The organism is Bacteroides timonensis (assembly GCF_000513195.1).
GTDB classification, from domain to species: Bacteria; Bacteroidota; Bacteroidia; order Bacteroidales; family Bacteroidaceae; genus Bacteroides; species Bacteroides timonensis.
On record NZ_CBVI010000012.1, the window covers coordinates 57,672 to 169,288 of the forward strand.

Genomic DNA, 111,617 nt, shown 5'->3' on the forward strand with positions numbered 1-111,617 from the left:
ATAGGTTCCGGCAGGCACAAGCACCGTTCCACCGCCTGCTTTATGACAAGCATCAATTGCTTTCTGGATGGCCGGTGAATCCATCCTTTTGCCATTTCCCCGTGCACCGTACTTCTTTACATTGAATGTTTCAGCCTGCAAAGTAAATGGCAGTACAAGCAATAGTGACAACAGTAATAAATTCTTTTTCGTTTTCATGATTAGTATTGGTTAATTAACTATTTAATTTCCTTTGCAATATTCACTGTATAAATCTTATTACTGCGCCGTCCCGGATGTTCCAAACGCAATTCATTGGTACCTTTGGCCAAGGCTACAGGAAAAATAAATTCTCTACGTTTTTCACCGGAGGTAGCCAAATAACCGATATTCTCACTAATCTTCTCTCCATTAATATATAAGTAAGAGGGAACCGGATTGCCACCCGTATAAGATACGATGAAATAGTATTCACCTTTATGCGGAATGTTCACTTTCCAACTCACACTTCCTTCTGAACTTCCTTTCTCGCCTTTGAATTCTACCGAACCATCCTCATTCAAGGATGCAGATCCCTGTCTTTCCATATCTTTAGCTTGACATATCTCTATATTTTCCAAGCGACGTACCACTACACGTTGTGAAGATGTTACTTTTCCATTTGCCAAAGTTTTCAGATCAAACTCAGTCGTCTTAGAAATAGACAAAGGAATGATGCCTTCTGCATCTTCCAAACGTTTACCATTCAATCGCACTTCCTCTGCATGAGATGTTTTATAATGCAAAGCATTTTCATCTGCGTAGAAGTATTCTATTGCCGGACGTTTTTCATTCAACGGAACTCTGTATAATTCGATTCCTTTACCTGTACCCAGATTACGGCTGTACATCCGATGTGTCGGATTATTCCAATGTTCATGTACGCCCAAGCTACCTTGCTCTTTTCCGACATAAGCTATTCCTGAAGGAGGATTCCCTATATTTGCCGCCTCATGAAGAAAATTGTCGGCATTGGCACATAAAGGAAGTTCCGAATAAATGAAATCAAGTACCACTGATTCGATAGCGACCTGATCATTGGAAGCCAGAAAACTGGAAGTCCAGCCATTATTGAACGGAGGAAGTTGGAAACGTACCGCTTTCCCGTTATGCTTGGGATTTACGTACATAGCATCCACCAGATACACCAAAGTATTTCCACCTATACGCTCGTGAGCCATCAGATCGACAATGCTATTATAAGTGCCCATACCACGGAAAGAAGACCAGTCACGAATAGAAAGATGCAAAGGCGGTACATTGCCTATGGAACCAAACTGATTCTTACCAGTAGCCGTTATGGCAGTCTGTCCGGCACTGTCCCTCCATTTATCGGTCGGTTCTGAGTGTCTTTTCATCAATGCCATGTTAATCATATAGTCGGCTTCATAAGCCGCACGTGCCAAACTTCTGGCACCGGCATCGGTTATCTCGCTGGAATAACAAATCACGTTAGGAACAAATCCTCCCCAATTCTGATAATGTACATCCGGATAAACCGGCTGTACATAGTCATAAACAGCCGAAATACCCCGACGCTGTGCATCATATACTGTTATACAGTTCTGAGGAACCTTCATGATATTCACCAATTGATGCAGCAAAGAATACACTGACTGTGGAGTAGCATCAATAATATTAGTTCCACCATTGTCATTCAGATTAATCTTGATAGCAATCTTCTCACCTTTCTTATACTTTACCGCTCCCTTACCTTTCTTATAATTAAAGGTTCTGAACAATTCATCCCATGCCTTATCAATCGTATTCTGGCGGGTCAGTGCAATAATCACTCCCTCCATCATATCATCGACACGTGTCTGACTATTATTATCCGGATCCGAATAAAGTCCTCTTTTTCCACCCCAGGCAGCCGCCTTCGGATCATATGCCCATGCCACCCGCCCCGGATGAATTCCTTTGGCTACTCCTATCGGAGTGTTGGGAGCATCAATAGGCACAAAACGTCCCATATCAGTACCATTATCAATTTGCTTACGAATGACCTGTCCCATCAGAGAATTATCCACTGACATTATATATAATGTACACGATAATAATATACCGACTGCCAATACGGACACCCCCATATAGAACCGACGGGAATGCCACAAGAGTTTGAAACGTTTCCACGCACCAAATCCAACCAATGTGCTACTGATAAAAGCTACGAAAGAGAAAGCGATAGGAGCTGCAATTTGCTGACAGGGATAGTCTATTCTGGAAGGTTTGGGCACAACACGTATCAAAAACCAGATCAGAGCTGCTAACCCGAACAGAGGAAAGCAAATCTTCAAAACAACATTTTTCTTGTTGATTCCAACGATCCGTCCACTCTTCGGACAAGTCTTAAAGAACCATCTTTTTATTTTTGTATTCATTTCATTAGATATAAAGGATTATCTTTCATGGTTACAAAAATAGGCAGATAAAAAAGAGACGGTTATCAGTATTCCATCAAATACTTGAAAAATCGTCTCAACCAAGCAGACAGTATCTTATTTATGTAAATAGACTAACTCTATTCCAATGTCTTTCCCCATATTACGGCTATATTTCTTTTCTTCCGGATTATTCCAATGCTCCAAAACTCCGAGGCTGCCAACTCCTGTGCCATCTCTTTCCGGATCATAGAAAGTGGCGGACAACGGACGGTCTGCCAGAGCCGCTTCCACCAGATACATATCGCAATAATCCACATCGGCCATACGCGGAAACTCCGCACTCAGGAAATCAATACCCACCGCATCAATGGCTACCGGATCTTGAGAAGCCAGCAGTGAGCAAGGCCAGTCTCCATTAAACGGTGATATCTTCCATTTACCGGAAGGCGCCCCGTTCACCTTTTCCGAACCATATAGACCATCTATCAGAAAAAGCATTGTCTTTTGTCCCAGATCTTTATGTGCAATATAATCGGTGAAAGTCATATAGCGTGGCTTTCCACCACGATCCTGATTAAAATTATTATGCTGATTTTTACGGAAGTCCTTGTTTATGTCCGTTACTCCATACCAGTTTTTCGCACAGAGTGTCACTCCCTGTCCACCATGTCCTTTCAACAATGCCATATTTATCAAATAATCAGCTTCAAGTGCACATTTCGCCAATCCTCTTGCCAAACGACCGTTATCGGCTGAATACGGAATCGCATCTGCCGTATAAGTTGATCGGGTACGTCCGTTTCCACCGTCATTATCCAGACATACGACACCGGGAAATTCTGCATGACATTTATCATAAAGAGCCTTTGTTATAAAACGGCTGGCATCGAATACCGTGATTTGCTCCTGAGGCACACCACCGTCATTTACCAAACTACGAAGCAAAGCAAGCGTCAGATGCGGAGAGGCATTCAACTGTTCACAATCTTCATGTGAGAAAGTATTATTCTGATTAATCTTGATAGCAATTCTTTCTCCTTTCCTATATCCATACTTCCCTCTATCATGCTGTTGATTGAAATAAGCAAAAAGAGATTTCCAGGCTGCCTTTTCTTTCTTCTCTCCGGTCAAGGACAAGAGAGACTGGTTTAGAAGCCAGTCAGCATCTGTCTGATTATTCCAGCGATCTTCAAACCAAAAGCCCTCTCCTTTCTCCCATGTAGCGACACCCGGTGCATGAGTCCATACCACCCGTCCCGGATAAATACCTTTCGCCTCTCCTACCGGATTATTCTTTCCCCATGCCATACGGGGTTCTCTCACCGGAAGAACAGTTTGAGCCAACAGCTCAGTACTGTTTTCTACCAACATCAAAGTTCCGAAAAAACAAAGACCTGCAAATGCAAAGACTCCTATTGCCATTTTCCGGTTATGAAATGCTTCACGTAGCTTACGCAGGCTCACCCAGACTCCCATGAACGAGAGTAAGTACATGACAAATGCGGACATCAGCGGTGCCGCTGTCTGCATACATGGATAGCTGGCGCGGGAAGGTTTCGGAATAACCCGTACTAAAAACCAGATAGTAGAAAAAAGACCGAGTCCCCAAAAGAAGAGTATCTGTATCCCTCTGGAAGTAAATTCCCCTTTCTCGGTCCTTTCTTTAAAATATAAATAAATACGTTTCATACTTTCTCACCATTATCTATTATTTCTTCATGTTTCTCCGTTCTTATTTGATGATAATCTTTTCACTACGAAGCACTTTTACGTTTTCTTTATCCGTAATGCCTTCTTTCACTTTCAGATTCCTAATCTCAGCGCCAATCACATCATCCAGTACTACTGCATAACGCCCATCTTTCTGCTCAGCACTGATACTGCAATTATCTAATAGGAAGTCCTTCACATGACGCGCCCAGAAACCAAAAGAAGGTTGTATTTTCAAATCACCTACATTATAACGTCCTACTCCGATTTCAGGCGGATACGCTTCTGCATCTTCTACCGGATGTCCTCCTTTCACGAGTAAATTTACATCATGGAACTGTACATTCTTAATATACCCGGTATGCTGGCCATTTGGCAAACGGAACGTCAGGCCTCCTTCCACAACTTCTGTATCCGGCAGTTTGAAACCTGCAATGATGGGAGTTGCCGTATTTTGAGAGCCATCGTATGCTTTCCAGCGATCTCCCCGGAAAGAACTTCCACCATAAACCTCATCAATGTCTACTCCATAAATCACAATATTCTCCACTTGCCCGATATCAGAGTTAATCACCAACAACTCTTTACGTACACTTCCATTTTCCGTGAATGTAAAAGGAGCGACGTCAGCACCCAACACACGGCCTCTATTGGATATAGATATGAAGAACGGAGCACGCGTACGATGCATCACCGAACGGGAATGTATCGGTCCTGTCTTTCCACTATTCAGATAGACATTTTTTATATGTCCGCCATCATTGGTAGATATAGAGAAACCTGCTTTATTGGCACCTAGTACATAAATATTATCCACATATAAATCCTGAATATCATCCGCTGTTTCCGAACCTATCTGGAACAGGTTACAATTGGTATCTCCAACTATATTGCGTACCATATAGTTACGTGCCGGACGGGTAAAACCTAATGAACAATCCGAACCCGGTTTCACAATATCATCCGAACTGACACGCGAATAAATGTTCGTCACCGTTACATCATTACATGCCATAAAGTCGTAAATATCACGGGCATTCCGGGTATTATGTTTGGCAAAATAGGTATCATGCACATGAATACCATCAGTACCTGTAGCCAACAAAACAAAATGCCCTCCCTGATCTATATGCAGCATATTGCTGACATCATAATTCTTCCGATTATCCGTATCTATATAGCAGGGCTCATCTTTTTGTGGATCATACCACATATCTTTACCTATATTCCAGCCTCCAATTTCAATATTGGTACAAAGTTTCAAAGAGAACATTTTGTCGCAACGTTTCTCGGGAGCATTATTCATTACTTTATCAGAAGTAACCAGATTACCATTACCCGTAATACGGCCTGTACCCACGATCTTCACATTATCAATGCGTTCTCCAAAGAACATTGCATTACGGAAAAATGTATGTCCCACATCCTGCTTCGTCAGATAGTTTTCCGGATCGGCATAAGGGCGAGGATCGGTAGGAGAAAGTCCCGAACGGTAAGCCCGGTCACTAAACCAGGTCGTTTCCGGCACATCACCACCCGGAAGTCCCTGAATTGTGGCATCTGCATCCAGATGCAGCCAGACATTGCTCAACAGATGAACCGTCCTCACATTATAGGTACCTGCCGTGAATCGCAGAATACCCCCACCCAACTTATTCATCTCTTTAATAGCTTTGTTAATGATTTCCGTATCGTCTGCTATTCCATCTCCTTTTACTCCCGTAGTCTTGATATCCTGCAAACCGGAATAGAACCAAGCTATATTTGATTCGCCCTGATTATCTCCTCCTTTCACAAGTAATTTAAAAGCATACAGTTGATTAGAATTCAACCGACCGACGGCAGCAAAATCATCATCCGGTAATATCTCCGTTCTTACAGGTTTCCAAGTCTTTCCCCTATCCTCAGATAATAACAAAGTCACAGATTCCGCATTACGAGGAGTTGTCCAGTAGAAAGAAGTGAATGATAAATCCCAATCTTTTTTATACGTAAATGCCCGCAAGGGAGTACGGGTAAAATCGGCAACGGTCGTCACACCTTCAAAAGTTGCAATGGCAATCGGACTATGCAAGACTTCAGGTTGAGAGGTTATATAATCAGCCTCGAATGTATAGTTCCCCTTTTCCGGTATTGCCACTCCACGGAAACAAAGACGGATATCAGGTCCGTTAGAGGGACGGAAATCCAAATCTTTAAAGATCAACAGAGTGCCATTCTTCCCATCTTTACGTATTTCCACATCTCCAACTTTTTTATAAGAATAGTTGGTTCCGGTTCTTCCGATAGACTGCTTAGGCAAATCACGGAGAATTACTTCTCCACGACCTATTACATTTACCGTTGTATTATCCAACGTTATGTCAATACCTTCCGGTACGCGGATTGTAGCAGTAGTCATCGGACTACGTTGTCCTGCATAGAAATCAAGTGTCAGATTTCCCGCAGTCTTTATAGTAAATGCAGTACGATCTAACTTAATCAGAGGCGGCAATGCCCCTTTACGTATCCCCACAGACAAACGCTTTTTAGAAGATGATTGCAAATAATCGCCATTAGCGGGGAAACCTTCCGTTTTCTCCTGTCCGGTAGAAGTAAAAAGACGATAAACGCCAGAACCGGAATGAAACAATTGCTCTTTCAAAGCTTCAACTGAGGGCAAAGTGGAGCTTAACCCTGCATTCTCGGGAGTGTCTACAGTATAACGATTGGTAGTACCTTCAAACAATAATAAAGAGTCACGCGTTAGTTGCCAGGGATACAATTCACCTGCCTGTATATTTGTTCCTGCCACTCCCAGCAGCAAAAGAACAAGAAAAGTTTTTAATAGTATAAACTTCATACCCAATAGTGTATTTCTCATAAATTAGCGGTTCGTATTGATATGGTTTACATTCTCATTCACTGCCTTATACCATGTCGGACCGACAGTAAAGATACAGGCATCTATCCGTTCTTTTTCCTTTTGTTCCAAACCGGAAGGCATGTCAATAGGTTTAAATCCTTCTCTCACCTGTTCATAAGAAACAGCTGAAAGGGCATTCTTATCAGAAAATGCCCACTGATTATCCAGCAATAAAAAACCGGGAAGTACTTCATCCGCTCTCACTATCTTTAATTCAGGAGTTTGTCCTGCGAACAAATTATGGGCAAAACGAACATTACGGGGCATCTTTTCTCCGCGACCTGATCCTAACTCCAAAGAACTATTCAGAAAAGTATTATAAGCGATATCCACATTCTCTACCCGATGGTATGAAGTTAACGGTTCTTGCTTCACATCCGTTTCCACCGTAGGGCGTTCGTAGACTCCCACGCGCACCAACAGTCCAAATGACCTTACATCTTTAATATAATTATCGTAAACCGTATGTCCCTGATTAATGATACGAATACCGGCAGTTCCACGCAGATTATGCCCTATAAATGTATTTGCCTCTATCACATTGTAATGTCCATGGCGACAAACCAGTCCTCCGGCAGATTCATAAAACAAGTTTCTGCGCAACACATTATGACAGGACTTCACAGAAATAATCTCATTTTCCCCACTACACCTGAAGAAGACATTGTCCTCAACAATTGTCCGAGATTCCAACTGAGAAGACCAAGAGTGTCCGATACGAATAATTTCTGCTCCATTACCACCATAAGGCTGACGTTCGCCGAAAAAATTATGGTCTATCAGATGATTGTTCAAGTGGTTATCAGCACTTAGCCATACCTGTAGAACCAGTCCTCCTACCCGTTTATTAGCAAAATAGCAGTGGTCTATCCGGTTATTTGTTCCTCGTAATCCAACCCAGTATTCATCCCCTTCATTCGGTCGTTCGCCTTTTTGGGGGTCATTACACTCATCAATCACACAACGAGTCATCCGGCAATAAGATGCATATTCTCCTTTCTCCCTCTGAAAATCAATCATATCATGCCCTATGGCCCACGCCTTATAAAAGAGTAAATCCTCCAGTTGCAGATACTCTCCATATATCTTCAGCCTTAACTTCCCCGAAACAACAGCCCTTCCGGGATTCTCAGCCCGCCAGACAATCGGTTTACCGAAAACCCCTTTACCCGTAAAATGTATTTCTTCCAGATTATGATACGTTCCGTCTTTCAGTATGACGGCATCTCCCGGCTGTAAGTTTCCACCACCCAACAACTGTTTCATCGCCGGAACATCTTCCGGTGAAAATGTATACTCTTTGGCATTGGCAAAGAGTGACACTGTTAAAAGCAAAAGAACACAAAGTTTTTTCATCATGTTTTTCAATTAGAGTTTAAAATCACAGAGCAAATATAGATGATTAAAACATGAACGGAAATAGCCTCCTTCCCTCCAGAAGTAGTTTGAGAAGATTATTCAAAAGAATGGTACGTTTTTATAAACCTGAAGTGCAGATATAAAAAAATCGTCCCCTTACATTGTGATTACAACGTAAGGGGACGACCCTTTTCTAAAAATAGAAATTATTTATTTCTTAGCCGGTGCCGGAGAAGAATATCTTGCATTCAATCCGTCTACGATTTCTTTTGTAATATTATAGATGCTGTCAGCATACAACAGGTTATCAAAACCGGTATTGCTGATGATCATGCTGTATCCCTTTGTCTTATTATACTCTTTCAGGAAAGCATTGATAGAATCACGCAATTGCAAGCTATTCTTTTCGTTTTCACTCATCAATTCTGACTGTAACTTATTGCTCAAAGCCTGCAAGTCTTGCTCCAGTTTAGCAATACGGTTGTATTCCTGCTGAGCTCTTTCCGGAGAAAGATACGCATTATTCTGATACTTCGTCTGGAATTCCTGTTTCTGCTTATCCAATTCCCGAGCTTTCTGGTTTATCGTCATGCGAACATTCTCACTCTTCTTGACCATACCTTCATTCAGATCGACGCAGAAATTATATTGTGCCAGAAGCGTGTCTATTTCAACATAAGCAATCTTCATTCCAGTAAGTTCTCCTGAAGCTTGTCCTGACGTAGTTGCCGTTTGACTATCAGCTTTACCTGTACACTGAGAAAATAAAACGATAAGTGCAAGGGCAGCCAAACCGTTTACGAGGTAGTTCAATCTCTTCATAACTTGTAAAAAATATAGTTTTAAAATTATTAATTCATACTATCATTTAAGGCTTTTTCCAATTCGTCAATGGAGAAACGGGGTTTCTTCTGTGCTTCCCGGTCCTGCGACTGGACACACCCAATACCTCTCTCCCGCATTGCTTTATTACCGCTGACGTGCCCGTTCGGGAACTTTCCGCCTTTCACAAAAAAGACTTTTACACCTAATAATGCAATGCAAATAGCAACTATTAACAAACTTATCAATACTGTATCGAGCATTTCTACTATTTTTGTAATACGAAAATAGACTGCATTTCAGCAAAATGAAAATAAAATTTTCTTTTGCATTCAATTTGCTCTATTTTTGTGGGTGCAAATATAGGGCTTTGTATGGACTAACCCACTTTTTTTACCATAAAAAAAGAGAAACGGTAATAAAATAGCCAATTGATTTAACCATATTTAGCAATAAGAGGTTAAATACGAACATTCATAAAGGAATTAATATGGAAAAGAATGAACTGAAACCGGCAGGCGTTTTTCATTATTTCGATGAAATCTGCCAAGTGCCGCGTCCTTCGAAGAAGGAAGAGAAAATGATTGCTTATCTGAAAGCATTCGGTGAGAAACATAAGTTGGAAACACTGGTTGACGAAGCCGGTAACGTCCTCATCAAAAAAACCGCTACACCGGGTATGGAGAACTGTAAGACCGTAGTGCTGCAATCTCACATCGACATGGTGTGCGAAAAGAACAACGATGTGCAGCACGACTTCCTCACCGACCCGATAGAAACCGTAATTGAAGGGGAATGGCTGAAAGCCAAAGGTACAACACTGGGAGCCGACAACGGTATCGGCGTAGCCACTGAACTGGCTATCCTCGCCGATGACAGTATTCAACACGGACCTCTGGAATGTCTGTTTACGGTGGACGAAGAAACCGGACTGACAGGTGCCTTCGCCCTGAAAAAAGGTTTCATGAACGGTGATATTCTGTTGAACCTCGACTCGGAAGATGAAGGAGAACTTTTTATCGGCTGCGCAGGAGGTATCGACTCCGTTGCAGAGTTTACATATAAAGAGGTAGACGTACCTGCCGGATACTTCTGCTGCAAGGTGCAGGTGAAAGGATTGAAAGGCGGACACTCCGGTGGAGATATCCATTTGGGGCTCGGTAATGCCAATAAGATATTGAACCGTTTCCTGAGTCAGACTTTCCAGAAGTATGATATGTACTTGCGTGAAATAGACGGTGGTAATCTGCGCAATGCCATTGCACGCGAAGCACACGCGGTTATCGCTATACCGGAAGACTACAAGCATGACCTGCGTGCCGATCTGAATATTTTTGCGGCTGAAGTACAAGCTGAGTATACCGTAGTCGATCCGGGGCTGCAACTTATCTTAGAATCGGAAAACACCCGTGCGAAAGCCATCGACAAAGATACTACGAAGCGTCTGCTGCAAAGCCTCTACGCTTGCCCTCACGGAGTGTATGCTATGAGCCAGGACATTCCCGGACTGGTAGAAACGTCTACAAACCTTGCATCCGTCAAGATGAAGCCGGGCAACATTATCCGCATCGAAACCAGCCAACGCAGTTCTACCGCCTCATCCAAGCAAGATATAGCCAATATGGTACGTACCGTATTCGATATGGGCGATGCCAAAGTTACCTTCGGTGACGGCTATCCGGGTTGGAAACCTAATCCACACTCTGAAATACTGGAAATCGCTGTCGAGTCATACAAACGTTTATTCGGTGTAGATGCCAAGGTGAAAGCTATCCATGCCGGACTGGAATGCGGTCTGTTCCTCGATAAGTACCCGACACTGGATATGATTTCCTTTGGTCCTACTTTGCAGGGTGTGCACTCTCCCGATGAACGGATGCTGATTCCTACAGTAGATAAGTTCTGGAAACACCTGCTGGATATCCTGGCTAATGTTCCCGTAAAGAAATAACTCACATCCCTTATTCCTCTTATACGGATGGTTAAAGGGGAGCATGTAAAAGATGGCATCTTTTGATGTAAAAGATGCCATCTTTCGTAACATAAGATGGCATCTTTTGCATAATAGCCTATAGAGATATAACTCCTTTCAATATACCATCGTCTCATCAAGGTAGTAAGATAAAAGCGACAGATATAATAAAGCGACAGAAATACCGTTATTTAGTAAAACCTACAGAACGTACGGTATGAAATCGAAAGCACTATACCTTATATATATATTCCCGATACTTTTCCTGTTGTCCTTTGCCGCCTGCGACGACATGGATGATTATTCGTCCGACCCGAAGCATACACTTTGGTTCTCACAGGACACGCTGCGTATGGACACCGTACTCACCGGCATTCCCACTTCCACCTGCCAACTGAAAGTTTACAATCCACATAAGAAGGCATTGCTGATATCTTCCATTATTCTTGCCGATGTCGGCAAATCCGGTTTCCGTATCAATGTGGATGGCATTAGGGGGGATCAATTCTCCGACATAGAAATTGCAGGAGAAGACAGCCTCTACATTTTTGTAGAAGCGACTCTGCCTCAGCAGGACAATGCCGACATCAGGTTGATAAAAGACTCTATCCTCTTTCAACTGAATGGCATCCGGCAAGAAGTTAAGCTACGGGCGTATGCACAAGATGCTTTTACTTTCCGGGGGAAAGTAATCGAGAAAGATACATTGATAGCCTCCCAACGGCCGATATTGATTTATGACAGTATCAGTGTAGCTCCGGATGCGCACTTAACGCTGGCGGCAGGTACCCGCCTGTATTTCCACGGCAAGGCTGGAATGCAGGTACACGGACGCTTATCAGTGACAGGCAGTTTATCCGCCCCGGTCGTTTTCCGGGGAGATCGCACCGACCGTATGTTCCCTTATCTTCCTTACGACCGGTTACCGGGACAATGGGGCGGCATACGATTCTACAAGAGCAGTTACGAGAATCATCTTGTTTATGCAGACATTCATGGAGGAAGTTTCGGTATTCGCTGTGACTCTTCAATGACAGACCGCAGGAAACTGACACTGGAGTCTTCTATCATACGGCAGGTATCAGGCAATGGACTGGAGTTGACATCGTGCCAAGTGGTGGTAGGAAACAGTGAAATCAGTAATGCGGGAGAGAATTGCGTCAGTTTGTTAGGAGGAGATTATACATTCACTCACTGTACGCTGGCTAATTATTTCAGTTGGAACGTACGGAAAGGAACGACATTGCAAGTCTGGAATGAACAGGATGACATGGCCTATCCGCTTTCATCGGCTATCTTCCGTAACTGTATCATTGCAGGTTCGGGTACGGATGAAATCAACGGAGGACGCTCCAAGAATGAGGGTATAGCTTTCAATTATTACTTCTCACACTGCCTCATCAACTCGGTGAAAGAAGAGAATGACAAGATAGTCAATGTGATTTGGGAGAAAGACGATAACTTCTTGCTGATGGATAGCCGTACGCAGGAATACAGCTTTAGCCTCAATGAAAAGTCTAAAGCCATCAATTTAGGAAAGCAAGAAGATGCTATCGCTTATCCGACAGACAGAAACGGGAACTCCCGACTACAAGATACAGCACCGGATGCGGGATGCTATGAGAAATCGGCTTCAAAAGATGAATAATAATTGCTATACCTTAAAATGGCATCTCCTCTTCTTGCTGTTCTTCCCTTTTTTTACCCTCTACGGACAAACGAAGAAAGATTCTCTCTCTTTTCGCATCGTCAGCTATAATGTTGAAAACTTATTCGATTGCCGCCACGATACGCTGAAGAACGATTACGAGTTCCTGCCCGATGCAGTACGCCACTGGAATTATACGAAATATAAGAAGAAACTGGATGCCATAGCCCGCACAATCACAGCCGTAGGCGGTTGGACTCCGCCTGCACTCGTAGCCCTTTGCGAAGTAGAAAACGACAGCGTATTGCGCGATCTGACCCAGCGTTCGGTTCTTAAGGAAGCCGGATATCGCTATGTAATGACCAACTCACCCGACCAGCGCGGAATTGATGTGGCACTGCTCTATCAAAGAGATCAGTTCAAATTGATTTCCCATCAGGGTATTCCCATACCTCACAGATCCGGCAAAAAGAAATTCCGCCCTACACGGGATATACTGCACGTCTGCGGAATGTTGCTGAACAGCGATACCCTGGACATCTTTGTTGTCCATCTTCCATCCCGTTCAGGAGGTGCCAAGGAGAGTGAACCCTATCGTCTATTTGCTGCCGGACAACTGAAAGCCGCAGTAGACAGTATCTATTCCTATCGGCATCATCCGCAAATTCTTATCATGGGAGACTTCAATGATTATCCCGATAATGCATCCGTCAACAAAATACTCTCAGCAGAAGCACCACCCCAGAACGGTGACAGCCTGCAACCGCAAAAGCTCTATCACTTACTTGCCCGCAAGAGCGCAATTCGAAAGCACTTCGGCAGTTACAAATATCAGGGCGAATGGGGATTACTGGATCATATCATTGTCTCCGGAACGCTTCTTCAACCGGATGCGGATTTCTGCACCGGCGAGGATAAGGCTGATGTATTTCATTCTTCGTTCCTATTGACGGAAGATAAAAAGTATGGCGGTGTACAGCCATTCCGCACTTACTACGGAATGAAGTATCAAGGTGGTTACAGCGATCACCTCCCAGTATGGGCGGATTTCCGGCTCATTTATTAATCCGAATACTGATACAGTTTCAAATCAAACTTCTGTACCATCACCAGCAAATGATCGAATATATCGGACTGAATACGTTCGTATTCCTTCCATACCTTGTTTCGGGAAAAGAAGTAAACCTGAATGGGAACTCCATAAGTGGTCATTTCCTTCTGGCTGATAATCAAGTCCAAATCCTGGTTCACGACAGGAAGGCTGCAAAGATAACGTTCGATGTAAATACGGTAGAGTTGCGCATTGGTAGGTACCTCGCCTTCTGCCGGCTGATAGTCTGCCATCAAAGGAACTTCCTTACGGATGGTATCCAACATTTCGGGAGTGCAAAACTTCAGGGTCGTCATGTCCAGATAGATATTCTTATCCACACGCCGGCCACCACTCTCCTGCATACCGCGCCAGTTCTGGAAAGAGCCGTTCACCAAGGTATAAGGCGGAATGGTAGAAATCGTGTTATCCCAGTTCTGTATCTTTACGGTGTTGAGGGTTATCTCTTTCACAATACCGTTGGCGGAGCCATTGGGTAAGGCAATCCAGTCGCCGATACGCAACATTTCATTGGCAGAGAGTTGTACTCCAGCCACAAAGCCCAGAATGCTATCCTTGAATACTAACATTAATACTGCCGCCGAAGCACCCAGCCCGGCAAAGAGGGTTGCGGGAGATTTATCTATAAGAATAGAAATGGCAATGATAGCCGCCACAAAGAATAACAAGACCTGCAATACCTGGACAAAGCCTTTCATCGGATGGTTCTTACTGGTGCCTTTCTGATTATGAAAATCCAGAAAAACGAGCAGTAGCCCATTCAGCGCAAAGGCTAAAGCAGCCACTATATATACGGCACAAACTTTCTGCGACAACTCCAACAGTTCTACTCCGTGTACAAAGGTATGAGGCAACAGGAAGTAAATCAGAATTCCCGGTAAGGTATGTATCAGATGGGGAACCACTTTCCGCTTCATCAGCAAAGTATTCCAGCGATGGGGTGAACGATTGGTATAATGCTTCATTCCCCCTACGAATATTGCCTGAAACAGATAGTCCAGCCCTATAGCTACAGCAATGATTAATATGGCGATGATAGTTTCATCAAATGTATTCGCAAATTTAGGGTCTATTCCCCAACCTACAAGGGTTTTATTCATCCACCCTCCTAATGTCGTCATATATTCCTCCGATCTTAATTGCTTATAGGAATAATAACAAATAGAGAGGAGCTGTTGTTTAATGAAACTTCTTCCCGGCTTCATCTCCTACTTTTCCGGCTTCAGCAAAATAGTCCCGGCATATCTGTCTGGAACAGAAATGCTCCTGACAATCATTTTATTATCCTTCGTTTATTTATTCACCTCATTGAGTTAGGCACAAACGTACTATCCAAACATCCATTTACTCATCTATTGCATGGCTTCCTCCTGTTTCATAGCCCGCCAGCGTTGCACGAAGCACCTGTATCATATCCTGTCGGAATGATTCCGGTGAAAGTATCGCCAATTTATCCCGATGCCAAAGTAATTCTTGCTTTAGATCATACGTAGGTCGCACGAACATTTCAAAGTCTGTATAATCTTCCGCATGATTCACTTCTATTTGGGATGCGTGGAGCGGAACATCTTTTAGATAAGCATCTTGGGGCCAAAATGCACGAAAACGAATAGTTATTGGCTCAGACTGTCGTATAATTCCAAAACAATGTTCAAAATAAACTTCCGGCTTCAAGATTGCCCGCAATTTAGGGGAGAATTTCACCTTATTTTCTTCCAACAATTCTATTTCTTTCACCCGTTCCAATGCGCAAGTCATGGTGCGCTCCTTGCCTCTAACTTCGCCTATCACATACCATCGTTGTTTGAAGAGGCGAACAAAAGCGGGCAACAGAATGATTTCTTTCTCATCCTGATAATGTGATTTATACACTATCCGAAGCAGTTTCTTTCCATCGATAGCCTCCATCACATCCTGTAAAAGATTGGCAGCCGGTGGTGCAGGTTCTACCATCACTTCCTCCCGTTGATTCACACGTTCAGCAAGACTCGATACACGAAAAGCACTTAAAAGCCACTGCTGCAACCCGTCATTTTTAAAACCATCCGGTCGAATAATTTTATATAAATTCCCATCATGCTTATCACATTTGATGTCTACATACATCAATGATTCCGCTTCCCGCCGGTAACGGTTGAAAGTCCGTTCCGCCAACGGATCTCCATCCTCATTAGCCGATGCATTCAACCATTTTTTCTGTATCTCAGGCAAAGTAAGCGGCTGGATACTCAAGGTATCGATCAACCACAAACAAAATTTATATTTGAATATCATTGTTCATCCTCCTTACCGAAAAGAAAGTCACATATTGAATTACTCAACATTCTACTGACCTTCACTATTATTTTTATAAATACAATTAAATAAACCAACAGAATCACATTGGTATGCCACTGCAATTCAAACATGCTGGGTGCATCAGGATCAAGCAATACCGCAATAAAAAATGCACTTCCAAGCATGAAAGTTGATAAGCCACTTGTTATCAACAAGAATACAATAGTTGTCAGACAGCCTCTCATAGTCCTTACCCTTATTTAATAATGAAATAAACAAGTTTACCCAGAACCCACGAGGTAAAAAATAAAGCTATCAGCCCCACTATGGCGCACAAAGTTACTGCCAGAAAGTTAGTGATATGCCATGCCTCACGTATTTCTCCTGCCACAATGAGAAGAAACATAATCACGAACGGCGAAGGCAACAGGCAAAGTATGACAGACACCCACTCGGCTACACCTTTCTTTGTCATCACTTTCCCTCCTTCCTTTTTCGTTCTTCTTCTCTTCTATCCTCTTCCGCCAGTTCTTCTTTACTTTCCCTGACGCCTTCCCAAAAACTTTTGGAAAGCAATAGCCATCCAAGGATATAGCCAATGACAGCAAGAATCCATTCGTTCCATCCGAAAGCAGTGGCAAAAGCCGCACCGACAATAGCTCCGATACATCCGTTAATGAGGCTTTTAATCAAACCTTTAATTGTCTCCATAACTAAACGATTTTAATGTTTATATTCCGTTTGTTTTATGGAGGCAAAGTTAGGGGGAGGTTCGGTCAAGAGCAGGCGGCATCTCACTTATTTTTGTTACTCTAGTTATTTAAAAAACTATATTTTTACTCAATTCCTGATTGACTCCCTGCAAATTAAGTTTTCCTGAATACAAATCTGACTTTATATCTTGTAACTTAATAATAAGTTCCTCTCTCGATTTTGCATCTTTGATTTTCTCATAAACATAACTTGAATATCCTTTGGTATGATGAGTTTTATGGACAGTTCCTTTATATATACTTGTTTCCATATTTTCAGGTAATAAGATCCCATTCTCAGGAGCATTAATATTTATATTGAATTTCTTCAATAGTTCACGAGATTTTAAAGCGCTGGGATCACTTCCCTCTACAACATGATGGGCTGCATTTCCTCCAAAAGCCGTACTAATTCCAGCAGATTTTTTGTCCATAGCCACAAACATATTCTGTTTCAAAATGGCAGCATTAGGTTCATCTATTAATTTCAATTTACTCTTATCATATACAGCTAATTGTTGCAAAGTAGGAAACTGATCATAAGGACATATAGCGGCTCGTCGCTCTTTCAATAACAGTTTATTAAAATCCTCTCCAAAAGAACTTGCATTTCTCCCTAAATTGTTTAATTCAGGAGTATAACTTCCATCCAAATGTTGTATTGTTTGTAATGCTTTCCGCCCTTTAGGCAACTCAGCCAAACTTTCTTTAAGCCCTCCTTTTAATCCCTTTTCCAGCAAATTCTTGGAAGTTGATTTCTCCAAACTTTCCCGTAATAATTTCTTTGACGCTGTTTCTGTCGCTTCTTCCGTACCTTTCAATATGACTTTTTTTGCAATTTTATCACATGAGCTGAAAGTACCCGACAGGAAACAAATTCCTATTAACACAAATATCCGTCTCATTATATCTATATTCTTTCTCTAGGATTCTGGTATTCAATGTTTATTTAATGCCAAACGAAAGCCTAAATAATTATAATATGCTGTAGGCTGGTCATACAAACGAACATTCGGGCGGCAAAAATTAATATCCGCCTTCCAAGCGCCACCATGTCCTACACGATACAGCCCTGACGATGGTCCTTGTGGATCGGCTACAGTTTGATCCTTCAATTCACCATACCAATCACTACACCATTCTACCACATTACCGCTCATATCATAAAGGCCTAATTCATTTGGTTTTTTAGTTCCAACTTCATGAGGTGCATTACCACTATTCACTTTACACCAAGCTACTTCATCCAGATCATTACTCCCGGCATATCTATATTCCTTGGAGTAAATACCACCTTTCGCAGCAAATTCCCATTCAGCATCTGTCGGAAGTCGAAAATGGCGTCCAGTTTCCAGGTTAAGTTTCTTTATGAACTCTTGTACCGCATTCCAAGACACATTTTGTACCGGCAATTTTGCGTCTTTAAAAACAGAGGGATTAGTATCCATTATGGCATTCCATAACTCATTTGTTACTTCATAACGATTCATATAAAAACTCGAAATTCCCACTCGATGAACCGGATGTTCTTTTTCGTCCCACTCATCTAAATTATATCTTTTAGGAGAAGCTCCTTTATTATACCAACCTCCATTTATCGGTTGCATATAAAAACAAACCTCGCCAACCTTTATTTCCAAACTTTGCTCAGGCAACGCAACATCATCTATCTCTAACAAATTTGTATCTATATCCGCCATCGCCCCTACTTTGGATTTTGTCTTAACTGAATATTCTTTAAAAATTTGGCCTGCTATATTTTGTTCTGAAAGGTATTCGGCATATTTACCAATCAGAGAATCAGACAAACTTTGTTCTACTGCCATAGCACGATTGGTAAACAATAAATAACAACCCACAAGCAAAAGAATATCCAAAACTATTTTTATTCTACGTTTTCTGCGTTTTGCCTTCATCCGTTGGCGCTCTTGATACCCACTAGATAAAATGGAAGCTCCCATATGAAAGAACTCACCCCAAGCACCGGATGCCTTCTTGTCTATAATTTTATGTCCCAACTGTTCCATGAACAAAGCATTTTGTATTTTTGCAGCTAACCAATTACCAATAAAATAAGAAATAATCCACATTATAATCAATCCAATCAAAATATCGAATGTCCAATCTCCTAATTCCAATGCTAAACGCTCTTGAATATCTTGAGACAACTGTTCATCAATGACACCATCAATATCATCCAGTTGTACATTCTGCACTTTATCATTCAGATCCTTACATTCTTCATTATACAAAGCAATTTTCTCATTTATCAAAGTTTCCAACTTTTCGGCAGACAGTTTCTCACGAAATTTTTCTTCTAACTCTTTTTGTTTATCCTCCTTGCTAAGAAAAATATAATCATAAATCATTACTGGAATACGCCAAAAGGCGAATTCATCTTCAATTATAGCGTGAACATTTGTATCTACATAATCAATAATCACCGTATTTACAGTATCATTTAAGGCCATTTTATTAGATAAACTATTCTCTTGCGCCGATACACACACACTTAAAAATAGCAATAGAACCGATAATATTATCTTTCTCATTTTTTATTTAGATTTGAATTAATATTCTAATAAAAAAAGAGCGCGAACCCACATCTCAAATTTCTTGAAGGTTCGGCTCTGGTAAGCCTTGGTCATGAAATAAGCGAAGCAGCTCCACGCCCTGTCCGGGTGTGAACAATGCTCAGACTTATATTATTCATGACCAAAAGTTGAATTTACCAGATTTAACCTTCAGAATAATACGTCTTCGACGTTCTACAATATTTTATTTTTCGTCCTCTTTTTTGTTTTCTTCTATATTTTCTTTCTTTACTAAGGCAAATGTATAAAAGATTTCCGTAAAAGAAATACGAAAGGATAAAAATATTGGGAGCCGCCCGCCTTTTCTTTCATCTATTTGGAAGACAAAGGTAGAAGGAGATACCGCCAATGACCGGCAGTACGTTTTTTTTCAAATGATAAAAAATGCAAAGTGTCAGAGTGTAAGCATACAACAAATAAAGACGCTATTCTCTGCAAGATACTCAATGGCAGCTGCTTCTTCGCATCCTGGCCGTGTCAAGGCCGTACCCTCTCCGTAGTATCTCCGTAGCCTATAGAACCGAATTTGCTACGGATCTGGTACGGAGAAGATACGGACCGGACACGAAGAAGGTCATAGGATTGGCCTAAAAGTCGGTATGAACAGAACATCATGATAGAACACAAATTACGCGAATTACACAAATAAAGGGCTGCGCTGCTATCAGCTATTACTAAACTATTTTTCTCCAGTTAGGAAAAAATATTTCTCCAGTTGGGAAAAAGAGCGCCCACTTATACCAATGTTATCTTTTAAGCATTACCGGAATATAATCAATGGAGTTTCTTGTAGTTTTCAGCCCCTTCCTGATATAATCTCCGCATCTCCACCACCACCTTCTCCGGTGACAGCACTTTTACCCCCGGCCCGAATCCCATCAACACCGTATAAAGTTCCGGATTTAAAACCACCGTGATTTCAAAAATCATGCTTCCATCCTCACACTGCTCTATCAACGTCTGCGAAGCATGCAAAGGTTTAGTCCGAATATACGATGATTGACGGTTATCAGCTTTAAAGCGAATAGTCGCCTTAGACAAACGTTCGTGCTTAGTCACCCCAATCACATCTTCAAAGAAAGTATCAGGATGGAAATCTTTACTTGCATAATAAGGTATTTCGGGCGCCAGTAGTAACTCCTTGATGCGATCCAGAGCCAAATTCACCAATTCCCGATCACCTACACGCGCACCAAACACAAACCAGCGGTTACGATACTCCTTCAATAGATAAGGATAAATATAATAATCCTTAGCAGTGCGCGAATTGAACGAACGATAACGCAAATGCAGTGTCTGCTGGCGCACTATGGCATCATAAATAGGATTCAAATAGCCTAAACCTATCAGGTTCTTGTTCCGTTCGAAGTCTATCACTGCCGGAGTATGATGCCGGGCTACCGCCACACTGTCCTGCAGGCGGCCAATCACATCCGCCATCTCCGAGAAATAATCAAAATCCTGAAACTGTCGCAACAGATTAACCGCCTCCGACAGAACTTCTATATCGTTTCGCGACAGAGGCAGGCGCGTTATGGTATAGTCGGGCTCGGCATAACGATAATACTTATTCTCATACACTTCAATCGGAGCATTATATCCCAGCTTCTCGCTTCGCATCACTTGAATATCCATCTGCACCGTGCGTCGCGAGATGCCTTTGTCTATCCCTTCATACTCATATAAAGCCCCGGAACAAGCCTCCACCAGGTCATCCAGTGTCCAGCGACGATAAGGGTTGCGTAGGCAATTATCTATTGTCTTATACCTTATTAATGCATTTCTATTGGCAGGCATATCTACTTTTTTACCCAAAAATAGAAAAATAATCCATACTACGCAAAAACATTGCGCACCTCCATGCAAATCTTTGCAACATCAACTTAAAAGACATTGAAATATGAAAGTTATTACAATGAACAATGTACCCGTAAAACTCTGGGTAGACCAGCTGGACGCACATGCCTGGGAAGAAGTAAACAACCTGGCAACACTACCTTTCCTTTTCCATCACCTTGCACTGATGCCCGACGCACATGGGGGTAAAGGTATGCCGATAGGTGGTGTACTGGCAACGAAAGGAGCAGTAATCCCCAACGCGGTAGGAGTGGATATCGGTTGCGGTATGTGTGCCGTGAAAACAAATCTTCTTGTTGAGGAAATACCGCAGGATGTACTTCGCAAAGAGATTATGCGAGGAATACGTAAACGGATTCCCTTGGGAAGAGAGCACCATAAAACCGCGCAAGATGAACAATACATGCCAACCGGTTTCGATACAGAGAGAATGACAGTCGTAAATCGTCAATTAGTATCGGCACGAAAACAAATCGGTACACTGGGTGGTGGCAACCACTTCATCGAATTGCAACGTTGCAATGACGGTTACCTGTGGATTATGCTGCACAGCGGTAGCCGAAATTTAGGAAAGATGGTAGGCGATTACTATAACCAGATGGCCGAAACACTGAATACCCGCTGGTATTCCAGTGTAAAACCGGATATAAAACTCGCTTTCCTCCCGCTGCGTGCACCGGAATTCAAACAATACTGGGCGGAAATGGAATATTGCGTTGCTTTTGCCCTTGCCAACCGTAAACTTATGATGGAACGCATTGAGGAAATAATAGCCGAAGCATTGCCTAACGCCACTTTCGAACCTATGATCAACATTGCGCACAACTATGCTGCATGGGAAGAACATTTCGGGGAAAATGTAATTGTGCACCGGAAGGGGGCTGTACATGCCGGCATCGGAGAAATAGGTATTATTCCGGGATCACAAGGTACACATTCCTATATAGTAGAGGGATTAGGCAATCCGGAAAGCTTCTTGAGTTCTTCACACGGGGCAGGACGTGCGATGAGCCGTTCTGAGGCTGTGTGCAGTCTATCACTCGAAGAGGAAATCGCGCGTCTTGAATCGCAGAATATCATACATGCCATTCGTGGACGCCAAGACTTGGAAGAGGCTGCCGGCGCCTATAAGAATATCGATGAAGTAATGGCTAATCAGGCTGACCTGGTAAAGATTCGTACCACCTTGTCGCCGATTGCGGTTATCAAAGGATGACTTTAGTTATCCTTTCAATACATACCCTTTCTTCATCAACGATTCTATCTTCACTGAGGAGTCATTGCGAAGCGCCTTACGCAAATAAGTTATCTGTACATTCAACGCCAGAGAGTTTGCATAAGAGGTACTACTCCAAACTGTATTCAACAGCAAGTCACGGTCTACAGCCAAGTTGAGATTCTTCGCCAACAAGCGGAGGATCTCTGCCTGACGGGAGGTAATAAGAACTTTATTATTTCCCGTTCGTATTTCATTGGTACTGTAATTGAAGACAGACTGACCAAAACGGTAAGTCTCCTCCTCCACCGTATCGGAAAGTTGGGAAGTAAAACGTTCATGGATACGGGCTATAAGTTCTTCCGGATAAAACGGCTTGGCAAGATAATCATTTGCACGAAGCTGGAAACCTTGCAGGCGGTCGGCCTTATCACTACGGTCGGAAAGGAAGAAGATTAGGACGTGTTTATCCGTCTTGCGGATACGTTCGGCCACTTCAAAGCCATTGTAACCGGGCATATTGATATCGAGCAATACCAAATCGGGCTTTACAAGCGGAAACTGTTCCAAAGCAATCGTACCGTTTCCGGCATAAGTCACCTCATAACCTTCTTTTTCAAGAAAGCGTTTCAGCAGCATCGAGTACTTCAAATCATCATCGGCAAAAAGTATTTTCAAAGGTTTCATATAGTTAAGTAGATATTCAAAATTGTTTTGGACTATAAATGGGAATTTATCTTATACTTTTTCTTTCGCTTGTCCGAAAGAAAAAGTATCAAAAAGAAAGGACCCGGGCTGAGTCTTCGGTGCTACTCCGATACTGCCATGCACAGCCGGGGCTCGAACTCGCTACGCTCAGACAATCGCCCCTTACCTGTGACTGACAGCACCTCCGCTTACCCACCTCCGCCTATGCCCGAGAGCTGCGCTGTGGAAGCGGCTGCGCATTATTACATCCGGCACTCTCACCCGAATGGTCTCCCGGCCTCACTGTAGGGGCGTTAAGCGAAGGTAGTGTTTTCAGCGTTAAGAAGGGCAGGCTGTTTGAGCGTAGCGAGTTCCTGCCCTTTAGCTGAAAATACTGCCGGAGTAGCCCCGGAAGTGCAGCCTTGATTTTTTCTTTGGTATCTTTCTTTTGCATCAAGGCAAAAGAAAGTACATTAAATTAGCATTTAATTATGATACAGTACTTAAACGTTTTTTCAGAGTAAACAAATATAATGCAGCAACTCGTAGCCTGTAGCTTGTAGCTAGTAACTTCCTCATTGGGGAATATTAATTTCAATCGTCGTCCCCTTACCTGCCTGACTATTTAAAGAAATGCTTCCATGGTGCGCTTCTACCAGCAACTTTATGTAGCTCAATCCCAGACCAATACCGGGCAACGAACGGTCGGGAAAATTACTGCCCCGATAGAACTTATCAAATACACGGTTCTGTTCGGAGACCGGAATGCCGATACCATCATCAGACACCCGTATCATCAACCGGTGATCCTGCAAAAGACAATCTACAACAATATGCACAGACCTACCCGAATACTTCACGGCGTTCTCTATCAAATTACTGATAATATTGGAAACATGCACCGGGTCTGCCGTTACCAGAGTCTCCGAACTGAAATGGGTTTCAATAGACACATTCTTATCCTCAGGTACATGGTAAAGCCGGACAAGCTTTTCCAAACTCGTTTTTATATCAAATGTACGGACGGAAAGCTGCGTGTGTTCATCATCGGCACGCGTCATATCACGTAATTTCGAAAGATAAGCCGACAGGTTATCCAACTCGGACATGGAATCGTGAATCACTTCATCCATCGCTTTCTCGTCTGTTCGCATAGACTTGTCATTGAGAAAGGCTATACACATTTTCAGAGCCTGGACAGGACGTTTCAGTTCATGTATCATAGTGTTTACAAAGCTTTTTCGCAGTTCGTCTATCCGTCGTTGTTTCAAGATGGTTTTAATCTGAAACAGCAGACAAAGCCCCAGCAAAAAGATCAGGCAAGTGCTACCCACTAACTGCCAACCCATACGCACAAGTACCGCATGGGGCGAAACCTTCACAGAAACAAGCACAAACTGACGTTTTAGGGGATTATAAGGATACATTACTTCTATATATGGATTGAACAATGTACCTTGCCGTTTCAGTTCTGCATTCCACTGGTAAATGGAATCTTCGGAAACCACCAGATGCGTAGTAAACGGTTGATTGTCCAGGCGCATGGCAAGCAAAGAATCAAATTGCTGCAATGCGAAAGGTACATCCAATTCGAGACGATAAAGATTAATCACCGAATTCAGATTAGGAGCATCTTTATCGGACATATTTATTTTGAATGAATCCTTCACAATTACCCGTTCTTCCGGTATAAGGCTATCTAACTTCAATGCCCATTCTCTGCGCTTCGCCTCTCTCTCTTTATCATTCACTCCGGCTGAATCTTGTTGCTCTATTCTGAGAGTTTCTATATTCTTTTGTCCCATACTCTCCAAATCCCGCCCTTCCAAGGCTCCAAGTATCAACTCATCAATAGTAGTCCGCTGTTCCAAGTCAATGAATTTGCTCAGCTGATAGAAAAACATATTGGTATTGTTGAGCACCTTTTTGGGTTGAGGAGCACGGATAGAGTCATACTGTTGAGCGGTCTGCAAGATGCGATCATAAATATCATTGATCTGTTCATCATTCATATACTGATACTGATTACGCAACCAGTAGACCTGCCCGCAGGTGATAAGCAGTATCGATACGATGGAGAATATCCAAACGATCTTAATCCGTTGTTCCATAATTGTTCTTTTTTTAGTCTCTCTTAGAAAGACTTGCATTTAGTAGCGGCAAAGGTAAAGGTTAGCTTGCAAATATAAGTACGTGCGAGGCAGATATTATGCATTGAGTAATATTTCAGTAATAACTTTCAGCCTCTTCTGAAGTAAAATCCGCATAGTTTTGCACTACAATATTTGCTGGCAACAGCATGTCAAACTTCTAAAAAGTAAAACTATGAGTGCAAGAATTATCTTTCTTAATCTGTGTCTCGCCATGTTGCTTGCATCACAAGCAAAGGCACAAATCATCGTTTCCGATGGAACGAAAATCCAGAATGACACTATCGGTAAGGCACAGCTCCTTGTGCAATATGAAACGCGCTGTATCAGTAATACGGAAAAGCCGGAAAATGTTACGGAAGAAACCATGATGTTGGAAGTCGGTAAAAGTCTTTCTAAGTTCTACAGTTACACCAAGTATGTTTGCGACTCCGTACTGGCAGTAGACTTCGCCAATAAAGCCTCACAGGAAACGATTAATGAACATCTGAAACAATACGGAACAAGCAAACTGAGCGAACGTACCTTCAGAGGTTATCCTGCCGGAAGAGTAACAACTCTTGATGAAATAGCAGGTATATCTCGCCTGCGTTGCGAAGAACCGGATGAACGTCCGCAGTGGAAGATACTGGCAGAAAATGACAGTATCCTCTCCTACCTCTGCGGCAAAGCCGAATGTCGGTTCAAAGGACGGACATGGACAGCATGGTTCACTACAGAAATTCCTGTCAGTGAAGGTCCCTGGAAACTGTGCGGGCTGCCAGGACTGATACTGAAAGCCGTAGACAGTGAAGGGCATTATTCATTCACCGCCACTGGTGTAGAGCAATGCCATACTGACAGACCCATACTCTTCGATGGAAAGAGGCATGAACCGATGAATCGTAAAGCATACAACAAAGTATATGAACGCTATTATGCAGATCCAGTAGGATTTATCACCGGAAGTATGCCGAACGTTACCATCAAAGTAAGTGATGAACACGGCAATGCAACCAAGAACCCGAAGAATGTTCCTCATAATCCATTGGAACGGGATGAATGAGTTATGAGTTGCAATCTACAGGCTAATTGTCAATAATTATATATGCCTGTTTTTCTATATTTATCTCCTTATTCTTTATCTTCTGATTTTAGTGACTGGACAAGCTGAATTTTGCTGACCCACGCTACAGTGTATTGTAGAGGGGGTAATACTTCCTATTTTAGGGGGGTGTTAACTCCTAAGCTTAGGAGTGCGTTACTCCCTAGTTAGAGAGTGCGTTACTCCTAAGCTTAGGAATGCGTTACTCCTAAGCTTAGGAGTTAACGCTTATTTAACTGGGGAATTTTCATCTGTAAAGTGATGATGTTTGAATACAGATATATGTAAACACTTTTCACCACCATATATATATGTATAAAGTCATCATTGGGATAAAAGATGGACTAATAACCATATCCTTTATTTAATCAATTGAATAAGTAGTCAATCAAAATTAATTCGTAGTATAAATGGGAATTTAGCGGTGAGATGTCGGAGTATCTCAATTCCCCTCCTCCTTGGAGGAGGGGTGCCCAGAGGGCGGGGTGGTAGGTGGAAAAGAATTCCTTAATATTCTTATTAATAGGTATTTATTATTTTACCTACCACCTCCCCCTACGGGTACTCCTCCTCCGAGGAGGAGGAGAATTGAGATAGTTCTGCCTATTCATTCACGCCGCTAAATTATCATTTAGTTACCTATTATTATGTGAACTAATTATGAACACTTACTTATCCTTTATTTAATCAATTGAATATATGAATAGATCACTTCTCCTTATGGCTTTTCTCTCTTTTCTCTATTTTTCAACAATTAGCCGTGCTCAAACTCTGAGCGGGAAAATAACAGATGCGGAAACCCATCAACCACTGGAAGCCGCAATGATCAGTGTATTACGCGGAAACATGATGATAGATTACACGCTGACCGACGCCAAAGGGCAATATTCTCTGCCTTGGAAGCATAGCGGGACATTGCAGCTTAATGTTTCCTTGTTAGGCTATAAGAGAGAGATGCGCAATATCAGTGCAGCAGGAACCCTGAATATCAACCTACAGGCAGAATCGATTATGCTAAAAGAAGTACAAATACGTCCCGGACGTATCAATACCCGAAAGGATACGGTAAGATATGACCTGGCACAGTTTGCCTCATCCAAAGATGTACACATAAAGGATGTATTAAAGAAACTTCCGGGTGTGGATATAGATGAAAACGGACAGGTAAAGTATAAAGGGAAAGCCATTGACCACTATTTTGTGGAAGGAATGGATGTGACAGGCGGACGTTATAACCAAATCAACAACAATCTGAGCGCCAAAGCCGTAAAGAGTGCGGAAATCATGGAGAACTATCAGTCGGTAAAGGCCTTGAAAGGAAAGATCAATTCCGATGAAGTAGCATTGAACCTGAAACTGGACCCGAAAGCACGCGACCAATGGATAACAAACGGTACCCTGGGAACTGGATGGAGTGACAACAACGACAAAATCCTGTGGGAAGGCGGACTGAACGCCCTTCAACTGGGTAAAGGAAAACAGAGTGTCTATAATTACAAGACAAACAACAATGGCAAGGACCTCAGCAACGAGCAAACAAGACTGACCGGAAATAACCAGCAACAAGTTCCGCTTTCCGGTTTTCTCTCCCAGCCGGGCATCAGCGTACCATTAGACAAGAATCGCTTGCTATTCAATGAAACCCACACTCTGAACGGCAACCGCATGTACAAATGGAATGATGACCGCAGCTTGCGCCTGCAGGCCGGATATACTCATGATCTGATCCAACAGCAACGGGGAAATACCCGAATTTATTATCAACCGACAAATACCATACAAATAGACGAAACCTACCATTATCGTCTGAGAAGTGACATCGCTAATCTGGAACTGCGTTATGAAGATAACAGCAGCCGGAATTATATATCCAACCGCTTCACCGTAGACGGAGAAATAAACCGTGGACGTTCGGAGGAACTTGGACAAACTCTGCAAACGTCACAACTAAGTGCCGGAAACTACTTCAATCTTATCCGGAACCGGGAAAGCGGAACCTGGGAATTCCGTTCGGCGACACAGTACGCTTACCAGCCTGCATCCTTACTACTCGAAGAAGGAAAAAGTAAATTCAACCAGCATAACTTCTACACAGATAACAGTGCCGCATATCTACGAAAGTATAATGGATTTACCCAACAATATAAAGCAGGAATACAAGGAGAACGGGCTACCTTGAAATATACTCCGGCAGGACAGTCCTATGATTTCAATGCTTCGCATCTATCATTATATCTTACCCCCTACTTCCAGCTGAAACGGGGAAAATGGCTGACTACGCTTTCCCTTCCTCTGAAAGCAGAACGGTATTTCTCACAGCAGCGTTCGTTCCTGTTCTTCAATCCGTCCACGTATTTGCGTTATAAACTGGATTATCATTGGACGTTCTCCCTTTATGGCAGTCTGAAACGTTCGGCAGGAGACTTCTCCGACTTGTATCCGGGACTCTACCAAACCGATTACCGCACCTGGCGAAACGGCAACGGACTTTTCCCTACCAGCACCACGCAAACCTACAACCTTTACGGAGAGTACAAGAACACTGTACAGGAATTTTTCATCACCGCCGCGCTAACCTACAGTCGCAGCAACAGGAATACCCTTTTCGAACAGAGTGTTTCCGAAGATGCCATTGTCTACACTCGTCGTGGACTACCGAACCATAACGATAGCTGGAATCTCAGCAGTACCTTGTCCAAAGGTATATACGACTGGCATTTGAAAACCTCACTCACCCTACTACTCAGTCGCAGCAATGGTGAACAGCTTACCCGCCTGGCTGACAGCGAGGGTAATCAGCAAAGTCTTCTGCAAACCTATCGTTATGATTATCTGAAGGCAGAGCCTAAAATTATCTGGTCGCCCGCAGATGTTTTTGAAGCAGAATATCATGCCACATTAGGCTACGGTGGCAGCAAGATAGGAAGTGATACCCGTCTCACCCCGTTACTGGACTTCGTACAACGATTGCATCTCACATTCAGTATCGGACAAGTGGACCTGCGCCTTTCCGGCGAACATTACCGGAATGACTTGGGAGGAAACACACATCTCAACACAGTATTCGCAGATGCATCCCTTATCTATAAAAGGAGAAAATGGAGATTGGAAGCAACCCTCAACAATCTCTTCAACAAAAAAGAGTATGCTTACACGACGTATTCCGCCACGCAAAGTTACACTTCACGGCTAAATATACGTCAGAGGGAAGCGATGGTAACAGCCAATTATCAGTTCTGAATCTATAAAATCATCACTGCGGAATATATCAGTATCCCCACTATCGTCAATCCGCCCACCAGTATCGGAGCATAGATGTGGGGGACTTTCGTCATAGTCTTATGCCCGCTGACTTTCAGGAAAAGGCGGTATACAATATATGCGGCAAATAATCCTATCAATGTTCCCACTATGAGATCGCCCGGATAATGTACTCCCAAGTAGATACGTGAATAGCAGGTCAGCAACGCCCATCCCATCATAAATACGGTGAGCCATCGCTTGCGGAAAAGAAACCAGATAAAGAATGCCAGCCCGAAAGTATTGGCAGCATGGCAAGATGGGAAACCATAACGTCCTCCCCGACGCCCGTTTACGATATGCACCACATCGGATATAGGGTTTTCCAGATTGGAAGGGCGGAGACGTTCCACATACGGACGTATCAATGTTGCCCCCGTCTGGTCGGCAATGGTAATTACGAGTGCCAGGCCGATCATACAGAACAAAGTCACTTTCCAATGGAAATTGCGTAGCATCACGTACCAAATGGCGGCATACATGGGTATCCAAATCCATTTACCACTGTAGGTACTCATGAAATAATCAAAGAACGGACTGTGCATCCGGTTGATGGAGAGGAATATGTCAGTATCAATGTCAACAACCTCATTCAATACTTCTAATAGCATCATCTTGTTTTATCTTTTAGCAATGTCATCATATAATTTCTGCAAATAGGCCTTGCCCGGCAACAAGTTCTTCCCTTTCGTACTGCCTTCATCTACTGCCACAGCATCAGCTTCGCAGTTAAATATCAACTGATTGCCTGGTGTCACCATACCAAAAGCATCCGGCACGGCAAAGAATGCAAAATGTGGAGAAGCCGGATTCAGCATATCTTTACTGAACACAAAATCCTGATGCGGCAATGATAATTGTGCCAATAAAGTAGCCGCAATATCATGTTGGGAACCATATATATCAATGCGTCTTGGTTCGCTAACTGCACCTCCTATCAACAACAGGGGTATTTGGTAGCGATCTACCGATAGATTATTCAGATGTTCAGGATACGCGCCCAGGTGGTCGGGAACCAGTACCAACACTGTATTCTTCCATTGGGGCAATTCGCGGAAACGCTTCACAAAGTCGCCTACACAACTATCGGTATAAGCAAAAGCGTTTAAACGATCATTCGCCAGACGGCGATACGGAACTTCAAAGGGTTCATGACTGCTGGAAGTTTGCAATACCCGGAAAAAAGGACGGGCATTTTCTGCCGAAGCTGTGTCTGCCGCCTCAGCTTTCATATCTTCCAGCAGACGGTTGAAAACAAGATGGTCATGCGCTCCCCATTTACTCAAGCGCTCTGATACGGGAAAGTCCTGATCGGAAATAATATTCTCGAAACCGGAAGACATCAGATAGGAACGCATATTCGTAAAGTCGGCATCACCTCCATAATAATATTTAGTACGGTACCCGGCATCACGCAGGCTACCTGCAATGGCAGGAAGATTCTGTGTCTTACGGGGATACTTCATGATACTCGTGGTAGGCTGTGCGGGATAGCCACTCAGAATAGCCACCAATCCACGGTCTGTGCGGAAACTATTGGCATAAAAGTTTGTAAAGAGTACTCCCTCCTTTGCCAGACTGTCCATCTGTACGGCAACATCCGGTTCACCGCCCAAAGTTGTCATCAATCTGGATGAGAAGCTCTCCAATATAACAAAGATAACATTGGGGCGTTCTGTCTTGAATAAAGTCGTACGTAAAGTATCGGGAACCATTGCAGTACTGTCCAGCACTGACGGATCTACCAGATTTTTTATCAACTCATCCGCCTGTGCCGCTTCCATAAAACGATATTGCTTGCCGAAATCCTTTTGCTTGGATAGAGATTCCATCAGGCTGAATGCCGGATTGATAGCTGCATGGTTCAAGCGTTGGTTGGAACTGAAATAAACTTTGCCGGTGTTCATTGTAGAAACGGTAAAACCGCCACGGATAGGAATAAAGAGCAAACCGGTCAGTAACAGCATTACACCTGACACCGACAATCGGCGATAAGGCAGTTTCATCCTTTTCCAGATACCTTTCTGTATCCAAAGAAAAAGAGCGTAAAGCAATGATGCATACAGGATCATGGCTACTATTCCTCCCAGCACCTGCCATATATTGATACTTGCCAGCGCATCTTTGGGAGAAGAGAAGAAATAAAAGAGCGGTGTAGCATCCAGACGGAAGCCCCAATACTCATATAAACCTATATCAACAATGAAAATGACAGCGAGCAAAATAGCGATGAAGAAGTAATAGCCGTTCCAGATACGGCGGAGTGCCTTGGAAAGTGTCCAGGCGGACGCTATGAAGAGTAGTCCGGGAATAGCCGTTAAATATCCGGCAAGCGAGAGGTCGAGGGGTAAACCATTCCAGATAACCTTGAAAGGGTCTGTCCAGGAAGTTCCTGCATACAAAGAACTGTAGTAGAGTATAAATAAGGGTTTCTGTAGTATAAAGATACAGACGAAGAGAATGTACGTCTTTATCAATCCAATAAGCCTTTCTTTCATCAGCTTTTTCTCTTTTTATATTTATATTGAGCGCAAAAATAGTTGTTTTATTCTATTTTACGCCAATATTGTTCAAGAAAACCATGAAAGATAGGCTTATAGAGTGTTTTTTATTATCCGTTTACACGTTTATAGTCTTCAAGGAACTTTTTCAACCCGGAATCCGTCAACGGATGATTAAGTAGACCTTTGATGGCAGACAACGGACAGGTTGCTACATCAGCTCCTACTTCAATACATTGCATGATGTGCGCTGTATGACGAATGGAGGCTGCGAGTACCTGTGTAGTATAACCGTAATATCGATACATTTCTACAATCTTGCCTACCAGTGCAATACCGTCTTCACAGATGTCATCCAGACGCCCGACAAACGGAGAAACATAAGTAGCTCCTGCCTTGGCGGCCAGCAATGCTTGCCCTACGGAAAATACTAATGTGCAATTGGTACGGATACCTTTGGAAGTGAAATATTTGACAGCCTTGATACCGTCGGCAATACAGGGAACTTTTACTACGATGTGAGGGTTGAGTGCAGCAAGTTCTTCACCTTCCTTAATCATACCTTCATAATCCGTAGCAATTACTTCGGCACTGACATCGCCTTGCACGATGTTGCAGATTTCGACATAATGTTTCCGCTGGTTATCTACTCCTTTGATACCCTCTTTCGCCATGAGCGAAGGATTGGTTGTCACTCCATCAAGAACGCCCATATCATAGGCTTCCCGGATTTGATCTAAATTTGCAGTGTCAATAAAAAACTTCATGGCATAAACTGTTTTATTGTGATTTAAAAGATAATCATGCTACATCAAACTAATTGAATTTACGAATGTGAAGCATATATAATAAGAACAGATAGTTTAGTTAAATGTTTTCAGTGCATGCTATTTTATCCTTATAAAGAACAGAACAAGCCAATAATCCAATAAACTCCGGCTGCCAAAAGCCCACTCACCGGGATCGTCAGCACCCAAGCAATCATCAGACTTCTTGTCACTCCCCAACGTACAGCGGAGAGTCTTTTGGTAGCACCGACTCCAATAATAGCTCCGGTAATTGTATGTGTAGTACTCACCGGAATTTTCAAGAATTCCGTAAGATATAAAGTAAAAGCACCGGCTGTTTCCGCAACAACACCTTCCAAAGGTGTTACTTTGGTAATCCTGGTACCCATCGTTTTCACAATCTTCCACCCACCGGACATTGTACCAAGCGAAATGGCAGTAAAACAGGAAAATGCCACCCAATCCGGTAAATCCTCAATACTGTTTATTCCCATTCCCAAGCCTTCCGAATGGGCTGCTATCATAGCTGCTGCTATAATACCCATTACTTTTTGCGAATCATTCAAACCATGCCCTATACTGAACATGGCCGAAGAGACAAGTTGCAATTTCTTAAACCAGACTTCAGCCGTATGGGGATGTGCACGCCGACAAGCATAAAGAACCAACAATGTAAATCCGAAGGCAACAATCATTCCTATCAAAGGAGCAAGAAATATGAAAGCCGCAATCTTCAGAATGATATTGAGTTGAATAGCATCGAAACCATGAGCCATAATGGCAGCTCCTGCAAATCCGCCAATAAGGGTGTGGGAAGAAGATGAGGGAATACCTCTCCACCAGGTAAACAGATTCCATGCTATGGCAGCAATCACTCCGGATAATATAATAGGCAGTGTTATAAACTGTTCCATCACAGTCTTGGACACAGTATTGGCTATACCGAAACCGCCGATTAAATATTTGGCAATAAAAAATGCAACGAAGTTAAAGAAAGCCGCCCATATTACTGCCTGAAAGGGAGTAAGAACTTTGGTCGATACAATAGTGGCTATTGAATTTGCCGCATCGTGGAAGCCATTGATATAGTCGAATATCAGAGCCAGTACAATAATTATTACTAATAATTCCATGTTCTCAGCTTCTTCTATGCATATTTTATAATCAGATTCTTTAGTATCTTACCTACCTGTTCTGCCACATCGGTTGTTTTTTCCAATTCATGCATGATCTCTTTAATCTTGATAAGTTCAATGCAATCCTTTTCTTCTTCAAAAAGCTTCGTGATAAAGTGTTCATATACATCATCTGCCTGATTTTCTATATCATGTAACTTATTGCAGTATCCACGCAATGCGGCCGGTTTCTGACGGAAAGTTTCAAGTTCATCCATCGCCTTGCCAATATATACAGCCTCCTGTTGAATCAGGTGACTCAACTCTTTTCCGCTATCGGAAATCGGACGGGGATTATAGATATTAATACGTTTGGCACAACTGTTTATCCCGTCTATAACGTCATCCATGGTTGAAGCCAACGCATGAATATCTTCACGGTCAAAAGGAGTAATAAAAGTAGTTCCAAGCTCATCAAGGATTAAATGAGTTAATTTATCCCCCTCACGTTCCAGGTCTTTTATTCTTTTATAATAATCTGCCCTCTCCTCCGGTTTATCATGTTGTAAACTTTCTACTAAAAGAGTGGATGATGCAGACAAAATCTCAGACAATTGTTTCAACAGAGGAAAGAACTTAGGTTCTTTGGGAGTAAACCTGCTAAAAAAAGAATTTTTCATAAGAATAAATATATCAAATTATTTCTGTTTTTTTGATTTCATTTTTGTCCGTATCACCTCTATAATGGCAGGTAATATGGATATAAATATAATTGCCACAATCAACAATTTAAGATTTTCCTGCACAATCGGGAGGTCTCCGAAGAAATATCCGGCATAGCAGAAAAGTGCCACCCAAGCTGCACCTCCTATCAGATTGTATACCATGAAATAATAGTAATGCATTTTACCCATTCCTGCTACAAACGGAGCAAAAGTGCGCACTATAGGGACAAACCTGGCTATAATTATGGTCTTGCCTCCATACTTTTTATAAAATTCATGTGTTTTATCCAAATGACTTTGTTTGAATATTCTGGATTTGGGATTATTGAACAATTTGCGTCCGAAGAGATGCCCTATCATATAATTACAAGAATCTCCCAGAACTGCGGCGAAAAACAAGATCAAAACAAGAATATTTACCTCAAGAGGCGTCCCGGGTAACGAGGCAATAGCTCCCGCCACAAAGAGTAATGAATCTCCCGGAAGAAAAGGAGTAACAACCAATCCCGTTTCACAAAAAATGATTATGAACAATATTATGTAAGTCCAGGCATGATATTCCTGCACAATGTTTATCATATATTGATCAATGTGAAGAATAAAATCTAATATAAATTCCATTATCTATTGAGTATTAACATATAGGTATATACATATTCCACAACAGAGATATGACTTTCCAGTTATTCTCAATGAGAGGAATACATATGAATTGAAGTAATAAGAAGATATAAGACACACTAAATGCCTTATAGAAAAGAGAAAGATTAAATAATAATATGTCTTAACGCATAGATATAGTATCTACTGGAATAGTGAGTAAGAGAGAGTTGATACGGAAAAGACATTCTTTTTTCTTCGGGAAGTAGTACCTTTATGGATTTGACGATCTTTGCTACAACTGAAAGGGCATTAAATCTTAGAACTTGTGAAGAAGGAATATTACTGCGTGAAACGGATGTTGCTATATTACCAATAGCCTTACTTGCATATTCTCCGCCATAGACAACTTTCCTACATTGCTCTGCACCTGCCTCAGATATATTACATTCCGTCCTACCCTGCTGCAGGTCTGTTACACAAAGTTCCTCATACTCCTTCACATCACCGGATACAGACTCGAATCCCGATACAAGGAATACACCTAACAATATGCAAAATAAAAGTATATACTTCGCCATAACGGCTGCAAATATAAAAAGTATTTTTCAGAGATGAATCATTTTAGCCTTTTATCTTACGAACCTCTTTTATTCTTTTCCGGGTAATATATACAAAAAGAGCGGATCGTCATACATCCGGCTCTTGTATTACCTTCGGAGTTTCTGCAACAATCGTATCGTTCTTTCCCCGTTACTTCTGCTCTGCCCGCGGCTTGCAAGCAGAGAGAAACAATAGAGACAGCAATATAATGTAAAATCAGTGTTTCATTTATTATTTCAATTTAGCATACAGAATATAGTTATTATCATTCTCATGAATGCTATCTGCCAACTTCTGCATACGTTCCCGGTCAGCTGCAGGAATGTTTTTAGCATCTGCCAGGTACTTTTCCAAAGTTTCTTTCAGAGTCACAGGCTCCATGTTGGCGGTATAATATCCGTTTGAACAACTATACGAAAACCAGGGAATAGGTAAATTTCTCCACTGAACTTCTGAGTCCATGCCACATACGGTAAATAATCAAAAGGCAGAAGAAATACAGACAACAAAGAGTCTTTCGTATTTGCCTTAAAGATACCCTTCGGCACCAAACCAGGCAGTGGTATGCTCTGTACAGCCTGTCCTTTCAAATCATAAGCCAACAGAGATCTTGCATTCCATGGAAGTAAGTATATACGGCTCACCGGCTTCATCTATCTGGGCATCATAGATTAACTGATACTCACCGGGACCTTGTCCCAAAGATCCCACATTGCCAAGGAACTTCCCTGATTTATCGAGGTACGACTGATACAGTAAATGTCAGATAGATCTTTAATACTAACGTTTATTTTCACCAGGCAACAGAAATACACATCCTTCATGCTCAATCCCGGAAAAGCTTCCAGTAACCGCACAGAAAATTTGATAGCCTCATCCGATTCTCCTCTTGCCGAATAGACAGAAGCAATGTAACGGTTCACCTGCGCTTTATGCCCACCACGTATGAAGAAACCTTCAGCCAATTGCATATAGAATAACATGCTGTCCATGTTATTGGAATGATGATAAACTGCCCTTCCTTTATTATACAAATTCAAACCAATTGCGAAAGAATCGGGTATTATCCGGAAACTTTCACTTATCGGCGCCTTCTCTCTCCCACAAGAAAAGAGGAAAAAAAGTATCAAAAATAGGAATAACAGTTTCTTCATAATTTTGACTGATTACCGATTACGCTTTAAAACTATGCGATCTGTAATAGTAGCGGGCAACTCCTTTTCATAGTGGGTAACCATAATCATGGTTTTATCCTGCCGGCGACAAAATGCTTCGATTATCTTCTTTACCCGCCGACGATTGTATGTATCCAGACCATGCAAAGGCTCATCCAGTATCAATAATTCCGGATCTTTTACAAAAGCACGTGCCAGAAGAGCCAAACGTTGCTCACCACTGGATAATTGCAAAAAAGGTTTGTCTTTTAAGGCAGCAATACCGAAAATATCCATCCACCATTCGCAAACAGACATCTGCTCCGCTTTCGGGCGCTTGTATAGTCCGATACTGTCGTGCAGGCCGGAGGCAACTATTTCAATCGCCGGTAGATTCTTCAAATAAGCACGGTGCATTTCAGGGCTGACATAACCAATATGTTTCTTTATTTCCCAAATGCTCTCCCCCGTCCCTCTCTTTCTCCCGAACAGACTGATATCGCAAGCGTATGATTGAGGATTATCGGCACACACAAGACTAAGTAAAGTAGACTTTCCCGCTCCATTCTCACCACTCAACGCCCACTTCTGTCCGCGCATCACTGTCCAGTCTAGTTCTTTCAAAATAGTACGGTCACCATAGCGAATACTGACTTTATTCAATCGAACCACTTCATCGGATACATAATTGGTATTATCATAAGGAAGGTCAATAATGCGCTGCTGTAAATCTTCGGGTACAAGTATATCTGCATTCCGGAATATGGTAAGATATTGATCACGTTGCATCATTTGCCCTACCGTACGATTTGCTATCGGCAGCACTTTATTAATATATGAGGGAATATCATCCATCATAGAAAGTATCAGGATGAGTTGCACGGCAGAGCGTTTGGCTAGTCCTGCCAACAAAGTATTCAGCAATTCACGGGTCTGGGCATCCAGTCCAATGAAAGGATTATCCATGATAAGAACACGGGGAGCTGTAAGCAGTGCTTTCACTAACTGAAATTTACGCAACTCACCACTGGAAAGAAGAATCATCGGCTTATCCAGCATAGGTTCAATACGGAATAATTCAAAAAGTTCTTGTTTCAGTTTTTCATCCCTGACTTCTCCCAACATATCCCTAACAAACGGAACATCATCATGATCATGAGTATTCCAGCGCTGCTGATAATAATAGTTGGCATCCGCCGAACCATACGTATCGCGAAAAGCAATATATTTGATATTCTCATAGACTGTTTTTGACGTTGAAGGAGAAAAGTCATAGGTTATTGTTCCTTCCTTCAAAGGGTATTTTCCGATAAGCATATCTACCAAAAGGCTTTTTCCGGAACCATTAGGTCCGACAATGGTAATGTGTTCATCTGCCGGAAAAGATGCGGAAGCAGGTGCAGCTAATCGCACAAGCGGATTACGGGCCACACCACCCGTCAAACATATAGTATATGGTTGCATTATTTCAGACGTATTTTGTTTAGTGATGCCACAAAGATACCAAGTTTTCCTTCTAAATGCTCAAAATGAGAGCAGTTTAATCAATTCTTCCTTTTTTAAGCAACTAACATGAAAAATAATCCATATATTGGGAAACAATTTCCCCAGGAAATATGTTTCTTTAAAAGACATGTATCAAAAGTATTAAAAAAGGATGGAAAAAACATTCGCTAAAAGATATTGGCCTACAATCGTAGGTGCAATAGTCGGGGCTATAAGCGGCTATCTATATTGGAGGTATGTCGGCTGTAGTACGGGTACTTGTCCAATTACCTCATCTCCACTAAACAGCACATTGTGGGGAACTGTCATAGGTGGCCTATCAGGAAACATTTTGCAACCAAATATTTTAAGGAAGAACAATCAAGATAAATAATACAGGAGTCTATGGAGAAAAAATCAACATCAGAACGCCCGTCGGGTCATGCCTATGAGCTTTCCGGAATGTTTTCTCAGGTTCTCCGTACGGCATTGGATAGGTTTATTTTTCTGCATAATAATATTGAAAAAAAATTAGCGATATACCAGCTGGAATATATAAACTTGAATTAATGGATATAAGCGAAATTACCTGAAAATGGATATCGCTAAAGAATAACACAAACTATAATATAATGCCCAAACTCTCAATTAAATGTATCCGGGCGAATACAGATTCGCCCCTACAAGTAAGACTACTTGTAGGGGCGATGTTTTATCATAAGATATACTGTTCTTATTTATAAATAATCAATGCAGACTGCGCCGGAACGATCATTTCTGATCCGTAAAGCGTACCCAATCCTTTTTCACTGATAAAGCCATCCTTGCAAACAACTGTATACTTACCCTCGGGAACTGTTAGTTTAGCAGGTTCTTTACGTGAGTTCAATGCCACTATAATATCTTCCCATGTATCACTGTTGGCATGTTCTTTCAAACGGTAGGCTATCAAGTTACTGCCTTCCACCGGAAGGAATTCCAAATGCTTACGTACCAGATCCGCATCTCCCATGCGGAAAGCAGGGTGATTCTTGCGTAACTGTATCAGACCTTTATAATAAGCGAAAACATCTGCATGTTCTGCTTTACGTTTCCAGTCAATAGCATTAATAGAGTCAGGACTTTGGTAACTGTTATGCACGCCCTTCTTATCACGCATCACCTCTTCACCGGCATAAATAAACGGTATGCCTTGTGAAGTAAATACAGCCGTTTGAGCCAATTTATCCAATTTTATCAACTCCTGTGGCGTAATACCCGGAACACTTGCATTCAGTCTGTCAACCAAGCACATATCATCATGGCAAGAAACATAACTGACCATCTGTGCCGGCTGTTCAGCCCAGGAAGCCTTACTATAATTCACCAAATCATTGTCCACTTGCGGATGCTTGACAGCACCAACAATACCAAACTTGATACTCTCCTCTCCCCCCGGAACTCCGGCAAGAAAAGCACCTTGATGATTGTCATTGAACGGACCACGCAATCCATCACGCATTTCATCAGAAAATGCAGCAATACCCGGCATCCGGTAAGTATTCGCTTTCATAGCCAACGAGTCTTCCGGCATCTGGGGAGCTTTAGCCGCCCAACCTTCACCATAAATAATGATACTCGGGTCAACTGCTGTAGCTGCCTTACGAATTTCATTCATCGTTGCTATATCATGAATCCCCATCAGATCAAAGCGGAAACCGTCAAGGTGATATTCGTTAAGCCAATGCAACACAGACTCTATCATATATTTCCGCATCATAGGACGGTTACTTGCCGTTTCATTGCCGCAAGCGGAAGCGTCAGCAAAGCTGCCGTCCGGCATCTGGCGATAAAAATATCCCGGCACCGTACGTTCAAAGTTGCTTTCAGCCGTATTGAATGTATGGTTATACACCACGTCCAACACTACGCGAATTCCTGCTTTATGCAACGCCTGCACCATCTGTTTGAACTCTTTAATACGAACAGCAGGATCATAAGGATCGGTAGAATATGAACCATCAGGCACATTATAATTCTGCGGATCATATCCCCAATTGTATTTGTTTTCATCCAATCTGGTCTCGTCTACGGAAGCATAGTCATAAGATGGCAAAAGATGTACGTGTGTCACGCCCAATTCTTTCAAGTGATCAATACCGGTTGCCAATTGTTCAGGACTCAATGTACCTTCTTCTGTCAATGCCAGGAATTTACCTTTGTGCTGAATACCGGAAGAAGGATCAATAGAGAAATCACGGTGATGCATTTCATAGATAATCGCATCTACCGGAGAAGCCAACGCAGGCCGTTTATCTGCTGCCCAGCCTTCGGGATCAGTCGCACTCATATCTATAATTGCGGCACGCTTTCCGTTCACTCCTACGGATTTGGCATTGATACCCGGAGTATCTCCCAACCATTTATCTTTAATCTTCACATTGAATGTATAGAATTTCCCTATCAGGTCTTTCTCCACCTTTGCTGTCCAGGTTCCTTCCTTATCAGCCACCATTGAAACGGTTTCATAAGCATGACCACCGTCACCGGTATCAAACAACATCAGACGTACTTCATCGGCAGTGGGTGCCCACAATGTAAAACTTGTAACTTCAGGAGTATACTCCATCTCCGTCAAGTCATCCGAGCGGACAGGATACAGTTCATAAGATGCGTACTCTTTTTTTGCCGGAGAACAACTGACAATCGTAGCAGCCGCCACTCCAATCAAGGCAAGTTCATTCATTTTCATGGTAGTTATTTTAAGTATTAAGTATCAAGTATTAAGTATTAGGTATGAGATATTATCGCTTTACTTTATCGGGATTCTTGGCGATGAAATCTTTCCAGCCGTGATATCCTTTCTCTACTGTAGGACGTCCCATTTGCAGAAAGTGGCAATAAGCGGCGGCAAGACCATCCGTAGCATCCATAAATGTAGGCATATCTTCCTTTGCAAAATGCAACATGCGTTGCAACATATCCGCTACCTGCTCCTTAGAAGCCTGACCGTTTCCGGTGATAGCCATTTTGATTTTTAAAGGAGCATATTCCGTAATCGGTATGTCCCGGCTGAGAGCGGCCGCCATGGCAACACCTTGTGCACGCCCCAACTTCAGCATAGACTGTACATTCTTCCCGAAAAAGGGTGCTTCAATGGCAAGTTCATCAGGCAGATAGCTCTCGATAATACTCAACACCCGTTCGTGTATATGACGTAACTTCAGGTAATGATCACCCATTTTACGCAGATCAATAATGCCCATAGCTATCATCTCAGGTTTTGTTCCCTGTACACGCAAAACTCCGTATCCCATAATGGTCGTACCGGGGTCAATGCCCAGAATTATCTTTTCCTTGACAGGCTGTATCACTCTATCACCTCCATCAGTGTAGGAAACCCTACCACTTTATCCTGGAATATCTTAACCAGTTCTTCGTTCAACTTCGTTCCCTGTTCCAGATGCCAACGATGCAAGATACCGGAATTTTCCACTTCGAACTGAAGGGAATAACAGGTACTACCCTCTTCACGATGACTGAGTATACGAACAATGCGCGGTGTATGCAATGACCCTGTCTTTTCTACTTCGGGTAAATAGAATTCTTTGATCCAGATCAGGAAGTTATCTTCCTGTCCTTCTTCTACTTGATAGGTGGTATTATAAATCAGCATATTTTTTTCTTTCACTTTGTTTCGCAAACATAGCAATTATTTCAGAATAATGCATTATATTTGCGCCATCAAAAAGAGAGAAACCTCGCAAACGTTAGCGAAGGGTCAAAAAAAGGGGGGGGTTAGCTCATCTGGCTAGAGCGCGACACTGGCAGTGTCGAGGTGATCGGTTCGAGTCCGATACTCTCCACCATAGAAAACGAGGGATATATCAGAAAGATGATATATTCCTTTTTTATTCCATTTCCCCATCTATCTTTTATAAATCCGGAAAAGTAGTAAGTGAATAAAGTGAAATGGTTCATTCAAGCATTCACACTCAAACGAACCATTTCACCTTTAATCAAACAATGTAATGATTGCTAAAACTTATCCTATTTTAACTTAAACGTCACAGGCACTGTAAACTTGCAGCGTACGGGTACGCCACGTTGTTTTCCGGGCTTCCATTTCGGCATGGTAGAAATAACGCGAACCGCTTCTTTGTCCAGATAAGGATCAACGCCTCTTATCACGGTCACATCCACGATACTACCATCCTTGTTTACAACAAACTGCACAGTTACACGCCCCTGGGTTCCATTCTCTTGTGGAATGGTGGGATACTTGATATTCTTACTCAAATACTGTAAAAGACCGACTGTACCACCATTGAGAAATTGCGGATTTTCTTCCACAACTTCAAAAATCTCATCTTCTACCGGCACATCTTCGTCCACAGTGACTGGTATATGTTTCACTACCACATCCTCACCGGTTTCTTCCGAAGAGGCGAAATTGGTTTCTTCTACATTAGCGTCATCATCTATTATTGTCAATACATCATTAATAGGAGTAACCTGAGGTGGAGGTGGGGGAGCAACCTCAGGCTGCCTTGTAAGAGGGATCTCCATGTCCTGTTCAAACACATTTTCGACGATACGACCACTCGTGTCAATCTTAATATCACGCGTCCATTCAAACGCTACGAACATGAAGGCAAGTACGACTACATAACCCACAAGTAACCACGTGGGTCTCTTGCTTTCCAAGTTTGCTTTGGGTGTTTTTTTGGTTTCCATAGTTTACAAATTAGTTACTATATAATGTCTTCCGTTAAGAATCCGACACTATACAGATATTGTTAGTAATACGAAAACACTTGTGGCCACTATTTTCTGTAATAAAGATAGTTGAATAGCTATTAAGTTGTTATCAGAGAGGCCTATTAATATACTTTTTTAATATCTGTTCGAAAAAATTGCTTAGCAAAAAGATTATTTACGCCGGAATACTTAAGAATACTAAAAAAAGCTGCTACCTTTGCCTAACAAATCAATCATAAAAAATGAAACAAACTAAATCAGGGAAAAGCGACATCATACTGCATACGCTTAACCCTTATGACCCTGAAATGCAGCGTTACCTTTCCCTCTCTAAAAAAATCGAGCAATTGATGAATAATGCGGAAGATGAAAATGACTCATGTATTCCTATTGAGCTTGTAGCAGAATTCTGTGTATTGCAAGAAAAACTTTATCAGAAAGCACTAAAAAAGAACAAAGAAGAAGCTAATTAACCTCCCACAAAGATAAGAAGGACGGTGCATAGCCGACAAGGATAATGATTATCCGCAATCTATACGATTCGTACCCGGCCCGTACCAGGTCCGTAGTTGCTCCGTATCTAAGAAATCAGGTAAAATATAGAGCTGATACAGAGCATCTACGGACTTGATACGGACCTGATACGGAGATTGCGTGGAGATTGCATGGAGATACTACGAAGATTTACACCTAACCAGCCACAGACTTTTTCCCCGCGACAGATTAATTTTATAAAAAGATTGGGAGCGAAATCATGATAAAGTTGTATCTTTGCACTGTTTTATGTATTTCAGAAATAAATAATAACGACGATATGATAGATAAAATCAACCAGCTTCTGCAAGAAGTGGAAGCACTGAAAGCTGCCAACGCCGAGGAACTGGAAGCGCTCCGCATCAAATACCTTAGTAAAAAAGGTGCTATCAATGACTTGATGGCAGACTTCCGCAACGTGGCTGCCGAACAGAAGAAAGAAGTCGGCATGAGACTGAATGAACTGAAAAACAAGGCGCAGGAAAAGATTAACGCCCTGAAAGAACAGTTCGAAAGCCAGGATACGGATTGTGACGACATTGACCTCACCCGTTCCGCTTATCCGGTAGAACTGGGTACACGCCACCCGCTCACCATCGTAAAAAACGAAATCATCGATATATTTGCACGTCTGGGTTTCAGTATTGCCGAAGGTCCGGAAATTGAGGATGACTGGCACGTGTTCTCCGCATTGAATTTTGCTGAAGATCACCCCGCGCGCGATATGCAGGATACTTTCTTCATCGAAGCACATCCTGACATCGTATTGCGTACGCACACTTCATCCGTACAAACACGCGTTATGGAAGTCTCACAACCTCCTATCCGCATTATTTGTCCGGGACGCGTATATCGTAACGAAGCTATCAGCTATCGCGCACACTGCTTTTTCCACCAGGTAGAGGCGTTGTACGTAGATAAAGACGTATCTTTCACTGATCTGAAACAGGTGTTATTGCTCTTTGCCAAAGAAATGTTCGGCGAAGATACCAAGATCCGTCTGCGTCCGTCTTATTTCCCGTTCACGGAACCTAGTGCCGAAATGGACATCAGTTGTAACATTTGTGGTGGAAAGGGCTGTCCGTTCTGCAAGCATACCGGCTGGGTAGAAATCCTAGGTTGCGGTATGGTAGACCCCAACGTATTGGAAAGTAACGGTATCGACAGTAAGGTATACAGCGGATACGCCCTCGGTATGGGTATCGAGCGTATTACGAACCTGAAATATCAGGTGAAAGACCTTCGTATGTTCTCCGAAAACGACACAAGATTCCTGAAGGAATTCGAAGCCGCTTACTAACATAAGTAGAGAGTTGAGAATTCTCAACTCTCAATTTAATAAGAATGAAAGATAAGCTTGTTACTTCCAGTTATTGTTTTATTCTCGCAGCCAACTTCCTGCTGTACTTCGGATTCTGGTTGCTGATACCGGTACTACCTTTTTACCTGTCCGAAGTATTCAGTGCCGGCAATTCTACAATCGGTATCATTCTTTCCTGCTACACAGTAGCTGCATTGTGTATCCGTCCTTTCTCCGGTTATTTTCTGGACAGCTTTGCACGCAAACCTTTATATTTGATAGCTTACTTCATCTTTATGACGATGTTTGCCGGATACATCATTGCAGGCTCGCTTACACTGTTTATCATGTTCCGTATCATACAGGGAGTATCGTTCGGAATGGTAACCGTAGGTGGTAACACAGTGGTGATTGACATCATGCCATCTTCACGACGCGGAGAAGGACTGGGATACTATGGGCTTTCAAACAACATTGCAATGGCAGTGGGTCCGATGTCAGGATTATTTCTGCATGATGCGGGAATGAGTTTTACTACCATATTCTGCAGTTCACTGGGATCCTGTATGGCAGGTTTCGTTTGCGCTTCTCTTGTAAAGACTCCTTATAAACCACCTGTGAGACGGGAACCGATATCTCTCGACCGATTCATATTACTGAAAGGGATTCCGGCAGGTATCAGCCTCTTGTTGCTTTCCATTCCTTATGGAATGACGACCAACTATGTGGCTATGTATGCCAAACAAATCGGAATCAATGCCACCACAGGTTTCTTCTTCACTTTCATGGCGATAGGGATGGCTATTTCACGTATATTCTCCGGAAAGATTGTGGACAAAGGTAAGATAACGCAGGTTATTTCCGCCGGACTGTATCTCGTGGTGTTCAGCTTTTTCCTGCTTTCGGCCTGTGTATATCTCATCAGTTGGAACAACATGGTATGCACGATTGTTTTCTTTTCCGTGGCCTTGTTGCTGGGAGTAGGTTTCGGAATTATGTTCCCCGCTTACAACACCTTGTTTGTCAACCTCGCCCCCAATAGCCAACGTGGTACCGCCACTTCCACCTACCTGACCTCCTGGGATGTAGGCATCGGTATCGGTATGTTGACAGGAGGATATATTGCAGAAGTCAGCACCTTTGATAAAGCTTATTTATTCGGAGCCTGCCTTACCATTGTATCCATGCTCTACTTCAATGGCAAAGTGGCTCCCAATTACCATAAAAATAAATTGCGATGAGAAAGAAAGAACGTTATGAAAAAGTCCTTGCCTGGTTTCGGGAAAATCGTCCTGTAGCCGAAACGGAACTGCATTATGAAACTCCGTTCCAACTGCTGATAGCAGTCATTCTCTCCGCCCAATGTACAGACAAGCGGGTGAATATGATTGTTCCACCGTTGTATCGCGACTTCCCTACCCCGGAAGTTCTTGCCGCCAGCACACCGGAAGTGATATACGAATACATCCGTAGCGTATCTTATCCCAATAATAAAGCAAGACACCTGGTAGGCATGGCGCAAATGTTGGTGAAAGACTTCAACAGCGAAGTACCCGGCACACTGGAAGAACTCATAAAACTTCCCGGTGTAGGACGTAAGACGGCAAACGTCATCCAATCCGTTGTATTCAACAAAGCGGCAATGGCAGTAGACACCCATGTGTTCCGTGTAAGCCATCGCCTCGGACTGGTTTCGGAACAATGCACCACCCCGTTCAGTGTAGAAAAAGAACTGGTGAAAAACATCCCGGAAGCCGACATTCCCATTGCTCATCACTGGCTTATTCTGCACGGAAGATACGTCTGTCAGGCACGTACACCGCAATGTGACAACTGCGGTTTGCAATTGATGTGCAAATATTATTGCGAGAAGTACAAAGTTAGCAAAGAGAAGCCGGAAGATAAAGAATAAATGACGGTTTCATAGCAAAAAAAAGAAATATACATTATCTTTGCACTCACTAAAAGGAATTAATAACACTTTTAAATAAAATAGAGTATTATGACAATTGATCAATTCAACTTTGCCGGTAAAAAGGCATTCGTTCGTGTGGACTTCAATGTACCCTTGGACGAAAACTTCAACATTACAGATGATAACCGTATGCGTGCTGCTCTTCCTACGCTGAAGAAAATTCTGGCTGACGGTGGCAGTATAATTATCGGTTCTCACCTCGGTCGTCCGAAAGGTCCGGCTGACAAATTCTCACTGAAACACATTCTGAATCATCTTTCCGAATTGTTGGGTGTTGACGTACAATTCGCTAACGACTGTATGGGCGAAGAAGCTGCAGTTAAAGCTGCTGCTCTGCAACCGGGTGAAGTGCTGTTGCTTGAGAACCTTCGTTTCTACGCTGAAGAAGAAGGCAAACCCCGTGGTTTGGCTGAAGACGCTACAGACGAAGAAAAAGCTGCTGCTAAGAAAGCCGTTAAAGAAAGCCAGAAAGAATTCACCAAGAAATTGGCTTCTTACGCTGACTGCTATGTAAACGACGCTTTCGGTACAGCCCACCGCGCACACGCTTCCACAGCTTTGATCGCTAAATATTTCGACAAAGACAACAAAATGTTCGGTTACCTGATGGAGAAAGAAGTGAAGGCTGTTGATAAAGTATTGAATGACATCAAACGTCCGTTCACTGCTATCATGGGTGGTTCTAAAGTTTCTTCTAAAATTGAAATTATCGAAAATCTGCTGAGCAAGGTTGACAACCTGATCATTGCCGGTGGTATGACTTATACTTTCACCAAGGCTATGGGTGGTAAGATCGGTATCTCTATCTGCGAAGATGACAAACTGGATCTGGCCCTCGAACTGATAGAAAAGGCAAAAGCAAAAGGTGTAAACCTGGTATTGGCTGTTGACGCTAAGATTGCTGACGCTTTCTCTAACGACGCTAACACTAAGTTCTGTCCGGTTGACCAAATTCCTGATGGTTGGGAAGGTCTGGATATCGGTCCTGAAACTGAGAAAATCTTCACAGACGTTATCAAAAACTCCAAGACTATCTTGTGGAATGGCCCGACGGGTGTATTCGAATTCGAGAACTTCACTCACGGTTCACGTGCTGTAGGCGAAGCTATCGTAGAAGCTACCAAGAACGGTGCTTTCTCACTCGTAGGCGGCGGTGACTCTGTAGCTTGTGTCAACAAGTTTGGCTTGGCAAGCGGCGTTTCTTACGTTTCAACAGGTGGTGGTGCATTGCTCGAAGCAATCGAAGGAAAAGTTCTTCCGGGTATCGCTGCAATCAACGAATAATCTCACAAGAATAGCTAAACAAGAGCTGTACTCAGATTTCCAAAACACATGGTTATTTGAGTGCAGCTTCTTCATTTTCTTATTACTGATATGAAAAACACTCGAAACATTGCGCTACTATCAGCTTTGATACTGGTCACAACATTCACGCATGCCCAGACCTCCACAAGAGAAAAGGCAAAGGCAGACTTTCTGCAAAAAACAACCTTCGGCGGATATGTCATAGGAAAGGCCTCGGCCACCGACCAAGACTTAAACGCCTCTACCAAGAGCCACACCAACTTCGACTTACGGCTCATCCGTGCCTACGTGGACGGAAAAGTACTGGACTTCAAATACAAGTTGCAACTGGAGCTGAACGGCAAGCCGGGCGACTACACCAATGAAAAAGGCGTGCGCGTGGTGGATGCATGGGCAGAATGGCAGAAATACAGATTCTTCTACGTGCGCTTCGGACAGTTCAAGCGTGCCTTCACTTTTGAAAACCCCATGAATCCGTGGGACATCGGTTTCGGAGCCTACTCGCAACTCACCACCAAACTGGCAGGCATGAACGACCGTATAGGCGAGCACTCCAGCAACGGGCGCGACCTGGGACTTCAGGTACAGGGCGACTTCTTGCCCATAGGAAGTGACCATCATAACTTCGTGCACTATCAAGCGGGCGTGTACAACGGACAAGGCATCAATCACAGCGACGAGAACCGTTCCAAGGATGTCATCGGCGGCGTGTATGTCTATCCTGTCAAAGACCTTGCCGTAGGTGTCTTCGGCTGGACGGGCGACTATACCAAAAACGGAGTCACCGTAGACCGCAACCGCATGGCATTCGGTCTGAAATATGAGTCGGCATGGACCGTGCGCGCCGAGTATGCCACCAGCGAAGGGCACAAGATAGCCGACTACAACACGGACGGTTCTCTGAAAGCGGGTACTTCGGACAAAGCCGATGCCTGGTACATGATAGTGGGCGCACCGCTCTCCAAGAAGTGCAAGGTCTATGCCAAATGGGATGTCTATCGGGACAAGAAGGAATGGAGTTCCCAAAAAGCACTCTACTGCCTTGCAGCCAACTATTACTTCTACAAGAACCTGAAACTGCAAGCCAACTATACCTACACGCGCGACAAAGCCACCACGACCGACGGGCACTACAACACCTTCGACCTGCAGCTCTACTGGCGCTTCTAATCAATAAAACAACATTCGAATACTCTTTAAACGACATTTGAAGAGTATTTGAAGAATATTTAAGCAACATTTAAAAAACTACACTTTATGATTACCATGATTATCGAGCTGCTGGTTGTATTGCTGGCACTCTACGTTGGCTCGCGCTACGGCAGTCTTGCCTTGGGAGCCATTTCCGGCATCGGACTTGCCGTTCTTGTCTTCGGATTCGGGCTGAAACCCGGCACTCCTCCTACCGACGTGATTTATATCATTGTAGCTGCCGTGACCTGCGCCGGCATCATGCAAGCCTCCGGTGGTATGGACTGGCTGATACAATTGGCCGAAAAGCTGCTCCGCAAGCATCCGGGTAACATCACCTTTTTTGCACCGCTGTGTACGTTCTTCCTCACCGTGCTGGTAGGAACCGGACACGTGGTCTATACCCTGATGCCCATCATCTGTGACATCGCCCTGAAGAAAGGCATACGCCCCGAACGCCCCTGCGGCGTGGCTTCCATCGCCTCACAGGTGGGTATCACTTGTTCGCCCATTGCAGCCGCGGTAGTGGCATTCGTCTCCATTTCAAGTGCCAACGGGTTCGATGTCACCATTCCGCAAGTGCTGTGCGTATCCATCCCTTCCTGCCTGATAGGACTGATTTGTGCTGCCGCATGCTCCTACAAGCGCGGGCTCGACCTCGACAAAGACCCGGCTTTCCAAAAAAGGATTTCCGACCCGGAGACTTACAAATACGTGTACGGCAACTCGGCCACCACTCTCGACAAGGAGATTCCTGCCTCTGCCAGAAGGGCTGTCTATATCTTCCTCGGTGCGTTGGCTGTCATCGTTACCTTTGCGGCCTTCCAGAATCTGCTGCCCACCTACGACCAGATAAAAGCCGTGAAAGGCGCACAAAATCTTGAGATAGGTACCGGCGTAGCCCTGCAAGTATCGGCAGACATGCTGGTGAAGGCCAAGACAGTGGTTCCCGGCATGACGGAAATCGTACAAAAGCCTCTCGCCATGAACCTCGTCATCCAGATAGTGATGATTTCGGCTGCCGCACTGATGATTATCTTCTGCAAGGCATCGCCCAAGAAAGCCGTGAGCGGAGCGGTATGGCAAAGCGGCATGGTGGCAGTGGTGGCTATCTACGGCATTGCCTGGCTGGCGGACACCTATTTCTCCAACTATATCGACGAAATGAAGATGGGTCTGGGAGACATCGTGTCGCAATACAAATGGTCCATTGCCTTTGTGTTCTTCCTGGTTTCCGTGCTCATCAACTCGCAGGGAGCCGTGGTGGTAGCCATGCTACCCCTCGCCTACTCGCTCGGTATTCCCGGCCCGGTGCTGTTGGGAGTACTGCCCAGCGTGTACGGCTACTTCTTCATCCCCAACTATCCGTCGGACATCGCTACGGTGAACTTCGACCGTTCGGGCACCACCATGATTGGCAAGTATCTGCTGAACCACAGTTTCATGATGCCGGGCATGGTATGCGTCGTTGTTTCCACTATCGTGGCCTATACCATCACTTCTATCTTCTTTTAACTTATGGATATATGGGAAAATAGGTTATCTTTGCCGACGTTTAATAAAAAAATGTTTTTTTTGATCTGATACCATGTATAAAATCTTTCGTGGCTTCCCATTGGTGGAAGCATATCAAGAACTAAAAAAGGCCAAGCGTCTGGCAGAAGACCGGACAGCAGCCAGAGTCATCAAACTTGCATGCGCCATCACGGTTTCTCTTGTGTTATGGTTCCTCCCCATCGATTCGTTCGGCGTAGAGGGACTGACTGTGGTGGAGCAACGCCTGATATCCATATTCGTCTTCGCCACGCTGATGTGGGTGCTCGAAGCCGTTCCGGCATGGACCACTTCGGTGCTGATAACCGTGTTGCTGATGCTGACCGTCTCGGACAGCAGCCTATGGTTCTTCACCAAAGGCTATTCGCCCGAGATACTGGGGCAGACCGTGAAGTACAAATCCATTATGCACTGCTTCGCCGACCCCATCATCATGCTGTTCATCGGTGGATTCATCCTGGCCATTGCCGCTACAAAAAGCGGATTGGATGTACTGTTGGCACGTGTCATGCTGAGACCTTTCGGCACGCAGTCGCGCTATGTACTGTTGGGCTTCATTTTGGTGACAGCTCTCTTCTCCATGTTCCTCAGCAATACGGCCACAGCCGCCATGATGCTCACCTTCCTTACTCCGGTGCTGAAAGTTCTTCCGGCCGACGGTAAGGGAAAAATCGGTCTGGCGATGGCCATCCCCGTCGCAGCCAATGTAGGCGGCATGGGAACGCCCATCGGCACCCCGCCCAATGCCATCGCGCTGAAGTATCTGAACGACCCCGAAGGACTGAACATGAACATCGGTTTCGGTGAGTGGATGAGCTTTATGACCCCCTACACCATTGTCATTCTGTTCATCGCCTGGTTCATCCTCTTGAGACTTTTCCCCTTCAAGCAAAAGACCATCAACCTGAAAATAGAAGGAGAAGCGAAAAAGGACTGGCGTTCCATCGTGGTTTATATCACCTTTGCCGTCACCGTATTGCTGTGGATGACCGACAAACTTACAGGCGTCAATTCCAACGTGGTAGCCATGATTCCGGTAGCCGTGTTCTGCATAACGGGAGTCATCACCAAGCGCGACCTTGAAGAAATCAGCTGGAGTGTGCTCTGGATGGTAGCCGGCGGTTTTGCCTTAGGAGTAGCACTGAGCGAAACCGGGCTGGCACAGCACATGATTGAAGCTATTCCGTTCAATACCTGGTCACCGATAGTAATGATTGTGGGTTCCGGACTTATCTGCTATGCCATGGCCAACTTCATCTCGCACACGGCTACCGCCGCCCTGCTGGTTCCGATCCTTGCCATTGCCGGCATCAGCATGCGCGACACGCTGCTCCCGTTGGGAGGTGTACTGACCTTGCTGGTAGGTGTAGCCCTCGGTTCGTCTTTGGCAATGATACTGCCCATCAGTACCCCGCCCAATGCACTGGCTCATGCCACCGGCATGATTCAGCAGAAGGATATGGAGAAAGTAGGCATCATCATGGGAGCCATAGGACTGGTATTGGGATATGCGATGCTGATTTTCTTAGGTTCCAGCGGACTGCTGTAGAACAGTAACAGCAAAAAAATAAAGAAGAAAGGCATGCCACTATTTTGGCATGCCTTTCTTCTTTGTACAAAACAACACCATAATACATCTTTCCCTACTTATGCTTCCATATCTGCCAACTGTTAATGATGTTCTGCCACATCAAATATGCCCCCGGAGCAATGGCAGCCTCGGGAGTCAGGAAAGTCATTGCAATCCAGATGGAGAGCACCGTGTTCTTCTGTCCCAGACTCTGTCCGGCACTGATGCGGTCGCCGTAGGCACTGCCAATCGTCTTTCCTATCGCGAACTGAGCCACGCAAAGCACACCGGCTCCCAAGCAGATGGCCAGTTCCTCCATCCCGCTGGACGGGCCGGAAACCAGAATACGGATAATCTGAGCCGTATTGACCGCTGTGCACACCGCCCACAGATAGAATGCCTTGTCCTTGGCAGTCTTCATGCACCAGGCATGAGCCTTCGGCACCAAAAGACGCAGCAGCAAGGCGATGACCAACGGAAAGACAATGGTGGGAAACACCTTCGTCAGTATCTGCCAGAACAGCCCGATGAACGACAGACCGATACCCGGCTCCACCAGCGGATAAATGACGGGGACAGCTACCGCAGTAAGCAGCGATGAAATCACCGTATAAGTGGTGGCAGTGGCCACATTGCCGCCTATCTTGCCTGTCACCACGGCTCCCACGGCCGCCATTGGTGCAATGATGCACGCCATCATCGCTTCCCCGAAAGCCCGCAGGTCGGTATCGGGATTATAGACCAGCCAGGCGGCAACGGCACTTGTCCCGCAAAGTTGTATCAGTATCAGCCACACGTGATAGCGTTTGGGACGCAGTTCCTTCAAGTCTATCTTGCAGTACGTGAGAAACAGCATGGCGAATATCAGTGCCGGCAGCAGATAAGGGATGAAGTCCACCAGCACCGGCTTGACGGGTGCAAGCACCGCCCAATGCGAAAAAAGAAGATAACATACAGCCCCCACACTCATACTGAGGGGCAAGGTCCAGTCTTTGATAAAACGGACGATTTGAGAATTTGCCATTCTGTTCTAAAAGATTAAGATGCAAAAATAAGGATAATCACCCCGCTGATTCCTATATACGAATAGACGATATAACGGAAGATCCGTCCCGGAATGCGGTTGAAGACATAAGCCCCCAGTGACGAGCCTATCGCTACGCCGCCCAGACCGTAAAGGTAATCCATGCCGACAATGGGCGTAAGAAAACCGTTCATCGCGCGGACTGCCGTCATCAGGACATTGCCTATCAGGAAATAACACTGTGTTATTGCCATATAGTGGTCTTTGTCTTCTTCCGACGAAATGAAGTACAGCACCGCCGGAGGTCCCTGCATGGCAAAGAAACCGCCCATCAGCCCACTCAGCGTACCGGCCGAAATCTGTACGGAAAGCGTGGCCTTCAGCCTGATGCGCTTGCTGAAAAAGGCGAAGTAAAGGCTGGTCAACACCAATACAATGCCCAAGACTCTGCGCAGCAAGTGGTCTTCAACCCGGGAAAGCGCAAAGATGGCAGCTCCCGAAACCAGCACAAACGTAATCAGGATGGGCAGCAGACGGTTCCAGACGATGTATCTGCGCATCTTCAGCGTTACCACAAGGGAAGTGGTCAGAGCCAGAAGCCCCGACAGCGTAGTTGCCTCGCCGTAAGAAGGCATAAGGAAAGGGAGCATGGTCATGATGAATATGCCAAAGCCGAAACCGGTGGTACGCTGGATAAAACTGGCTCCGATGCAGAGCAGGAATATGTCAATCATTCTGATTATCGGGTTTATAATGATAAGATATTTTCGGCGTTTTCTTTTCCGCCGTCTCTGTTTTTCTTGCCATGATGTCCTACAGTTGGGGTTACAGGGGACAAAAGTACTTCTTTCTACGGGGAATTACAATAAAATAACAAAGGAACAGCCCTGCTTTTTGGCATTCTTTTTGTAGTTTTGCAAAGCGTACCCTTTAAAGATACAGATTTATGAACGAGCAAACCATACAAGAGCAATATCAACAGACCATCGGTCTGCTGAAACAGAAACGTCTGAAAGAAGCACAATCCCAGCTGGAAGCCTTTCTGTGGGACTCTAACGACTGGACACTGCGCAACCGCCTAGAACAGGCGCAGACTTCCTATCAATATATGTTGCAATACATGAAGTTAGGAATGACAGACCCGGAACGGCAAAAACTGTATCGCCAACTATTAGCCGATACCTGGGAAATTGCCGATCAGGCGCGCATCCTATTGCTGGATGAGATATCCACCCACTACTACCATTCTTTGCGCAGGAATCCGAACCAGTTGCCAAAGGCTTATGACCTCTCTGTCCAACAGAGGATACTGGAAGGATTCTCGGACGAAATGGCTGTATCACAGTTAGCAAACTACCAGGGCTTGGACGCTATCCTAAAACGACATGAAGAAACTCACCAGGTTATGTTTCTTACTACCTGGAGCAACAGCAGTTGGACTTTGGAAGAATTTGCCCAGGCAGAGGATATGCTCCGCTCGGAAACATTACCAATCAATGATTTATGTCTGTTTGTCAGTGCTGTCACACTTAGTTTAATGGAGTGTTTCGACGAACGTAAGATCAATTGGCTGCTCGACGGACTCCGCCATACCCATCCGCAAATCAACCAAAGAGCTTTGGTAGGACTTGTCATCACCCTGCATCTCTACCCTACACGCATTGCACTCTATCCGGAACTGGAAGCGCGCATCTCTCTTTTCAGAGAAGATCCGGACTTCAGTAAACAGGTGAACCGTGTTTACATCCAACTGCTTCGCAGCCAGGAAACCGAGAAAATAGACAAGAAGATGCGGGAAGAAATCATTCCCGAAATGATGAGGAACGTGAATATCATGCGCAACATGAAATTCGGTTTTGAAGAAACAGATGAAAACGACCGTAATCCGGACTGGGAACAGGCTTTCGAACAATCAGGACTAGGAGACAAAATACGAAAGATGAACGATTTGCAGTTGGAAGGCGCTGATGTATACATGAGTACATTCGCACAACTAAAAGGCTATCCTTTCTTCCGCGAACCGCACAACTGGTTCTATCCTTTCGACCGGATGCACTCCAGTATCATCCACCAGGTCGGCTTGAACCAGACGAGTGAAAGTTCGGTACTCTCTATCATTCTGCAATCCGGATTCTTCTGCAACAGTGATAAGTACTCATTCTGCTTCACCATTGCCCAACTTCCGCAAGGACAGCGGGATATGATGTTGAGCCAGATGACGCCCCAGGATCAAAGTGACTTTATGGAAGAAAAGAATAGCGCCAGCCTGAAGCAATACGCAGAACGGCCTGACGTTATCAGCAACCAGTATATTCACGATTTATATCGTTTCTTCAAACTCAGCCAACGCAGATATGAGTTCCACAACATCTTCCAGGAAGAGATTGCTTTGCACCGTAACCCCGTACTGAAAGGATTGCTGAGTGCTCCCGAACTATTGGTGGCTGTTGCCGATTTCCACTTCCGCAAAGAGCACCCTGCCGAAGCATTGGAGCTCTACCGGATATTGATAGAACGGAAACAGGCCAATGCGGATATTTTCCAGAAAACAGGCTTCTGCCTGCAAGAGGAGAAACGCTATCAGGAAGCTGTGGATGCTTATCTGAAAGCCGATATGCTGAAACCTGATCATTTGTGGACGCTCCGTCATCTGGCTACCTGTTACCGTCAAATGAAGAATTTCGATGCCGCTCTGGAATACTACCACCGCGTGGAAACAATTCAACCAGAAAACCACAATGTGTTATTCTATACCGCAAGTTGCCTGGCAGAACAGAAAAGATACGAAGATGCACTACAATACTTCTTCAAACTGGACTTTCTGGAAAACAACTGCATGAAAGCATGGCGCGGTATCGGCTGGTGCTCATTTGTCAGTGGTAAGCATGAACAAGCTATGAAGTATTACGACAAGCTTCTCGCTGCCAAGCCGCTTGCAACAGATTATCTCAATGCCGGACACGTGGCATGGGTATTAGGAAATATAGAAAAAGCTGCCGGACTATATGGTAAAGCTATGGCAGAAAGTGGTAGCAAGGACGCATTTCTGGAAATATTCGACAGAGATCGGAACAGTCTGCTCAGACAAGGTATCGTAGCCGAAGAAATTCCATTAATGTTGGATATGATTGAATAAAGGCATAAATAAATATCTGATGAAGAAATACTGCATTCTGGCTATACTCTGTTGTTTCAGCTATTTGGCAACAGCACAGAGTCCCGTGGAAAAAGGACTGGAAAGCATAAACCGGGCATCCGCCGAAGCGTATATCGGTTTTCTGGCACATGATGAATTACAGGGGCGGGAAGCCGGATACCACGGTTCCAAGGTAGCGGCGCAATATATTGCTTCATTGCTTCAGGCAATGGGAGTACAGCCATTAGGAGACAATTATTTTCAACCTTTTGAAGCCTACCGGAGAGAACGGCAGAAAAAAGGACGGTTGGAAGTACATCCCGATTCGATTGCTTTATTCAGCAAAGAAGTTCATCAGAAACTCTCAATGGCTAATGTCCTGGGAATTATTCCCGGTAAAAATGTCAATGAGTATGCAATTGTCGGCGCACACTTCGATCATTTAGGAATAGATCCGGCTCTGGATGGTGATCAGATTTATAACGGTGCCGACGATAATGCTTCCGGAGTATCAGCTGTCCTACAAATAGCCAAAGCATTCATTGCCAGCGGAAAACAACCGGAAAGAAATATTATTTTTGCTTTCTGGGATGGCGAAGAGAAAGGGTTGCTGGGTTCAAAATTCTTTGTACAAACCTGCCCGTTCATTTCACAAGTCAAGGGCTATCTGAATTTCGATATGATAGGCCGTAACAATAAACCGCAGCAACCGATGCACGTGGTTTATTTCTATACAGAGGCCAACGCGGCTTTTGGAAAGTGGCTCAAAGAAGATATAAAGAAATACAATCTCCGGTTGGAGCCCGACTATCGTCCATGGGATAATCCCATAGGCGGTAGTGATAACGGTTCCTTTGCCAAAGCGGGAGTTCCTATTATCTGGTATCATACGGATGGACATCCGGACTACCACCAGCCCTCCGATCATGCCGACAGACTGAATTGGGAAAAGATTGTGGAGATAACCAGAGCGTCTTTTCTGAATGCCTGGAATCTGGCAAACGAGAAAGAGTATTAAACTATACCTTCAGTAATTCCCTGTATAGTTTTTGCACAGGAAGCCCCATGATATTATAGTAACTTCCCGAGATATTCTCCACCCCAATAAAACCGATCCACTCCTGCACTCCATAGGCTCCGGCTTTATCCATCGGTTTGAAGTTATCTACGTAATATATAATTTCATCTTCGCTCAATGTGGCGAAACGTACTTCAGTCTGTGCTGTAAAACTTCGCTGCCAATCGGTAGTGGTTATGCATACACCGGTGAAAACTTCATGGGTACGCCCCGACATAGTCCGCAACATCTGCAAAGCATCTTCCCTATCCCGGGGTTTGCCAAGAACCTTACCATCCAGCCATACAATCGTATCAGCCGTAATTATCAGTTCATCAGGTTGCATCATAGGTATGTAGGCGTCCGCTTTTTCCTTAGCAATGTAGAGCGGTATTTCCTCCCCCTGCAAAGTATCCGGATAAGATTCATCCACATCCGGAAGAATCCGCACTTCATAATTCACGCCCAAACCTGCCATCAATTCTCTCCTGCGGGGAGATCCTGAGGCAAGAATCACCTTATATTTCTCTAAATTGTCCAACATAACGATTTAAAGTATTAATTTTTAAGCATTAAGTATAAGAGGAGATTACCAACCAAAGGCTTTATCATCCATCCAAAGTCCCTGAACTTTCAAGACTTGTTCTACAACGTCCCGCCCACAGCCATAGCCACCATTGGCATAGGAAATGTAGCGAGAGACGGTCTTCACTTCTGCTGATGCGTCTTTAGGACAACAAGGTAATCCGCACTCACGCATTACTTCAATATCCGGAATGTCATCACCTACATAAAGAATCTCTTCGTTTTTCAAGCCATGGCGGTCACGAAAATCATGATAATCATAGATTTTTACGGAAGAAGCCATGTAAATATCCTCAGAAGGAATTCCCAAGGCCATAAAGCGTTTGCGAACAGCTTCGGAGCGTCCACCGGTAATGATTCCCAGTAACAAACCCTGTTTGCAGGCAAGGTGCAAAGCGTAACCATCTTTAATATTCACGGTACGCATCGGTTCTCCATCCGGACTCATCGGTATGACGTTAGCACTCAAAACGCCATCAACATCAAATACAAGTGCTTTTATCTTTTTCAGATCGTAATTGATAGTACTCACTATATTCGGTTTTTAAATTAGGTTACCTTTCAAAAAAAACAATGCTTGTTTTAGGATAAAACTATGCTTGTTATGTACCAAAACATTGCTTGTTATGCATCGAAACATTACTTGTTATGCAAACGATGTATATTCTCGCTCACAAGCTGATACAATTCCTGCATCTCCGGTTCATCAGCAAGCATCTCCAGATGCTTATTGATTACATTTTCATCATAACGTACAGCCGGACCTGTTTGAGCCTGCTTCGGCTCCAGTTCATGCACTTTACGGGCTGTTTCATCGATCAGGGGTAGCATCGCATCGAATGGAAGATTATATTTCTTCAATAATTCAGCCGCCAGAGCATACATGTGATTCGTAAAATTACAAGTGAACACAGCTGCCAGATGCAGGCTTCTACGCTGCTCAGAGGTAGCTTCATACACCTTTTCCGAAAGGACAGAAGCAATTGCCTTCAACAATTCCGTATCTTCGGATGAATTGCTCTCTATGAAGAAAGGAATCGTACGGAAATCCACCTCGCGCTGTTTGCTGAAAGTCTGCATAGGATAAAACACACCATAACGCGAAGTTTTTCCTTCCCAAATGCTCATCGGAATGCTCCCGGCTGTATGTACCAGCAAAGCATCTTCCTTTCCGGCAACAATCTCGGGTAATAGTTCCACGAAAGCTGCATCCTTCAAAGAGACAATATAGAGCCGGGCATCCCTGGATACTTCCGAAAGTTCAGTTGTATATTCCGCCTCTATCGCTTGAGCCAAGGCACATGCGGCCTCTTTTGTACGGCTGTAGACCTGTACTATACGAAAACCATTTTGATATAAAGCCTTGGCCAGATTCGTTGCGAGGTTTCCGGCGCCGATAAAGACTACCGGCGTATCTTGTACACTCCTTTTCATCTTGTAGCCAGCCAATATAGAATAATTCCGAGAACCAGCAAAGCCACAGGTAACAGATAGGCAGACATCGTACCGAGCAATGCTGTTATCAATCCGAAATTCAGTATCAGCCACAGACCAATCAACACCAGTCCCACCGATTTATCACGCTTGAAGATGAGAAATATCACCGCCGTATAAAGCAGAAAATTATCCTTATTCATCACCCACGGCAGACCAATACTTGAGAAATGTATCAATTTGTCCACCAGATAAAGTATACCGAAAACAATCAACGTAACCGCTGTGGCCCTGTAAGTATCGCGGTTATTGTTTGCTTTTGCTGCACCCACCGTTACTTTCCTCCGTATTTATTGATATGAACTTTTTCCCATTGCAGATGTTCTTCACTGAAAGGCTTACGTTCCATGCCTTTGTGTCCGATAGCAACGACACTGAGCACTTGCAGTTGTAAGGGAATATCGAGCACTTCGCGCACATATTCATCGGACGGCATACCAGAAGCGGTGAAACGTTCGCGCACCTGCACCCAGCAGCTGCCTAAGCCCATATCTTCTGCCTGTAATTGTATAATAATCGAAGCAATGGAAGCATCTTCAATCCACACATCACTCACTAACGGATCAGCCGTTACTACAATTGCCAACGGTGCATCAGCAATAAATTGCGACGCTTGCGCCTTGCAATGTGATAGTTTTTCAAGCAACTCCTTATCGTCCACCATAATAAACTGCCATGCATTTGTCCGCTTGGAAGTGGGTGACATCAGCGCAGCTTTCATCAGGGTAACCACCTCTTCCTGCGTCAACTCTTCATCCGTAAATTTCCGCATACTGCGGCGAACTTTTAGCAATTCACTGAAATTTTCCATATATCATATTTTATTAGTTACGAGCTACAAGCTACGGGCTACGAGTGCCATTCGGTATAATAGCGCAGCTACTCGTAGCTTGTAGCCCGTAGCTAAATTATCGTTTAGGAACGCAAAGATACAAGATTATTTTCTAAATTTGCAGTCAATGCCTTTGAAACTGACGACATATTACCACGGGAGTGACATCCCGGAACTGCCGGGCAATAATACATTTCACTCCATCGAGTTGTTTCATATCTACGAAGCAACCCCGGGTTATACGCCCCTTCTCATTGTTGCATCAGAAGCCGAAAAGCCTGTCGCCAAGCTATTGGCAGCAGTACGAAAGAGTGCCCGTCTGTTCCCGCCCGCCATTATCAAGCGATGTGAGGTTTATGGCACAGGAGAGTATTTTGATGAAACTGTTGACAAGGAGTTTGTCTTTGGTGAGATGTTGCAACGGTTAACGGCTGAAGCATTACGGGAGGCATTCCTTATTGAATTCCGTAATCTGGAAAACTCCCTGTTCGGTTATAAATCTTTCCGCAAAAACCATTACTTCGCCATAAACTGGCTACGGGTACGTAATTCATTACATAGCATTGAGCATGTAGAAAGCCGCTTCAGTCCCTCGCGCATCCGGCAAATCAAAAAAGGATTAAAAAATGGTGCAGAAGTAAAGGAAGCTCATACTCCGGAGGAAGTGCATGCATTCTCCCAGATGCTGCACCATGTCTATTCTTCTAAAATACGCCGTCATTTCCCCAGCAGAGTGTTCTTCCTACGCATGGAAGAAGAAATGATGAAAGGAGAACAAAGCAAAATATTCATTGTCACTTACAAAGATAAAATAATAGGCGGCAGTGCCTGCATCTATTCCGAAGACAATGCTTACCTTTGGTTCTCCGGTGGTATGCGCAAGACGTACGCCCTTCAATACCCGGGTATACTTGCCGTATGGTATGCTCTGTTCGATGCCAAGCTGCGGGGATACCGTCACCTTGAATTTATGGATGTCGGTCTCCCCTTCCGCAAGCATGGTTACCGCGAATTTGTCTTACGCTTCGGCGGTAAACAAAGCAGTACCCGTCGCTGGTTTCTTTTCCGCTGGGAGTGGCTGAACAAATTGTTGAATAAGATTTACGAATAGAATTATTCCACACTCTGATACGTCAATGGCGGATCAAAGTAACGGGACATACTCTTCATATTTTCTCTGTAAGAAGGCTTTGCAAAATGAGTATCCATGAAATAATCATCTTGTTGTTTCTTCTGTTCCTGCTTGAGTGCATCCCGTTCTGCTACGTAATTGGCTGTCTTCTTACCGGAGGCATCAGAGACATCCACTGTCATACGTGCTCCCTCTGTCCTGATACTTACCGAGTGATCTGTTGAAACCGGAACATCCAATGTCTGATAAGAATCGATATCCAGTTTGAGAGTTACGGGGGTACCGGTCCATTCATAGCGGTAAGTTCCGCTAGCATCATTTTTAGCAATAATCATACGTAATGTACCATCTCCTATATTTACCCGACTGTCCACTACCTTCAATTCAGAAGGAAGCTGCGGATCAATGGTTATGGAATGATTGAGCATATCAGGACGAATTCCCAGGAAGTATTGGTTCCACACGCGGATATGCTCGCTATTACTCCACGCCTGCAGGAAAGTTCCACTTCGACGTACCCATGTCTGTCCGGCACGTGGCCATGCATCCGCATTCTCTGATAAACTGCCGACAGCACCTTCCGCAAGTGCCTGGCGGTTCATGTTCCTGAACAAAGTATACGCGATGTCAGCTTGTCCGTTTTCTATCATCCGCTGCATGGCCATACCATTATTCCAAAGCCATATCGTGCCATTATGATAAGCATCATCTTTATGATAACGATACCATTGCTCATGATAAGGATGGAACTGTTCGTCGGACTGATCGAGTGAAGACACTCCCCACGGATATACCAGACGTTCCCAAACTTCTTTTGTCTCATGCATCTTCAAGTCAGGATCAGAAACCAGATCCAACGCATAGATAGCATTGGGGCGGAATTGCGCATCTCCACTTCCATCTGTATTCAGATGATCATAGATTGACTGGGCGGCTGTGTCTACAAAGTCCTGTTCAAAATTTGAACGGAGACGCTCCGCGGCAAGATTCCAACGCTGGGCATCTTCCTCACGGTTCATATAGCGGGCAAGATCCGAGGCATTCATCAATTGGGTATACCACAATGCCTGCACATCCACAGCACGATTGCCACGTGGTGAACAGGGATACTTACTCTGCCGCTTGGCATCCATCCAGGTATCCGCATCCGCATGGGTAAGATACCCTTTCTCGTCCGTATACAGACGAAGAGAAGCATCCGTAGCAATCTTCACTGAAGGATAAATTTCTTTCACGAAGGCGGTGTCACCCGTATATTTCAGATAATCGTGCACCTGCATAACGAAACGAGGGGTTCCGTCAGTGGTATTATAAAGAATACCTTCCAGATTCAGACGATTAGGTACACGTCCGTAAGTAGGAGATGTGGAAATGGTATCCTGATAACGTGCAAATGACGCAAGAATATCACGTGCCGTATCAAACTGCCCTGTACAAAACACTGCACCCGGCATAGAAATAAACATATCCCGCCCCCAGAAGTCCGTGAACCAGGGTAAACCGGCATACATACCATAACCACCGTGCTGATGAGTGATCAACTGATCATTGGTAAGCATAATCCAGGCAAGGGCATGATCCAAAGAATCCAGATTGGTCTTTAAAGGATTATGGTCCAGTAAGGATTGAATACGCTGACTACGTGCAGCCAACCACTTCTCTCCTTCTTTACGGAAACCGTCTATTGCTTGCCGGCTATCTTCTTCCGTACCAAAAGCAATCAAGAAACCACCTGCAGCAACCGGAACAGTTATCAGATTATCTGCAAATTCAATACCTGCCTCCGTTACGGGTGCTATACATATTACATTTTCCGGTGACTCTTTCGTTGTATAGAGTACAGAATTTCCATCCTTCCGTGCATCCACCACATTTTCCCCCATCAGCATGAATGAGATCCGCTTCCCTTGTACGCTATCCATACGAACATACAGCAGCTTCGGTTCATCCACCAGACAGAATGTTTCCACAGCCTTTTCATATCGGCGAACTAATTTGTCAGGATACACCGACGTACAGGCATTTTCCCGAAGCAATCTTTCTCCATCCACATACAAGCGGTAATCGGCAAAGATGCGTTTGGCATAAATATTCCAGCCTGCATACCAATCTCCCCAATCATCTGTAGAGGTCATTCCATAATAGAAACCTCCATTTTTGTCTGTATAAGAATATTCACGCGACTGGTCGTCAGGTATGGCAATGCCTAATTCGTGCGTACTTAGCGGAGATAACTCCTTTACATTTCCACTACAAGCCATCACTAAAAAAGAAGTAGCTGCGAGTAATATACCCGCAGCTTTCTTCGAAAAGCATAAATTCACTTTGTTGTTGATCATATTTACAGCAACTAACCTATTTTATCGTACCTAATCTATTTCATTATTTTGCAAACCTGTACTCTGCCATCTTCCATATAAGCCCGTGCCATATAATAACCAACAGGCAAAACAGACAAACCGACAGAAGTACATTTTTCCTGTGTCATCACCAGCATTCCATTCACAGAATATACTTCTACGCGTTTAGCTTCTCCGGCAGGCAGCACCAAAGTATCTATACCTCTATTGTAATATATTAAAGGTTTTTCGGTATCAGGAGCAGTGGTCTCAATACCTGTCAGAGTTGGTTTAAAGTTAGTAAAGAGACGGAATTCATGGGCAGGAACAGCAATAGTTTGCGTAGTGCTTGATACACTCAAAGGCTCATTGTCTTTCAGTAACTCATACCATGTACCTGTTTCCTGGAAAGTTACAGAAAAGTTCTTATCTGCCAGCGCAAAGTTGCCAACAACTACAAGAGACTTGCCGTCAATGGAAGTAGCCGACAAAGTACGTCCATTGTCCCAGTTAGCAGTACCTACTTTCCAGCTAAATGTAGTACTTGAAGCAAACAGTTCAGGATAGGAATGACGTAAATCTAAAAGAGCAGCATACGTCTCATACAATTTCTTTCGATCAGCATCTTCAAAGTAGTCCCAACGTATTGGTTTGGGGTCAGTACGAAAACCGCCCTGATCATCATATTTAGAACCATCGCTATTGTTATTTATTGAGAAATCATATCCTAACTCACCAAATTGCCAGATCATCTTCGGTCCGGGTACGGTAAGGAAGAAGGCCGCATTAGTGGCTAAACGTTTGGTGCGGGTAGAGAGATTAATATTACTTCCTGTTGCAGGGCTCATTCCGGTATTTGTACTCGTAGTTGATGCTATTACTCCGGAATTTCCCCATTTCCAGGCTTTAAACCCTGTACGTTCTTCATCATGACTTTCCATATATCCTACTAAGCTACCAGCAGGCATACCGGATGTCCCTGCAAACAAACCAGAAAAATCGGTTTTTGAGCCACTCCATCCCATAGCAGTTTCACAATATGCTTCATTTTTATTACGCCATAGCAAGATGCCTGCATCTCCTAACTGCTTTTCTTCACTGGTAGCTGCCAAATGTTCAAAAATAACATAAGCACCCGGTTGCCGTTCCTGTACGGCAGCCGACATACGTTTCAGATTGGCAATACGTGCATTATCCGGTCCATTTGCCCAATCATTCTCTCCATAAGAAGTATTAGAGAACCCTTTCGTAAAGTCATAACGGAAACCGTCAATTTTGTATTCCGACATCCAGAAGCCGGCTACACTATCCACCAAAGCTCGGGTATATTCACTATCATGATTGAAATCATATCCCCATGAAAGACTTGGATTCTTAATATTTGATTCTTGATTATACCACGGATTATCAGCAGAGGGCCTTCCATCCGCATCTTTATACAAAAGATAGAAAGGAGACTGGCCAAAGCTATGATTCAGCACAAGGTCGATAATAACAGCCATCCCTTGACCGTGACATTCATCTACAAAAGCTCTTAAATCATTTTTTGTACCGTAATACTTATCTACGGCAAAATAGAATGAAGGATTATACCCCCAACTCGTGTTTCCTTCAAACTCATTAACAGGCATCAGTTCGATTGCATTTACTCCCAGATTCTTCAAGTACTCCAGTTTTTCTTTCGCAGCATTGAAGGTATGTTCCTCGGTAAAGTCACGAATCAACATTTCGTAAATAACCAACTTTTCAGAAGCAGGGCGCTCAAAGTTCTTCACTTTCCAGTTATAAGCAGCCTGTCCTGTTTGCAGGACGGAAACAATACCTTCTGCCTTTCCGGTCGGATAGGCTTTCAAATTCGGATATGTCGTACTCTCAATATACTGGTCATTCCAAGGATCCAAAACTTTATCTGTATATGGGTCTGCCACATAAATAGAACCATCTACCAAATATTGGAAAGCATATTCTTCTCCTTTAGTCAATCCTGAAAGAGTTATCCAGAAATATTCACTGTCTTGTTTCAGCTGATAGTCTGCTTTAGGCATCCAATCATTAAAGTCACCTACCACATATACATACTTTTTACCCGGAGCCTGCAACACCAAAGTTACTTCCGTATCACTGACATAGTTAATACCGGGACGTACTCCCTTAGGCATCGTTTCCGAAGTACTTGTTCCATTCAGTACTGTCACATCTTGTGTAGCGGATTCTGTTTTACCATTAGCAGTAGCCTCTATTTTCAAAGTATAGCTTCCGGCAGTTGAGAATGTATAAGATTGGGAAATAGTAGTAGTATTAGTTGCTGTAGCTATTTCGTCCGCATTTACATAAAGTTTCAAATCGGAAGCCGCAGAGGCAGAAGCTTCAATTGTAAAGGGTGTACCAACAAGTATATTTTCTTTTTCAGCAGGTTGGTCAAAGCGAACTGTTAAGCCAGCGACATGTACATCTACAAATATATCTTTGCCACCTGTTTCTTTTCCTTCTTTCGATTTATCGGCACTACGAAACACAAAAGCTAACTGCGTTACAGTTTCACCACTCTTAACGCCATAATATTCACGAATACTGGGAGTTAGCTTTAATTGCCATTTATCATTTCCCAGTGAAGTCATTTTATATTTCGCTGAGTTATCTCCCCATGTCGGAGCATATTGCCAAGCTGTGCCCCCAATTGTCACCCCTGTATGCGCATACACATCACCGGTAAAACCTTTCAGCCCAGCCGTACCTTTCGTTGCATCAAAAATAATGGTGACTTCATCATTCTCCGTCGGGAAAGCCGGAGTAGTGGTTACTATTTGCGCTTGCATGGCAACCACTGCCAGCAAACAAATAAATAAGGAGTAAAGTCTTCTCATTCGGTATCAATTTATTGGTTAATGGCTCAAAAGTACACCAGTTATCCCGGATTATCAAGTACTTGAAACAGAAGCTGGGAAAGAAGTAGTGCAAACGGTTGCATGAATCAAAGCATACATTCCTGATCAGCTGGTTTCTGTCGGCAAAGATATAACGGACCGGAAATCAGCTTATGGGATTTGGTGGGTTTCGTCGGTTTTATTAGAGAAATATTTTTTTCCAAGTGAGAAAAAAAGCAGAGCTCTGCGAAACTTGCAAACTTGCAAGTTGTTACGACCTATGAGCTATGCAGCTTTTAATTTTTAATACGATTAAAAAATTATTAATGCAAATAACAAGTTGCAGTCAACTCATTATAGGACGTTATGAATTTCATTTTGATGTGGTCGCCTTGAAAGAGAACGGAAAAAAGAAATCAAGTAATAGTTTTGTTATTATGGAGTAGAAACATTATTTTTGTATCACATAATATTTGCAGCTATGGAATTTGTTGATAGAATAGAGGAACAGCAACGTCTGATTAAGACATTGAACAGTGAAAAGCCTACTTTTATCGTGGTATATGGCAGGCGTAGGCTCGGAAAATCAACTTTAATTAAAAAGGTGATAACTCCGAATGATGTGTACTATATGGCAGACCAAACGGAGCGTGCCTACCAAATCAGTTTGTTGGCAAAAGAGGTCGGTCTGGTATTTCCAGACTTCGACAAAGTGATCTATCCCGATTGGCAAGCCCTGTTGACAGCACTCAATCATCGGACCCAGAAACGTTTCACTCTCTGCTTGGACGAGTTCCCCTATTTAGTTAAAAGTTCTCCTGAACTTCCTGCCCTGTTGCAAAGGCTGATAGACTCTCGTAGTTTAAAGTACAACCTGATTATTTGCGGTTCTTCCCAGCAGTTAATGCAAGGACTGATATTGGATGGAAGTGCCCCTCTTTACGGTCGTGCGGACCAGATGCTGAAACTTTCTCCCATACATATAAAGTATTTGCAGGAAGTATTACATTCGGATGCTGTCAGCACAATAGAGGAATATGCCGTATGGGGCGGTGTACCTCGTTATTGGGAACTCCGGTTGCAGAATGACGGCTTGCAGAAATCCATTGCTTACGACATACTCAATCCGTTGGGAACGCTTTATGAAGAACCTATACGTCTATTCATGGATGATATGCGGGATGTAATTCAGGCATCTACCTTGCTTTCCGTGATTGGAGGCGGTGCCAATCGATTATCCGAAATAGCGGCACGGCTGGAAAAGCCCGCTACTCATTTATCCGGTCCGTTGGAGAAGCTACGCCAATTGGATTTCATCGAGCGGGAAATACCTTTCGGTGAAAATCCGAAGAACAGCAAGAAGAGTTTGTATAAAGTAAGTAACCCGTTTATGGATTTCTACTTTCACTTTGTGGTCCCCAATCGTTCCTTAATTGAACTGGGACGTGCCGCCTTCGTAACAGATGCCATCCGATCGCAATTCTCCCGCTATGTATCCGCCTGGTGGGAAAAACTATGCCGCCAAGCGGTCAGTGGTGGAGTGATTGACGGAGAAATGTATAATCTTGCGGGACGCTGGTGGGGCAACGTGTCAAGAGACGAAGCTATCGAACTGGATGTCGTGGCGGAAAGTATGGACAGAAAAAAATTGCTGGTCGGAGAATGTAAATGGACGGAAGAGGAAGATGCGGACCGGCTCATCTACGAACTTACGAGCAAAGCCCGTAAGCTTCCGTTCCTGAAAGGGCAGGAAATTGTTCCGGTGTTATTCCTCAAGCAAAAGCCCGTTCACGGAAATGATGCTCTGGTGATAATGCCACAAGAAATTATTGATGTCATCGGTTAGTGGTAGTTATAAAATTTACGATAGGATATATATTTGTCCGTTGGATAGGTACTCATAAAGAATATGATAAAATAGATTGTTCAACCATTTAAGATATAGGATTATGAATAAAGTAACAAAAGAACAATACGAGTTTGCATTAGCAAGAGTGGAGGAGCTTCTACCATTGGTTGATGATAATACCCCTGCAAACGATAAGAATGCAGTGGAACTCACCGTTATGTCTGATATAGTGATTGCTTACGAAAAGGAACATTACCCAATAGAAAAGCCTACGGTTGCTGAACTAGATTACTTTGCCGGGTACTGAACATTCCTCCAGCTGCAATGTTAGGATTTTAAGGAAGGGCTATGGCCGCCCTTAAACCTACTTAAGCTCCTTATCCTTTACTACAACCTCCTTATCGCCCTTTACTAAATAAGTATGGCAACAGTTTGCTGAAACAACATAGTTTTCAGTAACTACTATTTTTTCTCCTATTTTACCAACAAGCTGCAACTCAATCTCTTTTCCTGCAAATTCTTCTCTATCAAGATCTGAAGCAATGGTATATGTATGAAATTCTTCTCCCCAATTAGGAACATCCCGCACTTTTCCTGTAGCAACTTCTATAACTTCATAATTATCCAATACGACAGGTGTACCATCTTCATATTTCATTTTAACTCCAATATTGCAAAACTCGTCAGTACAATTAACACCAGAACAATCCTCTGCTCTATCATTATTTTTATCACTACTACACCCTGTACACAAAATTGCTAAACATAAAGAGGCAAAAAATAATAAGTTTTTCATAAGTCATACATTTTTAGGTTTCTACTATATAGTAAATACCTAAAAACTGAAATACTGCATTCTATAAGCAAGAAAGTGCTATAAAAATAGTATTGTTGTACTTATAGAATATAGTATTGTTTTTCTATTAGCAGTCTACTTTCCACTTCATTGGACGTTTTCATACCTCTTTTTAATATCCATGAATTTTGTCACTGTCTCCCAGTACTGCTTTTGGTTCTGTGGACGCGGATGCCAATCCGGATCAGGGCTATTACGAACAGCCTCTTCCCAATTTCCATCATTCATAAATTTATAGTCAATAGTGCAGGAAGATAATTCCTTTATAGGTTTAAGAAATATATACCCATCAAATAAATCAGCTAAAGTAAAGTCTATATACCCCATTGAATAGTAACTATGATCACGTAATTCTCCTATAAGCGACTCCTTCAAATCAAAACCAACAGGTTTATTGTTGTGCCTGCTCATTATCACTTCCAATTTTCCTGCCGCTGGAGAAACCAATGCAGGCTGATGATTTGGATAATTAAAGAAAGGTTGATGTAAAGCCACAGAAACTACTTTCGTATTATATTTTGAATAGAGTAAATTTCCTAAGAAGCGCTTTTCATAGCGCACAAAATCAGGAGAAGTATAATCATAATAAGGAAAACGATAGGATGTAAATGCATGAATTGTCCCTGTCAAAACCAATATTTTCTCATGGCAAGACAGCACTTCACGTTCTAAAAGTGCACATCTGAAATCCTCCGTATTCCCCAAAGGAAAAACTTTTTTCATATTTTCCGGTGTTCTCACCTTTTCAAACGCTTCCCAATTATACCGATAACTGATATTCAAAATACGGAACCTTCTCGCTTGTTCGGGTAACGAACGATTCCACTCCCATGCAGCCTTATAAATACTCATATACTCGACGATAGCCCATCGGGTATTATAATTAAACATCAACTGACGAGCCAACTGTTCATCATACTCTGGCGCATTTATCAATGAATCTAATTGTCTTTGATCCTCGTATGCCCCGAACTCCATTCCTAACATATAAATACCATTCTCATACAATTTAGGTATCATGTTGCGAACAAAATCCAAATTCTCTTTCACCCCATGATCTTCAGCTAACAAAACAATGTCTGCTTCCTTAAATTTAGATATCAAATAATCATGAGGTGAAAGATTCTTATCATAATTATCATAGATAGCACTCTTCTTTTCACTTCCCAAAAGAAACATCAACGGATTATCCAAACGCTTATTCCAATCTTCCTCCGTATGTCCAGCTCCCGGAAAAACCTTAGATATCCACATGGGGGTCTTCCAACCCTTCCTCGCCATCAGACTATCCAGTTTATCTTGATAAGGAGGATAATAAGCATCTAAAGTGGCATCTCCCCTATCCATATAAATCATACGGCTGTTAGCCTTTGGGAGATTCTTATCCAGATAATTCCGAAAAGCTTCCGACCATTGGTCCGCTTTTTCTTTAGAGAGTTCATTACTTAATATCATAGGGACATGAGTTGACATACAAGCAGCTCCTCCAAACACTTCCGGATATTCACAAAGTGCATATAGTGAAATTAAGCCGCCCATACTAGAGCCCATCACAAAGGTATGCTCAACACTTTTATTCGTGGAATACTTTTTATCAATAAAAGGCTTAACTTCTTCCACCAAAAAACGAAGATAGTTATCCGCATTAAAACCCACATCACCCGGAACCACACTATCCGGTAAGTTCTTCAATGCTTTTTGAGGAAAGTAGTCTGCATATCTCGTTTCCGGGATGTTTGCCACTCCTACAACAATACAGGGTTTGATCTTCTTTTCATTCAGGAGTTTTCCTACAACTTCATCAATCCCCCACTCTTGTTTATTCCAAGTAGTATTCGCATCAAACAGCATTTGACCATCATGCATATAAAGAACATCATACTTCTCTTTTGGAGAATAATCAGAAGGTAGCCAAACAAAGACATCACGCGGGGTGACAATTGAAGAGTTAAAGCCAGGATACTCTACAAGTTGTCCTAAAGAAACGGTTTGCTGCGCAATACCATAATGACATAGCAGCAGAGCAAATGCTATAAAAAGAAATCTCATTTTCATTGTATTACATATTTATCCATGACCAATGCACTTACAAGCTGTCACTAATACAATTTAGAATGTTATTAAACATACCATTATCTCTAATATTGTCTGTTCCTAAACAAATCACTAACTTACCAAGCATTAATCTCCAATATCATAATTCAAGCACAAGCACTTCTTTTGGCTGTAAATGAAGTTTTTTTCCTAATGGCACATTACTATCCGTCAACACATTCTTCGAATTAGTTCTATCTCCTATAACCTCTTTATAAAACGTTAAATCCAAGTCAACTTCCTTGTTAACTCCGTTCATTATAACCAGTATGCTCTTGCCATTATAAGAACGCTCATACACATATACATTGCTACGAGGCATGAAATGCTTCATTTTGCCTTTAGATATAGCATCATTTCCTTTACGCCAATGCAGCATTTTTTTCATAAAATTGAAAGCTTCCTGTTGCATAGCCGTTCTCCCACTTTCTTGAAAAACACTAATTTCATCTCCATTCCAACCTCCCGGCATATCCGGACGTACATATCCAAAATCTTCCTTTGTACTACCAGTCATTAATAATTCCTGTCCATAATATAATTGTGGAATACCAGGAATTGTCAACAACATGGTAACCGCCTGTTTATATGCATTCAAATTTTCCGGATCTTCCAATAAAAAACGATCCGTATCATGATTCTCAAGCAGACGCATCACATTATTAATATCAGGATAGCAAAAATCATAAGCAAAATGTTCAAAAAGAAGTTGCAGACCGGTATTCCAAGATGTTTTTTCATGGAAAACGTCAGCTGCTATTGTCCTTAAACGAAAATCCATCACTGATTTCAGTCTTGTATTAGCTTTCCCATTTACTATGCTGTTTTGCTGCCAATATGCAGTACCGACAGGGTTATTAGGAACCATTACTTCACCCACAATATTAAAATTTGGATACTCCTCAAAAACTTCTTTACACCAACGTACCATCATATCCGGATCCGGATATACATATGTATCTTGACGAATACCGTCCAAATCAGCATATTCAATCCACCAAATTGAATTCTGAATCAAATAATCAGCAACAAAACGATTCCTCTGATTCAAATCGGGCATTGTAGGTACGAACCACCCATCCGTTAATTCCTGTTTATCTATATCCGAAGCATAAGGATCAAAAAATACAGTTTTATTATGATTGGTCTCAACATATTTATGCGAATTATTAAACCAATTGTGCATCGGTGGATCGAGCAACCAAGGATGATTGGTTCCACAATGATTAAAAACCATATCCATTATCAGTTTCAGGCCACGTTGATGCATGAGTTCTGCCAAACGGACGTAATCCTCATTAGTTCCCAAACGAGGATCTATTTTATAGTAATCGGTTGCAGCATAACCATGATAAGAGCCTTCACCCATATCATTTTCCAAGACAGGAGTCGTCCAGATTGCTGTAACACCTAAACTATCTAAATAATCAAGATGTTGCATGATACCGGCTAAATCCCCGCCATGACGAGCATTCACATCCTTACGGTTTACCTCATAAGGATGCCTCATCTGTATATTGTCATTGCTTTCATCACCATTAGCAAAACGGTCCGGCATTAATAAATATACAACATCAGAAGAATTAAAGCCAATCTTATCTTCACTGCTACGCTGGCGTTCTTTCAATTCATAAGTACAATTCAGTTTACGCTTACCCTTAATAAATTCTATTTGAAATTTACCTGGCACCGCATCTTTCACATCCAAATACAAAACCAAATAGTTTGGACTTTCCATTGGACACACTTCCTTTAAAACAACTCCCGGATAATTAATTTCAGGTTTATATGCTGCTATATTCAAGCCGTATACCATCAACTGTAAGCGAGTATTCTTCATACCACACCACCAAAAAGCAGGTTCTATCTTATCAATCTTCTCACTCTTCTTGTCAGAAGAACCTGCAGAAATCCCAACAAAAATATCATGCAAAGGTATAATAGAAGATTCAAGCTCAGGATATTCAATGAGCCTCCCTAACGGCACTATTTGTTTAGCAAATCCCGATTGGCATAACAATAAAACAAGAAATAAAAATAAAGTTCTAATTTTCATGATACATAAAGTTTAAAGATACTATTACAAAACATAATGATCCACTAATAAGGAATAAGAAAAATTCAAATCAACGAGTAATCGGTTGTATAAAGAAATGAAGCTCTTTCATTGCTGGAAGTACCTTCCCTGTATGATTATCAAAAAGTCCACGGTTAATCCATCCCTTAGTTACGGTATTGCCACAAGCATTTTCTTCGGGAAACCACCAAAACAGTCCCGTTACATTGGTATGACGACGTAGTTCAGCTACCAGCTCATGAGTAAATATACGTTGCCCCTCGACAGTAATAGGATAGAATTCAGAGTGTTCATCTGCACTTTTTGCCCATTGATCATTCTCGTGGGAATAGTAGGCAGCAGCCTCAACTACCATCACCTCCTTGTCCGGAAATTCTATAGCAAGAGAATCAAGCGTAGCAGCAAGTACCCCTACAGCCTTATGCCACATAGGATAATAACTAAGCCCAATGACATCGTAATCAAGTTGCCGTAAATGATTGTAATAAGTTTTAGTTTTATTCCATTCACCTGCTTTCTCTGTATGTATGATTATTTTTGCTTTGGGACAAATTTCACGACAAGCCTTAGCACCACTTTCCAAAAGTTTAACAAACAAATCCCAATTTTCCATTCCAAGCGGATCCACTTTTGCTACTGGCCATAACATTCCATTGGTTATCTCATTACCCACTTGTATCAAGTCAGGGGACGCTCCTTCTTTCACCATATGCTCAAGACTATTCTTAGTATATTCATATATGCTATCTGGCAAAGAAGCCACATTGACATTCTTCCATCTGTCAGGCATAAATTGCTTGCCAGGATCAGCCCATGTATCAGAATAATGAAAATCAAGCATAAATTGAAAACCCTCTTTTTTTATCTGCTGTCCAAATTTAGTTACATAATTCAAATCTTGACACACACCTTCACCTTTGTGCTCAGCAGAGGCTTTAGAAGGGTCAACAAAAAGACGGACACGGATAGCATTCCAACCTTGTTCTTTAAAATATTCAAGAGGTTTTACAACTCTTCCTTTCTCATCACGATACACAGTTCCTGCCTCCTCGTAACTTGGCAACAAAGAAATATCACCACCCAAAAGACATTGTTGAGCATGAGTTTCGACACATAAAGTTAGCAAGAATGAGATAACAAAAATTAATCTAAAATTCTTCATAACGACATTATTTATGACTTCAATGGAAAAACAAAATCCTCTTCCCCATTTTTTCAATTATGAGAAAGAGGATCTTTATCAAAATACCTAACAGCCTTGATCTTTAAAATCACTATAGATATTCTATAGCCAACCTCAGTTAGTTAACAGCTTCAATTGTACAATAAGATTTACCTTCACAAAGAGGATAAAGGTTGATGGTATACGTACCAGCCGTTTCAATCTTCAAATTAGCACCGTTATTGGTAGTTAGATTTTCGCGAGTACCTCCCCAACTAATGTCCCAAGCATCATTGGCACGGAATTTTAATTCATCCGCTTTCAATTCAGTAGTGATAGTCCAATAATGTACCGTACCTTTACCTTCTTCTGTGTATTCTGCCAATTCCATATCCGTATCGGCATCCCAACCACTGGGAGTAGCAGGACCAATGATACCTATCGCAATGGGAGTCAGGGTATAAGTTTTCTCATTCAGATCAACAACCACTTGATAGAAACCCGCCTCTTCGGTCATCATAATATTGGCAGCATCAGCAGCAGTGCTGAAGTCTGCGCCATAGTTAGTACCATTCCAATTTTCCTCTGAACAGAATTTGAAACCTTCCTGATTGAGATACATATACCCTTTGTAGACATTATCATATTCAGGACTTGCCATTGCATCAATCTGTTTCCAGCCGTTTGCAGCACCGGCCATATAGAGATAAGCAGTAGCAGGAGTAATCGAATAAGTGTAGTTGACAGCATCAAATGTAATGACGAAATGCCCTTTTCCTGTAATTGTAGGAGTTTCCACATTATATACATCACCCGTCCAAACAGCAAAGTTTTCAGTTTTGTCGTCACCATTTACACGGCAACCAATCTGCCCGGCATTAGCAGCATCCCAACCGCCAGCTATATCATAGGATTCATAGATCTTAAACCAGTTAGAACCTGCAACCTTAGTTTCTATCGTAGCTTGATAAATCCCTTCTTTACCTTCAACGGCCTTCATAATGACGGGATGTTCAGGATCCCAATAGTCGCCCACTTCAACAAAATCACCTATCAACGCATATCCATCAGCACAAACTTCCGGGGTAGTTATCGGAGTAAGTTTGGCTTGAGAAGTGCCCGAGATGTTTACCGCTTCACCATTTTTCAATTTAACGGCAAGATTCATATTCACATCCAGCACACGCTCTACATGGGCACGGCTGAAAAAAGCATCGCGAACCACAGAATCAAGTTCAAGAGTATTCACCTTCACTATATTCCCTGTCTTGAATGCAGCATTGATGGTTACCCCGTTGATATTTATACTGTTCACCTTGATTGAAGCCACCTCGGAATTCGATGAAGATAGAGCAGCTATTTCCACAGAATCAGTCTTTTGTGCTTCCTCTTCAATAGTACTGTAAAACTTATCCATATCTATGACCGCATCAGCACCTGCAGCGAAACTGATTTCATATTTAGCAGCAGCCTCTTCGGGAGAATTGGATTGGGGGTTAGCCCAATCCGTATAGTCGTCCGTACAAGCACCTAAGGTTATTCCGGCGAGGAATAGACCTGCGAGTATTTGATTTTTCTTCATAATGTTTTTCTTTTTAAATAAGATTATCATTCAGCTTATTTCACCTCACCCGTATCTAAGCCATCTTCAGTAGAACCTACAGTAAGATAGAGCTTTTGTCCCGCTCCGGCATTTACACTGTATTCGGATCCCATATCAGTGTTCCAGTTGCTGGCTATATTGGCATTCTCACGCCAGAAAACCTTGCCATCCAAAAGCGTAAACTCTGTTTTCCACCAGTCAAATTCACCTACTTGAGCATAAGCACGTAACTCACCTCCTGATACAAATTCAGCAGACACCCACTGACCACTGTTATCTGCGGGAGCAACCATCGGAGTAGAAGGAGTACCAGGAGTAAATCCTCCATTAGGATCACCAGTAATAAAGAGTTGTGCCGGATAAAGAGTCAGCGTGTAGTCAATAGCTTCACCATTAATCTTACCCTTAATATAGAGCGTATACCAGCCACCATTTTTTACTTTCACATTGCCACCATTATCAGAAATATCTGCACCTGCTTGATCATCAATAGTTTTAAAATCAGCATGACCCAACCATTGTTGAGGATAAGTTCCCCACTTGAATTCGGCATCGTTAGGAAGATAAACTATCGTAAAGAAGTTACCAGCCATACCATTAATAAGCGCCATTGGTCTCCAAGTTGTCCAAGCAGCACCAATGCTCGAACCGCATACATAGAGATCTTCGGGCAACGTTATACTCGGAGCCTGATAAGTAGCTATCACCTGAATCTTAATAACATTAGAGTAGCAATTCCCCAAGTCCATACCATTAACGTTAGCATGTAGACGTACATAGAGTTCTTTCACTTCATTAGAAGGATATGTCACGCCTTCATTAGCATCCTGAAACATAGTAATTACAGCATCATTCAATCTACTACCAGATACTTTAATGGTAGCAGAAGTAGAGCTTGTCACAACTTTATACACAGGTTCTTCTGCTGTAAAATCTTCAAAAGAAATCTCCACGTCGTAGTTAGTACTCAAAGGTATGCCACCGTAATCAGGTTGGCTGGTGGTAAAAGTGAGTTCATCAGTAGTCAGCAAATCCAATACATTATTGGCTGCGTTGGCAGGCATATTCAATACAAATCCTGTAGTATTTTCGTGGAATGTAGGATTGCTATCCATATCCTTCTCACATGAGGTGACCAACACCAAAGTAAGAACGGGTAGCAACATTCCCAACAGTATCTTTTTCATATTATTGTTTCGATTTTAGTAGTTCGATAATAAATTCTATTAATAACGCGGATTTTGAGTCAAGTTCTTATTGCCATTGATGTCATCAGCCGGAATCGGATATACGTTGAAGAAATCTTCTACACTTTTTCCTTCTGCTACACCTCCCTTGAAATCCCAAACATATTTGTCACCAGTGAAAAGCCCGAAACGAATCAAGTCACTACGACGACGACCTTCCATATAGAACTCACGACACCATTCATCAATAATATATTGTTCGGTAATGGTAGCAGGAGTAGAAGCACCTGCACGGCTACGCAAAACTTCAATGTCAGCACGTGCTTGTTGCGGATCACCTGTCAGACGGAACTTAGCTTCTGCACGAGTCAGATACATTTCGGCATAGCGTATCAAAGGAATATCCACATCGGGGAATTCATTGTGTGAAGTCGCTGCACCATCCGTGCGGATATTACTCCATTTCACAATAGAAAGACCGGAGTTAAAGCCTGCAATCTGTTCAGCCTGTAACTTACGAAGTCCACCACCGCAACCGGAATAGAAGAGTGCACGATGATCGTTAGCCTTTTCCTGTACATCTTTGGTAGCAGTCCCTGCAGCAGCATCAAGTGCTATTATTTCAGCCTCCGTTGCACCATCGGGAGCTTTCTCTGTAGCAAGCGGACAATCTTCAATAGTAGGGAAGAACTTCTTAACTAAAGCCGCACGGGAGAAGTTACAACTCCAACCATTGGAAGTACCCATATAAGGCATTCCGGTGATACGAGTAGAACTTACCAAATAGTTGGCACCACTATAACTTTTTGTTTTAGCTCCATCCTGACGGATAGGCAGAATAATTTCTTTCATGGCTTGCTGGTTTTGGTCATTGTCGGCCATAAACACTTGTTCATAACCTGTATAGCCATTCTTTTCAGCCTTGGAAAGCTCGTATTTTCCATCAAGCAGGTCACAATAGTCAATAGCCTTCTGATAGTCCTTTACAGCACCTTTGGTATAAACAGCAGAGTTCAGAGCTAAACGGGCATGGAGCATATAAGCAGCACCTTTGTCGGCACGCCCAAAGTTGGAAGAATTATTAAATGCACCCACTTCGGCAAGATCCGGCTCTATTTCAGTCAATTCTTTGTCAATCCAATCATAAAGTTCTTTACCAGCTTTCTCTACCGGCAACTCATAAATGTCATAAGTTGTTTTGAAAGGTGCCTTTCCCCAAAGATCAAGGAAGTACCACATATGAAGCGCACGTAGGAAACGTACCTCGGCACGATAAAGTTTATAATCAGGATCTTCTGCTTTATCCTCTGTGTTAGTAAGATAGAAATTACAAAGTGTCACATCAAAAGCCAGACGCTGGAATGCCCATTGCACGCGGACAGATGAAGCCGTCCAGTCAATATTGGTAATTTGAGGAATATCAGCGTCAGTCTGCCAAGCCCAAAGACATTCATCGGTACACAGTTCTTGCAAATTGAATGTAGTACGGTAAAAGCCGCTTTCACCTTCATCACTACTAATATCGCCACTACCGGCAGGACCTTTTTGTCCTGTCAGACCCAGTGTACTGTAAATTTTAGCCAGCAGCTCCATATCTCCATACGATGAGCTGGACTGCGGATCAATAGACGAAATATTCAAGTCGTTGATACACGACGTTGCCACTCCACCCATAAGAAGGGCTGCAAGGGCTGTTTTCAAAAATATATGTTTCATCTTTATATGCATTTAATAGATTAGAAATTCAGGCTCAAGCCTATTTGAATACTGAAAGGACGCGGATAAGGATTAGAGTCAATACCGCTTGCCACTTCAGGGTCGATACCTTTGTACTTAGAAATAATGAAAGGGTTTTGAGCAGTAAGGAATGCACGGCCAGAACATGTTTCATGACCAGCCACCTTAAACAATGCAGGGAAAGAGTAACCTAAAGTGATGTTCGAACACTTCAGATAAGAAGCATTACGTACGAAATAGTCGCTCAAATAGTTATCGTTACCTACTCCTACACCGGTAAAGCCTAATGCTACAGCCTCTGCAGTAGAGTTATGCAGGGCACTATTGGAATACAGACCGGATTGGCTGACCATTGCACGATTCGACAAGAAGTCGTAGTAAACATAGTTACCGATAGAAGCACGGAAAGACATACTCAAATCCCAATTCTTATAAAGGAATTTAGTCGTAAGCCCCATAATAACATCAGCAGAGGGCTTCTTGTAAAAATAACGGTCACCATTGTCAATACGTCCGTTTCCATCACGGTCTACGTACATACCTTCAATAGGTTTGCCATTCTCATCATATACTTGTTGATAAACAAAGAACGAGTTAGTAGCTTTACCTACAGTATTAGCCTGAATCAGAGTATTGTTACCACGACTGATTTTATCTCCTGCCCATGCATAGTAACCGGCATCGCCATCCACTAAGTCAGTAATCTCATTATGATTCCAGGCAATATTATAGCTCACGTCCCAAGTAAAATCTTTAGTAACAATAGGTTTAGCATTAATAGAGAATTCCACACCATAATTCTTCAGCGAACCGATATTCTTTGTCAATTGAGAACCAAACTGCATTCCTACAGGAATAGTAATAGAGTTCAGCAAATCTTTGGTTTCACGATAGTAACCATCAATATTGGCTGAGATACGGTTATTCAGAAAACCCAAATCTAAACCGGCGTTATAAGTAGTTGTAGTCTCCCACTTCAAATCGGGATTGTAAGCCGACGGACGCATAGTGCCATAGTAAGTATCACCAAAAGGATACTGAGCGAAAGAGTCACTTGAAGTATAGTGAGTTTCATAACCGAAGTCAGAATTAATATCCTGCTGACCTGTCATACCCCAACCTAAACGGAGTTTAAACTCATTCCACCAAGTAAGCTTCTTCATAAATGCTTCTTCATTGATTTTCCATGCCAATGCCACGGAAGGGAAATATCCCCATCTGTTATCACTTGAGAAACGCGAAGAACCATCGGCACGGAACGTAGCTGTAAGCATATATCTATTAAGTAGCGTATAGTTCAGACGTCCAAAGTAAGAAACTAAAGAATTATGTGTAGCCCATGCTTGTTCTTCTCTTAATTTGGCATCATGAGGAGTACCATCGTAAGGATCGGTACCTTGACCATAGTCGTAACCACTGCGGTGGAAATGACTTTCTTCAGCACCAACCATTATATCGAAATTATGAACGCCTACTTCCTTCACATACTGAGCATAAGCATTAGCAGTAACACTATATTTATAAGTCTGCGTTATTCCATTCCAGCCAAAGTAGTTGTTAGAATAAGAATACTTGGAGATTATATCGTCCTGTTTACTTTCCGTATACTGTCCACCATAGCTGGCATGCAGACGTAAATCTTCAAAACCATGCACCTTATAGTCCACATCAAAGTTACCTGTAAAGTCATTGGCAGCAGCCTGCACATCTTTAAGTTTCAACAGAGCCAGAGGATTCTGAGGAGCATTGGGATTATTAGTATATTTCCACTCAGCATTGAAATCTTTAGGCGACTGTGTATGTTGGAAATAGCCATCAAAGAAAGGAGCACGGGCATCATCTGCATCGAAATATACAGGCTGCGTGGGATCCATCGAAAGGGCAGATCCTATCGCACCTCCTGCATCAGCATAACGGTCTTTCTCGTACATATACTTGGCATTGATCTTCAAATTGAGGTGATTGTCGAAGAAAGAAGGAGAAAGATTCAAGCCAATGTTGGCACGACGCATCCATGAAGTTTCAACGATACCATCAGAAGAATTATATCCCAAACTCAAACGATAAGGCATATTCTTCAAACCACCGGATACTGAGACATTGTGGCTATGCGAGATGGCAGTGCGGAATATTTGGTCCTGCCAATCCGTATTAGCATTACCCATACCTACCTCACCGGCTTTATCTCCCCAAATGTCATTGACAAGTACACGGAATTCATCACCATTAAGTACATCATACTTTTTCTGAATCATTGAAATCGTCATGTCACCATTATAAGAGACTTTGGGAGCAGAACCACTCTTACCTTTCTTAGTAGTGATAATGATAACACCATTTGAAGCGCGGCTACCGTAAATAGCAGTAGCAGAAGCATCCTTCAAAACTGTAAAGGTTTCAATATCATTTGGGTTTACCATAGCCAAAGGATTACTCATTCCTTTTGGAGTATTGTTATCGATAGTCAAACCATCAATTACAATCAACGGGTCATTTGAGGCATTGAGGGAAGATCCACCACGCACGCGAATCTGAGCACCTGCACCCGGAGTACCCCCCGCAGTGATAACATCAACACCAGCTACTTTTCCGACCAACATGTCTTGTGCATTGTTAGTGATACCTTTACTGAGTTCATCCGGTTTGATTGCCGTTACCGAACCTGTAAGGTCATCTTTCTTCGTACGACCATATCCCACAACCACAACTTCACTCAAGAGCTCCGCATCATCTTTTAGCGTCACCATTACCATAGAAGCGGCTGCCACCTCTTGTGTCTGATAACCAATAAAAGATATTGTTAATGTAGCGCCTTTGGGAACAGTCAACGTAAAGTTTCCATCAAGGTCAGTAATTGTACCATTAGAGGTATTACCTTTCTCTACGACATTTGCGCCTATCACTTCCAACCCCGTGGCATCTTTTACATGCCCTTTCACGGTGATGTTCTGTGCATAAACGCCTACAGACAAGAATAACCCTACTAATAGGGGAAGAATCATTCGACAGATTCTAAGATTAACTTGCTTCATGCATTTAAAAAATTAAAGTTAACAATATTAATTACCTATATTTATTATTCGAAATTATCTTTCGATTGCTTTTTCCTTTATAAGGTATCTATAACATGACGCAACAAAAATATGCTTTATAAAAATATTAAAATACAAGAAAGATAAGAAATATGCAATAGCAACAGTGCAAACGATTGCACGGAATTGCACAACTACAGCCAGATAAAGAATCTATATTTCAAAAGAAGATCTGATAGATATATTAAGCATTTTCAAATGGGGAAAACTTCATGAAATATCAAAAAGAAAACCAATTTCACAATTTGTCCTCACAATGATTACATTTGCACATATTCCATAACACGAACAAAAATTCAATACTGCATTCCAGCATATTCTATGAATAAACAAGGAATAAAAATTCGTCATTATTGCATATACTTACTATTATAAAAGCTATTTATGCAGAAAAGGGTTACTACTTATGGGCAATATGGTTACTACTTATAGGTGATATGGTTACTACTTATGGGCAAAAGGGTTACTACTTCCGGCTGAAGCACTTATTTGCATCACGCTTTTCACTTATAAGAGTAACTTTCAAGGGATATTCTACTCCAGAATAAATGTAAGTATTTCGATATTCCTCAATCAATCTGTCACTTGCTTACTTCCATTCGCATATTTCAGCTTTCACCAGCATCAGGACAGAAACAATGGATTCTCAGCCAACTTAAAATACAATTTGTCAAAATGACAAAGAAGCCACTATAGTCTTGCATCAAGCATTGAGTAAACACACACTCAGTGCATTGAATTCAAGAATTCTATTCCGAACGCTATAGTAGTCATACATGATATTTATATACAAATCATTCTTTGCGCAAGGAGTAATTCTTTTTGATTATCAAGAGATTACAAGATATTAATATTCTGTCAACAAGGAGTTAGGAGTTTGTCAACAAGAAGTTAACTTCCTGTCGACAAACTCCTAACTTCTTGTAAATGGCAGATTGCGTATCTGCTCCGTACCATCTCCGTATCAGTTCGCTTCCTATAAACGCGGAGATGATGCGGACCGGGTACGGCTTTGACAAGGCTATATTAAATTTTCCTTTTTAATACCGAGAATAAAACAGAAATCAGTACTTTTGTGTATTGATGTGCAAAAACAGAAAAATATGAGCAATAAGATTTATCCCATAGGAATACAGAACTTCGAAAGCCTCCGTCGAGACGGTTATTTCTATATTGACAAGACGGCTTTAATTTATCAAATGGCAAAAACCGGACGTTACTACTTCCTGAGTCGCCCGCGCCGCTTTGGCAAGAGTCTGCTCATCTCTACGTTGGAAGCCTATTTTCAAGGGAAAAAGGAATTATTCAGCGGGCTGGCTATGGAAAAGTTAGAAAAAGACTGGATAAAGCATCCGATACTGCATCTCGACCTCAATATCGAGAAGTATGATGTACCGGAGAGTTTGGACAATATACTTGAGAAATCACTGACTGCATGGGAAAAACTCTATGGCACCGAACCGTCCGAACGTTCTTTCTCCCTACGCTTTGCAGGTATCATAGAACGTGCCTATGCACAAACAGGGCAGCGCGTTGTTATCCTGGTAGACGAATACGATAAGCCCATGTTGCAAGCCATTGGTGATGAAGAACTGCAAAAACAATTCAGGAACACCTTGAAGCCATTTTATGGAGCACTCAAAACGATGGATGGTTGCATCAAGTTTGCCTTATTGACAGGAGTGACAAAATTCGGAAAAGTCAGTGTATTCAGTGACCTGAACAACTTGGACGACATATCAATGTGGAATGAATACATTGAAATCTGCGGCATCAGCGAACGGGAGATTCACGATAACCTGGAAGCTGAACTTCATGAATTTGCCGCTGCCCGGGGAGTGACATACGATAAGTTTTGCACCGAACTCAAGGAGAATTATGACGGTTATCATTTTACGCATAATTCCATTGGTATGTACAATCCCTTCAGCCTGCTCAACGCCTTCAAACGCAAAGAATTCGGAAGCTATTGGTTTGAGACGGGAACGCCTACCTACTTAGTGAAGTTACTCAAGAAGCATCATTACGACCTCGAACGAATGGCACACGAAGAAACCGATGCTCAGGTGCTGAACAGCATAGACTCTGAATCGACCAATCCTATTCCGGTGATTTATCAAAGCGGATATCTTACCATCAAAGGATATGACGAGCGCTTTGGTATGTATCGCTTAGGATTCCCCAATCGCGAAGTAGAGGAAGGCTTTATCCGTTTCCTCTTGCCTTTCTATACAAACGTCAACAAAGTAGAAACTCCATTTGCTATTCAGAAATTTGTTCGTGAAGTAGAATCGGGAGATTATAACTCCTTCTTCCGCCGCCTACAAAGTTTCTTTGCAGATACCACTTACGAAGTAATCCGCGAGCAAGAATTACATTATGAAAATGTACTCTTCATTATTTTCAAATTGATAGGTTTCTATACCCAAGTAGAATATAATACAAACGACGGACGCATCGACCTCGTATTGCAGACAGATAAATTCATCTATATCATGGAATTCAAATTAGAAGGCACTGCCGAAGAAGCTTTGCAGCAAATTAATGACAAGCATTATGCGCTTCCTTTCGAGATGGATGAACGGAAACTGTTTAAAATAGGAGTAAACTTCAGTGAGAAAACCCGGAACATTGAAAAATGGGTGGTAGAATAATAAAAAAAGAGGGCATCACTTCACTTTCAAATGTGGTGATGCCCTCTTTTTTTACTCTGTAACAGACCTCAGCACAATCTTACCAGATTTCACCCCTTTAGCCTTAGCCTCAAAAACGATTTCGCCGGGTTGTTCAGCCGTTTGCACAATTGCCGTTAACTGACCGCTGAAGGTGGGCATCTTCGACAAATGGAATAAGTCGAGCGAAGTAGCATCACCATTAGCAGCAGCACGATAACGACCGGCACCTTTCACGGAGAAATTAACAAGTCGGCTGTCAGCAGGGCATAGGTTACCGTCTTTATCAACTACACGAACGGTGATATAAGCCAAGTCTTTACCATCGGCTGTAAGTTGGTTGCGGTCGGCAATCACTTCCAGATGGTGAGGTTTGCCGGCGGTACGGATTACTTTTTCCTCTACGGATTTGCCGGAAGCATCGTATGCGACCACTTTCACTTCACCCGGTTCATAAGGAACATCCATCCACATCAGGCGGTAACGACGCTGCAAAGCAAGAGCATCTTTGCCTTGCAAAGCTTCACTCTCTTCGGCAGTGAGTTTACGCTGTTTGCCAAAACTCTTACCATTAACAAAAAGCTCGGCCGACGGATAACTCGTATAGACAAACACAGGAGTGTTCTCCCCTTCCCTACCCGGCCAAGTCCAGTGAGGAAGGACATGGAGAGTATTAGCTTGCTTGTTCCAAAGGCTGCGATACAGATAGTAACGGTCTTTGGGCAGGCTGGCAAGGTCGATGATGCCAAACAGCGAGCTATGGCTCGGCCATGCATCCGTATCATAAGGTGAGGGTTCACCCAGATAATCAAAGCCTGTCCAGACAAACTGCCCGATAGTCCAGTCATAATCATCGGCAAGGGCAAAGTCCTCATCAGGCACATTAGACCAGGAGCAATGTTCCAGATCATAGCCTGAAGATTGATGATCCTCATACTTTGCATCGCCGCGTTTCTCTACAGGGAATTTATATACACCACGAGAACTGACAGTAGAAGATGTTTCCGAACCAAGCACAATGTTCTGTGGTAGTTGTTCATAAGCTTCCAAATAACGATGTGCGCGATAGTTGAAACCGGGAACATCAATCATGGCGGCAAAGCCGTTCTTCAAGACACAAGTCACCTGGTCCATACCACAAGTTACGGGACGCGTCGGGTCTTCGCGGTGGCAGATATCCTGCAAGAAAGAAGCCACCTTATAACCTTCGGGGCTACATTGGGTAGGAACTTCATTGCCAATGCTCCACATCACAACACAAGGATTATTACGATATTGATGCAACATATTTATCATATCGCGCTCCGCCCACTCATTGAAGTAACGGTGATAGCCGTTTGTACATTTGGCAATGTCCCACTCATCGAAAGGTTCCAGCATCATCATGAATCCCATTTCATCACAAAGTTGCACCAATTCCGGCGCAGGCATATTATGGGAGGTACGGACAGCATCACAGCCCATATCTTTCAGCATAGTAAGCTGGCGGCGTAAAGCGGCAACATTGATAGCCGCGCCCAACGGCCCAAGATCATGATGATTGCACACACCCTGAAATTTACGGTGCTTGCCATTCAGGAAGAAACCCTTATCAGCTATGATTTCTATGCTGCGGATACCAAAACGGGTAGTATATTCATCCGTTTGTTTGCCATCAGCATAGATTTTAGAAACTGCCTTATATAAATAAGGTGTCTCCGGTGACCACAAACAAGGTGCATCAACCAGAAAGTTTTGCTCAAAAGGCTGACCGTGATTAATCTTACGGGTGTTATCCTTAGTTGCTACGACTTTACCATCCGGTGAAATAATCTCCGTAACGATACGGATATCTTTCCCCTCATCATTGGCAATGGTAGTTAACAAACAAACTGAAGCATATTCATCGGAAACATGAGGTGTAGTCAGTTGCGTGCCCCATACGGGAACATGCACTTTCTCGGTAGTCACTACACGCACATTACGATAAAGCCCGGCTCCGGGATACCAACGGGAAGACTGCGGTTTGTTTTCTAAACGAACAGCAAGAGTATTGTTCTTACCGTCTTTATTCAAAAGAGAAGTGACATCGCAATGGAAAGAATTATAACCGAACGGCCAGAAACAGGCTTCCTGCCCATTGACGTAAACACGAGCTTCGCTCATGGCTCCATCAAAAACAAGAGTGGTCTGTTTATCGGCAGTGACATCAAAAGTTGTACGATACCAGCCGATACCCACATAAGGAAGCCCTCCTGTGCGTCCGGTCTTGACAGAGGCTTTCTTCTCAAAGTTCTGTGTCACCGCTACTTCCTGCAAGTCGTTGCTGCGGTCGAAGGGACCGAAGATGGCCCAATCGTGAGGCACGGTTACGGTTTCCCACTTGCGGTCGTCAAACTCCGGTTTCATAGCTTCCGGAACTTCGCCTTTGGTGAATTTCCAGTTCTTCTCAAGAAGAGACTCGCTGCGTTGCGCTTGCAGGGAGGCAGCGAGTAAGGTCATTAAGAATAAAGTCGATAGTTTTTTCATGATGGTATATTATTGATTAAATGCGTCCAGTGCAACAGTCGGTTTACCGCTTTCATCAAAAGCTCCCAACGTATATCCGTTCCAACTGCCATAAGACTGCGGTTCCCAATAGAAGATGCCGAGACACTGTTCGATTGCTTTAGATTTGGCAATCAGCTCGGTCAGGCAAGATTTTGAGATCCCAGGCTCATCCCACGGCATACCGACTTCGGCAATCATAACCTCCTTATTATAGCGGCTCACCATATCCTCCATATTGGCCACACAGGCGGCAACCATCTCTTGCCAGTTATCTGTTCCGGGATAAAGGGACATAGCTATGACATCATAAGGAGTATTATTGGCTTTCAGAATATCGAATATCCAGCGATAGGTACCGTTGTTGTTTCCATCATGCAAATGTACAATAACTTTTGCATTGGGGAATACCTCTTTCACTGCATTCGAACCGGTTGTGATAAAATCTGCAAAGTTCTTCTCATTTTTCGCATAAGTCACGCCCTCCTTCGGAACGTCATAGGTGGCACCACTCACCGTGGCATCCTCATCCCACAACATACCGGGAGTAATCTCATTACCCACCTGCACCCATTCGGGAGTAATACCTTTCTCTTTCAAGGCATTCAGCACATCTTTGGTATGGTCGGCAATTGCTGTCTTCAGTTCATCAAGCGAAAGTCCCACCCAGGCGGCAGGCTTATACTGGCTACCCGGATCTGCCCATACATCACTGTAATGGAAGTCAATCATCACCCGCATACCCAGTTGATGGGCACGCCAGGCTTTCGCCACAACATCACTCTTATTGCACCAACCATCCGAAGGATTCACCCATACACGCAGGCGGATGGAGTTCATGCCCAGGTCACGCAATAAGGTCATACACTCCGTTTCACGTCCGGAAGCGTTGTAGAACTTCTTTCCCGACGCTTCCATCTGCGTCAGCCAACTGACATCGGCGCCTTTGGCAAATCCGGTCATGTCATAAGTCGGTTCTTCGGGAAATGTCGGTTTATCATCATCGCTGCAAGCGGCTGCTCCCCAAAGGAGCAAGCCGGCTAATAATATATTCATTAATTTCATAATCGATATCTTTTATTCAATAGTATAGGTTGCATTAATTAGATCTACAGTCAGAGTGTATGTGCCCGGTGCCAGTGTGGCATCATCCGTGATGCCGTTATTACTCTTATAATAGAGCTTTCCGGCGCTTCCGCCATACACGTAATTCCAGTCTCCGTTAAAAAGATAAATCTTAAATCCCCAGGCAGACGGTTGTGTGATAGTGATACTGCCACTATATACACCACTAGTAGCTGCAGCGGGCAATGGCTCAAAAGTCCAGTCTTCATCTTCCAGTTTGTTGAGACCGGCAACATAGATTTCATTGCCTATAGCCGTCAGCTTATAAGTCAACGCTTTCAATGATACATCAAAGAAGTAAAGACCGCCATCCGGTGCAGGAATATTATTCTCTGCATTAAAAGCTAACGTTCCGGCATTGGCGTCGCCTTCGCCCAATTTATAAACATCACCCCAATTACCTTCTTCTATCGCAATCTGATATCCCCAGGGAGAATTAACAGCCGCCACACCGGCATATCCCAGATTATCCTCATCATAAAGCCGCAGGTAGTTATTGAAGTTCCAGTCGCCTTCTCCTTCACTGATGCCCAGCATATAAAGGGTCTCTCTCACCGGTTCGGGCTCGGCACTGCCACTGGTTACTTCTACCGTCCACTGTTTCGGATTGCTCAAATCAATAACCAAAGTACATTCTCCCGCTGCCGGAACATTTACAGTGATATTACCCGCTTCTCCGCCAAAGATAAGATTTTCTCCGTTTTGCGCAAAACTTACAGGAGTTTCAATTCCTAAGTTGGCATCACTATCCGAACCCTCGGTACCCGTAGAAGAATCGTATAGACGACCGGTTCCGTTTACCTTGAATGTAATATTTCCCGCCTGTGCAGCATTAAATGCATACGTCCATTTCACATTCGGACGATCAAAAGTCATTGTACCTGCCACATCGCCTGTAAGCGTAAGAGACGGTATGTAAAGGGTCGACCAAGCTTTCTTGTTAGTGTTTGCATCCACATAATAACAACCGCCCATTCCGGGGAACCAGAAGTTCCAGGAGGATTCTTCCGAAGACATCAGGAAGGCCGTTCCAGTTACGCCATCATTACCCCAAACCGTTCCATCCCCTTCTTTCATAAAGAAGTTGTACCAGGCAGTGGCTCCCATGAAACCCAGATATTGTCCGTCGGAAGCTGCCGAATAGAGTGTCACACCGGTTTCTGCCTTATCGGCATTAAGAATATACCCCAGACTCATGTCAATCGTATAGGGAGTAACCGCTACTGTAACTACATTAGAGTAAACAGGGGTCATATTCTTTCCCGTCTGCGCAGCAAGCCGGAAATAAACGTTATTCGCCACATCAGGATTGGCACCGATATTCTTGGCCAGAGCATTTAAGGCAGCACCGGGTATAAGCCTTCGAGAGGGAAGTTTCTACATTTTCGCTCACCACACCCGAGAAATCCTGAGTAGTGGAAACCTGCAAGGTCTGGATGGTCACATCAATAGCCGACAAAGCAGGGTCGCTGATCTGCAAGGCATCTTTCGTCCATGCCAAAGACAGGACAATGTCATTACTGTTTGCCTGCGACAAGACGACTGCACTTTCCGTTGCAACCAATTCACCGGATTGAATACTGCTCAGATATATTTTGTCTTCATCCTTTTCGCAAGAGGCAAAACTAAAGACTGCTGCAAGAAGGAGAAGGAGATTCTTCATTGTCTTCATATAGTATAGAATTAATAGTTTTCGTTATAAAGATTCGGGTTAGCCGTCAGTTCTGTGGACGGAATAGGATAAATGTTATATTTGTTGTCTACTGCCTGTCCGTTCATCACACCACCTTTCCACTGCCACAGATAGCTGGAAGTGGTAAACTTGCCGTAACGTATCAGATCCGTGCGGCGAACACACTCCAGATAGAGTTCGCGGGCACGCTCGTCAAGAATAAAGTCGGCGGTCAGCTGTCCGTCGGTAATATTCCCCGAATCGTTGCCAAAGGCACGTCTGCGCAAGTCGTTGACATAGCCTAAAGCCACGGAACGGCTGCTACCTTCTCCACCTCTCACCACAGCCTCAGCCAGCATCAGATAGACATCCGCCAGACGGAAAACCGGGAAATCGGTATTCACACCACCGTCATTTGTATTGGAAGCGGCTTCGCCCGTATCGGTCAGGTTCGTCCATTTCTCCGGAAGATAACCATGGGCTTGGCTTTCCACTACATCTATCGTTTTGGTCTGCCCCTCAGTATAGAACATCCCCCGGCCATCGCCATCACTGAAAAGATCGGGAAGTTCGCCTCGCAGACGGAAATTACCCCAACCGGAAGATACACCGTAATCGGCAGGCACCTGAGTATCGGAAGTATTGTTCACGCCTCCGCAGATGATATAAGTAGTCGCTCCCCACGATACGGTGTGTGTTGCATCCACCGGAAAAGCATAGATGATTTCGTTGGTACGGTTATGGTTGTCGGCATTGAACAGTTTGGCATAATCACCTTCCAACGTATAACCCGCTTTCAGGATTTCGTTGCAGTAGGTGATGCAATCTGTCCAATGGGCAGTACCCGTATAAACTTCCGCATTGAGATATAAGCGTGCCAACAGGGCATAAGCGGCTTGTTTGCAGGCACGGCCGTATTCACTTTCTGTGCGATCCAGCAAGTCTGCATCCACATCTTTCAATTCCGTCTCCAGGTATTCGAACATTTGCGTAGCAGTGTAGCGCGGCGGCAGATAGCCGCCTACAGGATCATTCTCGGTAACGAAAGGTATGTTGCGATAAAGATCGAGTGCATGATAGTATGCCAATGCACGGAGAAAACGGGCTTCGGCGCGATAATGGCAAATTTCCTCCTGCTCACTTTCACTGAATTTTCCTATCTGCCCGTCGGTGGCATTACGCAAAAATTCATCGCAAAGTGCTATGGTATAGTAAATACGATAATACGTATCGGACACCCATGCATCATTGGCATCCCAGCTCAAGTAAGTAAGCCCACTCATTTTGTCACCTCCCAGCCAGGTGTAAACCACCTCATCGGTGCCACACTCCTGCATATTGAAGTAACAGCGCATATAGTCGTGGCCAAAGTTACTGTCAAGGTCTTTATCTCCGCCGCCTTTTTCTTGTCCGGCAATGACGAAAGACACATAAAGTTTTCCTAAGACGGCTTTATAGTTGGCTGCGGACGTATAGACATCAGCCGAAGTAGTTTCCGTATGCGGATACTGGTTGAGGTCGTCCAAACATGAGGTTGTAAATAGTGTACCGGCAAAAAGCAGTACGGTATAGAATATCTTTTTCATACGATATGTCTTGTTTTTAATGGTAAAGATTAGAATTCAAATCCCAGGCTGAGTGAGTAAGTACGCGGACGGGGATAGAAAGAAGAATCCATTCCACTCGGTACCTCCGGATCAACACCCGAATACTTGGTTATGCAAAATACGTTTTGCACCATGACACTGGCATTCAAACTGAGCCAGCGGCATACACGGCCAAAGTTGTAGGATAGTGACAGGTTATCCATTTTCAGGAATGAACCGTTCTCTACATAATAGTCCGACAAGTGCTGACGTCTCTGGAAGTTGGTTTCCAGGTAACTACTATGCACATTATTCAACTGGACGGCATTATAGCTCATCGTCTCCCAGGCACCGGTGTTCATAGCCATACCGTTATATACATAGTTCCCCACGTTGGCACGAAGACTGGTGCTCAGCGTCCACTTTTTATAGTTCAGCGAAGTACTGAAGCCGAAGATAAAGTCGGGTGTAGGTGATTTATAGCGATAGAGGTCACCTGAGTTTATCTCACCATCCCCATTCAGGTCAGCATAAGCTCCCTCGATGGGTTTACCGGTTTCGGCATCATAAAGCTGTTTATAGACGTAGAACATATAAGGTTCATAGCCTTCACTCAACACCTGTACATTTTGTCCGTCAATCGAAGCTCCGGCAGAGATATTGGTAGTCGCTCCCCCTTCTACCAAAGAAAGGTTTTTGACTTTCATCTTTTGCCAAGTCATGTTGAAGCTGACATCCCAGTTCCAGTTCTTGCTTTGGATGGGACTGGCGTTCAGGGAAACTTCAATACCCTGACTATCTACATTGCCCACATTGGTCAGGATATTCTTATCGAAATTAGTACCGGCGGGAGAGGCAACAGTAGCCAGCAAGTCTTTGGTCTGGCGGGTATAGTAATCAAAGCTACCGGTAATACGGTCTTCAAGGAAGCCAAAGTCAAAACCAGCATTCCAGGCGGTAGTAGTCTCCCATTTCAAATTAGAGACATAAGCTTCAGGACGGTAGGTGGTGATATATTGATTGCCGAACTGTGCTTCCGCCCCGCTCTGGCTGGCTGTATAAACGGGCAGATAATTATAGTTGCCAATGCCATCCTGCTGACCGGTGACACCGTAACTGGCACGAAGTTTCAGGTTGCTCAACACTGCATTATCTTTCAAGAAATCTTCTTCACCGACTCTCCAGGCCAGGGCTACAGAGGGAAAAGTACCCCAACGGTTGTCTTTGCTGAAACGGGAGGTACCATCACGACGCATGGTAGCCGTCAGCATATAGCGTGAATTGAAAGTATAGTTCAGACGCGCATAGTAAGAAAGAAGCACATGGCGCTCGTCAGAAGCGGCAGTCGTACTCTGTACCTCACCGAGTGTGCTCAGTTCACTATATTGAGGGGAAGTACTCTTCCAGTGTTGATAATCGTATCCCACAGTGGCATCAATGCTGCTCTTCCAGGAATCGAAGTATTTATTATAATTGAAATAGGTAGTCAGTAGGCGATTGGTGTTCTTTTGCGGACCATATTTATAATCACGTCCATGGGTTGTCTCATACTGGGCTGCCTCAGCCGGAACGTATATCTGCCCTTCCCCCTTGGCATAGTCGTAACCCAAAGTGGCATGGAACTTCAGTTCGGGCAGGAAGTGCATTTTGTAGTCTACATCAAAGTTACCGACCAGGCGGGAGACACGGCTGGTTGATTTATATTGCTTGAGAGCCCCCAGGGGATTGACCGTACCACCTGTGACCAACTGCCCTACATTGTCAGTGGCCTCGGTGTATCCGCCAAACGTATCGTTGCCCGAATAAACCGGGATGGTAGGGTTCCAAGTTGCTGCATTCCAAATGGCATTTGAATTGGCGAAACGGTTGTCGTTGCGCGAACCTTTCACATTGAAGTTCAGTTTCAGATGGTCGTCAAAGAAACTGGGAGATAAGGATACACTGCCTGTGATACGCTCTGCATTGTCCGTCTTTACCAAACCATCCTGGTTATAATAACCCATTGACACACGGATAGGAAAGTTCTTTGCCAAACGGCCGGACAGGCTGAGATTATTGTCCGTACCGAAAGCGTTATGATAGATTTCATCGTTCCAATCCGTGTTGGTATTACCCAACAAGGCTTTCTGTGCATCCGAGCCTTGGGTGCTGACAATATTGATGAACTCTTTGCGTGAGAGCATATCGGTCAGTTTAGTAAGGGTTTGTATGGAGTTAGTGGTCGTAAAGCTTACTTTCATACGGTCGGTGCTTCCTTTCTTGGTAGTAATAATTATAACACCGTTTGATGCACGCGAACCGTAGATGGCGGTGGAAGAAGCATCCTTCAGGATAGTCTTGCTTTCGATATCGCTCGGATTGATTAATGCCAGAAAGTTACCGTCATTACCACTGATACCACCCGTTTCAAGGGGTACGCCATCCAATACGATAAGCGGGTCGTTACTAGCATTCAGCGAAGCGCCTCCACGGATACGGATGGTACTTCCGGCTGTGGGCGAGCCACTATTACTCATAATCTGTACACCCGATACTTTACCGTTAATCAGTTGTTCGGGCGAAGAAATCAGTCCGGAATTGAAATCCTTGCTGCTGACGTTGGAGACAGATCCCGTCAGGTCACTTTTGCGGGTTGTTCCGTAACCGATGACAACCACATCACTCAACATCTGAGAGTCACTTTTCATCTTCACATTTACAGTGTTACCGCTTGGCACAGGTACAGTTACTGTTTCATAGCCTACATAAGATATTTGTAAGGCGGTAGCTCCCGGAGGAACAATGATGTTGAAATTTCCATCAAGGTCGGTGATTACACCCGTACTGGTACCTACTACCAGGATACTGGCGCCGATTAATGGTTCGTTCGTGTCGTCTACAACATGCCCGGTTATTTTCTTTCCCTCTTGTGCGAAGGCCGGGCTGACAGTTCCTAACAATGCGATACACAGCAGGCAAAAGAACGCTGTGACGCGAAAACTTAAGATTTTGTTTCTCATACGTGGTATTTGTTTTAAAGTGTTACATAATCAAATCTAAAGAAATCTTTCATCTGCGGATGAAAAATTGTAGTTATTTTATTCAAGCCAGATACTCCCTATCTCTATTTCCGCAGTCTTTTCAGCAACTCCGTCAAAGGAGAGTTCAAGAGTTTCAATCCCCTCTACCCTGAAAGGTATTTCAGTCTGCGGACGGAAATAATGATCAAGGAAGACCGGATAGGCGTGGGGGAGCAAAGCGGTATTCGTTTGTTTTAAATCCTGCAAGGGTACACGAATGATACCATCAGTCGCAGCGGCACACGAAGCAAGATAGGTATATCCGTCAGAAGTAATGAAGCCGGCTTTTAGTCCTTCGGGAATCTTCTTTGCATGGATGCACAAGGTACGGCAGGAAGCCAGTCGCTCAGGGCGTCCGTCGATATCACCCTTAATGTAGCAACGAAGAACAAAGACGGGTGCCTTATCTTTAGACTCGAAGGTGATGCGCAGGGTAGGCTTCTCTGTCGGTGCATTTTGTATTAACTGGCGGTTCGTACGGCTCCATTCGGGCATAGTATATGTTTCCAATTTACTATCAGCATCCACTATTTCCAGCAGAGACAGTGTTTTTTCAGGAGCGACTATGTTGGTTTCCCACAGGGTAGCCGAAGTATAGTCCCAATCCAGTGGACTCCCGGCTACTCCCGAAGGAAACGTTTGTCGCTTATCGCCTTGACAAACGACGATGTTATACCTAAAACAACCCTCTTTTATCTCTGTAGCAGGTACGGTAGCACGATAAGTGTAACCGCCTGCATGATTCATTTTCAGATAAGGATTCTTTTCATTCCAGAAAGATATCTTATCTGTGTAGATAATAACGGAATCGGGCATTTCATTACCCGCCACAATGGCCTCTATCTGTAAATCTTTACCGGCATCTACTGTCTTGGCAGGAGAATGAGTAACAGTAAAACCTTTATTATCTGAAATGGATGGACGTACATATTCACCAAGAGTAATATTCTGCCAATAAGTATCAGCAGTCCATTTACCGGAAGCAGATATACCTTCACGCTGTAACAGATAAACGCCCGGACTGAGGGTCGAAATCTTACCATTCGCAGCTTGTGTACTGAATGTATTTCCATTATTCAAGCCGTTCACCCGGAATTGCTTACCTAAATCAGGTAAATTCAGAGTCATATCCCATGCACCGGAAACAATGCGCATTACTTCTTTATCCAAAGAAGGCTTTGTAAACGGATCACTAACCTGTACGGCATCGGGCATTACTTCCAAACGCCAAACACCCTCTTCCAAACGATCCAGCCAATAAACTCCTGTACCTTCATAATTCACCACCGGAGATTTGCCACAACCTGCAATTGCGCGAAGCCGAGAAATATCTTTCGGACGGGTTTGAGTTGTATTGGAATAGTAGAATTTCTCTCCGTCATTCAGTTCACTTAAATCCTGCACGTAGCTGACACGGAAATCATTGAATAATGTATCTGCCGGATAACTGCCAAAACTCTCTCCCCTGCCCACTTTCTGTGCCGCTTCTGCGGCAATCATCAATCCGATAGCCTTATTCGGGGTGTATGCTACATTCAGGTAATGAGTCTGGTATTCGGTATTGTATGCTGCCATATCGATAGGATCATAGGCAAACTGAGTAATCCACTGGAAACCGGCTGTGCGGAAAGTGCGTACAGCGGCCGGATACATATAAGAATAAAGAATATCAGCGGGATCAAATTCATAAACCATACGGGCCTTCTTATCGAAACCTTTCAGATTGGAGAAAGGAATATCATAGCGGTCTACGGAAGGCAGGAAGTTCCCCTTGCGGGTATGTCCGGATACAAGTCCAATGGGATACCATTGATAGGTAGTACCTTGTATGGCTGTAGAATAGTAAGCCTCTACCACATGCTGGTTATGGCTGACATTGTAGAATACCGACTTACGGTTACCTGCACGCTTTAGGGCGGACAGCATTTTATTTATGTAATTACGCGTTTCGACTACAGTGCCCGGATGGCAAGGCTCGTTGTTTATTTCAAAGCCTACGATATAAGGATCGTCTTTGTAAGCATAACCTGTATAAGGATTCACGTGGCGTATAAGAGCTGCAATATACTTTTCCTGTGCAGCAATAGCTTCTGCATCGCTATGAATAGCACATTTATCATAATTGTAGGAAAAGCCGCCGATAGGCTGGTTACGCTCGGGATAGCCATTGCCGAAGTTGGTTTGAGCAGTGATAACGATGCGAATGCCACGTTCCTTCAATTTAAAGATAAGATAATCCAGCAATTCCAAATGCTCGTTCTCCAGCAGGTTGCCTTCGCCATCGGAAATCTCAACGTCCCAGATGTGGATGCGATAAGCATTCAGTCCCAGGCGCGCAAAGTGGTAGACATCACGGTCGATAGCAGCTTTGCGGTCAATGCCCAGATAGCCCATTGCACGATAAGCATGGGCAAAAGGCAGGGTATAATTCACACCAAAGAAAGAAGCCTCTTTCCGGGTATCAGACCAACGCATGACGCCGTTGGCATCCACATAAACAGTAGGGATACTTTTTCGTACTTGGGGCTGTGCGTTTTTTTGTACTTTGTTCTGTGCTGGGGCAACTACCGCCAGCAAACAAGTAATCAAAATAAGAATGTGTCTCTGCATGTCATCAAATTCAAGTTGTTTTTTCTTGACGGCAAAAGTAATGGAGGGCAATTATTCATCAAAGCAGATATCGGACATAAAACAACACAAAAAGGACATCACCTGATTATCAACAATATACATATAACATTTATGAACAATCATTGCCGGGCGCCTGAAAGGTGAAGTGAAACTGGACAAGAGTTACACCAGAGGAGCACGCTTCCTGTTTATACTTCCGCTGGACAATGTTCCCGATAGCTAAACAAAACTCACCACTCGTTGTTCTTTTCGAAACGATAACAATCTAATGAAGGAACAATGAAAAAGTTGACGTATTCTTTCTTGCTTCTGATGCTCCTGACATCAGTTCCGGCCCTGGCCGACTATGCGCCTGTCAATGTGCAGACAGCACTGAAAAAGATGTATCCTGCCGCCAAGGATGTTGCTTGGTCACGGGATGAGACTTACTATGTAGCGGACTTTATACAGAATGGTTTCGACACAAAGGTCTGGTTCAACTCCGAAGCACAATGGGAAATGAGACAGATTGACTGGGAAACGATGGATGAAGTGCCCAATGCCGTGTACAATGCTTTTGCAGCAAGCGAATATTCCGATGGAATGGTACAGGGAGTCACCTTAGTTCAGTTTCCCAAACGGGAAGCGATGGTTTCCGTAATTGTGGGAATGGCGAATACCCAGACCAGGTACCAACTACTGTTCACCCTCGACGGTGGATTGAAGGATGAACGTAATGCAACCTATTTCAACAACCTGCTTGGTGCGGAAGTCTTCTTATAAAAGAGCCCCCTCAGACATACTGCTTTGGCGTCACCCCAAACTCAGCCTGGAAGCATTTAGAAAAATAGGAATGATTGGAGAAACCAACCATATACATCACTTCGGCCACAGTAAACTTCTGCTGCCTCAGCAGCATAGCCGCCTTTTTCATGCGGATGGACTTAATGTATTCCACAGGTGTCATGCCCGTCAGTTGCTTTATCTTGCGATACATCTGCTTGTTATTGATATCGGTCCATTCGCAAAGGGCATTCACATTCAGTTCAGAGTCCGAGATATGTTCTTCTATCAGATGAATCACGCTTGCCAGAAACTTCTCATCATAAGAAACCGCCTCTATCTCCTTCGGGGTGGAAAGAACTTCCATGCGGGCTTTCACCTCATGCGTCTCCCGGCTATGTAATAACTGCTCCACGCGCGAAAGTAAAATATCCGGTTCAAAGGGTTTAGGAATGAAAGCATCTATATGTAACTGGATACTTTCAAGCTCTGTTTCCTTATCGCTTTTCGCTGTCAGCAAGATAATGGGAATAGTGGATGTGGGAATATTCTTCTTGATATGACGCACCATTTCAAGCCCATCCATTACGGGCATCATGACATCAGCTATAATCAGATCGGGCATTAATTCCATAGTAAGTTCCATACCTATCTTACCATTATCCGCTAAACGGCAACGATATTTGGTATGCAGTATCTGATAGATAAACTCTGAAACCTCCGGAGTATCATCCACAATCAGAAGCAATGGGGCATCCGAAGTGGGCATACCTGTATCTGGAACCACAACTTCAACTTTGGCAACGACAGGTTCGATATCAGAAGAAACAGTTTCTGGAAAAACCTCTACGGCAGACTGTTCCATAGCAATCACCGGAAGGGTCAGCGTAATGGTAGTACCTTTATTCTCTTCTGAAGAAAGTTGAACATTACCACCGTGCAGTTCCGTATAAGTCTTTACCAAATATAGTCCGATACCCGTTCCCTCCTTTTTGCCTGCCGTCTTGGGAGACTGGAAGAAACGCTGGAAAACATACGGCTGATCCTGACGGGGAACACCGATACCAGTATCTGATACAGAGATATTCACTCCTTTATCAGAAGCCTGTAAACGAAGCGTTACCTCACCCTCTTCCGGAGTGTACTTCACGGCATTGGACAAGAGGTTATCCAAGATAGATTCCAGTTTTATGGCATCCATCTGTATGTATATCTTTTCACGGTCGGTATGGAAATGGAAAGTTAGCTTCTTCTCTTTCGCCTTCTCCTCTGCATACAAGGTGAACAAGCCATGCGCAAAAGATACCAGTTCGATTTGAGAAAGTATCAGTAATGTACTGTTTCCACTATCCACCCGGTTGAAGTCCAGCCCCTGATGAATAAGTGAATTCAGCTTCATGGCATTTCGATGTACCTGCTCCAGTTGTTTCTTCTCCTGCTGATCCTTGATGCCGGGCAGCAACTTGCTGATAGGGGCGATAATCATGCTCAACGGAGTTTTCAAGTCATGGGAAAGATTGGTGAAGAACTCCATCTTCGCCTGTGATTGTTCCAGAATCTTCTCCTTCTCCATACGCTCCAACTTCAAGCGGTTCTTAACGCGGAAGAAGTTGATGGTCCAGATCACCAGTACCAGACAGAGCAAAACATAGAGTACCTTGGCCCACAGAGTATAGTACCAGGGCGGAATGATATGAACCTCCAATGTATAAGCCCGGTCCGATGGTTTTCCATAAGCATCCAACTTGCTCACCAGCAGGCGATAGTCTCCATAGCTCAGATTATTATAAGTGATACGGTTCGTATTTGCTTTCAGCAAGTTCCACTTACGATCCACACCTTCCAGACGATATACAAGTTTGCTTTTCTCTTCAAGAGAATAAGGCAGATCGGAAAGTTCAAAGGCAAGGTTATTCTGGTCATAAGCCAGTTCTATCCGTTGCGAGTAGCGGATGCTTTGTCCGGGCAATGAAGAAGCGCCGGAGTATCCGGTACCGGAATGTGAAACATCAGTTTGTGAGGCATTGGGCTGATACAGTTGGTTGTTGATGTAAATGGCAGTCAGGATAAGAGGCTTTTCGGTGTGTTCCGCCAGCAGAGCTTCCGGTGAAGATATGGCAAAGCCATCTGCCGTACCCAAGTAAAATTCTCTGCTTATCCGGTCGAAGAACATACTGGTGAAACGTTTATCAGTGATATTCAGCCGACGGATTTCCAGCGTCTGCTGGTCTGCCACCCAGAAACCGTCGGTAGTAGAGATCCAGATTTTTCCGTCAGCCTCAGCCATGGAGAGTATCGCATAGTGATTGTACTCATCGAAAGGAAGCATGTGAATACTATCGTTATCGGGTTGTACACGCATCACACCACCGGGGAAGCCTATCCAGATATGACCGTCTTGGGCAGAGAGGATGAAGTTGGGGGTTCTTTCGCCTGTCAGCTCGTCCGGGGCAATATGGGTTATCTCGCCTGTGCGGGGATTTATCTTCTCAATGCTGTTGGCACTGTTGTACAGCAATGCCCATACATTCCCCTCACGGTCAGGGATTAGCTGATTGATGAACATGCCCGAAAGGCCGTTGTGGATGGAATACGTCTTCTCTGCCATATAGGGACCACCGGAAGAACGCATAAGATTCTGTTTGTCTACCACAAAGATTCCACCGAGACAAGTGGCTATCCAGAGTTTTCCTTCCCGATCTTCAAATAAATGATACGCCCAGTTGGCATTGTAGCGACGGGTGCTGTCCACAATGCTATAATGGACGAACTGGCGGTTCTTCGGATCATAACGGCTGATACTGCCATCGGTAGCCACCCAGAGTTGCCGCTCCCGGTCTTCATAAAGATGGCGTACCCGGTTGTGCGACAAGGGATATTTCCGATCACCCATTTTATACCAGGCAACATCTTGTTCTTCACCCAAGGGCTGGGTGAAACGAATCAGTCCGTTGGTTCCGCCAAACCAGTAGGTTCCGTGTGTATCGCGAAGCATGGAATAGAACTGGTTCCCCTCTCCCGTTCCGGTGATTTGTGAAATGGGGATATAACGCAATGCGTTGTTATTCCGTGACATGGAAATTCCGTAATCCGTGCCTAGCCAGATATTATGTTCCCGGTCGGCAAAGATGGTCCAGATGATATTATTGGAGAGTGATTGCAGATTTCGGGAGTCGTGGACCACGTGCAGCAAAGGTTCTCCTTCTTGATATACATACAAACCATTGTCCGTACCCACCAGCAACTGCCCACTGCCATCCAGTGCCAACGACTTGACGGAATTATCGTGAAAAGCATCAATCCTCTGAGTACGCCCGTCGGCAGGCGTATATCTGAAAAGACACCCTTCCGTACCGATCCAGATGCAGCCGCGTACCGTATCTTCCAGCAGGGAATTGACAAACTGATTGCTCCGGTTGCCACTGCGAGGCAGGTTTATTTCTTCAAAATGCCGGGTAGCGGGGATATAACGGCAGAAGCCATTATAGGTGCCGATATAAAGAAGCCCGTCTGAAGAGCGGATCAGTGAATAGATGGTCTGGTGTGGAATACCTTCGGTAATGGCAGAGAGTTGATGGTCGTTCAGCGAATAGGTATAGAGGCCGTTCAATGTTCCTAACCACAGCAGACCGTCATGTACAAGCAGCGCCCGGATGTCAGTCGGAAGTTGCGTTTCCGGTTCTTCGTAGGTATCTGTGCGATAGTTGTAAACCAGCAGACCATTGTCGGCACCCAGATAAAGATAGGTACTGTCTACCACCGTACCGCAATAAATCCGCGTATTGTTACGCTTGGCAAAAGTGAAATGTGGCTGCGTGGAATAACCGTCATAACTGAACAACCCTTTATTGGAACCGATCCACATCAGTCCCTGTGTATCTTGCAGGAAGCAATTGATTACAGAGGTTTCCGTCCCCAGACTGATATTATCGAACAAGCGATAATCCGGTTTCTGTCCGGACAGCTTGAGGGGAAGCGTTATCTGCAAAAGTATAAGTAGAAGAAGAAAAACAGGTCTGCGCATACACTTCGGTTTGTTAAAGGTCGGGGACAAAGATAAAATTAATCCGTCACAAACGCCCTTCATCTTTCTGAAAAATTGCCTAAAACCACTGGCATACAAAACTCATAATGGTGGGGAAATAAAGCAAAAGCCCCATAGTCTAGGAAGAAAATTCATTGGCTACAGGGCGGTATCGCATACTTTATAAAAATTCTACAACGTTTCAATCTCTCCCGATGTCAGCCCTGTAGATTTTACTATCACGTCAACAGGAATACCCAGTTGCTTCATGTTGCGGGCTATGGAAAAACGTTCTTCATCTCGGCCTTCCGTACGTCCTTCTTCGCGTCCTTCCGCACGTCCTTCTTCGCGTCCTTCAATCTTTCCCTCCAGTTTGGCAGAATCCAGCACATCGTTCTGAATCATCACGGCGCTCAGATGCTCGTCATAAGCCATGCGCTCTTTAGGGGGCATGGAGAAGTATTTCAGTTTCTTGCGAGCCTCGCTCAGACCGGGAGCGGTGGTGTCGGGGCGAATGGTGCCGTCCTTCAAATATTTCATCCATTCTTCAAGTGGTGTGACAGCCACTTTATCGAACTCATTCACACGGATAAGGACATATTCGGGAAATATCTCGGCCGGCATGCGGGAGACAATGGCATCACGCTCCTTGACATTCACCTGAAGGTGGTCACCCGTATGGACACCTACGAAATGGTTCTGGCCGTAATACAGGTAGTCGTTTCCCTTTCCGATATCGAAGTAGAGAACGCTGATGGAGTAGATTTTCTTCACCTTATAATACGTTTCACCCAGCGAGATGTGTTCAGTGATAGCCTTGGCAACGCCATAAAGGATCCGCTCCAGATAATAAAGTTCGCGGGTGTTCTGTATCTCGATAATGATGATTTCATCCTTACTGTTGCGGGCCTTGATGTCCACTCGGTTGAATTTATCTTCAGCGGACAGTTGATTGCTTTCACTCTCCAGAATTTCCAAAATAGTGACTTTCTCACCCAGGAATACGGTGAGGAAACCTTCAAGTACGTCGAAGTTTGCCTTCTGGCGTAACAGGCGCTTGATGGCCCAGTCGAAACGTACATATTTGTCTTGAAGTTCTTCCATTTCTCTGATTATTAATTTGGAATACATAACTTTACCCACAAAGGTACATCTTCTTGCGGAAAAGGGCAACAAACATACGAAAGAAAGTGAAAGGGACAGGATAAAAAATATCTAACTCATCCCAACGGGTCTTCTTCAAGACCGCCATCACCGCCGGAAGGATTATCATCTACAGTATCAGAAGGGAGTTCTTCTCCCGGTCGGGAGTGAACTCCACACGAACAGCCTTTACTTGTTTCTGAAAATCGAAGTCTTTGAGCGAGGCCACGCCTAATGCATCACCCGATAAGCCAACATGAAGATTCGCGTATAAATAATCAATTGGGCAATATAGACAACAAGAGCCACATAGAAGAACCATAAGAAATAATCCGTAAAACAAAACAAGGCGACAAACAAGATTATACCCGCCACCGTGATGCCTCCGCCTGCCAAGCACCGTTCTCCACCTGACTACATTAGGACGTATGAAAACCAACATGGACATCGTAAAAAAGCAAAGCCTGGAATGAAGCAACGAGAAGTGTACTGGCAGGTTCGATACAACGGTCATATCCCGTCAAACAATACACCGCACTGAGAAGCGCCAGCACGAAATAAGAAGGTACAAGGATATTACGGGCTCTACGAAGTTTTGCCAATCCGCTTTCCGACAATATCGTTATGGTCGCCAGCATGACTCCCCAATATGGCAATCACGAAAGCCGAAGCACCTGTTAAAAATCCATATGTCGTTTCATCCATGTTTTAAATTGTTATACTCGCAAAATTACTTCTTTTTACATTGTATGCCAAATATCGATCTCGGAAAAATTCATATATTGATAACATCTCTCCCTACCGGTTCAATACCGGCATAAAGACAACGGGACTTTCTGCAACGTTTGCAAACGTTTGCGCAAATCCCTAACCCGATAACTGTCAATGAAGAAGCGATATTTCATGTATTCAGCTATTTTTGCAACCGGATAGGTCAGTTCAATAAAATAAACTGCACCTCGGCAATAAAAAAACAAGCAAGCTTATTTTGTATTGTTTTCAGTTTGCACTACCTTTGGATAAAGGAATACTTAGAGAATACCATGAATAAACCGCAGATTACCATCAAGGACATAGCACGGGCGTTGAACGTCTCGCCCTCTACCGTGTCAAGAGCGTTGAAGGACAACCCGGATATCAGCCAGGAAACCCGCAACCTTATACATGCTTACGCCCGCGAGCATAATTATAAGCCTAACGTACTTGCAGTAAATCTTCGAGCCAGCCGTTCGAATACAATCGGTGTAATTGTGCCGCAACTGGTACATCACTTTTTCTCGTGCGTGCTGAGTGGCATTGAAAAGGCTGCCGCCGAAGCAGGATACAATATTCTGGTAGCGCAGAGCAACGAATCTTATGAACAGGAAGTGAAAATCGTACATTCATTCCTTGCCGCCCGCGTCTGTGGTGTGATTGCCTCATTAGCAAAAGATACTTCCCAATACGACCATTATCAGGACTTGCTGAATAATAATATCCCCATTGTGTTCTACGACCGCATCTGCACCGGATTGAAAACGGAGCGGGTGGTAGTGGACGACTATGCCGGTTCTTTTGCTGCCGTGGAGTATATGATACAGACAGGTTGCAAGCGTATCCTGTTTTATGGAGCGGCCCCGCATCTGGAAATCACCAAGAACCGCCGGAATGGTTATCTGGACGCCATGAAGAAATATAAGATTCCCGTAGACGACAGCATGATTATGTTGTGTGATACACGGGAACGCGCCATATCCATCACCCCTGACATACTAGAAGGTTCCGACCATCCCGATGGTTTTTTCGCCATCAATGACGAAACAGCTTCGGGCATCCTGTATGCCTGCAAACTGGTTGGAAAGAAAGTACCCGACGAAGTATCGATCTGCGGATTTACCGACGGCGCCATTGCCCAAAGCACAGATCCCAAACTGACCACCGTGGAACAGCACGGAGAAGAAGTCGGAAAAAGTGCTTTCAGCATTCTGACAGGTAAGCTGGAAGGGGGAGATGACAAGAGTAGCAACAAGATTGTGAGGACGAATCTTGTAGTGAGGGGAACAACGAAATAACTGAATAAATATCTAATACATAAAATTAAGAATGAAAGTAAAACCTGATTTGAGCTTTTGGAAGCTGTGGAATATCAGCTTCGGTTTCTTTGGCGTACAGATCGCATATGCTTTGCAGAGTGCGAACATCAGCCGTATTTTTGCGACATTGGGTGCAGACCCGCACAATTTGAGTTATTTCTGGATATTGCCACCATTGGCAGGTATCATCGTACAGCCCATCGTAGGTGCTGCAAGCGACAAAACGTGGACACGCTTCGGACGACGTATTCCTTACCTGTTTGTCGGTTCACTGGTAGCCGTACTGGTAATGTGCCTGCTGCCGAATGCCGGTAGCTTCGGTATGGCAGTCAGCACGGCAATGATATTCGGATTAGTATCGTTGATGTTTCTGGATACATCCATCAATATGGCGATGCAGCCATTCAAAATGATGGTGGGCGACATGGTAAACGAAAAGCAGAAAGGCCTTGCCTACTCTATCCAGAGTTTCTTGTGCAATGCCGGTAGCTTGGTAGGTTTCCTGTTCCCGTTCATTTTTACATGGATAGGCATCAGCAACATAGCTCCCCAAGGTGTAGTTCCCGACTCGGTTATCTATTCCTTCTATATCGGAGCAGCCATTCTGATACTTTGTGTCATCTACACCACGGTGAAGGTAAAAGAAATGCCACCTGCCGAATATGCAGAATACCATGGCATCACCGAAGAGGAAAAAAAGGAAAAGATCAATATGGTGAAACTACTGGTGAAAGCACCGAAAGCTTTCTGGACGGTAGGTTTGGTCCAGTTCTTCTGTTGGTTTGCCTTCATGTTCATGTGGACCTATACCAATGGTAGTGTAGCTGCCAATGTATTCGATGCTCCTACCGTTGAAACAGTGGTGAACGGCGCAAACAAAGTAGTGCTGGACACTAAGAGTATCCAATATCAGAATGCTGCCGACTGGGTAGGCGTATTGTTTGCCGTACAGGCCATCGGTTCTGTACTCTGGGCTGTATGTATCCCGATGTTCAAGAACCGCAAACTGATCTACTCACTCAGTCTTGTTTTGGGTGGAATAGGTTTCATCTCCACTTATTTCGTTCACAATCAATATGTATTGTTCATCTCCTTCCTGCTTATCGGTTGCGCATGGGCAGCTATGCTGGCATTGCCTTTCACCATCCTGACCAATGCTCTAAGCGGCGGACACATGGGTACCTACCTGGGACTGTTCAACGGAACGATCTGTATTCCGCAGATTGTAGCTGCTACGCTGGGTGGTAGTATTCTGGCTCTGTTTACCCCGAAAGGCATGTTACCGCCTGAAATAAATATGCTTGTCATGGCAGGCGTGATGTTGATTATCGGTGCCGTTTGTGTATATTTAATCAAAGAAACCAAAGGAGAACAAGCAAAAGCATAATCCCCGCGAGAACATACTTTAAAGGGGATATCTATCCCTCTACGACAAACAACTCTTTTCTCTACGATAATCGCCCCGTTCCTTTAAAAGGATCGGGGCGATTCTTATAAAGGAACCAAACACATCGTATTCTTTAGATATTCTTTGTCTTCTTTTTTTCCTCATCATTGCCGTTTATCCGTTTATTTGTTTATCTTTACCGCCATAATCACCATTGAGATACACACCATGAAAAGATATCTTAAAACCGATGAATGGAATATTATTGAAGATAACTTTCACGCCGACAACCTGCGAATGTCAGAAAGTATATTCAGTCTTGGGAACGGTCGCTTCGGCCAGCGGGGCAATTTCGAGGAACCTTATTCAAGCGATTCATACCGTGGTTCATTCGTTGCCGGTATCACCTTTCTTGATAAAACGCGTGTAGGTTGGTGGAAAAACGGTTTTCCTCATTTCTATACCCGTATTCCCAATGCAGCTGACTGGAGTCGTGTCAGCCTGCGTCTCATCGACGAAGAACTGGACCTGGCACAATGGGACGTGAACAGCTTCAGCCGCAGGCTCGATATGAAAGCGGGTATCTCCTACCGGGACTTCGAAATCACCTCTCCCAAAGGACACCAAATACGGGTACATGTGGAGCATATCAACAATATGGCTCACCCCGATTTATGTCTGATAAAATACAGCGTCACCTCCATCAATTATACGGGAAGAATATCACTGATCCCCTCCCTGGATGCAGTCATAGTCAATAAGGACGATGATCCGAACGAGAAGATATGGAATATCCTCCGTTCCGGCGTCACAAAGGATTGCGCTTATCTATGGACGCAAACCCGGCGGGAAGACGCGCAAGTATGTTATGCCATGACCTATCAGTTCTTCAAGAACGGCAAAGAAGCCACCTCGAACCCAATACGCATTGAAAAGGAAAAACAAACCGGATTCAGCATCGGGGCAGATGTGAAGCCGGGAGACAATGTAATGCTCATCAAATATACCGTCATAAGTTCGTCGCTCTATGATGAACGCCAGGAATTGATAGAACATTCCATCGCCAAAGCCCGTCAGACTAAAATAGACGGCTGGGACAAGCTGGAAAACGATCACCGGCAAGCCTGGGCAGATATATGGAAAGAAATGGATGTGGTTATCGAAGGGGACCCGGAAGCACAACAGGGTATCCGATACAATATCTTTCAACTATGCCAGACGTACCGCGGTGATGATCCGCGCCTAAATATCGGTCCGAAAGGATTCACTGGTGAAAAATACGGCGGAAACACATACTGGAATACGGAACTTTGTTGTGTACCGTTCTTCTTGCTTTCTACTCCGAGGGAGATTGTGAAAAACCTGTTGATATACCGTTATAACCAACTGCCGAAAGCGATAGAGAATGCCCGCAAACTGGGTTTCAAAGAGGGTGCCGCCCTCTTCCCGCAAGTTACTTACAGCGGTGAGGAGTGCCACAGTGAATGGGAAATTACCTTTGAAGAAATACATCGCAATAATATCATCGTCTATGCCATTGCACAGCATGCTGCAATCACGGGCAGCAAAGATTATGTAGCCAAATACGGACTGGAAGTAATGATTGCCGTCTCCCGCTTCTGGAGCCAGCGTGTATCTTTCTCCAAACCAAGACAGAAATATGTGATACTGGGTGTCACCGGACCGGATGAGTACGAGAACAACGTGGATAATAACTGGTACACCAATTACTCGTGTGTGCAGTGCCTGCGGATGACACTTAACTATCTTGAAATCATTGCCGGAGAATACCCCGACGAATATGCACGTGTACGCCGTGTCACCAACCTCCGCCAGCAGGAAGAGGCTGAACAATGGCGCGATATCATCGAGCGTATGTATCTGCCAGAAGATAAAGAATTGGGTATCTTTGTACAAAATGACGGTTTCCTGGATAAGGAACTGGAAAGTACCGATGCCATTCCACCCGAAGAACGCCCCATCAATCAGCACTGGTCGTGGGATCGCATACTACGTTCATGCTACATCAAGCAAAGCGATGTGTTGTTGGGGTTATATCTATATTACTTCCATTTCGACAAGGAAACTGTCCGCCGTAACTTTGATTTCTATGAAACAATGACGGTGCATGAGTCTTCACTTTCCCCACACATCCACTCCATTCTTGCCGCCCGCATCGGTGAAGTGGAAAAGGCCTACCAACTCTTTCTGCATGCCACCCGTCTCGATCTGGATGACTACAACAACGAAACTCGTCAGGGACTGCATATCACCAGTATGCCAGGCAGCTGGCTTGCCATTGTACGAGGCTTTGCCGGGATGCAGATTCTGGAAGATACACTTTCTTTCTTCCCGGTCATTCCCGAAAAGTGGAACAGTTACTCCTTCCAGATAAATTATCAGGGACGTACACTTTATATGCGCGTAGGCAAAGAAATAAATATTTCACTTATTACCGGAGAAGAACTGAACATACAAGTATATAAAAACGTTTATAGGCTCAAATCGGGCACCGATCTGATGCTCAAGATAGAGGAGTAGAAGCCTATATCAATAACAACGCGCAAAATAAACCGGGAAAACAATTATCTGTTTTCCCGGTTTTATGTTTTTATACCTAAACGAACAACTATACATTAGTATGAAGAAAATCTATTTGTTCGCCATCGGCATGATGATGCTTGTCACATCATGCGGGCACAAGAAAGAGAGCGATGCCACCTTGACCCGACCAGTTAAAACTGCTACAGCCAGCTCCCAATCGGTCATCCGGAAAGACTTCTCCGGTATAGTAGAAGCCGTGGAATACGTAAAACTGGCCTTCCGCGTCAGCGGACAGGTAGTAAACCTGCCTGTAGTAGAAGGGCAACGAGTAAAAAAAGGACAGTTAATTGCTGCCATCGATCCACGCGACATTTCCCTGCAATACGCAGCCGACAAAGCCGCTTATGAAACAGCCGCAGCACAAGTAGAGCGTAACAAACGCCTGTTGGGGCGCCAAGCAATCTCCGTGCAGGAATATGAAATCAGCGTTGCCAATTATCAAAAGGCAAAGTCTGCTTATGAACTGTCCGGCAATAATATGCGGGATACCAAACTGACCGCTCCCTTCGACGGTTCTATTGAAAAGCGTCTGGTGGAAAACTATCAGCGTGTGAACTCCGGGGAAGGCATTGTACAATTGGTGAATACCCAGAAGCTGCGCATCAAATTCACCGTGCCGGATGATTATCTCTATCTGCTCCGGGCAAAGGACGTAACATTCAAAGTAGTATTCGACACCTATCCGGGCGCAGTATTCAATGCACAACTGGAAGAATACCTGGATATTTCCACAGCCGGAACAGGTATCCCGGTAACTATTGGGATTGAAGATCCCGCTTTCAACCGTTCCTTATACGATGTGAAACCGGGATTTACGTGCAAAATCAAGCTGGCTTCGGACGTAGCTCCCTTCTTGGAAGAAAAGCTTGTGAATATTCCGCTCAGTGCCATATTCGGCGAGAGCGAGAACCAGAAGACCTATGTGTGGGTAGTAAAAGATAATAAGGTAAGCAAGCGGGAAGTAACCGTATACTCTCCTACCGGAGAAGCCAATGCTCTTATCTCTACCGGTGTACAGCCGGGAGAAACTATTGTGATTGCCGGAGTGCACCAACTGGTCGAGGGGCAGACGGTAAAAGTTATCAATTAAATGATAATTTAGGGAACTGAATACCTGAAATCAAGACAGGCTGAAAGCCTGATATTACATAGCGTAGGGCAACGCCCTACGTGATTATGTATATCTGTAATTTAAGCCCTGAAAGGGCGCAATTAAGCATCAACCTTTATATCGCCCTTTCAGGGCTT

General features: G+C 43.6%; 83 protein-coding genes, 1 tRNA gene and 2 pseudogenes (1 of these 86 only partly in view). 28 read left to right on the top strand and 58 right to left on the bottom strand.

Translation table 11 applies throughout. The annotated features are described in order from the left end of the window. From BN161_RS03675 to BN161_RS03705, 7 genes are all read right to left on the bottom strand, one after another. Positions 1-198, bottom strand: partial view of a glycoside hydrolase family 28 protein gene (locus BN161_RS03675; RefSeq protein ID WP_044263252.1) — the start only. It extends 1,176 nt beyond the left edge of the window; the window shows 198 of its 1,374 coding nt (coding positions 1-198); the start codon lies at positions 196-198; its stop codon lies off the left edge, out of view. A 20-nt stretch (positions 199-218) separates the two neighbouring features. After that, a complete protein-coding gene (locus BN161_RS03680) occupies positions 219-2,399 on the bottom strand; it encodes a DUF362 domain-containing protein (protein ID WP_044263253.1) in 2,181 nt (726 codons plus the stop codon). A 117-nt stretch (positions 2,400-2,516) separates the two neighbouring features. After that, positions 2,517-4,091 (bottom strand): DUF362 domain-containing protein, encoded by a 1,575-nt coding sequence (locus BN161_RS03685; protein ID WP_044263255.1) that lies wholly within the window; start codon positions 4,089-4,091, stop codon positions 2,517-2,519. A gap of 43 nt (positions 4,092-4,134) precedes the next feature. Next, the gene (locus tag BN161_RS03690; protein ID WP_044263257.1) at positions 4,135-6,975 is read right to left on the bottom strand and encodes an endopygalactorunase; all 2,841 of its coding nucleotides are present in this window, start codon (positions 6,973-6,975) and stop codon (positions 4,135-4,137) included. A gap of 3 nt (positions 6,976-6,978) precedes the next feature. Beyond that, positions 6,979-8,376, bottom strand: coding sequence for a polysaccharide lyase 6 family protein (locus BN161_RS03695; RefSeq protein WP_052356167.1), 1,398 nt, complete (start codon positions 8,374-8,376; stop codon positions 6,979-6,981). Positions 8,377-8,586: 210 nt separating this feature from the next. Then, positions 8,587-9,198: an OmpH family outer membrane protein gene (locus BN161_RS03700; RefSeq protein WP_044263259.1), complete on the bottom strand. Its 612-nt coding sequence runs from the start codon at positions 9,196-9,198 to the stop codon at positions 8,587-8,589. Positions 9,199-9,227: 29 nt separating this feature from the next. Continuing rightward, a complete protein-coding gene (locus BN161_RS03705) occupies positions 9,228-9,461 on the bottom strand; it encodes a hypothetical protein (RefSeq protein WP_044263261.1) in 234 nt (77 codons plus the stop codon). Between the two features lie 227 nt (positions 9,462-9,688). Here BN161_RS03705 and BN161_RS03710 point away from each other — a divergent pair, with 227 nt between their 5' ends. The 3 genes from BN161_RS03710 to BN161_RS03720 all read left to right on the top strand — a co-directional run bounded on the left by BN161_RS03710 (position 9,689) and on the right by BN161_RS03720 (position 13,884). Beyond that, positions 9,689-11,149 carry an aminoacyl-histidine dipeptidase gene (locus BN161_RS03710; protein WP_044263263.1) on the top strand — a complete coding sequence of 487 codons (1,461 nt, stop codon included), beginning with the start codon at positions 9,689-9,691 and terminating at the stop codon, positions 11,147-11,149. Between the two features lie 238 nt (positions 11,150-11,387). After that, positions 11,388-12,818: a choice-of-anchor Q domain-containing protein gene (locus BN161_RS03715; RefSeq protein WP_044263265.1), complete on the top strand. Its 1,431-nt coding sequence runs from the start codon at positions 11,388-11,390 to the stop codon at positions 12,816-12,818. Next, positions 12,811-13,884 carry an endonuclease/exonuclease/phosphatase family protein gene (locus BN161_RS03720; RefSeq protein WP_044263266.1) on the top strand — a complete coding sequence of 358 codons (1,074 nt, stop codon included), beginning with the start codon at positions 12,811-12,813 and terminating at the stop codon, positions 13,882-13,884. Before BN161_RS03715 ends, BN161_RS03720 begins: the two co-directional genes overlap by 8 nt. Here BN161_RS03720 and BN161_RS03725 read toward each other — a convergent pair. From BN161_RS03725 to BN161_RS03760, 7 genes are all read right to left on the bottom strand, one after another. Further along, entirely contained in the window at positions 13,881-15,050 is a 1,170-nt protein-coding gene (locus BN161_RS03725) for a mechanosensitive ion channel family protein (protein ID WP_044263338.1), read from the bottom strand. The two genes, BN161_RS03720 and BN161_RS03725, sit on opposite strands and share 4 nt — an antisense overlap. Before the next feature lie 223 nt (positions 15,051-15,273). Beyond that, the gene (locus tag BN161_RS03730) at positions 15,274-16,203 is read right to left on the bottom strand and encodes a WYL domain-containing protein (protein ID WP_044263268.1); all 930 of its coding nucleotides are present in this window, start codon (positions 16,201-16,203) and stop codon (positions 15,274-15,276) included. A 259-nt stretch (positions 16,204-16,462) separates the two neighbouring features. Continuing rightward, positions 16,463-16,681, bottom strand: a complete 219-nt coding sequence (locus tag BN161_RS03740; protein WP_044263272.1) for a hypothetical protein — start codon at positions 16,679-16,681, stop codon at positions 16,463-16,465. After that, entirely contained in the window at positions 16,681-16,917 is a 237-nt protein-coding gene (locus tag BN161_RS03745) for a hypothetical protein (protein WP_044263274.1), read from the bottom strand. The genes BN161_RS03740 and BN161_RS03745 overlap by 1 nt, the downstream gene beginning before the upstream one ends. 109 nt (positions 16,918-17,026) lie before the next feature. Then, positions 17,027-17,779, bottom strand: coding sequence for an AHH domain-containing protein (locus tag BN161_RS03750; RefSeq protein WP_167332487.1), 753 nt, complete (start codon positions 17,777-17,779; stop codon positions 17,027-17,029). Between the two features lie 117 nt (positions 17,780-17,896). Beyond that, positions 17,897-19,510 (bottom strand): formylglycine-generating enzyme family protein, encoded by a 1,614-nt coding sequence (locus BN161_RS27955; RefSeq protein WP_081743624.1) that lies wholly within the window; start codon positions 19,508-19,510, stop codon positions 17,897-17,899. An 816-nt stretch (positions 19,511-20,326) separates the two neighbouring features. Next, the gene (locus BN161_RS03760; protein WP_044263279.1) at positions 20,327-21,349 is read right to left on the bottom strand and encodes a helix-turn-helix transcriptional regulator; all 1,023 of its coding nucleotides are present in this window, start codon (positions 21,347-21,349) and stop codon (positions 20,327-20,329) included. Between the two features lie 103 nt (positions 21,350-21,452). Here BN161_RS03760 and BN161_RS03765 point away from each other — a divergent pair, with 103 nt between their 5' ends. Then, entirely contained in the window at positions 21,453-22,625 is a 1,173-nt protein-coding gene (locus BN161_RS03765; RefSeq protein WP_044263281.1) for an RtcB family protein, read from the top strand. Between the two features lie 6 nt (positions 22,626-22,631). On the opposite strand, the gene BN161_RS03770 is transcribed toward BN161_RS03765, so the two are convergent. Together BN161_RS03770 and BN161_RS03775 are read right to left on the bottom strand one after the other, a co-directional pair. Beyond that, complete coding sequence (locus BN161_RS03770) at positions 22,632-23,312, bottom strand: response regulator transcription factor (protein ID WP_044263283.1); 681 nt, start codon at positions 23,310-23,312, stop codon at positions 22,632-22,634. Between the two features lie 575 nt (positions 23,313-23,887). Then, positions 23,888-25,423: a sensor histidine kinase gene (locus BN161_RS03775; protein ID WP_044263284.1), complete on the bottom strand. Its 1,536-nt coding sequence runs from the start codon at positions 25,421-25,423 to the stop codon at positions 23,888-23,890. A 214-nt stretch (positions 25,424-25,637) separates the two neighbouring features. Between BN161_RS03775 and BN161_RS03780 the strand changes: the two genes are divergently transcribed. Beyond that, the gene (locus BN161_RS03780) at positions 25,638-26,507 is read left to right on the top strand and encodes a GLPGLI family protein (protein WP_044263287.1); all 870 of its coding nucleotides are present in this window, start codon (positions 25,638-25,640) and stop codon (positions 26,505-26,507) included. Between the two features lie 738 nt (positions 26,508-27,245). Next, positions 27,246-29,786 carry a carboxypeptidase-like regulatory domain-containing protein gene (locus tag BN161_RS03785; RefSeq protein WP_044263288.1) on the top strand — a complete coding sequence of 847 codons (2,541 nt, stop codon included), beginning with the start codon at positions 27,246-27,248 and terminating at the stop codon, positions 29,784-29,786. A 2-nt stretch (positions 29,787-29,788) separates the two neighbouring features. Here BN161_RS03785 and BN161_RS03790 read toward each other — a convergent pair whose 3' ends face one another. The 11 genes from BN161_RS03790 to BN161_RS03835 all read right to left on the bottom strand — a co-directional run bounded on the left by BN161_RS03790 (position 29,789) and on the right by BN161_RS03835 (position 38,796). After that, positions 29,789-30,460: a phosphatase PAP2 family protein gene (locus BN161_RS03790; RefSeq protein WP_044263290.1), complete on the bottom strand. Its 672-nt coding sequence runs from the start codon at positions 30,458-30,460 to the stop codon at positions 29,789-29,791. Between the two features lie 6 nt (positions 30,461-30,466). Then, the gene (locus tag BN161_RS03795; RefSeq protein ID WP_044263292.1) at positions 30,467-32,344 is read right to left on the bottom strand and encodes an LTA synthase family protein; all 1,878 of its coding nucleotides are present in this window, start codon (positions 32,342-32,344) and stop codon (positions 30,467-30,469) included. Positions 32,345-32,457: 113 nt separating this feature from the next. Further along, positions 32,458-33,114 carry a fructose-6-phosphate aldolase gene (gene fsa, locus BN161_RS03800; RefSeq protein WP_007214717.1) on the bottom strand — a complete coding sequence of 219 codons (657 nt, stop codon included), beginning with the start codon at positions 33,112-33,114 and terminating at the stop codon, positions 32,458-32,460. A gap of 131 nt (positions 33,115-33,245) precedes the next feature. Continuing rightward, the gene (locus tag BN161_RS03805) at positions 33,246-34,268 is read right to left on the bottom strand and encodes an inorganic phosphate transporter (protein WP_044263294.1); all 1,023 of its coding nucleotides are present in this window, start codon (positions 34,266-34,268) and stop codon (positions 33,246-33,248) included. Between the two features lie 14 nt (positions 34,269-34,282). After that, on the bottom strand, positions 34,283-34,930 hold the full coding sequence (locus BN161_RS03810; protein WP_044263295.1) for a DUF47 domain-containing protein: 648 nt from the start codon (positions 34,928-34,930) through the stop codon (positions 34,283-34,285). 18 nt (positions 34,931-34,948) lie between these two features. Further along, the gene (locus BN161_RS03815) at positions 34,949-35,596 is read right to left on the bottom strand and encodes a DedA family protein (RefSeq protein WP_044263296.1); all 648 of its coding nucleotides are present in this window, start codon (positions 35,594-35,596) and stop codon (positions 34,949-34,951) included. 146 nt (positions 35,597-35,742) lie between these two features. Then, positions 35,743-36,156 (bottom strand): hypothetical protein, encoded by a 414-nt coding sequence (locus BN161_RS03820; RefSeq protein ID WP_044263297.1) that lies wholly within the window; start codon positions 36,154-36,156, stop codon positions 35,743-35,745. A 253-nt stretch (positions 36,157-36,409) separates the two neighbouring features. Further along, positions 36,410-36,640 (bottom strand): hypothetical protein, encoded by a 231-nt coding sequence (locus tag BN161_RS30330; protein ID WP_244436406.1) that lies wholly within the window; start codon positions 36,638-36,640, stop codon positions 36,410-36,412. A 129-nt stretch (positions 36,641-36,769) separates the two neighbouring features. Next, entirely contained in the window at positions 36,770-36,889 is a 120-nt protein-coding gene (locus tag BN161_RS30335) for a 6-bladed beta-propeller (protein WP_244436407.1), read from the bottom strand. Beyond that, entirely contained in the window at positions 36,850-37,170 is a 321-nt protein-coding gene (locus BN161_RS30340; protein WP_244436408.1) for a hypothetical protein, read from the bottom strand. The genes BN161_RS30335 and BN161_RS30340 overlap by 40 nt, the downstream gene beginning before the upstream one ends. A gap of 174 nt (positions 37,171-37,344) precedes the next feature. Further along, positions 37,345-38,796: an ATP-binding cassette domain-containing protein gene (locus BN161_RS03835; RefSeq protein WP_044263299.1), complete on the bottom strand. Its 1,452-nt coding sequence runs from the start codon at positions 38,794-38,796 to the stop codon at positions 37,345-37,347. A gap of 193 nt (positions 38,797-38,989) precedes the next feature. Between BN161_RS03835 and BN161_RS30345 the strand changes: the two genes are divergently transcribed. Continuing rightward, positions 38,990-39,211, top strand: coding sequence for a DUF6132 family protein (locus BN161_RS30345; RefSeq protein WP_074435090.1), 222 nt, complete (start codon positions 38,990-38,992; stop codon positions 39,209-39,211). 339 nt (positions 39,212-39,550) lie between these two features. Here BN161_RS30345 and pulA read toward each other — a convergent pair whose 3' ends face one another. Genes pulA through BN161_RS03850 form a run of 3 tightly spaced genes read right to left on the bottom strand, consistent with a single transcriptional unit; the run spans position 39,551 to position 42,472 of the window. Next, the gene (gene pulA / locus BN161_RS03840; RefSeq protein WP_044263300.1) at positions 39,551-41,548 is read right to left on the bottom strand and encodes a type I pullulanase; all 1,998 of its coding nucleotides are present in this window, start codon (positions 41,546-41,548) and stop codon (positions 39,551-39,553) included. 52 nt (positions 41,549-41,600) lie between these two features. After that, positions 41,601-42,170 carry a crossover junction endodeoxyribonuclease RuvC gene (gene ruvC, locus BN161_RS03845; RefSeq protein ID WP_007214744.1) on the bottom strand — a complete coding sequence of 190 codons (570 nt, stop codon included), beginning with the start codon at positions 42,168-42,170 and terminating at the stop codon, positions 41,601-41,603. After that, positions 42,167-42,472 (bottom strand): DUF4286 family protein, encoded by a 306-nt coding sequence (locus BN161_RS03850; RefSeq protein ID WP_044263301.1) that lies wholly within the window; start codon positions 42,470-42,472, stop codon positions 42,167-42,169. The genes ruvC and BN161_RS03850 overlap by 4 nt, the downstream gene beginning before the upstream one ends. 116 nt (positions 42,473-42,588) lie before the next feature. Here BN161_RS03850 and BN161_RS03855 point away from each other — a divergent pair. After that, a tRNA-Ala gene (locus tag BN161_RS03855) sits at positions 42,589-42,665 on the top strand. Positions 42,666-42,846: 181 nt separating this feature from the next. Here BN161_RS03855 and BN161_RS03860 read toward each other — a convergent pair. Beyond that, positions 42,847-43,533, bottom strand: a complete 687-nt coding sequence (locus BN161_RS03860) for an energy transducer TonB (RefSeq protein WP_044263302.1) — start codon at positions 43,531-43,533, stop codon at positions 42,847-42,849. A 266-nt stretch (positions 43,534-43,799) separates the two neighbouring features. Here BN161_RS03860 and BN161_RS03865 point away from each other — a divergent pair, with 266 nt between their 5' ends. The 8 genes from BN161_RS03865 (at position 43,800) to BN161_RS03900 (ending at position 52,965) form a co-directional block, all read left to right on the top strand. Continuing rightward, positions 43,800-44,030 (top strand): hypothetical protein, encoded by a 231-nt coding sequence (locus tag BN161_RS03865; RefSeq protein ID WP_044263303.1) that lies wholly within the window; start codon positions 43,800-43,802, stop codon positions 44,028-44,030. A gap of 341 nt (positions 44,031-44,371) precedes the next feature. Next, positions 44,372-45,391, top strand: a complete 1,020-nt coding sequence (gene pheS, locus BN161_RS03870) for a phenylalanine--tRNA ligase subunit alpha (protein ID WP_044263340.1) — start codon at positions 44,372-44,374, stop codon at positions 45,389-45,391. Positions 45,392-45,435: 44 nt separating this feature from the next. Continuing rightward, complete coding sequence (locus BN161_RS03875) at positions 45,436-46,632, top strand: MFS transporter (RefSeq protein WP_044263304.1); 1,197 nt, start codon at positions 45,436-45,438, stop codon at positions 46,630-46,632. After that, complete coding sequence (gene nth / locus BN161_RS03880) at positions 46,629-47,303, top strand: endonuclease III (RefSeq protein ID WP_044263305.1); 675 nt, start codon at positions 46,629-46,631, stop codon at positions 47,301-47,303. Before BN161_RS03875 ends, nth begins: the two co-directional genes overlap by 4 nt. Before the next feature lie 87 nt (positions 47,304-47,390). Beyond that, positions 47,391-48,650 carry a phosphoglycerate kinase gene (locus tag BN161_RS03885; protein ID WP_125910745.1) on the top strand — a complete coding sequence of 420 codons (1,260 nt, stop codon included), beginning with the start codon at positions 47,391-47,393 and terminating at the stop codon, positions 48,648-48,650. A 90-nt stretch (positions 48,651-48,740) separates the two neighbouring features. Further along, positions 48,741-49,841, top strand: a complete 1,101-nt coding sequence (locus tag BN161_RS03890) for a porin (RefSeq protein ID WP_044263341.1) — start codon at positions 48,741-48,743, stop codon at positions 49,839-49,841. 87 nt (positions 49,842-49,928) lie between these two features. After that, positions 49,929-51,377 carry an anaerobic C4-dicarboxylate transporter gene (locus BN161_RS03895; protein ID WP_052356170.1) on the top strand — a complete coding sequence of 483 codons (1,449 nt, stop codon included), beginning with the start codon at positions 49,929-49,931 and terminating at the stop codon, positions 51,375-51,377. 73 nt (positions 51,378-51,450) lie between these two features. After that, positions 51,451-52,965 carry an SLC13 family permease gene (locus BN161_RS03900; RefSeq protein ID WP_044263307.1) on the top strand — a complete coding sequence of 505 codons (1,515 nt, stop codon included), beginning with the start codon at positions 51,451-51,453 and terminating at the stop codon, positions 52,963-52,965. Between the two features lie 94 nt (positions 52,966-53,059). On the opposite strand, the gene BN161_RS03905 is transcribed toward BN161_RS03900, so the two are convergent. Both BN161_RS03905 and BN161_RS03910 read right to left on the bottom strand, forming a co-directional pair. Continuing rightward, positions 53,060-54,010, bottom strand: coding sequence for a hypothetical protein (locus tag BN161_RS03905; RefSeq protein WP_081743625.1), 951 nt, complete (start codon positions 54,008-54,010; stop codon positions 53,060-53,062). Positions 54,011-54,024: 14 nt separating this feature from the next. Then, positions 54,025-54,744, bottom strand: coding sequence for a sulfite exporter TauE/SafE family protein (locus BN161_RS03910; RefSeq protein WP_044263308.1), 720 nt, complete (start codon positions 54,742-54,744; stop codon positions 54,025-54,027). Between the two features lie 212 nt (positions 54,745-54,956). Here BN161_RS03910 and BN161_RS03915 point away from each other — a divergent pair, with 212 nt between their 5' ends. Next, positions 54,957-57,146: a tetratricopeptide repeat protein gene (locus tag BN161_RS03915; RefSeq protein WP_044263309.1), complete on the top strand. Its 2,190-nt coding sequence runs from the start codon at positions 54,957-54,959 to the stop codon at positions 57,144-57,146. Between the two features lie 19 nt (positions 57,147-57,165). Beyond that, positions 57,166-58,164, top strand: coding sequence for a M20/M25/M40 family metallo-hydrolase (locus BN161_RS03920; protein ID WP_044263344.1), 999 nt, complete (start codon positions 57,166-57,168; stop codon positions 58,162-58,164). Position 58,165: 1 nt separating this feature from the next. Here the strand turns inward: BN161_RS03920 and BN161_RS03925 are convergent, their stop codons facing one another. From BN161_RS03925 to BN161_RS03945, 5 genes are all read right to left on the bottom strand, one after another. Continuing rightward, entirely contained in the window at positions 58,166-58,747 is a 582-nt protein-coding gene (locus BN161_RS03925; protein WP_007214758.1) for a Maf-like protein, read from the bottom strand. Between the two features lie 45 nt (positions 58,748-58,792). Next, on the bottom strand, positions 58,793-59,320 hold the full coding sequence (locus tag BN161_RS03930; protein ID WP_044263310.1) for a KdsC family phosphatase: 528 nt from the start codon (positions 59,318-59,320) through the stop codon (positions 58,793-58,795). Between the two features lie 107 nt (positions 59,321-59,427). Beyond that, entirely contained in the window at positions 59,428-60,222 is a 795-nt protein-coding gene (locus BN161_RS03935; RefSeq protein ID WP_007214760.1) for a Rossmann-like and DUF2520 domain-containing protein, read from the bottom strand. After that, complete coding sequence (locus tag BN161_RS03940) at positions 60,219-60,554, bottom strand: hypothetical protein (RefSeq protein ID WP_044263311.1); 336 nt, start codon at positions 60,552-60,554, stop codon at positions 60,219-60,221. Before BN161_RS03940 ends, BN161_RS03935 begins: the two co-directional genes overlap by 4 nt. Positions 60,555-60,556: 2 nt before the next feature. After that, positions 60,557-61,093 carry a nitroreductase family protein gene (locus BN161_RS03945; protein ID WP_007214762.1) on the bottom strand — a complete coding sequence of 179 codons (537 nt, stop codon included), beginning with the start codon at positions 61,091-61,093 and terminating at the stop codon, positions 60,557-60,559. 148 nt (positions 61,094-61,241) lie between these two features. Here BN161_RS03945 and BN161_RS03950 point away from each other — a divergent pair, with 148 nt between their 5' ends. After that, the gene (locus tag BN161_RS03950) at positions 61,242-62,225 is read left to right on the top strand and encodes a GNAT family N-acetyltransferase (protein WP_044263312.1); all 984 of its coding nucleotides are present in this window, start codon (positions 61,242-61,244) and stop codon (positions 62,223-62,225) included. Between the two features lie 2 nt (positions 62,226-62,227). Here the strand turns inward: BN161_RS03950 and BN161_RS03955 are convergent, their stop codons facing one another. Both BN161_RS03955 and BN161_RS03960 read right to left on the bottom strand, forming a co-directional pair. Further along, positions 62,228-64,585, bottom strand: a complete 2,358-nt coding sequence (locus BN161_RS03955) for an amylo-alpha-1,6-glucosidase (RefSeq protein ID WP_044263313.1) — start codon at positions 64,583-64,585, stop codon at positions 62,228-62,230. 35 nt (positions 64,586-64,620) lie between these two features. Next, positions 64,621-67,449: a DUF4961 domain-containing protein gene (locus tag BN161_RS03960; protein WP_044263314.1), complete on the bottom strand. Its 2,829-nt coding sequence runs from the start codon at positions 67,447-67,449 to the stop codon at positions 64,621-64,623. Between the two features lie 481 nt (positions 67,450-67,930). On the opposite strand from BN161_RS03960, the gene BN161_RS03965 reads away from it, so the two are divergent. The 3 genes and pseudogenes from BN161_RS03965 to BN161_RS03970 all read left to right on the top strand — a co-directional run bounded on the left by BN161_RS03965 (position 67,931) and on the right by BN161_RS03970 (position 69,637). Beyond that, positions 67,931-69,295, top strand: coding sequence for an ATP-binding protein (locus BN161_RS03965; RefSeq protein ID WP_044263315.1), 1,365 nt, complete (start codon positions 67,931-67,933; stop codon positions 69,293-69,295). Next, a pseudogene (locus BN161_RS28435) lies at positions 69,286-69,387 on the top strand (type II toxin-antitoxin system HigB family toxin); the annotation flags it as partial. The gene BN161_RS03965 and the pseudogene BN161_RS28435, both read left to right, overlap by 10 nt. 11 nt (positions 69,388-69,398) lie before the next feature. Beyond that, a pseudogene (locus BN161_RS03970) lies at positions 69,399-69,637 on the top strand (hypothetical protein). Positions 69,638-69,662: 25 nt separating this feature from the next. Here BN161_RS03970 and BN161_RS03975 read toward each other — a convergent pair. The 8 genes from BN161_RS03975 to BN161_RS04010 form a co-directional block, all read right to left on the bottom strand. Beyond that, a complete protein-coding gene (locus tag BN161_RS03975) occupies positions 69,663-70,094 on the bottom strand; it encodes a hypothetical protein (RefSeq protein WP_044263316.1) in 432 nt (143 codons plus the stop codon). Between the two features lie 147 nt (positions 70,095-70,241). Further along, on the bottom strand, positions 70,242-72,209 hold the full coding sequence (locus tag BN161_RS03980) for an alpha/beta hydrolase (RefSeq protein ID WP_044263317.1): 1,968 nt from the start codon (positions 72,207-72,209) through the stop codon (positions 70,242-70,244). Between the two features lie 139 nt (positions 72,210-72,348). Continuing rightward, a complete protein-coding gene (locus BN161_RS03985) occupies positions 72,349-74,304 on the bottom strand; it encodes a glycoside hydrolase family 13 protein (protein ID WP_125910746.1) in 1,956 nt (651 codons plus the stop codon). Between the two features lie 70 nt (positions 74,305-74,374). Next, entirely contained in the window at positions 74,375-75,487 is a 1,113-nt protein-coding gene (locus BN161_RS03990) for a glycoside hydrolase family 53 protein (protein ID WP_044263318.1), read from the bottom strand. Positions 75,488-75,626: 139 nt separating this feature from the next. Continuing rightward, a complete protein-coding gene (locus tag BN161_RS03995; RefSeq protein ID WP_044263319.1) occupies positions 75,627-77,069 on the bottom strand; it encodes an Outer membrane protein SusF domain-containing protein in 1,443 nt (480 codons plus the stop codon). Positions 77,070-77,104: 35 nt separating this feature from the next. Further along, positions 77,105-78,277 (bottom strand): SusF/SusE family outer membrane protein, encoded by a 1,173-nt coding sequence (locus BN161_RS04000; protein WP_007664400.1) that lies wholly within the window; start codon positions 78,275-78,277, stop codon positions 77,105-77,107. A 39-nt stretch (positions 78,278-78,316) separates the two neighbouring features. After that, positions 78,317-79,993, bottom strand: a complete 1,677-nt coding sequence (susD, locus tag BN161_RS04005; protein WP_044263320.1) for a starch-binding outer membrane lipoprotein SusD — start codon at positions 79,991-79,993, stop codon at positions 78,317-78,319. A gap of 20 nt (positions 79,994-80,013) precedes the next feature. Further along, complete coding sequence (locus BN161_RS04010) at positions 80,014-83,046, bottom strand: SusC/RagA family TonB-linked outer membrane protein (RefSeq protein ID WP_044263321.1); 3,033 nt, start codon at positions 83,044-83,046, stop codon at positions 80,014-80,016. 1,163 nt (positions 83,047-84,209) lie between these two features. On the opposite strand from BN161_RS04010, the gene BN161_RS04015 reads away from it, so the two are divergent. Beyond that, positions 84,210-85,760 carry an ATP-binding protein gene (locus BN161_RS04015; protein ID WP_044263322.1) on the top strand — a complete coding sequence of 517 codons (1,551 nt, stop codon included), beginning with the start codon at positions 84,210-84,212 and terminating at the stop codon, positions 85,758-85,760. Between the two features lie 51 nt (positions 85,761-85,811). On the opposite strand, the gene BN161_RS04020 is transcribed toward BN161_RS04015, so the two are convergent. From BN161_RS04020 to BN161_RS04045, 7 genes are all read right to left on the bottom strand, one after another. Next, positions 85,812-88,286, bottom strand: coding sequence for a glycoside hydrolase family 2 TIM barrel-domain containing protein (locus BN161_RS04020; protein ID WP_044263323.1), 2,475 nt, complete (start codon positions 88,284-88,286; stop codon positions 85,812-85,814). Between the two features lie 9 nt (positions 88,287-88,295). Then, entirely contained in the window at positions 88,296-89,369 is a 1,074-nt protein-coding gene (locus tag BN161_RS04025; protein WP_044263324.1) for a glycoside hydrolase family 53 protein, read from the bottom strand. A gap of 12 nt (positions 89,370-89,381) precedes the next feature. Then, a complete protein-coding gene (locus BN161_RS04030; RefSeq protein ID WP_244436409.1) occupies positions 89,382-90,731 on the bottom strand; it encodes a DUF5114 domain-containing protein in 1,350 nt (449 codons plus the stop codon). 1 nt (position 90,732) lies between these two features. Beyond that, a complete protein-coding gene (locus BN161_RS30350; RefSeq protein WP_244436410.1) occupies positions 90,733-91,101 on the bottom strand; it encodes a SusE domain-containing protein in 369 nt (122 codons plus the stop codon). Between the two features lie 11 nt (positions 91,102-91,112). Further along, entirely contained in the window at positions 91,113-92,687 is a 1,575-nt protein-coding gene (locus BN161_RS04035) for a RagB/SusD family nutrient uptake outer membrane protein (protein ID WP_044263325.1), read from the bottom strand. A 29-nt stretch (positions 92,688-92,716) separates the two neighbouring features. Beyond that, positions 92,717-95,686, bottom strand: coding sequence for a SusC/RagA family TonB-linked outer membrane protein (locus BN161_RS04040; RefSeq protein WP_044263326.1), 2,970 nt, complete (start codon positions 95,684-95,686; stop codon positions 92,717-92,719). A 78-nt stretch (positions 95,687-95,764) separates the two neighbouring features. Beyond that, the gene (locus tag BN161_RS04045; protein ID WP_044263347.1) at positions 95,765-98,356 is read right to left on the bottom strand and encodes a glycoside hydrolase 5 family protein; all 2,592 of its coding nucleotides are present in this window, start codon (positions 98,354-98,356) and stop codon (positions 95,765-95,767) included. A gap of 300 nt (positions 98,357-98,656) precedes the next feature. Here BN161_RS04045 and BN161_RS04050 point away from each other — a divergent pair, with 300 nt between their 5' ends. Beyond that, a complete protein-coding gene (locus BN161_RS04050) occupies positions 98,657-99,139 on the top strand; it encodes a PepSY-like domain-containing protein (protein WP_044263327.1) in 483 nt (160 codons plus the stop codon). A gap of 10 nt (positions 99,140-99,149) precedes the next feature. On the opposite strand, the gene BN161_RS04055 is transcribed toward BN161_RS04050, so the two are convergent. The 3 genes from BN161_RS04055 to BN161_RS30355 all read right to left on the bottom strand — a co-directional run bounded on the left by BN161_RS04055 (position 99,150) and on the right by BN161_RS30355 (position 104,944). Next, the gene (locus tag BN161_RS04055) at positions 99,150-103,163 is read right to left on the bottom strand and encodes a hybrid sensor histidine kinase/response regulator transcription factor (RefSeq protein ID WP_044263328.1); all 4,014 of its coding nucleotides are present in this window, start codon (positions 103,161-103,163) and stop codon (positions 99,150-99,152) included. 192 nt (positions 103,164-103,355) lie between these two features. After that, the gene (locus BN161_RS04060) at positions 103,356-104,267 is read right to left on the bottom strand and encodes an Rpn family recombination-promoting nuclease/putative transposase (RefSeq protein WP_044263329.1); all 912 of its coding nucleotides are present in this window, start codon (positions 104,265-104,267) and stop codon (positions 103,356-103,358) included. A 458-nt stretch (positions 104,268-104,725) separates the two neighbouring features. Next, complete coding sequence (locus BN161_RS30355) at positions 104,726-104,944, bottom strand: hypothetical protein (RefSeq protein WP_244436411.1); 219 nt, start codon at positions 104,942-104,944, stop codon at positions 104,726-104,728. A 405-nt stretch (positions 104,945-105,349) separates the two neighbouring features. On the opposite strand from BN161_RS30355, the gene BN161_RS04070 reads away from it, so the two are divergent. The 4 genes from BN161_RS04070 to BN161_RS04085 all read left to right on the top strand — a co-directional run bounded on the left by BN161_RS04070 (position 105,350) and on the right by BN161_RS04085 (position 111,459). Continuing rightward, positions 105,350-106,357 carry a LacI family DNA-binding transcriptional regulator gene (locus tag BN161_RS04070; protein ID WP_044263348.1) on the top strand — a complete coding sequence of 336 codons (1,008 nt, stop codon included), beginning with the start codon at positions 105,350-105,352 and terminating at the stop codon, positions 106,355-106,357. A 31-nt stretch (positions 106,358-106,388) separates the two neighbouring features. Then, a complete protein-coding gene (locus BN161_RS04075) occupies positions 106,389-107,765 on the top strand; it encodes an SLC45 family MFS transporter (RefSeq protein ID WP_007214797.1) in 1,377 nt (458 codons plus the stop codon). A gap of 228 nt (positions 107,766-107,993) precedes the next feature. Further along, the gene (locus tag BN161_RS04080; protein ID WP_044263330.1) at positions 107,994-110,306 is read left to right on the top strand and encodes a family 65 glycosyl hydrolase domain-containing protein; all 2,313 of its coding nucleotides are present in this window, start codon (positions 107,994-107,996) and stop codon (positions 110,304-110,306) included. A gap of 100 nt (positions 110,307-110,406) precedes the next feature. Then, the gene (locus tag BN161_RS04085) at positions 110,407-111,459 is read left to right on the top strand and encodes an efflux RND transporter periplasmic adaptor subunit (RefSeq protein ID WP_044263331.1); all 1,053 of its coding nucleotides are present in this window, start codon (positions 110,407-110,409) and stop codon (positions 111,457-111,459) included. Positions 111,460-111,617 lie beyond the last annotated feature (158 nt).

What these genes read in the sequence shown, in the direction of transcription:
- BN161_RS03680 (WP_044263253.1), bottom strand. Translation starts at nt 2,399, where the DNA reads ATGAATACAAAAATAAAAAGATGGTTCTTTAAGACTTGTCCGAAGAGT.
- BN161_RS03685 (WP_044263255.1), bottom strand. Translation starts at nt 4,091, where the DNA reads ATGAAACGTATTTATTTATATTTTAAAGAAAGGACCGAGAAAGGGGAA.
- BN161_RS03690 (WP_044263257.1), bottom strand. Translation starts at nt 6,975, where the DNA reads ATGAGAAATACACTATTGGGTATGAAGTTTATACTATTAAAAACTTTT.
- BN161_RS03695 (WP_052356167.1), bottom strand. Translation starts at nt 8,376, where the DNA reads ATGATGAAAAAACTTTGTGTTCTTTTGCTTTTAACAGTGTCACTCTTT.
- BN161_RS03700 (WP_044263259.1), bottom strand. Translation starts at nt 9,198, where the DNA reads ATGAAGAGATTGAACTACCTCGTAAACGGTTTGGCTGCCCTTGCACTT.
- BN161_RS03705 (WP_044263261.1), bottom strand. Translation starts at nt 9,461, where the DNA reads ATGCTCGATACAGTATTGATAAGTTTGTTAATAGTTGCTATTTGCATT.
- BN161_RS03710 (WP_044263263.1), top strand. Translation starts at nt 9,689, where the DNA reads ATGGAAAAGAATGAACTGAAACCGGCAGGCGTTTTTCATTATTTCGAT.
- BN161_RS03715 (WP_044263265.1), top strand. Translation starts at nt 11,388, where the DNA reads ATGAAATCGAAAGCACTATACCTTATATATATATTCCCGATACTTTTC.
- BN161_RS03720 (WP_044263266.1), top strand. Translation starts at nt 12,811, where the DNA reads ATGAATAATAATTGCTATACCTTAAAATGGCATCTCCTCTTCTTGCTG.
- BN161_RS03725 (WP_044263338.1), bottom strand. Translation starts at nt 15,050, where the DNA reads ATGACGACATTAGGAGGGTGGATGAATAAAACCCTTGTAGGTTGGGGA.
- BN161_RS03730 (WP_044263268.1), bottom strand. Translation starts at nt 16,203, where the DNA reads ATGATATTCAAATATAAATTTTGTTTGTGGTTGATCGATACCTTGAGT.
- BN161_RS03740 (WP_044263272.1), bottom strand. Translation starts at nt 16,681, where the DNA reads ATGACAAAGAAAGGTGTAGCCGAGTGGGTGTCTGTCATACTTTGCCTG.
- BN161_RS03745 (WP_044263274.1), bottom strand. Translation starts at nt 16,917, where the DNA reads ATGGAGACAATTAAAGGTTTGATTAAAAGCCTCATTAACGGATGTATC.
- BN161_RS27955 (WP_081743624.1), bottom strand. Translation starts at nt 19,510, where the DNA reads ATGAGAAAGATAATATTATCGGTTCTATTGCTATTTTTAAGTGTGTGT.
- BN161_RS03760 (WP_044263279.1), bottom strand. Translation starts at nt 21,349, where the DNA reads ATGCCTGCCAATAGAAATGCATTAATAAGGTATAAGACAATAGATAAT.
- BN161_RS03765 (WP_044263281.1), top strand. Translation starts at nt 21,453, where the DNA reads ATGAAAGTTATTACAATGAACAATGTACCCGTAAAACTCTGGGTAGAC.
- BN161_RS03770 (WP_044263283.1), bottom strand. Translation starts at nt 23,312, where the DNA reads ATGAAACCTTTGAAAATACTTTTTGCCGATGATGATTTGAAGTACTCG.
- BN161_RS03775 (WP_044263284.1), bottom strand. Translation starts at nt 25,423, where the DNA reads ATGGAACAACGGATTAAGATCGTTTGGATATTCTCCATCGTATCGATA.
- BN161_RS03780 (WP_044263287.1), top strand. Translation starts at nt 25,638, where the DNA reads ATGAGTGCAAGAATTATCTTTCTTAATCTGTGTCTCGCCATGTTGCTT.
- BN161_RS03785 (WP_044263288.1), top strand. Translation starts at nt 27,246, where the DNA reads ATGAATAGATCACTTCTCCTTATGGCTTTTCTCTCTTTTCTCTATTTT.
- BN161_RS03790 (WP_044263290.1), bottom strand. Translation starts at nt 30,460, where the DNA reads ATGATGCTATTAGAAGTATTGAATGAGGTTGTTGACATTGATACTGAC.
- BN161_RS03795 (WP_044263292.1), bottom strand. Translation starts at nt 32,344, where the DNA reads ATGAAAGAAAGGCTTATTGGATTGATAAAGACGTACATTCTCTTCGTC.
- fsa (WP_007214717.1), bottom strand. Translation starts at nt 33,114, where the DNA reads ATGAAGTTTTTTATTGACACTGCAAATTTAGATCAAATCCGGGAAGCC.
- BN161_RS03805 (WP_044263294.1), bottom strand. Translation starts at nt 34,268, where the DNA reads ATGGAATTATTAGTAATAATTATTGTACTGGCTCTGATATTCGACTAT.
- BN161_RS03810 (WP_044263295.1), bottom strand. Translation starts at nt 34,930, where the DNA reads ATGAAAAATTCTTTTTTTAGCAGGTTTACTCCCAAAGAACCTAAGTTC.
- BN161_RS03815 (WP_044263296.1), bottom strand. Translation starts at nt 35,596, where the DNA reads ATGGAATTTATATTAGATTTTATTCTTCACATTGATCAATATATGATA.
- BN161_RS03820 (WP_044263297.1), bottom strand. Translation starts at nt 36,156, where the DNA reads ATGGCGAAGTATATACTTTTATTTTGCATATTGTTAGGTGTATTCCTT.
- BN161_RS30330 (WP_244436406.1), bottom strand. Translation starts at nt 36,640, where the DNA reads ATGGACTCAGAAGTTCAGTGGAGAAATTTACCTATTCCCTGGTTTTCG.
- BN161_RS30340 (WP_244436408.1), bottom strand. Translation starts at nt 37,170, where the DNA reads ATGGACAGCATGTTATTCTATATGCAATTGGCTGAAGGTTTCTTCATA.
- BN161_RS03835 (WP_044263299.1), bottom strand. Translation starts at nt 38,796, where the DNA reads ATGCAACCATATACTATATGTTTGACGGGTGGTGTGGCCCGTAATCCG.
- BN161_RS30345 (WP_074435090.1), top strand. Translation starts at nt 38,990, where the DNA reads ATGGAAAAAACATTCGCTAAAAGATATTGGCCTACAATCGTAGGTGCA.
- pulA (WP_044263300.1), bottom strand. Translation starts at nt 41,548, where the DNA reads ATGAAAATGAATGAACTTGCCTTGATTGGAGTGGCGGCTGCTACGATT.
- BN161_RS03850 (WP_044263301.1), bottom strand. Translation starts at nt 42,472, where the DNA reads ATGCTGATTTATAATACCACCTATCAAGTAGAAGAAGGACAGGAAGAT.
- BN161_RS03860 (WP_044263302.1), bottom strand. Translation starts at nt 43,533, where the DNA reads ATGGAAACCAAAAAAACACCCAAAGCAAACTTGGAAAGCAAGAGACCC.
- BN161_RS03865 (WP_044263303.1), top strand. Translation starts at nt 43,800, where the DNA reads ATGAAACAAACTAAATCAGGGAAAAGCGACATCATACTGCATACGCTT.
- pheS (WP_044263340.1), top strand. Translation starts at nt 44,372, where the DNA reads ATGATAGATAAAATCAACCAGCTTCTGCAAGAAGTGGAAGCACTGAAA.
- BN161_RS03875 (WP_044263304.1), top strand. Translation starts at nt 45,436, where the DNA reads ATGAAAGATAAGCTTGTTACTTCCAGTTATTGTTTTATTCTCGCAGCC.
- nth (WP_044263305.1), top strand. Translation starts at nt 46,629, where the DNA reads ATGAGAAAGAAAGAACGTTATGAAAAAGTCCTTGCCTGGTTTCGGGAA.
- BN161_RS03890 (WP_044263341.1), top strand. Translation starts at nt 48,741, where the DNA reads ATGAAAAACACTCGAAACATTGCGCTACTATCAGCTTTGATACTGGTC.
- BN161_RS03895 (WP_052356170.1), top strand. Translation starts at nt 49,929, where the DNA reads ATGATTACCATGATTATCGAGCTGCTGGTTGTATTGCTGGCACTCTAC.
- BN161_RS03900 (WP_044263307.1), top strand. Translation starts at nt 51,451, where the DNA reads ATGTATAAAATCTTTCGTGGCTTCCCATTGGTGGAAGCATATCAAGAA.
- BN161_RS03905 (WP_081743625.1), bottom strand. Translation starts at nt 54,010, where the DNA reads ATGGCAAATTCTCAAATCGTCCGTTTTATCAAAGACTGGACCTTGCCC.
- BN161_RS03910 (WP_044263308.1), bottom strand. Translation starts at nt 54,744, where the DNA reads ATGATTGACATATTCCTGCTCTGCATCGGAGCCAGTTTTATCCAGCGT.
- BN161_RS03915 (WP_044263309.1), top strand. Translation starts at nt 54,957, where the DNA reads ATGAACGAGCAAACCATACAAGAGCAATATCAACAGACCATCGGTCTG.
- BN161_RS03920 (WP_044263344.1), top strand. Translation starts at nt 57,166, where the DNA reads ATGAAGAAATACTGCATTCTGGCTATACTCTGTTGTTTCAGCTATTTG.
- BN161_RS03925 (WP_007214758.1), bottom strand. Translation starts at nt 58,747, where the DNA reads ATGTTGGACAATTTAGAGAAATATAAGGTGATTCTTGCCTCAGGATCT.
- BN161_RS03935 (WP_007214760.1), bottom strand. Translation starts at nt 60,222, where the DNA reads ATGAAAAGGAGTGTACAAGATACGCCGGTAGTCTTTATCGGCGCCGGA.
- BN161_RS03945 (WP_007214762.1), bottom strand. Translation starts at nt 61,093, where the DNA reads ATGGAAAATTTCAGTGAATTGCTAAAAGTTCGCCGCAGTATGCGGAAA.
- BN161_RS03950 (WP_044263312.1), top strand. Translation starts at nt 61,242, where the DNA reads ATGCCTTTGAAACTGACGACATATTACCACGGGAGTGACATCCCGGAA.
- BN161_RS03955 (WP_044263313.1), bottom strand. Translation starts at nt 64,585, where the DNA reads ATGATCAACAACAAAGTGAATTTATGCTTTTCGAAGAAAGCTGCGGGT.
- BN161_RS03960 (WP_044263314.1), bottom strand. Translation starts at nt 67,449, where the DNA reads ATGAGAAGACTTTACTCCTTATTTATTTGTTTGCTGGCAGTGGTTGCC.
- BN161_RS03965 (WP_044263315.1), top strand. Translation starts at nt 67,931, where the DNA reads ATGGAATTTGTTGATAGAATAGAGGAACAGCAACGTCTGATTAAGACA.
- BN161_RS03975 (WP_044263316.1), bottom strand. Translation starts at nt 70,094, where the DNA reads ATGAAAAACTTATTATTTTTTGCCTCTTTATGTTTAGCAATTTTGTGT.
- BN161_RS03980 (WP_044263317.1), bottom strand. Translation starts at nt 72,209, where the DNA reads ATGAAAATGAGATTTCTTTTTATAGCATTTGCTCTGCTGCTATGTCAT.
- BN161_RS03985 (WP_125910746.1), bottom strand. Translation starts at nt 74,304, where the DNA reads ATGAAAATTAGAACTTTATTTTTATTTCTTGTTTTATTGTTATGCCAA.
- BN161_RS03990 (WP_044263318.1), bottom strand. Translation starts at nt 75,487, where the DNA reads ATGAAGAATTTTAGATTAATTTTTGTTATCTCATTCTTGCTAACTTTA.
- BN161_RS03995 (WP_044263319.1), bottom strand. Translation starts at nt 77,069, where the DNA reads ATGAAGAAAAATCAAATACTCGCAGGTCTATTCCTCGCCGGAATAACC.
- BN161_RS04000 (WP_007664400.1), bottom strand. Translation starts at nt 78,277, where the DNA reads ATGAAAAAGATACTGTTGGGAATGTTGCTACCCGTTCTTACTTTGGTG.
- susD (WP_044263320.1), bottom strand. Translation starts at nt 79,993, where the DNA reads ATGAAACATATATTTTTGAAAACAGCCCTTGCAGCCCTTCTTATGGGT.
- BN161_RS04010 (WP_044263321.1), bottom strand. Translation starts at nt 83,046, where the DNA reads ATGAAGCAAGTTAATCTTAGAATCTGTCGAATGATTCTTCCCCTATTA.
- BN161_RS04015 (WP_044263322.1), top strand. Translation starts at nt 84,210, where the DNA reads ATGAGCAATAAGATTTATCCCATAGGAATACAGAACTTCGAAAGCCTC.
- BN161_RS04020 (WP_044263323.1), bottom strand. Translation starts at nt 88,286, where the DNA reads ATGAAAAAACTATCGACTTTATTCTTAATGACCTTACTCGCTGCCTCC.
- BN161_RS04025 (WP_044263324.1), bottom strand. Translation starts at nt 89,369, where the DNA reads ATGAAATTAATGAATATATTATTAGCCGGCTTGCTCCTTTGGGGAGCA.
- BN161_RS30350 (WP_244436410.1), bottom strand. Translation starts at nt 91,101, where the DNA reads ATGAAGACAATGAAGAATCTCCTTCTCCTTCTTGCAGCAGTCTTTAGT.
- BN161_RS04035 (WP_044263325.1), bottom strand. Translation starts at nt 92,687, where the DNA reads ATGAAAAAGATATTCTATACCGTACTGCTTTTTGCCGGTACACTATTT.
- BN161_RS04040 (WP_044263326.1), bottom strand. Translation starts at nt 95,686, where the DNA reads ATGAGAAACAAAATCTTAAGTTTTCGCGTCACAGCGTTCTTTTGCCTG.
- BN161_RS04045 (WP_044263347.1), bottom strand. Translation starts at nt 98,356, where the DNA reads ATGCAGAGACACATTCTTATTTTGATTACTTGTTTGCTGGCGGTAGTT.
- BN161_RS04050 (WP_044263327.1), top strand. Translation starts at nt 98,657, where the DNA reads ATGAAAAAGTTGACGTATTCTTTCTTGCTTCTGATGCTCCTGACATCA.
- BN161_RS04055 (WP_044263328.1), bottom strand. Translation starts at nt 103,163, where the DNA reads ATGCGCAGACCTGTTTTTCTTCTTCTACTTATACTTTTGCAGATAACG.
- BN161_RS04060 (WP_044263329.1), bottom strand. Translation starts at nt 104,267, where the DNA reads ATGGAAGAACTTCAAGACAAATATGTACGTTTCGACTGGGCCATCAAG.
- BN161_RS30355 (WP_244436411.1), bottom strand. Translation starts at nt 104,944, where the DNA reads ATGCTGGCGACCATAACGATATTGTCGGAAAGCGGATTGGCAAAACTT.
- BN161_RS04070 (WP_044263348.1), top strand. Translation starts at nt 105,350, where the DNA reads ATGAATAAACCGCAGATTACCATCAAGGACATAGCACGGGCGTTGAAC.
- BN161_RS04075 (WP_007214797.1), top strand. Translation starts at nt 106,389, where the DNA reads ATGAAAGTAAAACCTGATTTGAGCTTTTGGAAGCTGTGGAATATCAGC.
- BN161_RS04080 (WP_044263330.1), top strand. Translation starts at nt 107,994, where the DNA reads ATGAAAAGATATCTTAAAACCGATGAATGGAATATTATTGAAGATAAC.
- BN161_RS04085 (WP_044263331.1), top strand. Translation starts at nt 110,407, where the DNA reads ATGAAGAAAATCTATTTGTTCGCCATCGGCATGATGATGCTTGTCACA.